The organism is Tsukamurella asaccharolytica (assembly GCF_007858435.1).
GTDB lineage: Bacteria > Actinomycetota > Actinomycetes > Mycobacteriales > Mycobacteriaceae > Tsukamurella > Tsukamurella asaccharolytica.
The window spans coordinates 1-101,900 of the sequence record NZ_VIGW01000011.1 but is presented as its reverse complement, the minus strand read 5'-3'; the positions used below and the strand labels follow the sequence as shown (position 1 = coordinate 101,900).

Annotated in this window: 97 protein-coding genes, 3 pseudogenes and 1 riboswitch; of the genes and pseudogenes, 50 read left to right on the top strand and 50 right to left on the bottom strand. The window is 70.5% G+C overall.

Annotation, left to right across the window (positions count from 1 at the left end; all coding sequences use genetic code 11):
- The 3 genes from FK529_RS20085 to FK529_RS16555 form a co-directional block, all read left to right on the top strand.
- Window positions 1-500 (top strand): sensor histidine kinase (locus tag FK529_RS20085; RefSeq protein ID WP_369122204.1); only part of this gene is annotated, 500 nt, incomplete at its 5' end.
- Entirely contained in the window at window positions 497-1,123 is a 627-nt protein-coding gene (locus FK529_RS16560) for a response regulator transcription factor (RefSeq protein WP_146563233.1), read from the top strand. The genes FK529_RS20085 and FK529_RS16560, both read left to right, overlap by 4 nt.
- Window positions 1,120-2,187, top strand: coding sequence for a lycopene cyclase family protein (locus tag FK529_RS16555; RefSeq protein ID WP_146563231.1), 1,068 nt, complete (start codon window positions 1,120-1,122; stop codon window positions 2,185-2,187). Before FK529_RS16560 ends, FK529_RS16555 begins: the two co-directional genes overlap by 4 nt.
- Here FK529_RS16555 and trxA read toward each other — a convergent pair.
- A complete protein-coding gene (gene trxA, locus FK529_RS16550; RefSeq protein ID WP_146563229.1) occupies window positions 2,156-2,524 on the bottom strand; it encodes a thioredoxin in 369 nt (122 codons plus the stop codon). The genes FK529_RS16555 and trxA overlap by 32 nt on opposite strands.
- Window positions 2,525-2,654: 130 nt before the next feature.
- Here trxA and FK529_RS16545 point away from each other — a divergent pair, with 130 nt between their 5' ends.
- Window positions 2,655-3,233 carry a LysM peptidoglycan-binding domain-containing protein gene (locus FK529_RS16545; protein ID WP_146563227.1) on the top strand — a complete coding sequence of 193 codons (579 nt, stop codon included), beginning with the start codon at window positions 2,655-2,657 and terminating at the stop codon, window positions 3,231-3,233.
- A gap of 69 nt (window positions 3,234-3,302) precedes the next feature.
- Here the strand turns inward: FK529_RS16545 and FK529_RS16540 are convergent, their stop codons facing one another.
- Complete coding sequence (locus tag FK529_RS16540) at window positions 3,303-4,535, bottom strand: acyl-CoA dehydrogenase family protein (RefSeq protein WP_146563225.1); 1,233 nt, start codon at window positions 4,533-4,535, stop codon at window positions 3,303-3,305.
- Window positions 4,536-4,662: 127 nt separating this feature from the next.
- Here FK529_RS16540 and FK529_RS16535 point away from each other — a divergent pair, with 127 nt between their 5' ends.
- On the top strand, window positions 4,663-5,112 hold the full coding sequence (locus tag FK529_RS16535) for a MarR family winged helix-turn-helix transcriptional regulator (protein ID WP_146563223.1): 450 nt from the start codon (window positions 4,663-4,665) through the stop codon (window positions 5,110-5,112).
- Here FK529_RS16535 and FK529_RS16530 read toward each other — a convergent pair.
- Window positions 5,113-6,632 (bottom strand): annotated as a pseudogene (locus FK529_RS16530) (AMP-binding protein).
- A 108-nt stretch (window positions 6,633-6,740) separates the two neighbouring features.
- On the opposite strand from FK529_RS16530, the gene FK529_RS16525 reads away from it, so the two are divergent.
- From FK529_RS16525 to FK529_RS16495, 7 genes are all read left to right on the top strand, one after another.
- Window positions 6,741-7,625, top strand: coding sequence for a bifunctional helix-turn-helix transcriptional regulator/GNAT family N-acetyltransferase (locus tag FK529_RS16525; RefSeq protein WP_146563221.1), 885 nt, complete (start codon window positions 6,741-6,743; stop codon window positions 7,623-7,625).
- 231 nt (window positions 7,626-7,856) lie between these two features.
- Window positions 7,857-8,582: a GntR family transcriptional regulator gene (locus FK529_RS16520; protein ID WP_146563219.1), complete on the top strand. Its 726-nt coding sequence runs from the start codon at window positions 7,857-7,859 to the stop codon at window positions 8,580-8,582.
- Window positions 8,583-8,609: 27 nt separating this feature from the next.
- Window positions 8,610-8,837, top strand: a complete 228-nt coding sequence (locus FK529_RS16515; RefSeq protein ID WP_068520690.1) for a 4Fe-4S dicluster domain-containing protein — start codon at window positions 8,610-8,612, stop codon at window positions 8,835-8,837.
- A 26-nt stretch (window positions 8,838-8,863) separates the two neighbouring features.
- Complete coding sequence (locus FK529_RS16510; protein WP_146563217.1) at window positions 8,864-10,207, top strand: ABC transporter substrate-binding protein; 1,344 nt, start codon at window positions 8,864-8,866, stop codon at window positions 10,205-10,207.
- The gene (locus tag FK529_RS16505) at window positions 10,204-11,043 is read left to right on the top strand and encodes an ABC transporter permease (RefSeq protein ID WP_146563215.1); all 840 of its coding nucleotides are present in this window, start codon (window positions 10,204-10,206) and stop codon (window positions 11,041-11,043) included. Before FK529_RS16510 ends, FK529_RS16505 begins: the two co-directional genes overlap by 4 nt.
- Window positions 11,044-11,069: 26 nt before the next feature.
- Complete coding sequence (locus FK529_RS16500; RefSeq protein ID WP_438947207.1) at window positions 11,070-11,792, top strand: ABC transporter ATP-binding protein; 723 nt, start codon at window positions 11,070-11,072, stop codon at window positions 11,790-11,792.
- 17 nt (window positions 11,793-11,809) lie between these two features.
- Window positions 11,810-14,572, top strand: coding sequence for a fumarate reductase/succinate dehydrogenase flavoprotein subunit (locus FK529_RS16495; protein ID WP_146563211.1), 2,763 nt, complete (start codon window positions 11,810-11,812; stop codon window positions 14,570-14,572).
- On the opposite strand, the gene FK529_RS16490 is transcribed toward FK529_RS16495, so the two are convergent.
- The 8 genes from FK529_RS16490 to FK529_RS16455 are packed head-to-tail and all read right to left on the bottom strand — an operon-like array spanning window position 14,502 to window position 21,343.
- Window positions 14,502-15,092 carry a hypothetical protein gene (locus tag FK529_RS16490; RefSeq protein ID WP_146563209.1) on the bottom strand — a complete coding sequence of 197 codons (591 nt, stop codon included), beginning with the start codon at window positions 15,090-15,092 and terminating at the stop codon, window positions 14,502-14,504. The two genes, FK529_RS16495 and FK529_RS16490, sit on opposite strands and share 71 nt — an antisense overlap.
- Window positions 15,093-15,100: 8 nt before the next feature.
- Entirely contained in the window at window positions 15,101-15,487 is a 387-nt protein-coding gene (locus FK529_RS16485) for a metal-sulfur cluster assembly factor (RefSeq protein WP_231703142.1), read from the bottom strand.
- The gene (gene sufU, locus FK529_RS16480; protein ID WP_146563207.1) at window positions 15,484-15,942 is read right to left on the bottom strand and encodes a Fe-S cluster assembly sulfur transfer protein SufU; all 459 of its coding nucleotides are present in this window, start codon (window positions 15,940-15,942) and stop codon (window positions 15,484-15,486) included. Before sufU ends, FK529_RS16485 begins: the two co-directional genes overlap by 4 nt.
- Window positions 15,942-17,213, bottom strand: coding sequence for a cysteine desulfurase (locus FK529_RS16475; RefSeq protein WP_146563205.1), 1,272 nt, complete (start codon window positions 17,211-17,213; stop codon window positions 15,942-15,944). Before FK529_RS16475 ends, sufU begins: the two co-directional genes overlap by 1 nt.
- A complete protein-coding gene (gene sufC, locus FK529_RS16470; protein WP_146563203.1) occupies window positions 17,210-18,007 on the bottom strand; it encodes a Fe-S cluster assembly ATPase SufC in 798 nt (265 codons plus the stop codon). Before sufC ends, FK529_RS16475 begins: the two co-directional genes overlap by 4 nt.
- 20 nt (window positions 18,008-18,027) lie before the next feature.
- Window positions 18,028-19,215: a Fe-S cluster assembly protein SufD gene (gene sufD, locus FK529_RS16465; RefSeq protein ID WP_146563201.1), complete on the bottom strand. Its 1,188-nt coding sequence runs from the start codon at window positions 19,213-19,215 to the stop codon at window positions 18,028-18,030.
- Window positions 19,215-20,645 carry a Fe-S cluster assembly protein SufB gene (gene sufB / locus FK529_RS16460; RefSeq protein WP_146563199.1) on the bottom strand — a complete coding sequence of 477 codons (1,431 nt, stop codon included), beginning with the start codon at window positions 20,643-20,645 and terminating at the stop codon, window positions 19,215-19,217. The genes sufD and sufB overlap by 1 nt, the downstream gene beginning before the upstream one ends.
- A complete protein-coding gene (locus tag FK529_RS16455) occupies window positions 20,642-21,343 on the bottom strand; it encodes a helix-turn-helix transcriptional regulator (protein ID WP_146563197.1) in 702 nt (233 codons plus the stop codon). The genes sufB and FK529_RS16455 overlap by 4 nt, the downstream gene beginning before the upstream one ends.
- Before the next feature lie 103 nt (window positions 21,344-21,446).
- Between FK529_RS16455 and mptB the strand changes: the two genes are divergently transcribed.
- The 7 genes from mptB (at window position 21,447) to FK529_RS16420 (ending at window position 27,961) form a co-directional block, all read left to right on the top strand.
- Complete coding sequence (gene mptB / locus FK529_RS16450; protein WP_146563195.1) at window positions 21,447-23,243, top strand: polyprenol phosphomannose-dependent alpha 1,6 mannosyltransferase MptB; 1,797 nt, start codon at window positions 21,447-21,449, stop codon at window positions 23,241-23,243.
- A gap of 6 nt (window positions 23,244-23,249) precedes the next feature.
- On the top strand, window positions 23,250-24,182 hold the full coding sequence (locus FK529_RS16445) for an ABC transporter ATP-binding protein (RefSeq protein WP_146563193.1): 933 nt from the start codon (window positions 23,250-23,252) through the stop codon (window positions 24,180-24,182).
- A gap of 1 nt (window position 24,183) precedes the next feature.
- Window positions 24,184-24,969: an ABC transporter permease gene (locus FK529_RS16440; protein WP_231703141.1), complete on the top strand. Its 786-nt coding sequence runs from the start codon at window positions 24,184-24,186 to the stop codon at window positions 24,967-24,969.
- Between the two features lie 39 nt (window positions 24,970-25,008).
- Window positions 25,009-25,989: a COX15/CtaA family protein gene (locus FK529_RS16435; RefSeq protein ID WP_193559717.1), complete on the top strand. Its 981-nt coding sequence runs from the start codon at window positions 25,009-25,011 to the stop codon at window positions 25,987-25,989.
- Window positions 25,986-26,279, top strand: coding sequence for a hypothetical protein (locus FK529_RS16430; RefSeq protein ID WP_146563191.1), 294 nt, complete (start codon window positions 25,986-25,988; stop codon window positions 26,277-26,279). Before FK529_RS16435 ends, FK529_RS16430 begins: the two co-directional genes overlap by 4 nt.
- A gap of 96 nt (window positions 26,280-26,375) precedes the next feature.
- Window positions 26,376-27,341, top strand: a complete 966-nt coding sequence (locus FK529_RS16425) for a quinone oxidoreductase family protein (RefSeq protein ID WP_146563189.1) — start codon at window positions 26,376-26,378, stop codon at window positions 27,339-27,341.
- Window positions 27,342-27,385: 44 nt separating this feature from the next.
- Window positions 27,386-27,961, top strand: coding sequence for a TetR/AcrR family transcriptional regulator (locus tag FK529_RS16420; protein ID WP_146563187.1), 576 nt, complete (start codon window positions 27,386-27,388; stop codon window positions 27,959-27,961).
- Here the strand turns inward: FK529_RS16420 and FK529_RS16415 are convergent.
- Complete coding sequence (locus FK529_RS16415; protein WP_146563185.1) at window positions 27,955-28,935, bottom strand: heme o synthase; 981 nt, start codon at window positions 28,933-28,935, stop codon at window positions 27,955-27,957. The two genes, FK529_RS16420 and FK529_RS16415, sit on opposite strands and share 7 nt — an antisense overlap.
- 305 nt (window positions 28,936-29,240) lie before the next feature.
- On the opposite strand from FK529_RS16415, the gene tkt reads away from it, so the two are divergent.
- From tkt to pgl, 5 genes are read left to right on the top strand one after another with little or no spacing between them, the layout of a single operon-like run.
- Complete coding sequence (gene tkt / locus FK529_RS16410) at window positions 29,241-31,340, top strand: transketolase (RefSeq protein ID WP_146563183.1); 2,100 nt, start codon at window positions 29,241-29,243, stop codon at window positions 31,338-31,340.
- Window positions 31,341-31,347: 7 nt separating this feature from the next.
- Complete coding sequence (gene tal, locus FK529_RS16405; protein WP_146563181.1) at window positions 31,348-32,454, top strand: transaldolase; 1,107 nt, start codon at window positions 31,348-31,350, stop codon at window positions 32,452-32,454.
- 7 nt (window positions 32,455-32,461) lie between these two features.
- Window positions 32,462-33,982 (top strand): glucose-6-phosphate dehydrogenase, encoded by a 1,521-nt coding sequence (zwf, locus tag FK529_RS16400; protein WP_146563179.1) that lies wholly within the window; start codon window positions 32,462-32,464, stop codon window positions 33,980-33,982.
- Entirely contained in the window at window positions 33,979-34,893 is a 915-nt protein-coding gene (locus FK529_RS16395) for a glucose-6-phosphate dehydrogenase assembly protein OpcA (protein ID WP_146563177.1), read from the top strand. The genes zwf and FK529_RS16395 overlap by 4 nt, the downstream gene beginning before the upstream one ends.
- Window positions 34,893-35,651: a 6-phosphogluconolactonase gene (gene pgl / locus FK529_RS16390; RefSeq protein WP_146563174.1), complete on the top strand. Its 759-nt coding sequence runs from the start codon at window positions 34,893-34,895 to the stop codon at window positions 35,649-35,651. Before FK529_RS16395 ends, pgl begins: the two co-directional genes overlap by 1 nt.
- Before the next feature lie 6 nt (window positions 35,652-35,657).
- On the opposite strand, the gene FK529_RS16385 is transcribed toward pgl, so the two are convergent.
- From FK529_RS16385 to FK529_RS16365, 5 genes are all read right to left on the bottom strand, one after another.
- Complete coding sequence (locus tag FK529_RS16385) at window positions 35,658-36,350, bottom strand: VOC family protein (RefSeq protein WP_231703140.1); 693 nt, start codon at window positions 36,348-36,350, stop codon at window positions 35,658-35,660.
- A gap of 21 nt (window positions 36,351-36,371) precedes the next feature.
- On the bottom strand, window positions 36,372-37,313 hold the full coding sequence (locus FK529_RS16380; RefSeq protein WP_146563172.1) for a WXG100-like domain-containing protein: 942 nt from the start codon (window positions 37,311-37,313) through the stop codon (window positions 36,372-36,374).
- Window positions 37,310-37,618, bottom strand: coding sequence for a hypothetical protein (locus FK529_RS16375; protein WP_146563170.1), 309 nt, complete (start codon window positions 37,616-37,618; stop codon window positions 37,310-37,312). Before FK529_RS16375 ends, FK529_RS16380 begins: the two co-directional genes overlap by 4 nt.
- Window positions 37,615-37,950: a YbaB/EbfC family nucleoid-associated protein gene (locus FK529_RS16370; protein WP_158635140.1), complete on the bottom strand. Its 336-nt coding sequence runs from the start codon at window positions 37,948-37,950 to the stop codon at window positions 37,615-37,617. The genes FK529_RS16375 and FK529_RS16370 overlap by 4 nt, the downstream gene beginning before the upstream one ends.
- Window positions 37,951-38,045: 95 nt before the next feature.
- A complete protein-coding gene (locus tag FK529_RS16365) occupies window positions 38,046-38,801 on the bottom strand; it encodes a hypothetical protein (RefSeq protein WP_146563166.1) in 756 nt (251 codons plus the stop codon).
- A gap of 159 nt (window positions 38,802-38,960) precedes the next feature.
- Between FK529_RS16365 and FK529_RS16360 the strand changes: the two genes are divergently transcribed.
- The 3 genes from FK529_RS16360 to FK529_RS16350 all read left to right on the top strand — a co-directional run bounded on the left by FK529_RS16360 (window position 38,961) and on the right by FK529_RS16350 (window position 44,209).
- On the top strand, window positions 38,961-40,109 hold the full coding sequence (locus FK529_RS16360) for an acyl-CoA dehydrogenase family protein (protein WP_146563164.1): 1,149 nt from the start codon (window positions 38,961-38,963) through the stop codon (window positions 40,107-40,109).
- A gap of 84 nt (window positions 40,110-40,193) precedes the next feature.
- On the top strand, window positions 40,194-42,512 hold the full coding sequence (locus tag FK529_RS16355) for an outer membrane protein assembly factor BamB family protein (protein ID WP_146563162.1): 2,319 nt from the start codon (window positions 40,194-40,196) through the stop codon (window positions 42,510-42,512).
- A 59-nt stretch (window positions 42,513-42,571) separates the two neighbouring features.
- Window positions 42,572-44,209 carry a serine/threonine-protein kinase gene (locus FK529_RS16350; RefSeq protein ID WP_146563160.1) on the top strand — a complete coding sequence of 546 codons (1,638 nt, stop codon included), beginning with the start codon at window positions 42,572-42,574 and terminating at the stop codon, window positions 44,207-44,209.
- A gap of 13 nt (window positions 44,210-44,222) precedes the next feature.
- On the opposite strand, the gene FK529_RS16345 is transcribed toward FK529_RS16350, so the two are convergent.
- The 8 genes from FK529_RS16345 to rapZ form a co-directional block, all read right to left on the bottom strand.
- Complete coding sequence (locus FK529_RS16345; protein ID WP_146563158.1) at window positions 44,223-44,666, bottom strand: limonene-1,2-epoxide hydrolase family protein; 444 nt, start codon at window positions 44,664-44,666, stop codon at window positions 44,223-44,225.
- 134 nt (window positions 44,667-44,800) lie between these two features.
- Window positions 44,801-45,037, bottom strand: coding sequence for a preprotein translocase subunit SecG (gene secG, locus FK529_RS16340; RefSeq protein ID WP_146563245.1), 237 nt, complete (start codon window positions 45,035-45,037; stop codon window positions 44,801-44,803).
- 66 nt (window positions 45,038-45,103) lie between these two features.
- Window positions 45,104-45,886, bottom strand: a complete 783-nt coding sequence (tpiA, locus tag FK529_RS16335; protein ID WP_146563156.1) for a triose-phosphate isomerase — start codon at window positions 45,884-45,886, stop codon at window positions 45,104-45,106.
- Entirely contained in the window at window positions 45,883-47,121 is a 1,239-nt protein-coding gene (locus tag FK529_RS16330) for a phosphoglycerate kinase (protein ID WP_146563154.1), read from the bottom strand. Before FK529_RS16330 ends, tpiA begins: the two co-directional genes overlap by 4 nt.
- Window positions 47,121-48,137, bottom strand: a complete 1,017-nt coding sequence (gene gap / locus FK529_RS16325; protein WP_146563151.1) for a type I glyceraldehyde-3-phosphate dehydrogenase — start codon at window positions 48,135-48,137, stop codon at window positions 47,121-47,123. The genes FK529_RS16330 and gap overlap by 1 nt, the downstream gene beginning before the upstream one ends.
- Before the next feature lie 116 nt (window positions 48,138-48,253).
- Window positions 48,254-49,231, bottom strand: a complete 978-nt coding sequence (gene whiA, locus FK529_RS16320; protein ID WP_193559720.1) for a DNA-binding protein WhiA — start codon at window positions 49,229-49,231, stop codon at window positions 48,254-48,256.
- A gap of 63 nt (window positions 49,232-49,294) precedes the next feature.
- Window positions 49,295-50,257 (bottom strand): gluconeogenesis factor YvcK family protein, encoded by a 963-nt coding sequence (locus FK529_RS16315; RefSeq protein WP_146563147.1) that lies wholly within the window; start codon window positions 50,255-50,257, stop codon window positions 49,295-49,297.
- The gene (rapZ, locus tag FK529_RS16310; RefSeq protein WP_146563243.1) at window positions 50,254-51,111 is read right to left on the bottom strand and encodes an RNase adapter RapZ; all 858 of its coding nucleotides are present in this window, start codon (window positions 51,109-51,111) and stop codon (window positions 50,254-50,256) included. The genes FK529_RS16315 and rapZ overlap by 4 nt, the downstream gene beginning before the upstream one ends.
- A 185-nt stretch (window positions 51,112-51,296) precedes the next feature.
- Here rapZ and FK529_RS16305 point away from each other — a divergent pair, with 185 nt between their 5' ends.
- The 3 genes from FK529_RS16305 to FK529_RS16295 all read left to right on the top strand — a co-directional run bounded on the left by FK529_RS16305 (window position 51,297) and on the right by FK529_RS16295 (window position 54,477).
- Complete coding sequence (locus FK529_RS16305; protein WP_146563145.1) at window positions 51,297-51,770, top strand: M15 family metallopeptidase; 474 nt, start codon at window positions 51,297-51,299, stop codon at window positions 51,768-51,770.
- Between the two features lie 75 nt (window positions 51,771-51,845).
- Window positions 51,846-53,819: a gamma-glutamyltransferase family protein gene (locus tag FK529_RS16300; protein WP_146563143.1), complete on the top strand. Its 1,974-nt coding sequence runs from the start codon at window positions 51,846-51,848 to the stop codon at window positions 53,817-53,819.
- A 67-nt stretch (window positions 53,820-53,886) separates the two neighbouring features.
- Window positions 53,887-54,477, top strand: a complete 591-nt coding sequence (locus tag FK529_RS16295; protein ID WP_146563141.1) for a DUF6928 family protein — start codon at window positions 53,887-53,889, stop codon at window positions 54,475-54,477.
- Here the strand turns inward: FK529_RS16295 and FK529_RS16290 are convergent.
- The 9 genes from FK529_RS16290 to FK529_RS16250 all read right to left on the bottom strand — a co-directional run bounded on the left by FK529_RS16290 (window position 54,468) and on the right by FK529_RS16250 (window position 65,378).
- Window positions 54,468-55,529, bottom strand: coding sequence for an ABC transporter ATP-binding protein (locus FK529_RS16290; protein WP_146563139.1), 1,062 nt, complete (start codon window positions 55,527-55,529; stop codon window positions 54,468-54,470). The two genes, FK529_RS16295 and FK529_RS16290, sit on opposite strands and share 10 nt — an antisense overlap.
- Window positions 55,526-57,055, bottom strand: coding sequence for an ABC transporter permease (locus tag FK529_RS16285; RefSeq protein ID WP_193559718.1), 1,530 nt, complete (start codon window positions 57,053-57,055; stop codon window positions 55,526-55,528). The genes FK529_RS16290 and FK529_RS16285 overlap by 4 nt, the downstream gene beginning before the upstream one ends.
- Complete coding sequence (locus FK529_RS16280; RefSeq protein WP_146563137.1) at window positions 57,052-58,098, bottom strand: iron ABC transporter substrate-binding protein; 1,047 nt, start codon at window positions 58,096-58,098, stop codon at window positions 57,052-57,054. Before FK529_RS16280 ends, FK529_RS16285 begins: the two co-directional genes overlap by 4 nt.
- Before the next feature lie 106 nt (window positions 58,099-58,204).
- Window positions 58,205-59,272, bottom strand: coding sequence for an SLC13 family permease (locus tag FK529_RS16275; RefSeq protein WP_146563135.1), 1,068 nt, complete (start codon window positions 59,270-59,272; stop codon window positions 58,205-58,207).
- Window positions 59,269-61,278 carry an excinuclease ABC subunit UvrC gene (gene uvrC / locus FK529_RS16270; RefSeq protein ID WP_146563133.1) on the bottom strand — a complete coding sequence of 670 codons (2,010 nt, stop codon included), beginning with the start codon at window positions 61,276-61,278 and terminating at the stop codon, window positions 59,269-59,271. Before uvrC ends, FK529_RS16275 begins: the two co-directional genes overlap by 4 nt.
- A 54-nt stretch (window positions 61,279-61,332) precedes the next feature.
- Complete coding sequence (locus FK529_RS16265; protein ID WP_231703138.1) at window positions 61,333-61,677, bottom strand: hypothetical protein; 345 nt, start codon at window positions 61,675-61,677, stop codon at window positions 61,333-61,335.
- A gap of 74 nt (window positions 61,678-61,751) precedes the next feature.
- Entirely contained in the window at window positions 61,752-62,939 is a 1,188-nt protein-coding gene (locus tag FK529_RS16260) for a MucR family transcriptional regulator (RefSeq protein ID WP_146563132.1), read from the bottom strand.
- A 57-nt stretch (window positions 62,940-62,996) separates the two neighbouring features.
- Complete coding sequence (locus FK529_RS16255; RefSeq protein ID WP_231703137.1) at window positions 62,997-64,655, bottom strand: long-chain fatty acid--CoA ligase; 1,659 nt, start codon at window positions 64,653-64,655, stop codon at window positions 62,997-62,999.
- A 63-nt stretch (window positions 64,656-64,718) separates the two neighbouring features.
- Window positions 64,719-65,378 carry a hypothetical protein gene (locus FK529_RS16250; RefSeq protein ID WP_146563130.1) on the bottom strand — a complete coding sequence of 220 codons (660 nt, stop codon included), beginning with the start codon at window positions 65,376-65,378 and terminating at the stop codon, window positions 64,719-64,721.
- 151 nt (window positions 65,379-65,529) lie between these two features.
- Between FK529_RS16250 and FK529_RS16245 the strand changes: the two genes are divergently transcribed.
- The 3 genes from FK529_RS16245 to FK529_RS16235 all read left to right on the top strand — a co-directional run bounded on the left by FK529_RS16245 (window position 65,530) and on the right by FK529_RS16235 (window position 68,471).
- A complete protein-coding gene (locus FK529_RS16245) occupies window positions 65,530-66,456 on the top strand; it encodes an intradiol ring-cleavage dioxygenase (protein ID WP_146563127.1) in 927 nt (308 codons plus the stop codon).
- 120 nt (window positions 66,457-66,576) lie between these two features.
- Window positions 66,577-67,929 (top strand): LLM class flavin-dependent oxidoreductase, encoded by a 1,353-nt coding sequence (locus FK529_RS16240; RefSeq protein WP_146563125.1) that lies wholly within the window; start codon window positions 66,577-66,579, stop codon window positions 67,927-67,929.
- Window positions 67,930-67,994: 65 nt separating this feature from the next.
- On the top strand, window positions 67,995-68,471 hold the full coding sequence (locus FK529_RS16235; protein ID WP_146563123.1) for an HD domain-containing protein: 477 nt from the start codon (window positions 67,995-67,997) through the stop codon (window positions 68,469-68,471).
- A 71-nt stretch (window positions 68,472-68,542) separates the two neighbouring features.
- Here FK529_RS16235 and FK529_RS16230 read toward each other — a convergent pair whose 3' ends face one another.
- The 4 genes from FK529_RS16230 to FK529_RS16215 are packed head-to-tail and all read right to left on the bottom strand — an operon-like array spanning window position 68,543 to window position 75,548.
- Window positions 68,543-71,965 carry a DEAD/DEAH box helicase family protein gene (locus tag FK529_RS16230; protein WP_146563122.1) on the bottom strand — a complete coding sequence of 1,141 codons (3,423 nt, stop codon included), beginning with the start codon at window positions 71,963-71,965 and terminating at the stop codon, window positions 68,543-68,545.
- Window positions 71,966-72,007: 42 nt separating this feature from the next.
- Window positions 72,008-72,901 (bottom strand): restriction endonuclease, encoded by an 894-nt coding sequence (locus FK529_RS16225; protein WP_231703136.1) that lies wholly within the window; start codon window positions 72,899-72,901, stop codon window positions 72,008-72,010.
- Window positions 72,902-72,927: 26 nt separating this feature from the next.
- Window positions 72,928-74,091: a restriction endonuclease subunit S gene (locus FK529_RS16220; protein WP_146563117.1), complete on the bottom strand. Its 1,164-nt coding sequence runs from the start codon at window positions 74,089-74,091 to the stop codon at window positions 72,928-72,930.
- Window positions 74,088-75,548 carry a type I restriction-modification system subunit M gene (locus FK529_RS16215; RefSeq protein ID WP_146563115.1) on the bottom strand — a complete coding sequence of 487 codons (1,461 nt, stop codon included), beginning with the start codon at window positions 75,546-75,548 and terminating at the stop codon, window positions 74,088-74,090. Before FK529_RS16215 ends, FK529_RS16220 begins: the two co-directional genes overlap by 4 nt.
- Before the next feature lie 252 nt (window positions 75,549-75,800).
- On the opposite strand from FK529_RS16215, the gene FK529_RS16210 reads away from it, so the two are divergent.
- From FK529_RS16210 to FK529_RS16165, 10 genes are all read left to right on the top strand, one after another.
- A complete protein-coding gene (locus FK529_RS16210) occupies window positions 75,801-76,670 on the top strand; it encodes a hypothetical protein (protein WP_146563113.1) in 870 nt (289 codons plus the stop codon).
- 2 nt (window positions 76,671-76,672) lie between these two features.
- A complete protein-coding gene (gene ybiA, locus FK529_RS16205) occupies window positions 76,673-77,119 on the top strand; it encodes a riboflavin biosynthesis intermediates N-glycosidase (RefSeq protein ID WP_146563111.1) in 447 nt (148 codons plus the stop codon).
- A gap of 299 nt (window positions 77,120-77,418) precedes the next feature.
- On the top strand, window positions 77,419-78,084 hold the full coding sequence (locus FK529_RS16200; protein WP_146563109.1) for a DUF4352 domain-containing protein: 666 nt from the start codon (window positions 77,419-77,421) through the stop codon (window positions 78,082-78,084).
- Between the two features lie 172 nt (window positions 78,085-78,256).
- On the top strand, window positions 78,257-78,640 hold the full coding sequence (locus FK529_RS16195) for a TA system antitoxin ParD family protein (protein ID WP_146563107.1): 384 nt from the start codon (window positions 78,257-78,259) through the stop codon (window positions 78,638-78,640).
- The gene (locus FK529_RS16190; protein ID WP_146563105.1) at window positions 78,637-79,221 is read left to right on the top strand and encodes an ATPase; all 585 of its coding nucleotides are present in this window, start codon (window positions 78,637-78,639) and stop codon (window positions 79,219-79,221) included. Before FK529_RS16195 ends, FK529_RS16190 begins: the two co-directional genes overlap by 4 nt.
- A 52-nt stretch (window positions 79,222-79,273) precedes the next feature.
- Window positions 79,274-80,278, top strand: a complete 1,005-nt coding sequence (locus FK529_RS16185; RefSeq protein ID WP_146563103.1) for a hypothetical protein — start codon at window positions 79,274-79,276, stop codon at window positions 80,276-80,278.
- 38 nt (window positions 80,279-80,316) lie between these two features.
- Window positions 80,317-81,327, top strand: a complete 1,011-nt coding sequence (locus FK529_RS16180) for an ankyrin repeat domain-containing protein (RefSeq protein WP_146563101.1) — start codon at window positions 80,317-80,319, stop codon at window positions 81,325-81,327.
- Window positions 81,328-81,367: 40 nt separating this feature from the next.
- Window positions 81,368-82,822 (top strand): peptide MFS transporter, encoded by a 1,455-nt coding sequence (locus FK529_RS16175; RefSeq protein WP_146563099.1) that lies wholly within the window; start codon window positions 81,368-81,370, stop codon window positions 82,820-82,822.
- A gap of 132 nt (window positions 82,823-82,954) precedes the next feature.
- The gene (locus tag FK529_RS16170) at window positions 82,955-84,532 is read left to right on the top strand and encodes a GMC family oxidoreductase (protein ID WP_146563097.1); all 1,578 of its coding nucleotides are present in this window, start codon (window positions 82,955-82,957) and stop codon (window positions 84,530-84,532) included.
- Window positions 84,529-86,019: an aldehyde dehydrogenase family protein gene (locus tag FK529_RS16165; protein WP_146563095.1), complete on the top strand. Its 1,491-nt coding sequence runs from the start codon at window positions 84,529-84,531 to the stop codon at window positions 86,017-86,019. The genes FK529_RS16170 and FK529_RS16165 overlap by 4 nt, the downstream gene beginning before the upstream one ends.
- 4 nt (window positions 86,020-86,023) lie before the next feature.
- On the opposite strand, the gene FK529_RS16160 is transcribed toward FK529_RS16165, so the two are convergent.
- From FK529_RS16160 to rpe, 7 genes are all read right to left on the bottom strand, one after another.
- On the bottom strand, window positions 86,024-86,476 hold the full coding sequence (locus tag FK529_RS16160; protein WP_231703143.1) for a PH domain-containing protein: 453 nt from the start codon (window positions 86,474-86,476) through the stop codon (window positions 86,024-86,026).
- Window positions 86,477-86,551: 75 nt separating this feature from the next.
- Entirely contained in the window at window positions 86,552-86,998 is a 447-nt protein-coding gene (locus tag FK529_RS16155) for a 6,7-dimethyl-8-ribityllumazine synthase (protein ID WP_146563091.1), read from the bottom strand.
- The gene (gene ribH / locus FK529_RS16150) at window positions 86,995-87,474 is read right to left on the bottom strand and encodes a 6,7-dimethyl-8-ribityllumazine synthase (RefSeq protein ID WP_146563089.1); all 480 of its coding nucleotides are present in this window, start codon (window positions 87,472-87,474) and stop codon (window positions 86,995-86,997) included. Before ribH ends, FK529_RS16155 begins: the two co-directional genes overlap by 4 nt.
- Window positions 87,471-88,718 carry a bifunctional 3,4-dihydroxy-2-butanone-4-phosphate synthase/GTP cyclohydrolase II gene (locus tag FK529_RS16145; RefSeq protein ID WP_146563087.1) on the bottom strand — a complete coding sequence of 416 codons (1,248 nt, stop codon included), beginning with the start codon at window positions 88,716-88,718 and terminating at the stop codon, window positions 87,471-87,473. Before FK529_RS16145 ends, ribH begins: the two co-directional genes overlap by 4 nt.
- 2 nt (window positions 88,719-88,720) lie before the next feature.
- Complete coding sequence (locus tag FK529_RS16140; RefSeq protein ID WP_146563085.1) at window positions 88,721-89,353, bottom strand: riboflavin synthase; 633 nt, start codon at window positions 89,351-89,353, stop codon at window positions 88,721-88,723.
- 57 nt (window positions 89,354-89,410) lie between these two features.
- Window positions 89,411-89,569, bottom strand: a riboswitch (FMN riboswitch).
- A gap of 45 nt (window positions 89,570-89,614) precedes the next feature.
- Window positions 89,615-90,607: a bifunctional diaminohydroxyphosphoribosylaminopyrimidine deaminase/5-amino-6-(5-phosphoribosylamino)uracil reductase RibD gene (ribD, locus tag FK529_RS16135; RefSeq protein WP_146563083.1), complete on the bottom strand. Its 993-nt coding sequence runs from the start codon at window positions 90,605-90,607 to the stop codon at window positions 89,615-89,617.
- Between the two features lie 2 nt (window positions 90,608-90,609).
- Entirely contained in the window at window positions 90,610-91,287 is a 678-nt protein-coding gene (gene rpe / locus FK529_RS16130) for a ribulose-phosphate 3-epimerase (RefSeq protein ID WP_146563081.1), read from the bottom strand.
- 190 nt (window positions 91,288-91,477) lie between these two features.
- Between rpe and FK529_RS16120 the strand changes: the two genes are divergently transcribed.
- From FK529_RS16120 to FK529_RS16115, 3 genes and pseudogenes are all read left to right on the top strand, one after another.
- A complete protein-coding gene (locus FK529_RS16120; protein WP_158635139.1) occupies window positions 91,478-92,389 on the top strand; it encodes an LGFP repeat-containing protein in 912 nt (303 codons plus the stop codon).
- 124 nt (window positions 92,390-92,513) lie between these two features.
- A pseudogene (locus tag FK529_RS21070) lies at window positions 92,514-92,864 on the top strand (type IV toxin-antitoxin system AbiEi family antitoxin); the annotation flags it as partial.
- A gap of 272 nt (window positions 92,865-93,136) precedes the next feature.
- Entirely contained in the window at window positions 93,137-93,457 is a 321-nt protein-coding gene (locus tag FK529_RS16115; RefSeq protein ID WP_146563075.1) for an endonuclease domain-containing protein, read from the top strand.
- Here FK529_RS16115 and FK529_RS16110 read toward each other — a convergent pair.
- Genes FK529_RS16110 through def form a run of 3 tightly spaced genes read right to left on the bottom strand, consistent with a single transcriptional unit; the run spans window position 93,454 to window position 96,280 of the window.
- Window positions 93,454-94,812 (bottom strand): RsmB/NOP family class I SAM-dependent RNA methyltransferase, encoded by a 1,359-nt coding sequence (locus FK529_RS16110; protein WP_193559716.1) that lies wholly within the window; start codon window positions 94,810-94,812, stop codon window positions 93,454-93,456. The two genes, FK529_RS16115 and FK529_RS16110, sit on opposite strands and share 4 nt — an antisense overlap.
- Entirely contained in the window at window positions 94,809-95,744 is a 936-nt protein-coding gene (locus FK529_RS16105; protein ID WP_146563073.1) for a methionyl-tRNA formyltransferase, read from the bottom strand. Before FK529_RS16105 ends, FK529_RS16110 begins: the two co-directional genes overlap by 4 nt.
- A complete protein-coding gene (gene def / locus FK529_RS16100) occupies window positions 95,744-96,280 on the bottom strand; it encodes a peptide deformylase (protein ID WP_146563071.1) in 537 nt (178 codons plus the stop codon). The genes FK529_RS16105 and def overlap by 1 nt, the downstream gene beginning before the upstream one ends.
- 144 nt (window positions 96,281-96,424) lie before the next feature.
- On the opposite strand from def, the gene FK529_RS16095 reads away from it, so the two are divergent.
- Window positions 96,425-97,477: an alpha/beta hydrolase family protein gene (locus tag FK529_RS16095; RefSeq protein ID WP_146563069.1), complete on the top strand. Its 1,053-nt coding sequence runs from the start codon at window positions 96,425-96,427 to the stop codon at window positions 97,475-97,477.
- Window positions 97,478-97,514: 37 nt separating this feature from the next.
- On the opposite strand, the gene FK529_RS16090 is transcribed toward FK529_RS16095, so the two are convergent.
- On the bottom strand, window positions 97,515-97,991 hold the full coding sequence (locus FK529_RS16090) for an Lrp/AsnC family transcriptional regulator (RefSeq protein WP_146563067.1): 477 nt from the start codon (window positions 97,989-97,991) through the stop codon (window positions 97,515-97,517).
- 152 nt (window positions 97,992-98,143) lie between these two features.
- Here FK529_RS16090 and pdhA point away from each other — a divergent pair, with 152 nt between their 5' ends.
- Genes pdhA through FK529_RS16075 form a run of 3 tightly spaced genes read left to right on the top strand, consistent with a single transcriptional unit; the run spans window position 98,144 to window position 101,562 of the window.
- Window positions 98,144-99,271, top strand: a complete 1,128-nt coding sequence (gene pdhA, locus FK529_RS16085; protein WP_146563064.1) for a pyruvate dehydrogenase (acetyl-transferring) E1 component subunit alpha — start codon at window positions 98,144-98,146, stop codon at window positions 99,269-99,271.
- A 3-nt stretch (window positions 99,272-99,274) separates the two neighbouring features.
- Complete coding sequence (locus FK529_RS16080; protein WP_146563062.1) at window positions 99,275-100,279, top strand: alpha-ketoacid dehydrogenase subunit beta; 1,005 nt, start codon at window positions 99,275-99,277, stop codon at window positions 100,277-100,279.
- Window positions 100,276-101,562 (top strand): dihydrolipoamide acetyltransferase family protein, encoded by a 1,287-nt coding sequence (locus tag FK529_RS16075; protein ID WP_146563060.1) that lies wholly within the window; start codon window positions 100,276-100,278, stop codon window positions 101,560-101,562. Before FK529_RS16080 ends, FK529_RS16075 begins: the two co-directional genes overlap by 4 nt.
- A 25-nt stretch (window positions 101,563-101,587) precedes the next feature.
- Here the strand turns inward: FK529_RS16075 and FK529_RS16070 are convergent.
- Window positions 101,588-101,900, bottom strand: a pseudogene (locus FK529_RS16070) (primosome assembly protein PriA); the annotation flags it as partial.

The window sequence follows — 101,900 nt, the reverse complement described above, 5'->3', positions numbered from 1 at the left end:
AGCAGCCCGGCATCGAGGACGACGCGCAGGCCGCGCTCGCGGACCTGCGGCGCGTGGTGCTCGGGCTGCGGACGGCGGAGGCGCCGCCGGTGCCGCTCGCCATCGGCGGGCTCGTGACCTCCGTGCAGATCGACGAGACGATCGCCGAGGCGGTGGGCCGTGCCCGCGACGCGGGCCAGCACGTCGAGCTGGCAGGCGGCGTCGCCGCGCCGCTCCCCCGCGCGACCGCCGACTGCCTGGCCCGCGTGCTCGAGGAGGGACTCGCGAACGCGCGCAAGCATGCCACGGGGGCGCCGGTCGAGGTGGAGGTCACCGACCGGGGCGTCCGCGTGCACAACTTCCCGGCGGCGCCCGATCCGGCGCTCGCCGCGACCGGCAGCGGCACGGGCCTGCGCGGCCTGGCCGCCCGCACCGCGCTGGTCGGGGGCACGCTCCGGCACGGCCCGGCGCCCGACGGCGGCTGGACCCTGCAGGCCGAGTTCCCGGCGGCCGCCCGATGACTGTGCGCGTGCTGGTGGCCGACGACGACCCCCTCGTGCGGGAGTACCTGCGGTCGGTGCTGTCGGCGGAGGCGGACCTTGACGTGGTGGCGACGGCCGCCGACGGGGCCGCGGCGGTCGAAGCCGGCATCGCGCACGCGCCGCAGGTCGCGCTGCTCGACGTGCGGATGCCCGGCGTCGACGGGATCGTCGCGACCCGGGCCCTGCGCGGCCTCGATCCCCCGGTGGCCGTCGTACTCATCACCACCCTCGACACCGACGCCGTGCTGGTCGACGGGCTGGCCGCGGGCGCGGTGGGTTTCGTGGTGAAGACCGCCGAACCGGCGTTGCTGGCGTCCGCGGTGCGCACCGCGGCGGCCGGCGGCTCGCTGCTCTCTCCCGACGCACTGGCCCGCCTCCTCCGGCTCGCCGGCGACCGGCCGCGTCGCGACCCGCGCGTCGACGCGCTGGGCGAGCGGGACCGCGACGTCCTGCGCGAGCTGGCGACGGGGGCGTCGAACGCGGAGATCGCGGCGCGCCTCTTCCTGGCCGAGTCCACGGTGAAGGGCTACGTCTCCGCGCTGATGTCGCGCCTGGACTGTGCGAACCGCACGCAGCTCGCGCTGCTCGGGGCGGCGCTGTGACGGCGCCCGACCTGGTGGTGCTGGGCCTCGGCCCGGCGGGACGCGCGGTCGCCCACCGCGCCGCGACCGCGGGACTGCGGGTGCGGGCCTTCGATCCGGCGCCGGATGCGCGCTGGCGGCGCACGTTCGGGGCGTGGTCGGACGAGCTGCCCGGGTGGCTCCCGCAGTCGACGGTCGCGGCGGTCTCAACGCCGAAGGTCGTCGCGCGGACCAGGCACGACCTGCGGCGCGAGTACGCGGTGCTCGATGTGAACGCACTGCAGGACGCGTTGTCGCTCGACGGTGTGCAGGTCCGCGCCGAGCGGGCCGGCCGCGACGGCCACGGGACGGCGTTCGTCATCGACGCGCGGGGGCCGGCACCGTCGGACTCGATCGCCGTGCCCCGGCAGACCGCGGCCGGAGTGCTGGTGCCCGCGGGCGCGCACGAGGAGCTATGGATGGACTGGCGGCCGGCGCCGGGCGTGGGCGAGGACGCCGCGGCGTCCTTCCTCTACGCGGTGCGGGTATCCCGGGACGCGGTGCTCCTGGAGGAGACCTGCCTCGCGGGCGCGCCCGCGCTCACCGTCGACGAGCTGGAGGCGCGGCTGCGGGCCCGGCTCGCGGCGCGCGGCGTCGCGGCGGGCGCGCTGTCCGAGCGGGTCGACTTCCCGCTGCTCGCGACCGGGCCGCGGCGCGGACGGGGCTGGTGCGGCGTCGGGGTGCGCGGCACCACGCTGCACCCGGCGACGGGCTACTCGGTGGCGGGCTCGCTGGGCTTCGCCGATGTCACGGTCGCGGCGCTCCGGGACGGTCGGAATCCGGTCAGCCGGAACGCGCTGGCCGCGCACCGTCTCCGGACGGCTGGGCTGCACGCACTGCTGGGAATGACCGCGGAGGAGCAGCGAGAGTTCTTCGAGGTCTTCTTCGGGCTTCCGGACCGGCACGTGCGGGCGTTCCTGGCATCCCGCTCCGCGGCAACGGCGAACGCCGCAGCGATGGCTGCGGCGTTCGCTGCGGCGCCGTGGGGGCTGCGCCGGCGCCTCGCGCGGGCAGTTACTCCGCGGGCTTCTCGCCGGCGGCGTTGAACTCCGCCTGCTCGATGTCGAGTGCGCGGGCCTGGCCGATCAGGTCCTCCAGGGCGGTGGGCGGGAGGGCGCCGGCCTCGTTGTAGACGAGGTTGCCCTTCTTGAAGACCATCAGCGTGGGGATCGAGCGGATGTTCGCCGCGGCCGCGAGGCTCTGCTCGGCCTCGGTGTCCACCTTGGCGAAAACCACGTCAGGATGGGTCTCGGATGCCTTCTCAAACGTGGGCGCGAACGCGCGGCAGGGGCCGCACCACGACGCCCAGAAGTCGACCAGCACGATATCGTTGCCGGTCACGGTCTGATCGAACTTGTCTGCGGTCAAATCAACTGTCGCCATACCTCGTCTAACGATTTTGCCGACTCCATGATTCCCATTCGCCAAAATGTCGCACAGGGTCGCTATTGTCGACTCGGGCGCGCACTCGCGTGCCGCATGTACATCGAGGACTTCGATAAAGGGGATACACATGACCGACGTGCTTCGCGCAGGTAACCAGCTCGGCCTCGGGGAGACCCTGGACTCCCTCAACGGCGGCTACACGCTGACCCTGCAGAGCGACGGCAACCTCGTGCTCACCGAGGGCACCGGCACCGTGGTGTGGGCCAGCGCGACCGACGGCAAGGGCGTCGAGCGGGCCACCTTCCAGACCGACGGCAACTTCGTGCTCTACAACGGCGCGGGCGAGGGCATCTGGTCCACCCAGACCGACGGCTCCGGCGCCGACCGGATCGTCCTGCAGGACGACCGCAACCTCGTCGTCTACGCCGGTGACGAGGACAAGTGGGCCTCCAACACGGCCACCGACCAGCCCGCCCCGGCTCGTGAGGCCGCCCCCGAGCCCGAGCCCGTCGCGGCTGAGGCGCCCGCCGCTCCCGCGCCGGCCGCTCCGGCGCCGCGCACCCACACCGTCGCCTCCGGCGACACCCTGTGGGCCATCGCCGAGCAGTACCTGGGTGACGGCAACCGCTACACCGAGATCGCGCAGATCAACGGCATCGCGAACCCGGATCTGATCAACGTCGGCCAGGTCATCACCATCCCCTGATCTGCCTCCGACAGGCATCACAGCACCGGCCGGCCCTCACCCCGAGGGCCGGCCGGTCGCTTTCCGGGGTTACTCGCCGCGCAGCAGACCCTTAGCCACGTGGGTCACCTGGATCTCGTTGCTCCCCGCGTAGATCATGAGCGACTTGGCGTCGCGCGCGAGCTGCTCGACGCGGTACTCGGCCATGTACCCGTTGCCGCCGAACAGCTGCACGGCCTCCATCGCCACCTCGGTGGCGGCCCGCGAGCTGTAGAGCTTCATGGCCGAGGCCTGCGCCAGCGTCGGCGGCTTGCCGGCCCGCGACGCCTCGATCGCGGTGAACAGCATGTTCTGCACGTTGATCCGCGCGATCTCCATCTCCGCCAGCTTGAGCTGGATGAGCTGGAACTTGCCGATCTCCTGACCCCAGAGCGTCCGCGAGCGCGCGTAGTCGATCGACAGCCGCTGCGCCTCGTTGATGATGCCCAGGCTCAGCGCCGCGATGCCGATCCGCTCGGCGGTGAAGCCGGCCTTCGCCGAGGCCCCGCCGCCGCCGGGCGTCTCCTCGGTCTCGCCGAGCAGCCGGTCGGGGCCGAGGCGAACGTCGTCGAAGAACAGCTCGCCGGTGGGCGAGCTCATCATGCCCATCTTCTTGAAGGCCTTGCCCTGCGTGAGACCCTCCATGCCCGTGTCCAGCACGAACGTGAGCACCTTCCGGTCGCGCAGCGGCGTCCCGTCGCCCTCGTCGAGCTTGGCGAAGACCACGATCGTGTCGGCGTGCGGGCCGTTGGTGATGAAGGTCTTCTGCCCCTTGAGGATGTAGCCGCCGGAGCCGTCGCGGCGGACCGTCGTCTTCATGCCGCCGAGCGCGTCGGAGCCACTGTCGGGCTCGGTGATCGCCCACGCGCCGACCTTCTCCATGGTGACCAGCTCGGGGAGCCAGCGCTTCTTCTGCGCGAGGGTGCCGCGCGACTTGATGGTGGACACCGTCAGCCCCATGCTGACGCCCATCGAGCCGATCAGGCCGAGGCTCACGCCCGCCATCTCCACGTTGAGGATGAGGAACATCGAGGAGCTGAGCGTTGAGGATCCTCCGCCTCCGGGCTTCTGAGCCTTCTCTCCCGCCTCCTCGGCGGCCAGCTCGGCCTCGAGGTTCTCGCGATTGTCCTGGTCGATGCCGAAGGTCCGCAGCATCTTCCGGATGATGTCGTATGGCGGCAGGGCGCCGGTCTCCAGTGCGTCGACGTGCGGCCGGACCTCCTTGTCGATGAACGCCCGCAAGGCGTCGCGCACCATCAGGTCTTCGTCGGACCACTCGAACACGGGCATCCTCCTATGTAGAACGTGTTCTATCTCTGGGCCCATCATTCCACCACGCCGGCCCGACGGTGCGCGAACTCCCGGATAGAGCCTTGACCTAAAGCTTTGTTGAGGAAATAGCGTCGTCGGCATGGAGACCTACTCGGACGACCGCATCCTCACCCAACCCATCGGCTACTGGGCCAGCATGACCGGCCGCTCGGCCGTGACGTTCATCCGCGCCACGCTCGAGCAGCACGGCCTGACCCAACCGCAGTGGTGGGCGCTCAACTACATCGCCGCCCGGCCCGACGGGGTCGAGCTCGACGAAGTCGTCGAGTTCCACCGCGGCTTCGTGGACACCGACGACGCGCTGCGCCCCGACATCGCCGCACTCGTCGCCACCGGCCTTCTGACGGAGGTCGACGGTGCGCTCACCGTCAGCCCGGCCGGTCAGCGGCGGCGCGACGAGACCTGGCCCGACATCCGCGCCGCGCTCGCGCGGATCCGCGCGGGCGTCACGGACGACGAATTCATCACCACGATCCGCACTCTGCAGCGGATGATCGACAACATCGGCGACGCCGCGTGGCACGCGTAGTCAGTTGACCTTGCGCTCCAACGCGTCCCAGAACGGAGCGCGGAGGACGAACTTCTGGATCTTTCCCGTCGCGGTCCGCGGCAGCGCGTCGACGAAGTCGATGCGTTTGGGACACTTGTAGCCCGCCAGGTGTTCCCGGGTGTGCGCGATGAGCTCCTCGGCCGTCACACCGTCCGCGACGACGATGGCGGTGACCAGCTCGCCCCACTTCTCGTCCGGAATGCCGATCACGGCGACCTCGCGCACCGCCGGGTGCAGCGCGAGCGCGTCCTCGACCTCGATCGACGTGACGTTCTCGCCACCGGAGATGATCACGTCCTTCTTCCGGTCCGCGATCGTCAGGTAGCCGCCCTCGAACGTGCCCCGGTCCCCCGTGTGGAACCAGTCGTCCTCGAGCGCCGCGGCGGTCTCGGCGGGCTTGTTCCAGTACGCGGTGAGCGCGTGATTGGTGCGGGTGAGGATCTCGCCGTCCTCTCGATCTTCAGGGTGACACCCAGTGCAGGGGCGCCGGCGCGACCGAGCCTGCGGGCCACCTCCATCGGATCGTCGCCCGCCCACTCCGCGCGCTCGCGGTTCACCGTGATGAGCGGTGAGGTCTCCGTGAGGCCGTAGATCTGGATGAACTCCCAGCCGAGCTCGAACCGGACCCGGTGGATCACGCGCGTGGGCGGCGGCGCGCCCGCGCAGATGACGCGCACGGTGCCAGCACCCGGGATCGGGCCGTCCCACTCGGCGGCGGCGTCGAGCGCCGCGGTCACCACGGCGGGCGCGGCGCACATGACCGTGACGCCCTGGTCGCGGACGCGGCGGAGGATCTCGGCACCGTCGACCTTGCGGAGGACCACGTGCTTGATCCCCACTCCGGTCGCGGCGAAGGGCATGCCCCAGCCGTTGGCGTGGAACATCGGCAGGGTGTGCAGGAGGACGTCGTTGTCGGTGAGCGCGACGTGCAGCCCGAATACCGTTGCGTTGAGCCACAGGTTGCGATGCGTGAGCTGCACGCCCTTGGGCCGGGCAGTGGTCCCGGAGGTGTAGTTGATGGTGGCGGTGGCGAGCTCGTCGCCCGGCCAGGGCGCGGGCTCGGTCGTGCCGCCGAAGATCGCCTCGTCGTCGCGCCCGAGCACGAAGACGTGCTTCGCCGTCACCGTCTCGGCGAGGTGCTCGACCTCCGGGTCCAACAGGAGCACCTCGGCGCCGGAGTCCTCGACGATGTACTCGACCTCGGCGGGCGCGAGCCGGAAGTTGACCGGCACCAGGATCCGGCCCCAGCCGGAGACGCCGAAGAACGACGTCAGCAGCCGCGCCGCGTTCTGCGAGACGATCGCGACGCGCCCGCCGACGGGCACACCCAGCTCGTCGAGCCGCGCGGCCTGCCCTCGCGCGAGGGCCGCCATCTCGGCGTAGGTCTTCTCGCCCCACGACGGTGCCGGCTGGTTCGGCTCGTCGACCATGCCGATGCGGTCGGGATAGACGATCTCCGCACGGTCGAGGAAGTCGCGTACGCCCAGATTCACGAACATGCGGCTCAGGCTATTGCCGTCCCGCGGGTCCGCGCGGCCAGTCGGGCAAACGCGCGTGGTTTGCAACCCCGTTGTCGACACTCTGCTTATCTGACTACAGTCAGATATATGGACGAACAAGTGGACGGCGTCCGGCGATTCAACCGCGCGGTCACGCAACGGCTCGGTGTGCTGCAGGACCGCTACCTCGCGCGGGACCGGCCGCTGGGGCAGGCGCGGCTGCTCTGGGAGATCGGCCGCACCGACGGCGGCGTCGACGTCCGCGACCTGCGCGCCCGCCTCGACCTCGACTCGGGATACCTCAGCCGGCTCCTGCGCGCGCTCGAGGCCGACGGGCTGGTCACCGTCGGGCAAGACGACGGTGACGGCCGGGTCCGGACCGCCCGCGTCACCTCCGCCGGCGCGGCGGAGTACGACGAGCTCGAATCCCGGTCCCATGACGCCGCGCAGGCACTCCTCGAACCGCTCTCAACGGAGCAACGCGCGCGGCTCGTCGCGGCGATGGAGGAGGTCGAACGGCTGCTCGTCGCCTCGCTGGTGCGCGTCGAAGAGGCCGACGCCGGCTCCCCCGCGGCACGATTCGCTGCCCGGGCGTACTACGGCGAGCTCGGCGCGCGCCTGCAGGACGGCTTCGATCCCGATGTCGGCGGCGCGATCCGTGACGCGGCGATCACGCCGCCCGCGGGGCTGCTCCTGATCGCGACGCTGCGCGAGAAGACCGTCGGCTGCGGGGCCCTCGCCTTCCAGGACGGCGGGTTCGCCGAGGTCAAGCGGGTGTGGGCGGCACCGTCGGTACGCGGCCTCGGACTCGGCCGGCGGATCATGGACGACCTGGAGGACCGGGCCCGCGCCGCGGGCGTGCGGACCGTGCGACTGGACACCAACGGCGACCTCACCGAGGCCATCGGGCTGTACCGAAAGCTCGGGTACCGCGAGGTCGAGCAATACAACGACAACCCCTACGCGCACCACTGGTTCGCCAAGGACCTGTGACCGCGGCGGGCGCCTGTGGAGGACCGTCCGGGAAACCAGTCGATCACCAAGATTCAAATCCGCGGCGCCCTCCGGCGGGTGGCGCAATAGCAGGTCGCGACCGGGAAGTCCCAGCTCGGAGGGGCCGCTGGCGCGCTCCGACCGGCGGAATCCAGCGCCGACGCGGTTCCTTCGCCGAGGCACCCTTCCGGGCGCGGCCGGACCCGGCCGACCTGTTCCTATCGTTGCCGCATGCCAGCGACCGAACGCCCGATCCGCGCCGATTCCGCGCGCATCGTCGCCGACGTCCTGCGCCAGGCGATCCACGACGGCACCTATCGCGGGTCCCTGCCCGGCGAGGACGACCTCGGCGTCCAGTTCTCCGTCTCCCGGGGCACCGTCCGCGAGGCCCTGTCGATCCTGCGCGACGAGGGTTGGATCCGCCGCGGCCCGCGCGTGGGCACCGAGGTGATCGCCCGCACCTTCGACCACGGGCTCGACAGCCTTCGCGGGCTCCGCGAGACCCTCTCGCTCCACGGCGAGGTCCGTAATCGTGTACGCACCGCCACCCGGCTCGTGCCGCCCCCGATCGTCGCCGAGAAGCTCGGCATCCCGCGCCGCGAGGAGGCCGTGTACCTGGAGCGGCTGCGCTACCTCGACGACGAGCCCATCAGCCTGGACCTCACGTACCTGGTCTCCGACGTCGGCGACCTGCTCCTGGAGCAGGACCTCGAAAACGAGGACGTCTTCCCACTGATCGAGGCCGTCACGGGTCATCGCCTCGGCACCAGCGACTACTGCCTGACCGCTGCGGCGGCCGATCCGCACACCGCCGCGAACCTGGAGATCGCCACCGGCTCGCCGCTCCTGCTGTACGAGCGCCTCACCCACCTCGAGTGCGGTCGCCCCGTCGACCTCGAGTACATCCGCATCCGATCCGACCGGATCACCCTGCGCGGCACCCTGCACCGCGACTGACCGCTCCCGACACGGAGGAACATACCCATGGCACAGGTCGAACAGCGCGTCGACGTCCCCGTCACCATCGACGCATCCCTCTGCATCGAGGGCTGCAACATCTGCATCGAGGCCTGCCCCCTCGACTCGCTCGCCCTCGACCCGAGCACCAACCGCGCCCACATGTACGTCGACGAGTGCTGGTACTGCGGGCCCTGCGCCGCGCGCTGCCCGACCGGCGCCGTCACCGTCAACATGCCCTACCTCCTGCGATAGCCCGTCCCAGCCCGGAGAACCCAGCCATGACATCCACCCTGCGCGCGATCGCCGTCGTCGCCGCCACCTCCGCCGCCCTCGCGTCCTGCTCCCTCGAGCCCGCGGCCGACGAGTCCACCCAGACCCTCGTGGTGGGCTATCAGTCCAAGACCATCAACACCGTGACCGCGGGAACCCTGCTGCGTGCCAAGGGCTTCCTCGAGAAGCGCCTCTCCGGGATCGGGAGGTTCCGCGTGGATTGGCAGGACTTCGACACCGGCGCCCCGATCACGAGCGGGATGCTCGCCGGCAAGATCCAGATCGGCTCCATGGGCGACTACCCGCTGCTGATCAACGGATCCCGCGCGCAGTCGAGCCCCGACACCGAGACCGCGATGCTCTCGGTGACCGGGTCGAGCGCGCGGGGCGCCCTCAACTCGGTGGTGGTCTCCCCCGGCTCGCCGCTGCGCTCGCTCGCGGACCTGCGGGGTAAGCAGGTCTCCGCGTCGGTCGGCTCCGCCGGGCACGGCACCCTCGTCGCCGCGCTGAGCCGCGCGGGCATCGCCGTCGGCGACGTTACCGTCGTGAACCAGCAGCCGCAGGTCGGGGCGAGCGCGCTCGAGTCCGGCCAGGTCCAGGCGCTGGCGCAGTTCGTCGCCTGGCCCGGGCTCCTCGTTCGCCAGGGCAAGGCCCGCCTCCTCTACGACGGCGGCGAGCTGAACACGCCCACGCTGCACGGCGTCGTCGCCAACCGGAAGTACGCGGCGTCCCACCCGGACGTGGTGCGCGCCTTCCTCCAGGCGCAGCTCGACGCCACCGACTTCCAGCGGGAGCACCCCCTGCAGGCCGCGCAGGACGTCGCGCAGGCCAGCGGCCTGCCCTCCGAGGTCGTCTACCAGTACAACGGCCCGGGCGGCACCGACCCCAACCCGACGCTCACCGCCCCACTCCTCGGAGCGCTCAAGGGCGACATCGGGTACTTGCAGTCGATCGGCCAGTTCGGCACGCCGCTCGACGTCGACCGGTTCGTCGACCCGAGGCCCCTCGCCGCAGCACAGGAGGCGCGCGGCGGATTCCGTTACGATGCAGGCACTCCCGCGCCGAAGCCCACCGCGGAGATCTGGTTCGACGGCGCCGACGCCACCGAGACCGTCCCCGACGCGACCGCGCTGATCCGCACGCTCGCAACGACCGACCGGAAGGTCCGCGCCGCCTACGTCTCGGACGCGCTCACCGGGACCCGCTGGTACGCCGACCAATCACTGTGGCTGCGCGACGACGCGACGCTCGTGCCCTTCGCCGGCCCCGACGCCCGTGACCGGTACCGCGCCGACCACCCGGGCGCCGTCCCCGTCGAGTACCGCGCCCTCCTCGAGGAGGCCCGACGGTGACCGCCCTCGACTCGCTCCCCGCCGCAGCGCTCCGGCGGCAGGCCGCGGCCCCCGCCCGCCGGGCCGTTCTCCCTGCCTGGCCGGTCCGGATCGCGGTGGTCGCCGCCGCGATCGGCGTCTGGCAGCTGCTCACCACGCAGCACGTCGCGCTCAGCTGGATCCGGTTCGACACGCTGCCCTCGGCGAGCGCCGTCGCCGAGCGGTTCGCGCAGTCGGTCCGCACCGGCGAGTACTGGCTGGACCTCGCGCAGTCGCTGATCCGGATCGGCACCGGCTTCGCTCTCGCCGCGGCGCTCGGGATCGCCGCGGGCGTCGCGCTGGGCCGCTCCCGCGCCGCGGAGCTGACCTTCGGCACCCTCATCGAGCTCGTCCGGCCCATCCCCGCGATCGCCCTGGTCCCGGTGATGATCCTGCTGCTCCCGTCGTCCGAGGCGGGCATGGTCGCGATCACCGCGACGGCCGCGTTCTTCCCCATCGCGGTGAGTGTGCGGCACGCCGTCCGCGCCCTCCCGACCGTGTGGGAGGACTCCGTGCGCACCCAGGGCGGCGGCGACTTCGCGGTGCTGTGGCGGGTCGTGCTCCCCGGCTCGCTGCCCGGCGTCTTCTCCGGGCTCTCCGTGGGCGTCGGCGTCGCGTGGATCTGCCTCGTCTCCGCGGAGATGATCTCGGGGCGCCTCGGCGTGGGTTACCGCACGTGGCAGTCGTACACGCTCGTCGACTACCCCGCGGTCTTCGTCGGCATGCTGACGATCGGCGTGCTCGGCTTCCTGACCTCGGCCGTCATCGAGCTGGCCGGCCGCCGTGTCACCCGCTGGCTGCCGCGGGGCGACCGATGAGCGCGCCGGCGGTCAGCCCGCCCGCAGTGCGCACCGGCCTCCGGCTGAAGTTGGACACGGTCGACCTCGGCTACCGCGGCACGACCGCCGTGCACGCCCTCGACCTCACCGTCGAGCCCGGCGAGCGCCTGGTCCTCACGGGCCCGTCGGGCTGCGGCAAGTCGACGGTGCTGCGCGCTCTCGCCGGACTGCTGCGCCCCGCCGCCGGCACCGTCCTCGCCGACGGTGCGCCCGTGACCGGCCCGGATCGCGACCGCGCCATGGTCTTCCAGGAGGACGCGCTGCTGCCGTGGCGTACCGTCGAGAAGAACGTGCTGCTCGCTCTCGCGCTGCGGGGCGTTCCCCGGCACCGTCGCGCCGACGAGGCCCGGCGGTGGCTCGCCGAGGTCGGGCTGAGCGCCTACGCGCATCACCTGCCCCGCGAGCTGTCCGGCGGCATGCGGCAGCGGGTCCAGCTCGCCCGCGGCCTGGCCGGCGCGCCCCGCGCGGTGCTCATGGACGAGCCCTTCGGCGCGCTCGACGCGCAGACCCGCGGCGACATGCATCGGCTGCTACTGCGCACGCTCGACGCCCACCCAGCGACCGTCGTCTTCGTGACCCACGACGTGGACGAGGCGATCCTCCTCGGCGATCGCATCGTCGTCCTCGGCCGCCGCGGCGAGCCCGTCCGCGCGGCCTTCGACGTGCGCCGCGCACCGTCGGCCTCCGCCCTGCGCGCGGGCGTCGTCGACGCCCTCACCGACCGCTGACCAGCATCAGGAGTTCCATGGACATCCCCGAGATCGCCGACCGCACCCGCCTGACCTGCGACGTGCTCGTGATCGGCGGCGGCACCGCCGGCACGATGGCGGCGCTCACCGCGGCCGAGGCGGGCGCCGACGTGCTCCTGCTCGACAAGTCGCACGTGCGCCACTCGGGCGCGCTGGCGATGGGCATGGACGGCGTGAACAACGCCGTCATCCCCGGCAAGGCCGAGCCCGAGGACTACGTCGCCGAGATCACCCGCGCCAACGACGGCATCGTGAACCAGCAGACCGTGTACCAGACGGCGACGCGGGGCTTCGCGATGATCCAGCGCCTCGAGCGGTACGGCGTGAAGTTCGAGAAGGACGAGTACGGCGAGTACGCCGTACGCCGCGTGCACCGCTCCGGCTCGTACGTGCTGCCGATGCCCGAGGGCAAGGACGTGAAGAAGGCGCTGTACCGGGTCCTGCGGCAGAAGAAGATGCGGGAGCGGATCCGCATCGAGAACCGGGTGATGCCGGTGCGCGTGCTCACGACCGGTCCCGGGGAGGACCGACGGGCCGTCGGCGCTGTCGCCTTCAACACGCGGACCGGGGAATTCGTCGAGATCTCGGCCGGCGCCGTCGTCCTGGCGACCGGGCCGTGCGGCCGCCTCGGGCTGCCCGCGTCCGGGTACCTCTACGGCACCTACGAGAACCCGGCGAACGCCGGCGACGGCTACGCGATGGCGTACCACGCGGGCGCCGAGCTCAGCGGCATCGAGTGCTTCCAGATCAACCCGCTGATCAAGGACTACAACGGCCCCGCCTGCGCCTACGTGGCGAATCCCTTCGGCGGCTACCAGGTGAACGCGCTCGGCGAGCGGTTCGTCGACTCCGACTACTGGTCGGGGCAGATGATCGCCGAGGTGCGCTCCGAGATCGATTCCGCCCGCGGGCCGATCTACCTCAAGGTCTCGCACCTGCCCGAGGAGACGCTCGGCGAGCTGGAGTCGATCCTGCACACCACGGAACGCCCGACGCGCGGCACCTTCCACGCGAACCGCAGCCACGACTACCGCACGCACGACATCGAGATGCACGTCTCCGAGATCGGCCTGTGCGGCGGGCATTCCGCGTCCGGGGTGTGGGTCGACGAGAACGCCCGCACCACGGTGCCCGGCCTGTACGCGGCCGGCGACCTGGCCTGCGTGCCGCACAACTACATGATCGGCGCGTTCGTCTTCGGCGAGCTGGCCGGCGCGGACGCGGTGCGGCACGCGCGGACGGTACCGGTCGCGTCCGACGGGCTGGAGTCGCAGATCGCGGCGGCGCACGAGCTGATCTACGGCCCGGCCCGCAGGCCCGACGGTCCGCCGCAACCCCAGGTCGAGTACAAGCTGCGCCGCTTCGTGAACGACTACATCGCGCCGCCGAAGACCGCGCCGAAGCTGACCATCGCCATCGAGACCTTCGAGCGGATGCGCGGGGAGGTCGACGGATTGGGCGCGCGGACGCCGCACGAGCTGATGCGCTGCGTGGAGGTCTCGTTCATCCGGGACTGCGCGGAGATGGCGGCGAAGGCCTCACTCGCGCGCACCGAATCCCGATGGGGCCTGTACCACGATCGCCCGGACCTGCCCGAGCGCGACGACGAGCGATGGGGCCGGCACCTGAACCTGCGCCTGAGTGCCGACGGCGAGCTGGAGTTCCTGACCCGGCCGGTGGCCCCGTACCTGGTGGCGGTGGACGAGTTCGACCACATTCCCAGCTCGTCGGATTCCGTCGAGGTGCTGGGGCCGCTGGCGGTGGCACCGATCGGCGCGATCCCCGCGGCGGCCTCACGTGCGACTGCGGTACCCGCGGTCTCGCCGCGGTTGCGGGAGCTCCTGGCCCTGGACGGGCCTGCCGTCGAGGAACTCGCCCGATTCCTGTCCGATCCGGACGCGACGGTCCGGCGCACCGCCGTCACGTTCCTCGTGGAGGGCGCGCCCGACGGGTTCCTCACTCCTCTGGTCGCCGCGCTCGGCGACGCGGACGCCCCGGTCCGGCGCGCGGCCGCCGCCGGGCTGATCGAGCTGGTCGAGGTGCTGCCGTCCGCCGACGGGCTCGCGGCCTTCCTGGGCTCCCCCGATCCCGTGGTGCGCGCAGCCGTCGGCAATCTGCTGCGTTCGCTCAAGGCCGGATCGCCGGAGCAGTTCGCGGCTCTGGTGGGCGATGCCGATCACCGGGTGCGGGTCGTGGGCGTGAGCGGGCTGGTCTCGCACGACGACTGGGCCGCGCTCGTTCCCGCGACCGCCGATGGCAACCGGGAGGTGCGGATCGCCGCGGCGGCCGGCCTGGCCACCGTCGGGCGCGGCGGCGTCGACGCCGTGCGTGCGCTCGCCGCCGACCACGACCCGCTCGTGCGGGCCGCGGCGCTCGAGGCCCTGGGCGCGCTCGGCGACGCCACCGACCTCGACCTACTCGGCGCCGGCCTCGCCGATCGCGCGTGGCAGGTTCGGCAGGGCGCGGCGCGAGGTGCGGTGGCCCTCGGGCCCGACGGCGCCGTCGCGGCCCTCGGATCCGCCCTCGGCGACCCGCATCTCGACGTGCGGAAGGCGGCGGTCGTGGCACTGCGGACGTGGCCGGAGGTTCCCGCGGTCGCCGATGCGCTCACCGCTGCGCTGGAGGACTCCGACGCCGATGTCCGCGCCCACGCGCGACTGGCGCTTGCCGCGGGGTCACGACCCGCGATCAGCCGGCCGACGGGTGCGCAGCGACCAGGAGGCCGATCTCCAGCATGCGAACGATTGACGGCGGGGTGAGCAACCGCAGCTCCCCCGCCGGTGCGGCCGGGGTGTAGCCCTCGAAGCTCCACCGCAGCCAGGCGTCGTTCCAGCGGAGATAGGCGTCCGTGCCGTCGGTGACCACGGCTCCTTCGGGCGGAGTCACAGTCACGGGTGGGTTTCCGGCCCGACGCTCCGCGCGCAGGGCGCGATCCATCGCCTTCGGCGTGTTCTCGACGTCCGGGTTCGCGACGGCCCACAGCCGCTTGAACTCGCGGTAGTCGGCACGCCGGCACTCGCCGCACGGCCGGTGGCCCGCGGCGAAGGCGGTGGCTTCATCAAACAGGAACAGCTGCGTGTAGCGTCGCGGGTCCGGCTGCCTGGGCGACCGGTAGCGGCCGTTGAAGTCGAGCCGGCACGCGATCCACATCGCGTTCGCGTGTTCGCGCACGACCGTCCCACTCTCGTCGTGGAGAATCCCGCGATTGCCCAGGAGAGCGCCGCGGGCCGGATCGGCGACGATCCGGCCCCACGGGTCCACTCGATTGCGCAGCGGCATTGCCAGTCTTAGACGGTGAAGCCGAGGGCGCGCAGCTGCTCGCGGCCGTCGTCGGTGATCTTGTCGGGACCCCACGGCGGGAGCCAGACCCAGTTGATCTTGGCGTCGGTCGCCAGGCCCGACGAGACCAGCGCGGCGCGGGTCTGATCCTCGATGACGTCCTGCAGGGGGCAGGCCGCCGAGGTGAGGGTCATGTCGATGAGGACCGCGGCATCGTCGTCGACCTTGAGGTCGTAGACGAGGCCCAGGTCGACCACGTTGATGCCCAGCTCGGGGTCGACCACGTCGCGCATGGCCTCCTCGACGTCGAACAGCGTGGGCAGGTTCAGCGGGTTGTCGCCGGCCTGCGCCGGGTCGGCCGCGGCGCCGGCGGCCTCAGCAGCGTTCTCGCTCATGCCGTCTTCTCCTCCGAGTCGATGATCTGGGACAGCGCGTCCTTGAACGCCATCCAGCCGAGCAGTGCGCACTTGACGCGCGCGGGGTACTTCGCGACGCCGGCGAAGGCGATGCCGTCGCCGATGAGGTCCTCGTCGCCCTCGACCTGGCCCCGGGACTGCAGCATCTCCGTGTAGGACTGCAGCATCTTCAGGGCCTCGCCGACGGGCACGCCGATCACCTGGTCGGTGAGGACCGAGGTGGACGCCTGCGAGATCGAGCAGCCCTGGCCGTCGTACGAGACGTCGACGACGGTCTCGTGATCGTCGGACAGGTGCACCCGGAGGGTCACCTCGTCGCCGCAGGTGGGGTTGACGTGGTGGACCTCGGCCTCGAAGGGCTCGCGCAGCCCGCGGCCGTGCGGGTGCTTGTAATGGTCCAGGATCACGTCCTGATACATCTGCTCCATGCGCATCAGACCACCCCGAAGAACTTCTGAGCCTTGACGATCGCGTCCGCGAGCACGTCCACCTCGGCGAGCGTGTTGTAGACCCCGAACGAGGCACGGGCGGTCGCGGCCACGCCGAACCGGCGGTGCAGCGGCCACGCGCAGTGATGGCCGACGCGGATCGCGACGCCCTCGTCGTCGAGGACCTGCCCGAGGTCGTGGGCATGGATGCCGTCGACCACGAAGGAGACGGCGCTCCCCCGGTCCCGGTTCTCGGTGGGCCCGATGATCCGCAGGCCGTCGATCGCGCCGAGCCGGTCGAGCGCGGCGCCCACGAGCGCGTGCTCGTGCGCGGCGACGTCGGCCATCCCGAGCCCGCCCAGGTACTTCACGGCAGCGCCGAGGCCCACCACCTGCGAGGTCATCGGGACGCCGGCCTCGAAGCGCTGCGGCGGGGCGGCGTAGGTCGAGCCCTCCATGGTGACGGTCTCGATCATCGAGCCGCCGGAGATGAACGGCGGCAGGTGCGCCAGCAGTTCGCGCTTGCCGTAGAGCACGCCGACGCCGGACGGGCCGTACATCTTGTGGCCCGAGAAGGCGGCGAAGTCCACGTCGAGGTCCGCGAGGTCGACGGGGCTGTGCGGCACCGACTGGCACGCGTCGAGCACGACGAGGGCGCCGACAGCGCGGGCCCGGGCCACCAGCTCCGGCACCGGCGCGATCGCGCCGGTCACGTTGGAGGCGTGCGTGAACGCGACGATCTTCACCGAATCGTCGAGCTGCAGCGAGTCGAGATCGATCCGGCCCTCGTCGGTGACGCCGTACCACTTGAGCGTGGCGCCGGTGCGGCGGCACAGCTCCTGCCAGGGCACGAGGTTCGCGTGGTGCTCCAGCTCGGTGACGACGACGGTGTCGCCCTCGCGCAACCGGTGACCACCCAGCACGGCCGCCGAGCGGTCGTCGCCCACCGTGTACGCCACCAGGTTCAGCGACTCGGTCGCGTTCTTGGTGAACACCAGCTCGTCGGGCGAGACCCGCACGAACTCGGCGATCGCGGCGCGTGCGTCCTCGTAGGCGTCGGTGGCCTCCTCCGCCAGCTGGTGCGCACCGCGGTGCACCGCGGCGTTGTGCGTGGTGAGGAACTCCCACTCGGCGTCGAGAACCGGGCGCGGGCGCTGCGAGGTGGCGCCGGAGTCCAGGTAGACCAGCGGCTTCTCGTCACGGACCGTGCGGGACAAGATCGGGAAGTCGGCGCGGATCGCGTCGATGTCCAGGGCGGACTTCACCGAGGTGGTCATGCTCCGACGGCCTCGGTGAACTTCACGTAGCCGTTCTCCTCCAGCTCGTCGGCCAGCTCCGGACCGCCCGACTCCACGATCCGGCCGTCCACGAAGACGTGGACGAACTCGGGGTGGATGTAGCGCAGGATCCGGGTGTAGTGCGTGATGAGCAGGACGCCGCCGCGCGTAGGCGTGCCGGAGCCGTCGTCATAGCCGCGCTCGGCGTAGCGGTTCACGCCCTCGGAGACGACGCGCAGCGCGTCGACGTCGAGACCGGAGTCGGTCTCGTCGAGGATGGCGAACTTCGGCTTGAGCAGGCCCAGCTGCAGGATCTCGTGGCGCTTCTTCTCGCCGCCCGAGAATCCCTCGTTGACCGAGCGCTCACCGAACTGCGGGTCGATGGACAGCTCGCCCATCGCCTCCTTGACCTCCTTGACCCAGTGCCGCAGCTTGGGCGCCTCGCCGCGGACCGCGGTGGCGGCCGAGCGGAGGAAGTTCGACATCGAGACGCCGGGCACCTCGACCGGGTACTGCATGGCCAGGAACAGGCCGGCGCGGGCGCGCTCGTCGACGGTCATCGCGAGGACGTCCTCGCCGTCGAGCGTGATCGAGCCCTGGGTCACCTCGTACTTGGGGTGGCCCGCGATGGCGTAGCTCAGCGTGGACTTGCCGGAGCCGTTGGGGCCCATGATCGCGTGCTTCTCACCGGAGTTGATCGTCAGATCGACGCCCTTCAGGATCTCGATCGGCTCGGCGTTCTCGTCCGACTGCACGACGTTGACGTGCAGGTCACGGATTTCCAGAGTAGACAACTTCAGTTCCTTCTTACGGGTCAGACGCCGGCGGTGGCGAGTTCGTGTTCGATGGCCGCGGCGAGCCGCTCGCGCAGCTCGGGGACGGAGATCCGGTCGATCAGCTCCTGGAAGAATCCGCGCACGACCAGGCGGCGGGCCTCGTCCTCGGGGATACCGCGCGAGCGCAGGTAGAACAGCTGCTCGTCGTCGAAGCGGCCGGTCGCGCTGGCGTGGCCCGCTCCCTCGATCTCGCCGGTCTCGATCTCCAGGTTCGGCACCGAATCGGCGCGGGCACCGTCGGTGAGAATCAGGTTGCGGTTGAGCTCGAAGGTGTCGGTGCCCTCGGCCTCGGCGCGAATGAGCACGTCGCCGACCCACACGGTGTGCGCGTCGGGCAGCTTCGAGGACGGATCGCCCTGCAACGCACCCTTGTAGACGACGTTCGACCTGCAGTGCGGCACCGCGTGGTCGACCAGCAACCGCTGCTCGAGGTGCTGCCCGTCGTCGGCGAAGTACAGGCCGAACAGCTCGGCGTTGCCGCCGGGCGCGTCGAACTGCACGCGCAGCGTCATGCGGACGAGCTCGCCGCCGAGCTGCACCGCGAAATGCCGGACGTGGGCGTCGCGGCCCACGCGCACATGGTGCTGGGTGACCCAGACGGCGTCGTCCGCGAAGTCCTGCGCGTCGATGATCTGCACCGAGGCACCGTCGCCCAGGATGACCTCGACGTTCTCGGCGACCGAGCCCGAGCCGGTGTGGTCGAGCACGACCACCGCACGGGCGTGGCGCTCGAGCCGCACCTGGACGTGAGTGAACGCGGTCTTCCCCTCGCCGGGGCCGGCGATACGGACGAAGACGGGCTCCGCGACCTCGACCTCCTTGCCGACGGTCAGCACGAAGGCCTCCGTCGTCGAGGTGAAGGCCTGCGCGGCGACGCGGTCGAACGGGACGCCGCCCTGGCCGAGACGTTCGTCGCCCTTGGCGACGGTCTCGAAGGAGACGCCCTCGGGCGTCGCGTCGACGGTGGCGGTCACGGCACCGTCGGCCTGGACGGACCCGTCGTGCAGGCCCTTGAGCCGGCGCAGCGGGGTGAACCGCCAGGCCTCGTCGCGGTGGCTGGGGATCTCGAAGGCGGCCACGTCGAAGGACGTGAACAGCTCGCCCTTGTTGGCGACGGGGTGGGCCTCCAGAGCTTCGGAGACTGAGTTGGCTGCTGCGTTCGTCACTAGCCCACGGACCCTTCCATCTGCAGTTCGATCAGGCGGTTCAGCTCGAGCGCGTACTCCATCGGCAGTTCCTTGGCGATGGGCTCGACGAAGCCGCGCACCACCATGGCCATGGCCTCGTCCTCGGTGAGGCCGCGGCTCATCAGGTAGAAGAGCTGATCGTCGGAGACCTTCGAGACGGTGGCCTCGTGGCCCATCGTCACGTCGTCCTCGCGGATGTCGACGTACGGGTAGGTGTCCGAGCGGGAGATCGTGTCGACCAGTAGCGCGTCGCACTTCACGGTGGACTTGCTGCCGTGCGCGCCCTTGTTGACCTGGATCAGGCCGCGGTAGCTCGCCCGGCCGCCGCCGCGGGCGACCGACTTGCTGACGATGTTGCTCGACGTGTTCGGCGCGAAGTGCACCATCTTCGATCCGGTGTCCTGGTGCTGGCCCTCGCCGGCGAAGGCCACGGAGAGCACCTCGCCCTTGGCGTACTCGCCCATCATCCACACGGCCGGGTACTTCATGGTGACCTTGGAGCCGATGTTGCCGTCGATCCACTCCATGGTCGCGCCGGCCTCGGCCTTGGCGCGCTTGGTGACCAGGTTGTAGACGTTGTTCGACCAGTTCTGGATGGTCGTGTAGCGGCAGCGCCCGCCCTTCTTGACGATGATCTCGACGACCGCGGAGTGCAGCGAGTCCGACTTGTAGATCGGCGCGGTGCAGCCCTCGACGTAGTGCACGTAGGCGTCCTCGTCGACGATGATCAGCGTGCGCTCGAACTGGCCCATGTTCTCGGTGTTGATCCGGAAGTAGGCCTGCAGCGGGATGTCCACGTGGACGCCCTTGGGCACGTAGATGAACGAGCCGCCCGACCACACGGCGGTGTTCAGCGCGGAGAACTTGTTGTCGCCCGCGGGGATCACCGAGCCGAAGTACTCCTCGAAGAGCTCCGGGTGCTCACGCAGACCGGTGTCGGTGTCCATGAAGATGACACCCTTCTCCTCCAGGTCCTCGCGGATCGAGTGGTAGACGACCTCGGACTCGTACTGCGCGGCGACGCCGGCGACGAGGCGCTGCTTCTCCGCCTCGGGGATGCCGAGCTTGTCGTAGGTGTTCTTGATGTCCTCGGGCAGGTCCTCCCAGGACTCGGCCTGCTTCTCGGAGGAGCGCACGAAGTACTTGATGTTGTCGAAGTCGATGCCGTCGAGGTCGCTGCCCCAGGTGGGCATCGGCTTCTTCTCGAAGATGCTGAGCGCCTTGAGTCGCTGCTGCAGCATCCACTCGGACTCGTTCTTCTTCGCAGAGATGTCCGCGACCACGGCCTCGGAGAGTCCGCGCTGCGCCGACGCGCCGGCGGCGTCGGAATCGTGCCAGCCGTAGCCGTAGGTGCCCAGGGAGGCGATGGTCTCCTCCTGGGACAGCGGGCCGTTGTCGACCGTTGTCATCGAAGCTCCTTAGCGGGTTGCTCGCGGACCACGCGCTCGAGGGGCACGTGGGTGGTGCAGGCGCGGTCACCATTGGCAATGGTGGCCAAACGCTGTACATGAGTCCCCAACGCCTGTTCGATCGCCGAAATTTCGGCCTCGCACAGTTCAGGGAACTCGGCTGCGACCTCCGACACCGGGCAGTGGTGTTGGCAGATCTGGACGCCGTTGCCCACTTCTCGGGCATCGGCGGAGAATCCAGCGTCCGAGAGCGACGCCGCGATCCTATGGGCACCGTCCACCGGGTCCGCGGACTCGGTGGGGCTGACGCTGCCGATGGCCTGCTCGGCCCGGCGCCGCGCGAAGGTGCGCACCGCCCCGTCGCCGCCGAATTCGCGCAGCGCGCGGAGGGCGTCGACCGCCAGGGCGTCGTAGCCCTGACCCAGGCGCCGCCGCCCGGAGGGCGTGAGCAGGAACTCCTTCGCGGGCCGTCCCCGCCCCCGGCCGCCCAGGCCCGACGGTGGCGCGACCGTCACGTCGCCCGCCTCGAGCAGATTGTCGAGGTGACGGCGCACAGCGGTCGTCGTGATCCCCAGGGCCTCGCCGATATCGGCCGCGGTGGCCTGGCCCCGGTTCATGAGCAGCCCGACCACCGCGTCACGGGTGTCCCCGTCACGCTGGGCCGTCGAGGCGTGCGCCTCGTGCTGCTCGTATTTCACAACACGATTGTTTCTTAATTCGCCCGGCACTTCCAGCAAGGTCAGGCTAAGCTCAGCGGCGGCCCGCCGCGGAACGCTCCGCGCACCGTCTACTCTTGCGGACGTGCGCGCTGCCCCCTCCCTCCCCGCCCCCGTGCGCACCCTGGCGAACTACCTCGGCCTGACCAAGCCCGGAGGGGCACCGTCGGGCAGCGCAGCGGACAGCCCCGGCGGCACGGTGAACCGCCTGCACTCCGACGAGCAGCAGTACCCGGACCTCAACGCCCAGGAGAAGCGCACGGTCCGCACGATCGCGACCTTCGGTGGCGTCGGCGCCGTGCTCATCGCCTTCGGTGCGCTGGGCGTGGGCTCGTTCCCGGTCGTGCAGAACCCCATCGCCGGGCGGCGGCTGATCGGGCTCATGTTCCGCATGCAGTCGACGGCGCTGACGGTGACCATGGTCGGCACGGCGATGCTCATGATCGCGTGGGTGCTGCTGCGCCGGTACACCATCGGCTACCTCAACCCGAGCGCGCACGCCGAGCCCGCGCCGCCGCGCCGGCTGACCCGCCGCGGCTTCGACCGGATCCTCGCCCTGTGGGTGCTGCCCTTCCTGTTCGCGCCGCCGATGTTCAGCAAGGACGTCTACTCCTACCTTGCGCAGTCGGAGATCACCGCGCGCGGCCTGGACCCGTACGAGATAGGGCCCGCCGCGGCGCTCGGCATCGACCACGTCTTCACGCGCTCGGTGCCCAACATCTGGCGCGACACCCCCGCCCCGTACGGCCCGCTCTTCCTCTACCTCGGCCGCGGCATCACGTGGCTGACCGGCGAGAACGTCGTCGCCGGGGTGGTGCTGCACCGCGTCCTGGCCCTGGCCGGCATGGCGATGATCGTGTGGGCGCTCCCCCGGATCGCCCGCCGCTGCGGCGTCAACGAGGTCGCCGCTCTGTGGCTGGGCGCCGCGAACCCGCTGGTCATCTTCCATCTCATCGCGGGCATCCACAACGAGGCGCTCATGCTCGGCATGATGCTCGTCGGGATCGAGTGGTCGCTGCGCGCGATCGACTCGGGGCGGCCCTTCCTCGACGGCCTCGCCCCCACCAGAGCGGGCGCACTGCTGACCGCGGGCGCCGCGATGATCGCCCTGTCCGGCCTGATCAAGATCACCTCGGTGCTCGCGCTCGGCTTCATCGGCATGGCTCTCGCGCGGCGCCTCGGCGGGAGCTTCCCCAACATCGGCGGGCGGCTGCGCGACTGGCGCACGGCCCTGGCCGAGTGGAGACCGAACGCGGTGCGCACCCTCGTCGCGCTCGCGGCGTCGGCGGGCTTCCTCGTGATCGTGCTGGTCGTGGTGGTCGTGGCGGTCTGCCAGACGACGGGCCTCGGCTACGGCTGGCTCGACGCCGGCACTCTCGGCACGGCGAACAAGGTCCGCTCCTGGCTCTCCATCCCGACCGTGCTGGGCCTCGGGACCGGGCAGGTCGGGGTGTTGTTGGGCCTCGGCGACCACACCACGGCGATCCTCGGCATCACCCGTCCGATCGCCGCCGCACTCGCGGCCGTGATCGTGCTGCGCATGCTCCTCGCCACGCTGTCGGGCCGCATCCACCCCGTCGGCGCGCTCGGCATCTCGATGGCGGCACTGGTCCTGCTGTTCCCGGTCGTGCAGCCCTGGTACCTGCTGTGGGCGATCGTGCCGCTGGCCGCGTGGGCCACCGCACCCGGCTTCCGCCTGGCCGCCGTCATCGTCTCCGGCGTGATCTCGGTGGTGCTCATGCCGAACGGCGGGGAGATCGAGCCGTACGTGATCGCCAAAGCGGGCATGTCGACCGTCGTCCTCGTCGCGCTCGCCATCTACCTGGCCTTCGAGCTGCCGCGCCACCGCGAACGGCGCCGCCGCCGCGGCCGAGTAGTCTGACTTCCCGTGCCCGCACTGTCCGCGACCTCCGTCACCAAGCGATTCGGCGACGTCGTCGCCGTCGACGGACTCGACCTGACCGTGGAGCGCGGCAGCGTGCTCGCCCTGCTCGGGCCCAACGGCGCCGGCAAGACCACCACCGTCGAGCTGTGCGAGGGCTTCGGCTCCCCCGACTCCGGCACCATCGAGGTCCTGGGCCTCGACCCGGTGGCCGACGCCGCCCGCCTCAAGCCCCGGGTCGGCGTGATGCTGCAGGGCGGTGGCGCCTACCCCGGCGCGAAGACGGGCGAGATGCTGCGACTGGTGGCCGCGTACGCCGCGAACCCGCTCGACCCCGACTGGCTACTCACCACGCTGGGCCTCACCGACGTGGTGGACGTCAGCTACCGCCGCCTCTCCGGCGGTCAGCAGCAGCGACTGTCGCTGGCCTGCGCGCTCGTCGGGCGTCCTGAGCTGGTCTTCCTCGACGAGCCGACCGCCGGCCTCGATGCGCAAGCACGCCTGCTGGTCTGGGATCTCGTCGCCGCGCTGCGCCGCGACGGCGTCACCGTGCTGCTCACCACCCACCTGCTCGACGAGGCGGAGGCCCTCGCCGACCGCGTGGTCATCATCGACCGCGGCCGTGCGGTGGCCGACGGGACTCCCGAGGAGCTCACGCGCCGCGGCGCGGAGGACGAGCTGCGGGTGACGGCACCGTCGGGCCTGGATCCGGCCGCCCTGGCCGCCCAGCTGGGCACCGGCTTCACCGCGACGGTCGACGCGACCGACGCGCCGGACGCCGTGTACGTCATCCGCGGCGGCGAGGTGACGCCCGCGGTGATCGCCAGCGCGGCCGCGCACTTCGCCGCGGAGGGCGCGCTACTGACGGACCTGCGGGTGGGCACGCGGACCCTGCAGGACGTCTTCCTCGACCTGACCGGCCGCGACCTGAGGGGATGACGTGACCCGAACCGAGCCCCGATTCGCCTCCGGCACCTTCCTGCCGAACCCCGAGGCGGCGCGCCCCGCGGCGATGCTCGCCGCGCAGACCCGGATGGAGCTCACGCTCCTGCTGCGCAACGGCGAACAGCTGCTGCTCACCATGTTCATCCCGATCGCGCTGCTGGTCGGCTTCGCGGTGCTGCCCATCGGCGGCGACGCCACCCGGATCGACTCCCTGGTCCCCGCCGTGATGGCGGTGGCGGTGATGTCGACGGCGTTCACCGGCCAGGCCATCGCCGTCGGCTTCGACCGGCGCTACGGCGCGCTCAAACGCCTGGGAGCCACGCCGCTGCCGCGCTGGGGGGTCATCGGCGGCAAGACCTTGGCCGTGGTGCTCGTCGTGATCCTGCAGGCGGTGGTCCTCGGCGGGATCGGGCTCGCGCTCGGCTGGCGACCGGAACCCGTCGGGCTGCTGCTGTGGGTGCCGATCCTCGCGCTGGGAGTCTTCGCCTTCGCCTCGCTGGGCCTACTGCTGGGCGGCACGCTCAAGGCCGAGATCGTGCTCGCGCTGGCGAACCTGCTGTGGTTCGTCATGGGCGCGGTCGCCTCGCTCGTCGTCGTGCGCGAGCACGTGCCGGGCGGCGTGCTGCTCCTCGCGCGGCTGTCCCCGTCGGGCGCGCTGACCGAGGCGCTGACCCGCGCCGCGAGCCTCGGCGCGGTCGACTGGGCGGGCCTCGCGGTGCTCGTCGCCTGGGGCGTCGCCGGCTCCGCGGCGGCCGTTCGGCTCTTCCGCTTCACGGATTAACCACTACAGGCGGTAGTAGCCGCGAGGCACCCACGTACGATGATCGGCGTGTATCAGCTGTTCCTGCGCCTCGTCGATCGCTTGCCGTTCCCCAGCGTGAAGGCGCAGCGAGGGTTCGCGCTCGCCGCGCTGCTCTCCCAGGCGCTCATCGCCGTCACCGGATCGGTGGTGCGGGTGACCGGGTCGGGGCTGGGTTGCCCCACCTGGCCGAAGTGCTTCGACGATTCCCTGCTGCCGATTCCGCAGGACGAGGTCCCGTGGTGGCATCAGGCCATCGAGTTCGGCAACCGGCAGATCGCGGTGTGGATCGTGGTCACCACAGCGATCGCGATCGTCCTGGTCGTGACCCGTGCGCGCCGCCGCCGGGAGATCCTGGTCTACGCCTGGATCCTGCCCTTCTCGACCTTCGCCCAGGGCATACTCGGCGGCGTCACGGTGCTCACCGGGCTGCGCTGGTGGGTCGTCGGCGCGCACATGTTGGTCTCCTGCGCGATGGTGTGGATCGCCGCGACGCTGTACGCCAAAGTCCGCGAGCCCGACGACGGCGTCGAGATCGAGGCCGCGCCCGCGGGCGCGCGGCGCATGGTCGCGCTCTCCGTGGTCGTCGTGGCCTTCGTCCTCGTCGCGGGCGTCGTGGTCACCGCCGCCGGGCCGCACGCGGGCGACCGCACCAACCCGAAGGCGATCGACCGGCTGGACGTGTCCATCCCCGCGCTGTCGCTGATCCACGGCCTGCTGGTGGCGGTGTACGTCGGGATCCTGATCTGGGTGGCCGTGCTCGTCGCGCGCGGACCGTCGAGCGAGGCCGTGCGCCGGCGACTGAAGATCGTCTTCGCGGTGGTCGCGGCGCAGTCGCTCATCGGCGTGGTCCAGTACTTCACCGGCGTCCCCGCGCTGCTCGTCGTGCTGCACGTGGCGGGCGCGATGTCCGTGATCGCCGAGACCGCGATCCTCTACCGTCTGATGCGCGAGCGGGTGCTGCGCGGCTCGGACGGCACGCCCGATAAGCTGGCGGCATGACTGATCAGGCACCCGGCAACGTCGTCTCCCGCCTGCAGCGCTTCGCCGCCCAGCACGACGGTGCGACCGCCGTGCTGCAGAACATGGGCAACGAGGGCGTGCGGATCACCCTCGTCGGCGGCGACGGGATCATGGGCGACCAGATCGTCGCCAACCCCACCCAGGCGAAGGACGCCGCCGAGAAGGCCGGCCTCGACACCTCCGAGTGGGACCGCGACCTGGTCAGCAAGGCCACCGCGGAGCCCGGTCACCACGAGCGGATGGCCGGCTACCGGGCCAAGTCGCGCTAGAACTCGCTGGCGCGAGGCCTGCGGCGAGCGAACGCCGGCGTCCCACCGTACGGACACGGCGGGAATAGCCCAGCGCCTCGTCGGTTGGAACGTCACATGCGCGCGATCACGGTGACAGAACACGGCGGCCCGGAAGTCCTGACCTACGGCGAGGCGCCTGATCCGGTGCCCGGACCGGGCCAGGTGCTGGTCCGCACCAGCGCCATCGGCGTCAACTTCATCGACACGTACTTCCGCGAGGGCATGTACCCCACCGCGCTGCCGTACATCCCGGGCAGCGAGGGCTCCGGCACCGTCGTCGCGCTCGGCGAGGGCGTCACGAGCCGCGCCGTGGGCGACGTGGTCGCCTGGTGCGACGGCCCGGGCTCGTACGCCGAGCTGGTGACCGTGCAGGCGGACCGCACCGTCCTGGTGCCCGACGGGGTGGCGCCCGAGGTCGCGGCATCCGTCCTCCTGCAGGGCATGACGGCCCACTACCTCACCCACGATTCGCACCCGGTCCGGCCGGGCGACACCGTGCTCGTGCACGCCGGCGCGGGCGGCACGGGCCTCCTGGTGACCCAGATGGCGACGGCGCTGGGCGCCCGCGTGATCACGACCGTCTCGACCGACGAGAAGGAGCGGCTTTCGCGCGAGGCGGGCGCCTGGCAGGTGCTGCGCTACGACGAGGACGTCGCGGCCCGCGTGCGGGAGCTGACCGACGGCGCGGGCGTGGCCGCGGTGTACGACGGCGTGGGCAAGGACACCTTCGAGGAATCGCTGCTCGCGACGCGGCACAAAGGCATCGTCGTGCTGTTCGGCGCGGCGTCGGGTCCAGTGCCGCCCTTCGACCTGCAGCGCCTCAACCCGCTGGGCTCACTGTTCGTGCAGCGGCCCACGCTGGCGCACCACGTCGCGACCGCCGAGGACTTCGCCCGGCGCAGCGGCGCGGTGCTCGACGGCCTGCGCGACGGCTCACTGCGGTTCACCGTCGGCGCGACGTACCCGCTCGCCGAAGCCGGCCGCGCGCACACCGACCTGCAGGCCCGCCGCACGACCGGTTCGGTGGCGCTACTGCCCTGACGCAGTATGTAAGCGGTGTCAACACGGTGTTGTAGAGTCAACCCGTGCCCACGACCTATCACCACGGCGACCTGCCCGGCGCCCTGGTCAGCGCCGCCGTCGAGATCCTCGACGAGGAGGGCGGAGCGACCGACCTCTCGCTGCGCGCCGTGGCCCGGCGGGCCGGGGTGTCCACGGCCGCGCCCTACCGGCACTTCCCCGACCGCGGCGCGCTGATCTCCGCCGTCGCGGCCGTCGGCTACCGCGAGCTGGCGGCCGCGCTCACCGCGGCGTGCCCAGCACCGTCGGGACCGGACGACCTGGCCGACATCGCGATCGCCTACGTCGACTTCGCGCTGCAGCGCACCGGGCTCTTCCGCGCGATGTTCGCCGAGCCCTGCGGCGCCGATCCCGACCGCGTCGAGGCCGTGGAGGCGATGAAGGGGTACCTGACGGGCCTCATTCAGCAGACGCTGCAGGGCGCCGCCGAGTCCGAGGACACCGCCACGGCGGTGTGGGCGCTGGTGCACGGGCTGGCGTTCCTGCACCTCGACGGCAAGTTCGACGCTTCGTCGCCGGAGGAGGTGCACCGTCGCGTCCGCGCGACGGTCACCGCCGCGCTGCACATCGACTCTCAGTGACCGAGTAACTGCCAGACGGTGCTGTAGTTGAGGATCGAGTCGACCGAGAGCGCGCAGAACAGCACGGCCAGGTAGTTGTTCGACTGCAGGAAGACCTTCAGCGGCTTGATCTCCTGGCCGGCCTTGGTCTGCGAGTACAGCTTGTGCACGGCGTAGAGGAACCAGCCGCCGCACAGCACCGCGGCGATCGCGTAGACCAGGCCGGCGGCGGGGATCAGCACGAGGGTGGTGATGACAGTGGCCCAGGTGTACCAGACCATCTGTCGCGCGACGGTGGTCTCCGGCGCCACGACGGGCAGCATCGGCACGCCGGCGGCCTTGTAGTCCTCCTTGTAGCGCATGGCGAGCGCCCAGGTGTGCGGCGGCGTCCAGAAGAAGATCACCAGGAACAGCACGATCGCCGGCCACGCGATGGTGCCGGTCGCGGCGGCCCAGCCGACGAGGGTCGGCATGCACCCGGCCGCGCCGCCCCAGACCACGTTCTGCGAGGTCCGGCGCTTGAGCAGCATCGTGTACACGAACAGGTAGAACGCGATGGTCACCAGCACCAGCACCGCGGCCAGCAGGTTCGTCATCACCGAGAGCCACGCGAAGGAGGCCGCCGCCAGCACCAGGCCGAAGATGAGCGCGTGCCGGACCGGCACCGCGTGCCGCGCGAGTGGGCGACGCTCGGTGCGCTTCATCTTCTGGTCGATGTCGGCGTCCGCGACCATGTTCAGCGTGTTCGCCGACGCGGCGCCCAGCCAGCCGCCGAACAGCGTCGACAGGATGAGCGGCAGGTTCACGTGGCCGCGGTCCGCGAGCAGCATCACCGGGATGGTGGCGACGAGCAGCAGCTCGATCACCTTCGGCTTGGTCAGCGCGATGTAGGCGAGCACCGTCTGCCCGGCGCGACCGGCGAAGGACGCGGGGACCGGCGCGGCCGCCGAGCGAGCGTCTGGGGCGTTCGTCCCGTGCCCGCCCTTGAAAACCATCTGTGCCGCACTCTCTTCTGTCGGGTCCGGACGCAGCCGGACTGACGTTCCTCCCCGGCCGGGGCTGACCGACCGCGGGCGGTGGGACCGCTGCCCCGCCGCGGGTCCGCGACCGGCGCCGACCCTATCTACTACACGCCATGGTAGTCCTCCGGTCCCGCGTCGCCGAATCGGGATCGCCGCCGCGAACCGGCGCAGCGGCGCCCCGTCGTCCTACGGGCTCGTTTCCGCAGACCGTGCGTCGCCGCCGAGTAGGGTTCACACTTGAGTACGTACGCCCCCACGACCAGGAGAGCCCGCCAGCCGTGACCAGCACCGCCGAGATCCAAGCCCTCACCACGCCGCATCATCCCGCCGACTGGACCGATCTCGACACCCGCGCGGTGGACACCGCCCGGGTGCTGGCGGCCGACGCGGTGCAGAAGGTCGGCAGCGGCCACCCCGGCACCGCGATGAGCCTCGCTCCCCTGGCCTACACGCTGTTCCAGAAGGTGATGGTCCACGATCCGTCGGACACACACTGGATCGGCCGGGACCGGTTCGTGCTGTCCTGCGGCCACGCCAGCCTGACGCTCTACACGCAGCTCTACCTGGGCGGCTTCGGCCTCGAACTCAGCGACCTCGAGGCGCTACGCACTGAGGGGTCGCTGACCCCCGGCCATCCCGAGTACCACCACACCAAGGGCGTCGAGATCACCACGGGCCCGCTGGGCCAGGGCCTCGCCTCGGCCGTGGGCATGGCGATGGCCTCGCGCTACGAGCGCGGGCTGTTCGATCCCGAGGCGCCGCAGGGCAGCAGCCCGTTCGACCACTTCATCTACGTGATCGCCTCCGACGGCGACATCCAGGAGGGCGTCACCTCCGAGGCGTCCTCGCTGGCGGGCACCCAGCAGCTGGGGAACCTCGTCGTCTTCTACGACGACAACAAGATCTCCATCGAGCACAACACCGACATCGCGCTGTCCGAGGACGTGGCCAAGCGCTACGAGGCCTACGGCTGGCACGTGCAGTACGTCGAGGGCGGCGAGAACGTCACCGCGATCGAGGAGGCCGTCGCGGCCGCCAAGTCCGTCACCGACAAGCCGTCGATCATCATCCTGCGCACGATCATCGGTTTCCCCGCCCCGAACAAGATGAACACGGGCGGCGTGCACGGCTCCGCGCTCGGCGACGACGAGGTGGCCGCGGTCAAGGAGATTCTCGGCTTCGATCCGGCGAAGAGCTTCGACGTGGCCCCCGAAGTGATCGCGCACTCGCGCGAGCTGGTCAAACGGGGGCAGGCCGAGCACGAGGCGTGGAACGCGCGGTTCGACGCGTGGGCCGCCGCGAACCCGGAGCGCAAGGCGCTGCTCGACCGGCTCGAGGCCGGAACCCTGCCCGCGGGCTGGGACGCCGAGCTGCCCACCTGGAGCGTCGACGACAAGGCCATCGCGACCCGCGCCGCGTCGGGCGCCTTCCTCGGGGCCGCCGGGCAGACCCTGCCCGAGCTGTGGGGCGGCTCCGCCGACCTCGCCGGCTCGAACAACACCACGATCAAGGGCGCCGACTCCTTCGGTCCGCCGTCGATCTCGACCGACGACTGGAATGCCCAGCTCTACGGCCGCACCCTGCACTTCGGCATCCGCGAGCACGCGATGGCCGCGATCCTCAACGGCATCGTGCTGCACGGGAAGACCCGGCCTTACGGGGGTACCTTCCTGCAGTTCGCGGACTACATGCGGCCCTCCGTCCGGCTCGCGGCCCTCATGGACATCGACCCGATCTACGTGTGGACGCACGACTCGATCGGCCTCGGCGAGGACGGCCCGACGCACCAGCCCGTCGAGCACCTCGCCGCGCTCCGCGCCATCCCGGGACTGAACATCGTCCGCCCGGCCGACGCCAACGAGACCGTCGCGGCGTGGAAGGCCACCCTCGAGCGCACCGGCGGCAACGGCCCCACCGGCCTCGTCCTGACCCGTCAGGGCGTGCCGATCCTGCCCGGTACGTCCGCGGAGGGCGTCGCGCGCGGCGGGTACGTCCTCAAGGACACTGACGGTGCCGCCCCCGACGTGATCCTCATCGGCACCGGCTCCGAGGTGCAGCTGGCGCTGCAGGCCGCGGACCTGCTCGCCGCGAAGGGCATCGCGGCGCGCGTCGTCTCCATGCCGTCGGTCGAGTGGTTCCACGCCCAGGACCAGGCGTACCAGGACAGCGTGCTGCCGCCCTCGGTCAAGGCACGCGTCGCCGTCGAGGCCGGCATCGCCCAGTCGTGGTGGCGCATCGTCGGCGGCTTCGGCGAGGTCGTCTCGCTCGAGCACTTCGGCGAGTCCGCCTCCGACAAGGTCCTGTTCGCTAAGTACGGATTCACCGGCGAGAAAGTGGCCCAGAAGGCCGAACAGTCCCTCGCCAACCTGAAGGGATAACCACACCATGGCTCAGAACCCGAATCTCGCCGCGCTCTACGAGGCCGGCGTCTCCGTCTGGCTCGACGATCTCTCGCGGAGCCTCATCCAGTCCGGGAAGCTCGCGGAGCTCCTGGACACGAACTCGGTCACCGGCGTCACCACGAATCCGGCGATCTTCCAGTCGGCGCTGTCCAAGGGCACCGAATACGACGGCCAGGTCGCCGAGCTCGCCGCCCGCGGCGCCGGTGTGGACCAGACGATCCGCACCGTGACCACCGACGACGTGCGCGCTGCGTGCGACGTGCTGGCCCCCGTCTTCGAGCGGACCGGCGGCGTCGACGGCCGCGTGTCGATCGAGGTGGACCCGCGCCTCGCGCACGACACCGAGGGCACCATCGCCCAGGCGATCGAGTTGCACAAGATCGTCGACCGGCCGAACGTGCTCATCAAGATCCCCGCCACCCTCGCCGGCCTGCCCGCCATCACCCGCGTCATCGCCGAGGGCATCTCGGTGAACGTGACGCTCATCTTCTCGGTGGAGCGGCACCGGCAGGTCATGGACGCCTACCTCGACGGCCTCGAAGCGGCGGCCGCGGCCGGGCGGAACGTGGCCGAGATCTACTCGGTCGCTTCGTTCTTCGTCTCCCGCGTGGACACCGAGATCGACAAGCGACTCGACGCGATCGGCACGGATGCGGCGCTCGACCTGCGCGGCAAGGCGGGCCTCGCCAACGCCCGCCTGGCCTACGCGGCCTACGAGGAGATCTTCGGCGCCGCCAGGTTCGCCGCGATCGAGGGCGCGAACGTGCAGCGCCCACTGTGGGCCTCGACGGGCGTGAAGAACCCGGCCTACCCCGACACCCTGTACGTTGCAGAGCTGATCGCGCCGAACACCGTCAACACCATGCCCGGCGCCACGATGGCGGCCTTCGCCGACCACGGCACCGTGACCGACGGCACGATCATCGGCCGCGCCGAGGATTCGGAGCAGGTCTTCGCCGACCTGCAGGGCGCGGGAGTCGATCTGTCCGCCGTCTTCGAGCTCCTCGAGACCGAGGGCGTGCAGAAGTTCGAGCAGGCCTGGCAGCAGTTGCTCGACGCGACCGCCGAGCAGCTCGAGGCCAAGGCCTGACACACCGGTGACCTGGACGAACCCGCTCAGGGACCCCCGCGATCGACGACTACCGAGGATCGCGGGGCCCTCGTCCCTGGTGATCTTCGGTGTCACCGGCGACCTGTCCCGGCGCAAACTGATGCCCGCGGTGTACGACCTGGCCAACCGCGGCCTGCTCCCGCCCGGCTTCTCACTGGTGGGCTTCGGCCGCCGCCCGTGGACCGACGAGGATTTCGCCGCGACGGTGCGGGAGGCCGCGAAGGCGCACTCACGCACCGAGTTCCGCGAGGACGTCTGGGAGCGACTGGCCGAGGGCATCCGGTTCGTCCAGGGCGAGTTCGACGACGACGACGCCTTCGACCGGCTCTCGGCGACGCTGGCCGACCTGGACGCCGAGCGGGGCACCGGCGGCAACACCGCGTTCTACCTCTCCATCCCGCCGGACGCCTTCCCCACGGTCTGTGAGCAGCTCAAGCGCTCGGGCCTGGCCGACCAGTCGGAGGGCTGGCGGCGCGTGGTGATCGAGAAGCCCTTCGGGCACGATCTCGAGTCCGCCCAGAAGCTCAACGCCGTGGTCAACGACGTCTTCGACGAGCATTCGGTCTTCCGGATCGACCACTACCTCGGCAAGGAGACGGTGCAGAACATCCTGGCGCTGCGCTTCGCGAACCAGTTGTTCGAGCCGACGTGGAACAGCCACTACGTAGACAGCGTCCAGATCACCATGGCCGAGGACATCGGCCTCGGCGGCCGCGCCGGCTACTACGACGGCATCGGCGCCGCCCGGGACGTCATCCAGAACCATCTGCTGCAGCTCATGGCGCTGGTCGCGATGGAGGAACCGACCAGCTTCCACCCGGCGGAGCTGCAGGCGGAGAAGATCAAGGTGCTCTCGGCGAGCTCGCCCGTCGTGCCGCTCGCCGAGACCTCCGCGCGCGGCCAGTACGGGCCCGGCTGGCAGGGGAGCGAGAAGGTCGTGGGCCTGCTCGAGGAGGAGGGCTTCAGCGAGACCTCGACCACGGAGACCTACGCCGCGATCACCGTCGAGATCGCCTCGCGCCGCTGGGCGGGCGTGCCCTTCTACCTCCGCACGGGCAAGCGGCTGGGGCGCCGCGTCACCGAGATCGCGCTGATGTTCAAGCGCGCCCCGCACCTGCCTTTCGACGACACCATGACCGAGGAGCTGGGCCAGAACGCGCTCGTCATCCGCGTGCAGCCCGACGAGGGCGTCACGCTCCGCTTCGGTTCGAAGGTGCCGGGCAGCTCGATGGAGGTCCGCGACGTCAACATGGACTTCAGCTACGGCGAAGCCTTCACCGAGAGCTCGCCCGAGGCCTACGAGCGGCTGATCCTGGACGTGCTGCTCGGCGAACCCTCGCTGTTCCCGGTGAACGCCGAGGTCGAGCTGTCGTGGAAGATCCTCGATCCCGTGCTCGCACTGTGGGCCGAGGGCGGCCGGCCCGAGGAGTACGAGTCCGGGTCGTGGGGCCCGGAGTCGGCCGACGCGATGCTGGCCCGGACCGGAAGGACGTGGCGGCGCCCATGATTCTCGACCTTCCGGACACCTCCACCCAGGACGTCTCCAAACAGCTCGTGCGCCTGCGCGAGTCCGGCGGCGCGGTCACCCTGGGCCGCGTGCTGACGCTCATCATCTCCGCCGAGGAGGGCGAGCCCACCGAGAGCGCCATCGAGGCGACGAACGCCGCGTCGCGCGAGCACCCGTGCCGCGTGATCGTGGTCGCCCGCGGCCCGCGTGCCGAGCGGACCCGTCTCGACGCGCAGATCCGCGTCGGCGGCGATGCCGGCGCCTCGGAGGTCGTGGTGCTGCGCCTGTTCGGTGAGCTCGCCGACCACGGCGCCTCCGTCGTGGTGCCATTCCTGCTCCCGGACACGCCCGTCGTCGCCTGGTGGCCCGGCGCGGCCCCCGCGGTGCCCTCCGCCGACAAGGTGGGCGCACTCGCCACGCGCCGCATCACTGACGCCACCGCCTCCGACGATTCCGTGGCCGTCCTGGCCGGACGCCGCGACGGATTCGCCCCCGGCGACTCGGACCTCGCGTGGTCGCGGATCACCCCGTGGCGCGCGCTCCTGGCGTCGGCGCTGGACCAGCCGCCGTTCGAGCCGATCACCTCCGCGGTGGTCACGGGACCGTCGAACAGCCCCGGCATCGACCTGCTCGCGGGCTGGCTGCGGGCGCAGCTCGACGTCCCCGTGCGCCGCCGGGCCGGCAGCTTCGAGGTGCAGCTCGACCGCGCGGGCGGACCGCTGCGCCTCGAGTTCGACCAGAACTCCACCGCGGTGCTGGTGCGGCCCGGCCAGCCCGACGGCCGGGTTGCGATCCGGCGGCGGGACGTGGCGGACTGCCTCGCGGAGGAGCTGCGCCGGCTCGACGACGACGACATCTACTACACGGCGTTGGGCGGCGTGTCCGACGTGGACCGATCGGAGATGCCCTGATGACCGAGCCCACCGTCCGCACGTTCGACGACGCCGACGCCCTCGTGGCGGCGGCCGCCGACGACCTGGTCGCGGTGATCGAACAGGCGCAGGCCGACCGCGGCTTCGCGTCGATCGTCCTGACCGGCGGCACCAACGGCAACGCCCTCTCGGCGGCGCTGCGCGACAGGGTGATCGACTGGTCGCGGATCGATATCTTCTTCGGCGACGAGCGCTTCGTCGCGGGCGACGACCCCGACCGCAACGTGCTGCAGGCCGAGGACGCCCTGCTCGCGCACGTGCCGATCCCAGACGCGAACGTCTACCGCATGCCCGCCGCCGACGAGTTCAGCGGTGATGGCGCGCTGGCCGCCCGCGTGTACGCGAAGCGCCTGGCGGACAACGCGGCCGCGCGCAACAACGCCGTCACCGCCGGCGAGGGCACGGTGCCGCGGTTCGACGTGCACCTGCTCGGCATGGGCGGCGAGGGCCACATCAACTCGCTCTTCCCCGACACCGATGCGGTGCGCGAGACCGAGGCGGTGGTGGTCTCGGTGCGCGAGTCCCCGAAGCCGCCGCCGCGGCGCCTCACGCTGACGCTGCCGGCCGTCGGTGCCGCGCGCCGCGTGTGGCTGCTCGTCTCCGGCGCCGAGAAGGCCGAGGCGGTGGCGGCGGGGGTCGGCGGGGCGTCGCCTGAGGACTGGCCCTGCGCCGGCGCGCACGGTTCCGAGGAGACGGTCTGGTACCTCGACGGTGCCGCCGCCTCCGATCTCGGCTGAGACCGGCTAGGACTGCTCCAGCACGATCGTCGGGATCCCCAGCCCGGGGTCCTTCACGGTCGCGACGCGCGTGCCGGGCTTGGCGCCGCGCCGCACGTCGCTCACGGTGATGCCCTGCCCGGTCAAGCGGGCGTGGGTCGCGTCCGCGTCCGCAGTGCGCCAGGCCACGCCCCACAGGCCGTCCGGGCCGGCCGGATCGACGTTCTCGCCCTCCTGCAGGACGACCTCGATCAGGAGGTCGCCGCGGCGGAGGAACAGCTGGTGCACGCCCCAGGACTGCACCCGGTCCAGGCGCAGGTCGAAATCGAGCCGACCGCACAGCGCGGCGATGATCCGGTCGCGGTTCGGTGACGTCAGCACGATGTGGTCGACGCCCGTGATCTCCGCGCCGGGCTCGGCTGCCGGCTCCGACGGGCCGACGAGGCCGAGCACGAGACCGTCTGCCGCACCGGCGAATCCGATCCCGACGTCCGTCAGTCGAAGCCCGCGTCGCTCGGCGAGCTGCACCGCTGGGGCGACGGCATCGGTAGCGACGAGCAGGCCCGACCCGCGCGCCCACGACGGTGCGCCGACCGCGACGTCGATCCCGCCCGCGGAGTAGCGCTCCGCTGGATCGGCGCCGAGCAGCCGCGCGTGCGCGGCCCGCGCCTCCTCCGGGACGTCCAGGATCACCAGGTCACGCGCAGCTGCGATGGTCACCCCGTCATCCTGCCGCAGGTACTAGGTGGGCGCTGTGCCGGACCACGCCGACCACCCGTCGCCCAGGACTTTGATCCCACTGGTCCCCGCTGACGCGCCGACCTCGCCGAGCGAGGACACAGGGCTTCCCCCGGCGAGCTCTAGGGCGGTTCGGGCGACCACGCCGTCGTTGACCGCGCGGGTCGTCGCCGCAGCGACGCCGTCGATGCCAGTACCGGCGCGCCGCAGGGCCCGCGCGGCCGTGCCGAGGGCAGAGAACTTGGCGGCGAGGGCCTCCAACTTGGTCGTGAGCGTGCGCAGCACCCCGGCGAACTTCTGCGCGAGCGTAGCGCCGCGCAGGAGGATCGAGTTCGTCGCCGCCACCACGGACGCACCGCCGGTCGGCACCGACGACGCAGCGGCGGCCGCATAATTCGCGGCGGCCCACACCGCGAGGGACGCGAGCTCGTCTCTGATGAAGTTGCGGACCTCGACGACGAGAGCCCCCGCGATGCTCACGCCCGTCGCGGTGGCTCTCGCCGCAGTGCCGAGGGCCGCGCTGTGCTCGGCGAGAGCGGTCGTGGCGGTGCGGTAGGCATCGGCATCGGCGCCCGTCCAGCCGGACGCCGTAGCGGACGAGGCGGCCCGCACCGCGTCGGCGACACCGGCGAGCGGAGTGGCGACCTCCTCGGTCCAGAGTTCGCGCAGGTCCTCGATCGTGTCCGGATTTCCGGAGACCGCGTCCAGAGACGACCTGAGCGCCGGGATCGCCTCGATGACCCAGCCCACGCCCGAGGAGAAGAAGGTGCCTATGGGATCCTGCACTGCGCTGCTCACTTCGGAGCCGATACTCACGACCGCCGCGAGCAGCCCCATCGCGCTCTGATCCTCGACCACCGCTTCCGCGGCATCGACCACGGCCTCGGCGAGCGGTACCCCGGCGACGGCGTCGCCGACGGTGCCGAGCACGCCGTCGCCGCTCACCGTCGCCCTGTTTCCGTCAACGCGGCCGCGCCGCCCCGGTCCGTCTCCTGGTTCACCGTGATGTTCCGTCGGAACTCGGTGCGATGTGTCTCCAGCTCGCCACTGTGCCTGGAGACCGCTTCCGTGAGGTCCTCGAGGGCTTGATTCACCCGGGTCGCCAGCCACCCGAACAGGGCGCCGTAGTCACCCTCACCGACGCGATGGGACGACGACGTCGTCCCGGCCGAGCTCACGGTCGCCGCGATCGTGGTCAGTGCGCGCTCATGCGAATCGGCGGTGTCGGGTGAGATCACACAGTCCGTCATCGCTCCGCCTCCCTCGGGTAGTGATCCCAGAAGTCGAGTCCCGGATAGAACTCGGTGGCGATCGAGTGGACCTCCCTGGCCGCCGCTTTCGCAGCCAGGGAGGCCGCCGTCATGATCTCCGCGCTCAGAGCCTCCCCCGAATACTCCGTCGCGCGTCCCGCGATCACCACGCCCGTGAGCCGTCCCCCCATTCCGACGGTGACCCGCACGTCCCCCCGTGCGGCCGTCCCGGTGCCCGAAACGCGGGCCAATCGCTCACGAACCTCGTGCGCCTGCTCGGACGTCCTCTCCGCATCAGCGGCGTCCGACCAGAACTGCGGTGTGGTGCCCAACTCGTTCCCCCGATCTCGTTGGTTTTTCCTCCGCATCAATTAGACGCACCGGCGCGGCGAACGGTTCCGAACTCGCATCGCCGCAGGTGGACGGCTCACGCCCGCGGCCGCCAGTTCCGGATCCGCACGATGCCGGCGCCGATCCCGATGCCCACACCCCACAGCAGCAGTCCCACGAGTACCGCGGTGACGGCCTGATGCACGTGATCCAGTGGCTGGGCACCGGTCGTTCTGCGATGCACCGCACCCATGCCGGGGAGCCGCCGCCGCCCATCGGCCGGCACGAGCACCCAGAGCAGCGCGTAGGGCGCGAGCGCGGCGAAGGCGCGCCAGGCCGTCACCCGTGGGTTCCGGCGATCGCGCCACCAGGCGAGCGGGCTCGCCGCGGTCACGGGGAACAGCGCGGCCAGGATCGAGCAGATCCCGAGCCACACGAACACCTGCATCAGCACGGACGAGACCGCGATGGGCGTGGCGCCGCCGTGCCCCGTGAGCGCGACCAGGGTCACCGTCGCCGCGACGAGCGGCACGCCGAGCGCCAGGAAGAGGGTCACGTTCCGGGCGACGACGACCCCGAGGCTCGCGCCGAACCCCGTCGACCTCCCGGACCTCACCGCGGCCTGGTCCGCGAGCATGTTGGTGGTCGCCGAGTCGGCGAGGACGAAGGTGACGAAGTACACGACGATGACCGGGATCTCCGTGTGCGCGGTGTACTCAAGGGGGTCGAAGAGGAGCCACCCGAAGGCGAGCGCGAGGTTGAAGAGCAGGCCCACGCCGATACGCCTGAGCGCTCTCTGCTCCCAGTGGAGCACCCCGCGCAGGGTGCCACCGGCACCCGCGACCGTCTGCACGTGACGATCCTAGGAGCGCAGCACGGCACCACGCCGGTGGCAGGCGCTGACCAGGAGATTAACCGCGAATCAGTCATCCGTGCTTGTTTTCGTCGATGCGGTTCTGATTAAGTGATGTTCAACAAGCCCGCAGACTCCCCTGCAGAAAGGTGGTCACTGATGGCCGCACGCCGCCGCTCGAGTTGGATGAACGAGGAGCTCGACGCCCTTCGCGACCTCGCGGACAAGTTCCTGGCGAAGGAACTCGTCCCCAACATCGAGAAGTTCGCCGAGCAGCACCATGTGGACCGCGACCTCTGGAACAAGGCCGGCCAGCTGGGCCTGCTGTGCCTGTCGATCCCCGAGGAGTACGGCGGCGGGGGCGGCGACTTCCGCCACGAGTCCGTGCTCATCGCCGCGCAGGCGCAGGCGTTCGACACCAGCTGGGGCGTCTCCCTGCACAACGGCATCGTCGCGCACTACATCCTCGCGTACGGCACGGAGGAGCAGAAGCAGACCTGGCTTCCGAAGATGGCCTCGGGCGAGGCCGTCGGCGCCATCGCGATGACGGAGCCCGGCACCGGCTCGGACCTGCAGAACGTGAAGACCCGCGCCATCAAGACCGGCGGCGAGTACGTCATCAACGGCAGCAAGACCTTCATCACGAACGGCCAGCAGGCCGACATCGTCGTCCTCGTCTGCAAGACCGACCCCGATCAGGGCGCCGCCGGCATCTCGCTGGTCCTCGTCGAGGCCGACCGCGAGGGCTTCCGCAAGGGCAACATCCTCAACAAGATCGGTCAGAAGGGTCAGGACACCTCCGAGTTGTTCTTCGACGACGTGCACGTGCCCGTCGAGAACCTCCTCGGCACCCAGGAGGGCCAGGGCTTCTACCAGCTCATGCAGCAGTTGCCGCAGGAGCGCCTGATCATCGGCCAGGCCTGCGTCGCCGGCATGGAGGTCATCTTCGAGGAGACCCTGCGCTACACCAAGGAGCGCGAGGCCTTCGGCCGCCCCATCTTCGGCTTCCAGAACACCAAGTTCAAGCTCGCCGAGGCGCTCACCGAGGCCACCATCGCGCGCGTCTTCGTGGACGACTGCATCGAGAAGCACGTCAAGGGCGAGCTCGACATCCCGACCGTCGCCATGGCGAAGTGGTGGACCTCGGACCGCGCCCAGGAGGTCGCGTCCGAGTGCCTGCAGTTGTTCGGCGGCTACGGCTACATGGCCGAGTACCCGGCGGCGCGCTTCTGGGTCGACAACCGCGTCCAGATGATCTACGCCGGCACCAATGAGATCATGAAGGAGATCATCGCGCGCACCCTGTAAACGCGACGCGGTTCCTCAGGCGGCGCCCGGCTGTCATCCGATCGGATGATTGTCCGGGCGCCGTTTTCTTGATCGGGTGGAGGCATGACTTTGCCCGGAGGCCAACGGTTCCCGTACGGCCCGCAGCAGAATCCGCAATACGGGTACGGCCGGACGCCACCCCCTCCGCCCGCCCGTGCCCGACGGTCCGCCCTCACTTGGATCCTCGCCGGGGTGTCGGTCGCGTGCGTGCTGGCCCTCGTGGCCGGCGGGATCTGGTGGTTCACCTCCCATGCGGCCGACGATGCCTCCGGCCCGGTCCCGGGACAGCTCACGTCGGAATTCCCGACCGCCCCGTCCGTTTCCTGGAAGGTGACCGCAGCGGCGACCGGGCACGACGCGCAGCAGATCGTCGGTGTCGCGGGGCAGGACAAGACCTACATGGTCGCGAATCGTGCCCTGAACGAGAACGGCTCGATCATGGCGGTCTTCGTCGGCGCCGGCGACTCGTCGCGGCTGGTCCTCGTCGATACGGTGACCGGACAGACGCGCACCGTGCCGGGGACCTTCGGTACCTGCTCGGAGCGCATCGTCGCAGGCGCGATCGCCTGCATCTCCTCGCCGCAGACGAGCCCGGAGGTGGTCATCGTCGACACGAACACCGGCGAACGTCGCTCGATCGCGTCGTTGGACTCCAGCAGCCAAATCATCGGCATCGGTCGACTGGCCGTCTTCGCCGGCTCGCGCGGCGGGTCGGGGCAGCAACGGGCTCTCATTCGGTACGACCTCTCCGGAAAGGTCCTCTTCCGGAACACGTTCGACCCCGCGGAGGGGTTCGGCAGCGGCGACGCGTGGGGACTCACCGTGACCGATTCGCTCGTCGCCCTGCAGAGCGGTGGAGCTATCACCCATTTTCGTGCCGACACTGGCGAGATGCTCTTCACCAGAGCCGGTTACGGGCGCGAACCACTGCCCGACGGTGGACTCGTCACCTCGACGACGACCGGCAAAGACCTGACATCGGTAACGTCGCGGGACGTCGTCCACACGGCGCCGTCCGGCACGCAACGCACGTTCCCCGCCAGCTCTGTGGAAGTCCCCGAGGTCGTCGGTCCCGATATCGCCGCGCCGTTCCTGGTCGACGGCAAGCTGTACATCGGCGATCAGGCACGGTGGAGCTCCGCGCTCAGCAACTCTCCCCAGGTACACATCGTCGCCGACGACGTCACCGTCGTGACCCACGACGGTCGACTACGCGGCATGGACACAGAGTCGGGGCGAGAGCTGCGGGCCGCCGACCCGGGCGGCTTCCGCGACCCCGTGACCGACGGACGTCACGTCATGTACATCACCAACGGGTCGATCGTCGCCGTCGATCTGCACACCGGCCGGGAGCAGTGGCGGGCACCGGTCCCGATGGACACGAAGGGCGGCACACTGGCGGCGGCGGGTGGCACTCTCGTCTTCCAAACGAACGACGGGATCATCGGCTACACGGCGACGGGCGGCGCCGCGAGTGCACCGGGCAGCCGCAACACCGGTACCGCCGCCAAGAACTCGAGTGACGACTCGTACTACACCCGCTGCGGCAGCAAACCGGTGTTCACACCGCAGAAGTTCCGCACGGAATCGGGAGGCCTGGTAGTCACCATGAAGGTGACCGCCACCTGCCCAGGCGGCGACGCCCTGACCTCGTCGGGCACGACGGTGACGATCTCCGACTCCACAGGCCCCATCGCGAGCGGCTCCTTCGACTTCGCCGCGAACCCCGTCGGCGTCCCCAAGCCCGGCACCGGCTCCGGCTCCGAGGAGGGCACGTCCGGCACTACCGTCGACCTGCTGTTCAAGCACGGCCAGTTCTTCCGCACCCCGGACACACTCCCCGGACCCTCGAGCGGCGGATCAGGTGCGAGCGGCAGCGGCGGGCACAGCTACCTCGTCGACTGCGTGCAGCCGGAGGGGGCGGGCAGAGCGAAGGTCCCGGCACCGTCTGACCCCCCGATCGCGGCATCCGGTCCCGGACCGCAGACCGGCCTGAACCCGATGTCGGGGCTCAGTGCGCTGCGCATCCAGGCCGATAGCGACAAGTCCTTCATACTGGGGAGCCTCAACAACCGCTGGGTCGCGCAGCTCTCGAGCAAGCGGGTCGGACTGGTGGCCGACGGACGCACGTGGGACGAGAAGTCCATCCTCGACGAGTTCCTCGCACTGCGCCTGCGGTTCGCGGACGTGCGCCTGCTGTACTCCGACGAGTGGCCGGTCTTCAACTACCAGGGCTGGTGGGTGAGCGTCGCGGCCGCGACCTTCCCCGGGCCCGACGAGGCGAACCAATGGTGCCGCAGTAACGGATTCGACCGCGACCATTGCTTCGCAAAACTGGTCTCGAGCACTGCGAGCCCCCAGGGATCGACGCGGTACTGGTGACAACCACCGTGTCAGTGCCTGCAACTACGATCAGCGAATCGACCGACCGGAGGGGGATCATGAGCGGCGAGGGAACACGGACCGGCACCAGGCTGGGCCCGTACGCGATCGGCACATTGCTCGGCCGCGGGGGGATGGGCGAGGTCTACCGCGCGCACGACGAGCGGCGCGATCGCGAGGTGGCACTCAAGCTCCTGCACGCCTCCGCAGCGGAGGATCCGCAGTTCCGCGAGCGATTCACCCGCGAATCGCAGACGGTGGCGCGGCTCGCCGACCCGCACGTCATCCCCATCCACGACTTCGGCGAGGTCGACGGGGTGCTGTTCATCGACATGCGCCTGGTCGAGGGCCGCAATCTCGCGGAGATCCTGCACGACGGTCCGCTGCCGCCGTCCCGGGCCGTCGCGCTCGTCGAGCAGGTTGCGGGCGCGCTCGACGCCGCGCACGCGAAGGGCCTCGTGCACCGGGACGTCAAGCCCGCCAATATCGAACTCACCGAGTCGGGGTTCCCGTACCTTCTCGACTTCGGCCTCGCGGTATCCGATACGCAGTCCCGGATGACGTCGGCGGGGCTGTTCGTCGGATCGCAGGCCTATGCGGCCCCCGAACGGTTCGAGGGCGACGCGGCCACCGTCGCGAGCGACGTGTACTCCCTGGCCTGCGTCCTGTTCGAGGCCCTGACCGGTCACGCGCCGTACCGGGGTGAGTCGCTGGGTGCGATGCTCAGGCAGCACCTCACCTCGCCGATCCCCCGCCCCGGCGCCGAGGTACAGGTGCCCGCCGCGATGGACGCCGTCGTCGCCCGGGGCATGGCGAAGGAGCCGGCCGAGCGCTTCGCCTCGTGCGGTGAGCTCGCCGCGGCCGCCCGGCAGGCGCTCGCCGGCCACAGCGTCGACGTGCCGCTACCCGGCCCGGACGACGACCGGACGGTGATCCGTCCCGTCGCGGCGCTGTCGGACCCCACGGTGATCTCGCGGCCGGTGCCGCCGACCTCGTACCCCGTCGCGCCGTCGTATCGACCGGCGCAGCAGCAGGTCTCGTACCCGCGGGCGTCGTATCCGCAGGCGCCGTCCTACCCGGTCGCCCCGGCCTACCAGCAGCAGCCGCCGCCCGCGAGGAGCCGCACGGTGCCGATCCTCGCCACGGTCGCGGCGATCCTCGTCGGCGCGACGGCGGTACTGGGCTACGTCGCCCTGACCGACCGCAAGACCGTACCCGCCTCCACTGTGCGGGTCACCGCCACCGCGACCGCCCCGTCGCACGTCCCGACCGGCGCACTGGCGACCACGGCGCCGCCCACGACCACCGCGCCCGCGGATCCGCTCGTCGCGCTCCAGACGCGGGCGGCCGCCGACAGGCCGTCCGTCCTGGCGACCATGAACAACCGCTGGGTCATCCAGCTGGCCTCGAAGTACGCAGGCGTGACGGACGACGGCAAGCAGTGGTTCGAAGCCGACATCCTGAGCGAAATCGGCTACTTCGAGGGCAAGTACGGCGCGGTCAAGGTGCTCTACAGCGGTGACTGGCCCGTGTTCGATGGCCGGACCTCCTGGGTGCCGATCCTCGCCGCCTACGCCTTCACCGATTCCGCTCCCGCAGTGGCGTGGTGCCGCCAGAACGGCCTGGACCGGAACCGCTGCGCGGCCAAGCTGCTGTCGAACACTTCGGGCCCCACCGGAACCACTGCCTATCCCTGATCCTCGAGACGGCTCAGCGCTGCAGCGGCGTCATCGTGCGCTGCGCGCCGGGGAACGCCAGCGCCAGCACACCTCGCACGACACCCTTGGCGATGTCCAGGTTATCGAAGTAGTCCCGCCACAGCGCGATCTTGCCGTCCCGGACGTCGAACCGGCCGCACACCCAGAACCGGACGGCCAAGGGACCCACCCGCAGCTCGTCGATGCGCTCGGTGAGCACGACGGCACCGTCGGACGCGATGGACGTGACCTCGACGCCGAAGCCGAGGGCGGGGTGCGCGAGCAGCCGGATCACGCGCGCCGCGCGCTCCCGCCCGCGCAGGGTGGCTAGGCCCACGTTCGTGTAGACCACGTCGTCCGCGAACGCGGCGACGGCGTCCTCCGCCCGTCCGTCCGCCATGTTCGCGAGGAACGCCAGCACCGTCGCCTTCTCGTCGAGCACAACCGCCTCCGTCATGGCCCCGACAGTACCGCCGCCGAATCGTCCGCGTCGTCCGTCCGAGGTCGGAGATCCGGCACCGGTCCCGGGAACGACGACGGCGCCCCGAACCCCTGGGGGTTCGAGGCGCCGTTCGTGCACGGTCGACCGCGTCAGGTCGTGAGCTTGATGCTCAGGGTGACGCCGACGATGCACACAGTCCAGATGATCCCGACGAAGATCGTCACCCGGTCGAGGTTCTTCTCCACCACCGACGAGCCCGACAACGACGACTGCACGCCGCCGCCGAACAGCGACGACAGGCCGCCGCCCTTACCGCGGTGGAGCAGGACGAGCACCACCAGCACGAGGCTCAGCACGAGGATGGCGATCTTCAGCACCAGCTGCAATGTTTCCACGAGGATCCAGTGTACCTTCCGGTCGGCGTCGGTCGTTCAGGGCGTGCGCGCGTCGGGCTACAGCGGCCCGCCGGCCGCGATCGCGCTGAGCGCGGCGAACTCGTCGGGCTTGAGCGATGCCCCGCCCACGAGACCGCCGTCCACGTCGGGCTGCGCGACGAGCTCGCCCACGTTCTTGCTGGACACCGAACCGCCGTAGAGCACGCGGATCCCCGCGGCCACGTCAGCGCCGCCGAGCTCGGCGATGGTCCCACGCACCGCGGCGCACACCTCCTGCGCGTCCTGCGGGGTCGCCACCTTGCCGGTGCCGATCGCCCAGACGGGCTCGTACGCGATGACCGTCGCGGAGAGCTCTTCGGCGGTGAGCCCGGCGAGCGAGCCGCGGAGCTGCTCCACGTTGTACTCGACGTGGGTGCCCTGCTCGCGGATATCGAGCCCCTCGCCGATGCACACGATCGGCGTCAGGCCGTGCCGCAGCGCCGCCTTGGTCTTGGCCAGCACGATCTCGTTCGTCTCGCCGTGGATCGTGCGGCGCTCGCTGTGCCCGACGATCACGTAGGTGCAGCCGAGCTTGGCGAGGAAGGCTCCGGAGATGTCGCCGGTGTACGCGCCGGAGTCGTGCGGCGAGAGGTCCTGGGCGCCGTACGTGATCTTCAGGTCGTCGCCGTCGACGGCCGTCTGCACCGAGCGCAGGTCTGTGAACGGCGGGATCACCGTCACGTCGACGTGCGCGAAGTACTTGTCCGGCAGCGCGAAGGCCAACTTCTGCACCACCGCGATCGCCTCGAGGTGGTTGAGGTTCATCTTCCAGTTGCCGGCGATGAGCGGCTTACGACTCATGCGTCACCCCTGTCCAGCACCTTCAGGCCCGGAAGCTCCTTGCCCTCGAGGTACTCCAGCGACGCGCCGCCGCCGGTGGAGATGTGGCTGAAGCCGTCCTCATCGAGACCGAGCGTGCGCACGGCCGCGGCCGAGTCGCCGCCGCCCACCACGGTGAACGCGCCGTTGCGCGTCGCCGTGATGACCGACTCGGCCACGGCCTTCGTGCCGGCCGCGAAGGCCGGGAACTCGAAGACGCCCATGGGGCCGTTCCAGAAGACCGTCTTGGCCTGCGCGAGCACGGAGCCGAAGCGCTGCGCGGACTCGGGGCCGATGTCGAGGCCCATCCAACCGTCCTCGATGGCGTCCGCGGCGACGGTCTTGTGTGCGGCGTCGGCGGCGAAGGCGTCCGCGACCACCACGTCGATCGGCAGGTGCAGCACGTCGCCGAACTCCTCGAGCAGCTGCTTGCAGGTCCCGATCTGGTCCTCCTGCAGCAGCGAGGCGCCCACGGAGTAGCCCTGCGCGGCGAGGAAGGTGAACGCCATGCCGCCGCCGATGACCAGGGTGTCGACCTTGGGGGCGAGCGCACGGATGACGCCGAGCTTGTCGGAGACCTTGGAGCCGCCGAGGACCACGGCGTAGGGCCGCGACGGGTTCTCCGTCAGCTGCGCGAGGACCCGCACCTCGGCGTCGACGAGGCCGCCGGCGTAGGCCGGGAGCAGCGTGGCGACATCGAAGACGGAGGCCTGCTTGCGGTGCACGACGCCGAAGCCGTCGGAGACGAAGGCTCCCTCACCGGCGTGGGATGAGACGTCGATGAGCTCCGCGAGGTCGCGGGCGAGCGCCTGGCGCTCGGCGTCGTCCTTGCTGGTCTCGCGCGGGTCGAAGCGCACGTTCTCGAGGAGGAGGACGTCACCGTCGGTGAGACCCTCGGCGCGCGCGAGCGCATCCTGACCCACGACGTCGCCGGCGAGCTGGACGTTGCGGCCCAGGCGCTCCCCCAGTTCCTTCGCGACCGGCGCGAGGGAGAACTTCGGGTCGGGCGCGCCCTTCGGGCGGCCCAGGTGCGCGGCGACGATCACCTTCGCCCCGGCCTCGGCGAGGGCCTTCAGCGTGGGGACCGAAGCGATGATGCGACCGGCGTCGGTGATGGTGCCGTCGTCGTCGAGCGGCACGTTCAGGTCGCTGCGGACCAGGACGGTGCGTCCCTCGACGCCCTCGGCCAGCAGGTCGGAAAGAGTGGAAACGGTCATCAGAGCGATTTACCTACCAGATCAGTCAAGTCCACGAGGCGGTTGCTGTAGCCCCATTCGTTGTCGTACCAGGACACGACCTTAGCCTGATCGCCGATGACCTTGGTCAGACCCGCGTCGAAGATCGAGCTCGCGGGATCCGTGACGATGTCGGAGGAGACGATCGGGGCGTCGTAGTACGTCAGGATGCCCTTCAGCGCGCCCTCGGAGGCGGCCTTCATGGCGGCGTTGATCTCCTCCACGCCGGCCTTCTTCTCGAGTTCGACGGTGAGGTCGGTGACCGAGCCGGTGGGGATCGGCACGCGCAGCGCGTAACCGTCGAGCTTGCCCTCGAGCTCGGGCAGGACGAGGCCGATCGCCTTCGCCGCACCGGTGGAGGTGGGCACCACGTTGATCGCCGCGGCCCTCGCGCGGCGCAGATCGCGGTGCGGTCCGTCCTGCAGGTTCTGGTCGGCCGTGTACGCGTGGACCGTGGTCATCAGGCCGCTGACGATGCCGAACTCGTCGTTGACGACCTTCGCCAGCGGACCGAGGCAGTTCGTCGTGCACGAGGCGTTGGAGATGACGTCCTGGCTGCCGTCGTACTTGTCGTCGTTGACGCCCATCACGATGGTGATGTCGGCGTCGGCGGCCGGCGCGGAGATGATGACCTTCTTGGCGCCGGACTCCAGATGCCCCTTCGCCTTGTCCCGGGCGGTGAAGATTCCGGTCGACTCGATCACCACGTCGACCCCGAGGTCGCCCCAGGGCAGCGCCGACGGTCCCTCGCGGACCTCGAGCGCGGTGATGCTCTGATCGCCGACGCGGAGGGTGTCGCCGTCGGCCACGATGTCGGCGTCGAACCGGCCGAGGATCGAATCGAACTTGAGCAGATGCGCCAGTGTGGCGTTATCCGTCAGGTCGTTGACCGCCACGATCTCGATGTCGGTGGTGCCGAGCGCCTTCTGCGCCGCCACCGCCCGGAAGAAGTTCCGGCCGATGCGGCCGAACCCGTTGACCCCTACACGAACCGTCACTGTGGTGCTCCTTCGAGTCAGGAATTCCTGCTCGTCAACGGTAGCCCCCGAGCGACCTCCCCGCTGGGTTGTCGCCGTGTCCGTTCGGCGCCGTTCGTGCCCGTTCCGGCGCGTTCTCAGCCCTCGTCGAGCATGTCCGCGGTGACCGCCGATTCGGTGTCCGGCACCCCGTCGGCGGCGGCGCGCTTGTCCGCCATCGACAGCAGCCGGCGGATCCGGCCCGCGACGGCGTCCTTGGTCATCGGCGGGTCGGCGAGTTGCCCGAGCTCCTCGAGGGATGCCTGACGGTGCTGCACGCGCAGCGAGCCCGCCTGCGCCAGATGGTCGGGCACGTCGGGGCCCAGGATCTCGAGCGCCCGCTCGACGCGCGCGGCGGCCGCGACGGCGGCCCGGGCCGACCGGCGGAGGTTCGCATCGTCGAAGTTCGCCAGACGGTTCGCGGTGGCCCGCACTTCGCGCCGCATGCGGCGCTCCTCCCAGATGAGGCGGGTGTCGTTGGCGCCCATGCGGGTGAGCAGCGCGCCGATGGCCTCGCCGTCACGGACGACGACCCGGTCGGCGCCGCGCACCTCGCGCGCCTTGGCGGTCACGCCCAGCCGGCGCGCGCAGCCGACGAGGGCCAGCGCCACCTCCGGCCCCGGGCAGGACACCTCGAGCGCGCTCGAGCGGCCGGGCTCGGTGAGCGAGCCGTGCGCGAGGAAGGCGCCGCGCCACGCGGCCTCCGCGTCGTGCACCGAGCCGCCCACGATCTGCGACGGGAGCCCGACCACCGGGCGTCCGCGCATGTCGAGCAGGCCGGTCTGCCGGGCGAGCGCCTCGCCGTCCTTGACCACGCGGACGATGTACCGGGCCGCCTTGCGCAGACCGCCCGCGCTCAGCACATGCACGTCCGAGTTGTAGCCGTACAGGTCGAGGATCTCCTTGCGGAGCCGCCGAGCGGTGATCCCCGTGTCGACCTCGGCCTCGACGATCACCCGGCCGCCCTGGATGTGCAGGCCGCCCGCGAAGCGCAGCAGCGAGGCGACCTCGGCGCGGCGCGCGCTCACCTGGGTGATGGAGAGCCTGCTCAGCTCGTCCTTGACCTGGGATGTCAGCGCCACAGCTGGACCCTCCTAGGGAAAATGTCGACTACATCGGGCGGGAAAGGAAAAGGTTGACTATTCGCGGTCCAAGAGTTCACTGTAGGTCACTTCGGCGATCGCGGCTGCCAGCGCCTCGGGGTCGTGCTGGTGCGTCCCGGGCACCCCGACGTCCACGAAGTGCGGCGTCGCACCCAGGAGCGCGGTGGCTCGGATGAGGTGCTCGCGCTCCGCGCCCGGGGGCACCGTCCGGGCGTCGACGAGGACGTCGTCGAAGCGCAGACCGTCGGCATGGGCGGCCAGCACGTGCAGGTGCCGCTCCGGGGAATAGCCGCCGGTCTCCTCGGGCTCGGGCGCCAGGTTCAGGATCAGCACCCGCCGGGCGCTCGTGCGCCGCAGCGCGTCCAATTGCTCGGGCACCAGCACGTGCGGGATGACGGAGCTGAACCAGGAGCCCGGGCCGAGCGTGACCACGTCGGCCGCCATGATCGCCTCCACCGCCTCGACGCACGCCTCGGGGTTCGCGGGCTGCAGCCGGACCCGGCGCACCTTCCCGGGGGTCACCGCCACGGCGACCTGCCCGCGGATCACGCGCGACAGGCGCGGGTCGTCCTCGAGCCCCGTCACGTCGGCCTCGATCCGCAGGGGCCCCGGCACCATCGGCAGGACGCGCCCCTGGACCCCGAACCGGTCGACGATCGCGTCGAGCGCGTCGACGGGGTCGCCCAGGACCTCGCACAGGCCGGCCAGAAGCAGGTTCCCGACGGGATGCCCGGCCATCGCGCCGCCGCCGCCGAAACGGTGCTGCAGGATGCCCGCCCAGAACTCGCCGCGGTCGTCGTCGGGCATGAGCGCCGCCAGCGCCATGCGCAGGTCGCCGGGCGGGATGATGCCGAGCTCGCTGCGCAGCCGGCCCGAGGACCCGCCGTCGTCGGCGACCGTCACGATGGCCGTGATCTCCGCGCTCAACGCGCGGCCCGCGCGCAGCGTCGCGAACAGTCCGTGGCCGCCGCCGAGGGAGGCCAGCTTCAGCGCCGTCATTCGAGCCCCAGATCCCGATGCGCGGCACGGACTTCGATGCCCGGCCGGCCGTCGAGCCGCCGCACCAGCTCCTCGGCCATCGCGACGCTGCGATGCTTGCCGCCGGTGCACCCGATGCCCACGGTGAGGTAGGTCTTGCCCTCGCGGCGGTAACCGGCGAGCAGCGGGTCCAGTAGCTGCGCGTAGGTGTCGAGGAAGTCGGACGCGCCGGGCTGCCCCAGGACGTACCCCGAGACCTCGTCGGTAAGGCCGTTGAGCGGGCGCAGCTCGGGCACCCAGAACGGGTTCGGGAGGAACCGCACGTCGAGCACCATGTCGGCGTCCAGCAGGATCCCGTTCTTGAAACCGAACGATTCGACGGTGACGGTGATCGTGCCGGTGCGCAGGGTGCGGAAGGAGTTCTCGATCGTCTCGCGCAGCCGCGCCACCGACAGGGTCGAGGTTTCGAGCACGAGGTCGGCGGTCGAGCGGATCGGCTGCAGAATGCGGCGCTCGGCGGCGATGCCCTCGGCGAGGGTGCCGCTGCCCTGCAGCGGGTGCTTGCGGCGCACCTGCTCGAACCGCCGGATCAGCGTCTCGTCGGAGGCGTCGAGGAAGAGCACGCGGGGTTCGATGTCCTTCTCCGCCAACTCCCGTCGGATGTTCGCGAAATCGCCGGTGAAGGTGCGGCTGCGCACGTCGGTCACGATGCACAAGCGGTGGATCCGGGACTCGTCGGCCAGCGAGATGTCGACCATGCTGCTGATCAAGGCGGGCGGCAGGTTGTCGGCGACGTACCAGCCGAGGTCCTCGAGCACCTTGGCCGCGGTGCCGCGGCCGGCACCGGACAGGCCGGTCACCAGGAGCACGTCCATGGGGCCATCGCTGCGGTGTTCGCCGACGGTCCGCTCCTCGGCGCGGTCGTCCGGATTCCCCGTCGGGCGCACGGGCCCTCCTCCTGGCTCGTCGGTACCGCTCCAGACTAGCCATCGTGCCCGTTTCGCGCGGTGGTCTCGGGAGGCCGTCCGTGGGGTATCGGCTACCGCATAGAGTGGCCGTCATGCCGATCCCCCGTACCGCCGCCGTTATCGCCGCCGCCCTCGCCGTGGCGGCGACGGCGCTGGTGGCCCCGGCGGCCTCGGCCGACACCGTGCCCGGCACCGCGGGACTCGATCCCGCCCTCGCGGAGGCCTACTCGGCGGCCCACCGTGCCGCCGCGGCGAACGGCGTGGTGCTCAGCATCACGTCGGGCACGCGCTCGTGGGGCCAGCAGCAGTGGCTGTGGGAGGACGGTCTCGCCCGGTACGGCTCCCCCGCGGCGGCCCGGCGCTGGGTGCTCCCACCCGCCGAGTCCACGCACGTCAGCGGCCAGGCGATCGATGTCGGGCCGTGGCAGAGCGCCGCCTGGTTGCAGGCCAACGGGAACCGCTGGGGCCTGTGCCGCACCTTCGACAACGAGTGGTGGCACTTCGAACTCGCCGCCCCCGCGGGCGGCGTGTGCCCGCCGACGGTGCCGGACGCCTCGTTCCGCTGACGTCCCGCGAATCCTTCGCGCGGCGTCACCGACCGGTGTTACGTTCCGGGTGATCCGATTCTCGTGGAGGCCGCTATGCACCGTCTCAGGTCGGCGGCCGTCGCCGCAGTCGTCATTCCTCTCGCGCTCACCGCGTGCGGCACCTCCGGCTCCGACGGCGGGGCGTCCGGCGGACCGTCGTCGGTGACGATCGCGGCGGGAGGCTGCGACGCGACCGGGCCCACCGGCACCATGTACCGGCCGTCCGAAACCGCGGTGCCCGGCGGCCCCAGGGACATCAGCACCAATCCGGAAGGGGCGTCCGGCTACCGGTCCGGTCTGCCCGTGACACACACCAAGGACTACGGCGTCGCCACCGCGAACCCGATCGCCACGAAAGCGGCGTGCGAGGTGCTCGAACAGGGCGGCAGCGCGGCCGACGCGCTCGTCGCGGCGCAGACGGTGCTCGGGCTCGTCGAACCGCAGTCCTCGGGCATCGCCGGCGGCGCCTTCCTGCTGTACTACGACGCGAAGTCGAAGAAGGTGCAGGCGTACGACGGCCGCGAGACGGCGCCCGCGAGCGCCGACGAGAACTACCTCCGCTGGATCTCCCCGACCGACCGGACGGTGCCCCAGCCCGACGCCCGCTCCTCCGGCCGCGCGATCGGCGTGCCCGGCGCGCTGCGCCTCCTGGAGGCGGTCCACGGCGAGCACGGCAGCAAGACCTGGCGCGAGCTGTTCGATCCCGCCGTGCGGATCGCCGACGACGGCTTCGAGATCAGCCCACGCCTGGCCGGCGCCATCGCCGACGAGGCGAAGAACTTCGCCAACGACGCGGAGCTGCGGGGCTACTTCCTCGAGCCCGACGGCGCGCCGAAGAAGGCGGGCGTCAAGCTCACCAACCCCGCGTACGCGAAGACCCTGGGCGCCATCGCTTCCGAGGGCGCCAAGGCCTTCTACACGGGTCCGATCGCCGAGGCGATCGTCGCCTCGGTGCGTGATACCACCGGCGGCCGCACGGCGGGCACGATGACCGTGGAGGACCTAGCCCGGTACGCGGTGAAGACGCGAGAGGCCGTGTGCACGCCGTACCGCGATCGTGAGCTGTGCGGCATGCCCGCTCCCTCCTCCGGCGGGATCACCGTGGCGCAGGCGCTCGGCATCCTCAACTCCTTCGACCTGTCGAAGCTCGGGCCGGATGCGGTGCACGGCGGCGACCCCGGCCCCGACGGCGGCATCCCCACCGCGGAGGCGATCCACCTGATCTCCGAGGCCGAGCGCCTCGCCTACGCCGACCGCGACAAGTACATCGCCGACCCCGACTTCATCCCGTTGCCCGGCGGCTCCCCCGCCGCCCTGGTGGATCCCGCCTACCTCGAGGGGCGCGCCAAGCTGATCGACCGGACCAAGACGATGGGCACCGCGAAGCCGGGCGAGTTCCCCACCGCCACACCGGGCGTGACGACCACGCCCGAGCACGGCACCAGCCACATCACGGTGCTCGACAAGGCGGGCAACGTCGCGTCGATGACCACCACCGTCGAGTCGGCCTTCGGCTCGTACCACATGGTCGACGGTTTCCTGCTCAACAATCAGCTCACCGACTTCTCCGCGGAGCCCATCGATTCGGCCGGGCAGCCGGTAGCGAACCGGGTGCAACCGAACAAGCGTCCGCGCAGCTCGATGTCGCCGACGATCCTCTTCGGCCGCGGCACGGACGGGGCCCGCGGCGACGCGATCGGCGCGCTGGGCTCCCCCGGCGGCGCCGTCATCATCCAGTACGTGATCAAGACGATCATCGGCCTGACCGACTGGAAGCTGAACCCGCAGCAGGCCGTCGGGCTGGCGAACTTCGGCGCGGCGAACAGCCCGAAGACGAACGTGGACAGCGCGCATCCGACGCTGAACACCGACGAGGGCCGCAAGGTCGTCGAGCAGCTGCGCACCCTCGGGCACACGCTCGACCTCGCGCCGCAGGTGTCGGGACTCTCGGCGATCGTCAAGCAGGGCGACGTCTACGCCGGCGGCGCGGATCCGCGCCGCGAGGGCGTCGTGCTCGGCGGCAGCTGACTCCGGAACACGGCGCCGCTGGCATCCGCCAAGCCGCTCGCAAGGTCGCGCCGATACCTTCGCCGCCATGGGAATGAAGTGCAATTTCATCGTGGCCTGCCCTCCGGCGACCGACCCGGCGGCGCTGCTGCGGGACCTGCCGCCGCTGGACGTGGCCGCATCCGACGCGCTGGCGACGGAGATCCTCGGCAAGCGCTCGTGGGGACGGCGACGGCGGTCGCATCGCACCGGCGACCTCGGGCACGACGTCTACTCGCGGGACGGCGAGATCGCGGTCGGCGTGTACGGAGACCTGATCATCGCAGCATTCGACGACGCGATCGGCTGGATCAGCGAGGCGATCGACGACTGGGGATGGAACCTCATCGGCACCCACGACGTCGACGCCTTCCTCCTCCACTCGGTCGTCGGTCTGGGCGGATTCGCCCGGTGGCGCGATGGCTCGCTCGTCCGGACCTTGAGCGGCTCCGCCGACGACGGTCTGATCGACGAGGACGGCGATCGACTCCCGTTCGAGCGCGACCACGACGGCGAGGACATTAACTTCGAGTCGATCACCGAGCTCGCGATCCGCGATCGCCTCGGATTCTGTTACGAGGGCATCTACTACCCGAACGACCTCGATCCGGCGACGGTGCAGCTCCTCGTCTACCACTGAGCGGCAGTCGGATCGAGGATCACGGCCTCCCCCGCGACCTGCAGCCGCACCTCGTCGCCGTGCGCGGGCAGTTCGGTGCTGGGATGCCGGATCTCGATGCTCGTCCCGTCGGCGAGTCGCAGGCCGACGGTGGCGTCCGGCCCGAAGAACTCGACCCGGGTGACGGTGGCGGGCACGCCGTCCCCCGCGATCCGGATCTGCTCGGGGCGCAGCAGCAGCGGCACCGGGCCGGGCGGGGTGGCACCGTCGGTCCCGGCGACGGGGATCCGCCCCAGCACCGTCTCGGCGGCGGCGCCGTCGAGCGCGCCGTCGACCATGACGACGTCACCGAGGAACCGGGCGACCGATTCGGACGCGGGCCGCGCGTAGACCCCGGCCGGCGGACCGACTTGCTCCAGCACACCGCCGCGCAGCACCGCGACCTGATCGGCGAAGGAGAGGGCCTCCGCCTGGTCGTGGGTGACGAGCACCGTCGTGATGCCCGCGTCGCCGAGGACCTCGGCGACAGCGGCGCGGGTCGCCACCCGCAGGCCCGCGTCGAGCGCGGAGAAGGACTCGTCCAGGAGCATGATCCGGGGGCTGCCCGCGAGGGCCCGCGCGAGCGCGACGCGTTGCTGCTGGCCGCCGGACAGCTCGTGCGGATAGCGCCGCGCCAGAGCGGGATCGAGCGAGACCATCGCCAGGAGCTCGCCGACCCGTGCGGACGCGGCTCGCCGGCGCACCGGCAGCGAGGCGCCCATGCCGAAGGCGATGTTGCGCGCGACCGAGAGGTGCGGGAACAGCGCGCCGTCCTGCGCGACGTACCCGACGCCGCGCCGATGCGCGGCGACCCAGGTTGCGCCGGAGGCGAGGTCGCGGTCGCCGAGCCGGACACTCCCGGCGTCGGGCCGCGCGAATCCGGCGACCAGCCGGAGCAGCGTGGTCTTGCCCGACCCGGACGGCCCGACGACGGCGGTGATCGAACCCGCCGGAACCGTCAGGTCGACGTCCCGCAGCACGGTGTCGGCTCCGTAACGCTTGGTGAGTCCGCGCAGGACGAGTTCGGTGCTCATGCGGATCCTCTCGTCAGGCTCGTGCGTCCCGCGGCCTGTCGCGACTGGCGGAACAGCAGGTACGTGGTGGGCAGGGAGAGCAGCACCATCGCCAGGGCGTAGGGCGCCGCGCCCGCGTAGTCGATCTCGCTGCTCTTGGCCCAGAACTCCGTCGCGAGGGTGCGCGTGCCGTTGGGCGCGAGGATCAGTGTCGCGGTCAGCTCGTTGGTGACCGCGAGGAAGACGAGGGCCGCGCCGGCCGCCGAGGCGGGGGCGGTGAGGCGGAGAGTGATGCGCGCGAAAGCGATCGGCGGCGGCGCCCCGAGGGCGCGAGCCGCCTCCTCCAGCGAGACCGGGGCCTGCGCGAGCCCCGCCCGCAGGCCCACGGCCGCGCGCGGGAGGAACAGCAGCACGTAGGCGAGGATCAGGACCGTCGCACTCTGGTACAGCTCCGGCAGCGCGCGGATCGAGACGGTGACCAGCGCGAGCCCGATCACGATGCCGGGCATCGCACTGCTCACGTAGGTCGATGCCTCCAGCGTCCGGGTGATCCGATTCGGCCGGCGCACGGCGAGGTAGGCCAGCGGGAAGGCGGCGGCGACGGTGAGCACGGAGGCGACCGCGCCGTACCCGAGCGACGTGCCGAGCGCCTCGATGAGATCGGCCGGCACCGTCTGCGCCGCGCCGCGCACGGTCCACCGGACGACGAACCACAGCGGGAGGCCGAGCGCGGCGCCCACGAGCGCGAGGAGCGCGAGCTGCGCACCGGCCTGATACCCGCCCAGCGGGATCCGCTCCGGCGTCGCGACGGCGCCCGAGCCGACGCGGGCGTACCGGGCGCGGCCCCGCGCGGCGACCTCGGCGACGAGCAGGAACAGGCAGAGCAGCGCCAGCACCCCGGCCAGCATCGACCCGGCGGTGCCGTTGAAGGTCGACTGGTACTGCACCATGATCGCGGTGGTGAAGGTGTCGAACCGGATCATGGCGAAGGCCCCGTACTCGGCGAGCAGGTGCAGCGCCACCAGCACGGCACCGCCGAGCGCGGCGAGCCGCAGTTGCGGGAGGACGACCCGGACGAAGACGGCCCACCGCCCGAGGCCGAGCGCCGCGGCGGACTCCTCGAGCGCGGGGTCGAGGCGGCTCAGCGCCGCCGCAACCGGGATGTAGACGAGCGGGTAGTAGAACAGCACCGCGATGAGCACGCCCGACCAGAGTCCGCCGAGCGACGGGATCGCCGAGACCCAGCCGTAGCTGCCCACGAACGCGGGGATCGCCAGCGGCGCGGCCAGCAGCAGCGACCACACGCGGCGACCCCACAGCGTGGTCCGCTCGACCAGCCAGGCGCCGCCGACGCCGATGATCACGGTGAGCGGCACCGCGATCACGGTGAGCAGCACCGTGTTGGTGAGGAGCTCGGCGACGCGCGGCCGGAAGACGAGCCGGGCGGACTCCGCCCAGCCCGTGTCGATCGTCGTGTAGACGACGAATCCCAGCGGCACCGCCGCGACCGCCGCGAGGGCGGCGGCCGCGAGAGTGAGCAGTCTCAGAGCAGGCCCGCCTCGGTCATCAGGGTCACGACCTGCGGACCGTTGAGCTTGGCCGGGTCGACGGTCGGTGCCTGCAGGTCGGCCATCGGGACGAGCTTGGCGTTGGCGGGAACGCCGGAGGCCACCGGGTACTCGAAGGACGTGCCCTTCTCGAGCACCTCCTGGCCGGCCTTGGAGGTGATGAACTTGAGGAGCTGCTGGGCCTGCGCCTGCTTCTTCGACGACTTCAGCACGCCGCCGCCGGAGATCGAGACGAAGGCGCCCGGGTCCTGGTTCTTGAAGTAGTGGGTGCCCACGTTGCCGGAGTTCTCGCCGGTCTTGGCCTGGTCGCCGTAGAAGTAATAGTGGTAGATGAGGGCGGTGTCGACCTCGCCGGCGTTGACGGCCTTCATCGCGGCGCCGTTGCCCTTGTACTCCTTGGCGTTCTCCTTCATCGCCTTCAGCCAGTCCTTCGTGGCCTGCTCGCCCTTGAGCTGCAGGTACGCGGACACGATCGCTTGGAAGTCCGCGCCCGACGGCGAGGCACTCCAGCGGCCCTTCCACTCCGGGGCGGCCAGGTCGGCCATCGACTTCGGCAGCTGCTCCGGCGTCACCTTGCGCTTGTCGTAGACCAGCACCGTCGAGCGGGCCGCGATGCCCGTCCACTTCGCGGTCGACGGCTTGAGTCCGTTGCCCACCTGCGCGAGCGTCGCCGGGTCGACGTCGGCGAACAGGCCCTTGTTCTCGACCTGGGTCATGGCGGGCGAGTTCTCCGTCAGGAAGACGTCGGCCGGCGAGCGGTCGCCCTCGGCGATGATCTGCTGCGCCAGTTCGGAATCCTTGCCCTGCCGGATGGTCACCTTGATGCCGGTCTCCGCGGTGAACTTCTCCACCCACTCCTTGGCGAGGGTGTCGTGCTGGGCGTTGTAGAGGGTCAGGTCTCCCCCAGCCGCGCCGGAGCTCGACGGTGCCGCGCCGTCGCCGCTCGACCCGCAGGCCGTGATCGTGAGGGAGGCCACCGCCACCAGAGCGGCGGCCACAGTGGAACGCGTGCGCAACGACATCGTCGAATCCTTCTCTAAAGCAACGAAATCACCCGCATCGGGTGAGAGTAAGGCGACGCTACACTAAGTGCTCCGCAGCGGGGAACAACCGGGTGCACCTGAGGCCTCAGAGGACCAGCACCGCGGCGACCGTCGCCGGGACGGCGAGGAGCAGGCCGTGCGCGGCGAACCGGCCGGCGGAGATCCGCACCCCGGCGCGGCCGCACCGCTCCCGCCAGAGCAGCGTCGCCAGCGAGGCCCACAGGGTGACGATCGGTGCCACGCCGACGCCGATGAGCAGCGCCATCAGTCGCAGGGGGTCGCCGACGGCGACGGGCTCGAGCGCCAGGTAGGCGGGCAGGTTGTTGACCCCGTTCGCGGCGAGGGCCCCGATGCCCGCCACCCGCAGCAGGTCCGACGGTGCCGTGCCCGCCCCCGCGACGCCCCGCAAGACGTCCTCCAGCCCGACCGCGAGGAGTACCTGCACCCCGGCGAAGACCGCCGCCAGGATCAGCACCATGCGCCACGGCACCACGATCTCGCGCAGGCGCCCGGGCGACCGCAGGGCGACCGCTCCCAGCAACACGATCGCGGCCACCGTCGACGCCGCGGCGGGCGGCACCCCGAGCGCGAAGGCCGGCCCCAGGGCGAGGCAGACGGCCGCCGCGATGCCGAACAGCGCTCGGTCGGCGGGCGGTTCGAACGCGGGGATCGCATACCGGCCGCGCAGGTCGCGGCGGTGCAGCAACCACAGCACGATGACCGTGACCGCGATCGCCGCCAGCGCGGGCCGCCAGGAGAGCGCGAGGTAGGCCCGCACGCCGCCCTCGAGGTGGTAGACCGCGAGCAGGTTGGTGAGATTCGAGACCGGCAGCAGCAGCGAGGCGGTGTTGGCGAGCCAGACCGTGGTCATCGCGAAGGGCAGCGGCGGCAGCCCGAGTCGCGCCGCCGCCGCCAACACGACGGGCGTCAGCAGCACCGCCGTCGTGTCGAGGCTCAGGACGATCGTCGCCGCGCAGGCCGCCGCCACGACGCAGAGCCACATGAGCGGCACCCGGCCCCGGCCGAGCCGGGCGGCGAGCACGCCGAGGGCGTCGAAGACGCCGGCGAGCTGGGCGATCTCGGCGACCACGGTGATGGCGAGGAGGAAGACGAGAACGGGCGCGACCTGCGCCACCACGTCGGCCGAGTTCACGCGCCGTCGGTACGCAGGCCGTCGAGCACGGTGCGGGCCGTGGTCATCCCGATCCCGGGCACCTCGACGATCTCCTCGAGGCTGGCCTCGCGGAGCTTGGTGACCGAGCCGAAGTGCTGCAGCAGCGCGGTCTTGCGGGTATCACCGAGCCCGGGGATCGCGTCGAGCGCGCTCGCGGTCATCCGCTTGGACCGTTTGCTGCGGTGGAAGGAGATGGCGAAACGGTGCGCCTCGTCGCGCACCCGCTGCAGCAGGAACAGCGCGTCCGAACTGCGCGGCAGGATCACCGGGTCCTCATCCTCGGGCACCCACACCTCCTCCAGGCGTTTCGCGAGGCCGACGACGGCCACGTCGGTCACGCCGAGCTCGTCGAGGACCTCCTGCGCGGCGGCCGCCTGCGGCGCCCCACCGTCGACCACGAAGAGGTTGGGCGGGTACGCGAATCGGCGCGGGCGCCCCGTCTGCGGGTCGAGCGCGGCCTCGGGCGCGAGGTCTCCCCCGTTGTCGTCGGATGCTTCCACACCCTCGGGCTGCCGGGCGTCCGCGCTCTCAGGCTGCCGGCCGTCGGCCCGGTGCCGGAGGAATCGGCGGCGGGTGATCTCGGCGATCGACGCCACGTCGTCGCTGCGACCGTCGCCGGCGGCCTCCTTGATCCCGTAGTGCCGGTAGTCGGACTTCTTCGCGAGACCGTCCTCGAAGACCACGAGCGAGGCCACCACGTCGGACCCCTGGATGTGGCTGATGTCGACGCACTCGATGCGCAGCGGTGCCTCGTCGAGGTCGAGCGCGTCCTGCAGCCCCTGCAGGGCCGCCGAACGCGCGGTGAGGTCGCCGGAGCGTTTGAGCTTGTGCTGGTGCAGCGCCTCGACGGCGTTGCGCTCCACCGTCTCCATGAGGGTGCGCTTGTCGCCGCGCTGCGGAATCCGCAAGGAGACGCGCGCGCCGCGCAGTCCGGTGAGCCAGTCCTGCAGCTCGTCGGCATCGTCGGGCAGCACGGGGACGAGGACCTCGCGCGGCACAGGGTTGGCGGCACCGTCGCCCGACTGCTTCGCGCGCTCGGCCTCCTCGCCGTAGAACTGCGTGACGAACTGCTCCAGGAGCTCGGCGTGTTCGTTCTGCTCCGCGTCGCCCGGCTTCTCGACCACCCAGCCGCGCTGCCCGCGCACGCGCCCGCCGCGCACGTGGAAGATCTGCACCGCCGCCTCGAGGTCGTCGGCGGAAAACGCGATCACGTCCGCATCGGTGCCGTCGCCGAGCACCACGGCCTGCTTCTCGACGGCCTTGCGCAGCGCCGCGACATCGTCCCGCAGGCGCGCCGCGCGCTCGAAGTCGAGGTCCTCGCTGGCGCCGAGCATGTCGTTCTCGAGTTGCTTGATGAGGTTGTCGGTCCTGCCGGCGAGGAAGTCGCAGAAGTCCTCGACGATCTGCCGGTGCTCCGCCGCGGTGACCCGACCGACGCACGGCGCGGAGCACTTGTCGATGTAGCCCAGCAGGCAGGGGCGGCCCATCTGGTTGTGCCGCTTGAAGACCCCGGCCGAGCAGGTGCGGGCCGGGAAGACCCGCAGCAGCAGATCCAGCGTCTCGCGGATGGCCCAGGCGTGGCTGTACGGGCCGAAGTAGCGCACGCCCTTGCGGCGCGGCCCGCGGTAGACGTACAGGCGCGGGAACTCCTCGTTCAGGGTGACCGCGAGCATCGGATAGGTCTTGTCGTCCCGGTAGCGGACGTTGAACTGCGGGTCGAACTCCTTGATCCAGTTGTACTCGAGCTGCAGCGCCTCCACCTCGGTGCCCACGACGGTCCACTCGACGGACGCGGCGGTCGTGACCATCTGATATGTGCGCGGGTGTAGGCCGTAGACATCGGCGAAGTAGGAGTTCAGACGGCTGCGCAGGGACTTCGCCTTGCCGACGTAGACGACGCGGCCGTGCTTGTCCCGGAACTTGTACACGCCGGGCTGCGTGGGGATGCTTCCCGATGCGGGACGGTAACTCTGCGGATCGGCCACCCGTCCAGATTAGGACGGGTGGCCGACATGTTCGGGTGCGGGCAGGATCGGGGGTCAGCCGACAGGGATCCAGATCGGCCCGAGCCAGAAGCCCCAATGGTTGCGCCCCTGGTCCCAGACCGGCGTGTGCCACGCGCCCTGCCGGTACACCGGCCCGGGCCGCCAGTTCGGGTTCTGCCCGTTCGACTGGGGAGCGACCTGCCGCGGCACCTGGTTCGGCGCGGGCCGGGCGGCGGGCCGCGGGGCGGGGTTCGTGGCGGCGCCCTGGCCGGCGCCCGGTGCGCCGGGCGGAGCCGGGTTCGGCGCCGCCGCGGCGGTGCCGGCGCCGACGGCGGCCAGGCCGCCGACCGCGGTCGCGCCGAGGAGTGCGGATCCGATCATTTTCTTCATCGTCGTCATGTCAGCAAGCCTGACGGCCCGACCTGCGGGCGGGCATGGTGCGCCCTGGGGGTTCGCTGGGGACGGTCACGCGGTCACTGCCGTCCCCTCGGGAGGCGGGCGGTTGCCTCGCCGCGGCGGGGCGCCCGGGGGCGTTGCGCGACCATGCTGCGCGCGACCAGGGCGTGGTCGTCGGCGAGGCCGAAGCGGCGGCGGTAGCGTTCCGCATCGATCCGGTGCACCGCCAGGTGCGGCCCGAGCGCCGCCATCCACAGCCCGCACAGGTGGCACTGCACCCGGTCGCCGTCGTCGTCCAGGACGCCCTGGCGCGAACGCAACAGATCCCCGAGCGCCGCGGCGTACTCCGCGTGCGCCGCTACGTGTCCCAGGACCTGGGCGACCCGTTCGTCCGTCGCGTCGATGCGCACGCGGAACTGCGGCGGGCTCAGGTGCTCGAGGGCGCATCGGCGCAGCTCGAGGTACTGGTCGAGCATCCCGTCTCGTTCCATCGCGTGCTCGAAGGCGGTGCGGGGGGCCGCATGGCCGTCGTGCTCGGGCCGCGCGCCCCACCGCGCAGGTGTGCGCGTCGCGCCGCGCCGCTGCCCGCTGATCCTGCCGTGCGCGGCGACGTGGTTGTCGACGCTGGCGAACCAGAGGCCGCACGCCGGGCACTGCTTGAGCGCCCCGCCGGGGGCGTCGACGGCGGCCGGCACGGTGAACGCGGTGGGGTCCCGGCTCCACGCGTCGATGATCGCCACTGTCACCGAGGCGGCGTCGGTGCCCACCCGATCGGCGAGGCGGCTCGGCCCCAGCCCGTTCGCCGCCGCCCAGTTGGCCGCCTCGGCCCAGCTGCTCCAGGGCCCGTCGGGCGGCAGTTCGGTCAGCGGGACACCCCGGCGCGGCGGCGGGGTGTCCAGAGTGTTGCCCAGGGAGGCGCGGCCGCCGTCGGCGCGCCGCGCCGGTTCGACGGTCCGCGGTCGGCTCACGCGCCGCGCACGTGCCGCGGTGGGTCGCTGGCGTCCGCGGCGGTGCACCACACGGTGCGCTTCGACGTCCGCGAACCAGATCCCGCACTCGGGGCACTGGTCCACGCCGACGGGCGGCACCGCGGCCGGCGGCGTGGTGAACAAGTGCGGGTACCGGGCCCACTCGTCGGCGACGGCCAGGAGCGCGTCGATCCGGGTGACGCCTTCGCGCTGGGCGATCGCGCCGACACCGAAGCCGCCAGCCGCCGCCCAGTTAGCAGCGGCGACCCAGCGCGGATCGTGAGACTGCTCGGGCACGCCTTTCAGAATGCATCATCGTGTCAACCTCAGGTGTTCAGACACGCCCGTCGCGTCCTATTCATGGACGACGGGGAGGCCGCCCGCGGCGTGCTGGGCACGGAGCACCTTCTTGTCGAATTTGCCCACGGAGGTCTTCGGCACCTCCGCGATGAACGCCCAATTGTCGGGGATCTGCCACTTCGCGAACTTCCCGGCGAGGTGTTCCTGCAGCTCAGCGATGGTCACCTCGACGCCCGGCTGCAGCACGACCGCCACCAGCGGCCGCTCGTCCCACTTCGGGTCGGGCACACCGATGGCGACCGCCTCGAGCACCGCCGGGTGCGCCATGACCTCGTTCTCGAGTTCGACGGAGCTGATCCACTCGCCGCCGGATTTGATCACGTCCTTCGAGCGGTCGACGAGGGTCACGTAGCCGTCGGCGGTGAGCTTGCCGATGTCACCGGTGCGCAGCCAGCCGCCCTCGAACTTGTCGGCGCCCACCGGCTCGGCGCCGGCGGGGCTGTAGTAACTGCCCGTGATCCACGGGCCGCGCACCTGCACCTCACCCTGCGAGGTGCCGTCCGCGGGCACCACCTGGCCCAGATCGTCGACGAGGCGCCCCTCCACGCCGGGCAGGAACCTGCCCTGAGTGTTCCGGTAGGCCCACGCTTCCTCGCCCGTCACGCCGCGCGGCGGCCACGCGATGCTGGCGAGCGGGGACGTCTCCGTCATGCCCCAGGCCTGCACGATCTGCACGCCGTGCCGGTCGAGCGCCTTGGCGAGGCTGAGCGGAACCGCCGACCCGCCGCACGCGATGTGCCGCAAGTGGGTGATGTCCTGCGGGTTCTTGTCGAGGTGGTTGACGATGCCAATCCACACCGCGGGCACCGCCGCGGAGATGGTCGGCTTCTCCTCGGCGAGGAGGCGGGTCATCGGCTCCGGCTGCAGGTAGCGGTCCGGCAGGATCAGCGAGGCGCCCGACATGAGCGCCCCGAACGGCGTGCCCCAGCTCATGGCGTGGAACATCGGCACGATCGGCAGCACGGTGTCGTTCGGGCCGATCCCGAGGCCGAAGCTCGCGCAGACCGCGGTGGAGTGGAGCCAGATGCTGCGGTGGCTGTACATGACGCCCTTCGGGTCGCCCGTCGTGCCGGAGGTGTAGCAGGCGGCGGCCGCCGCTCGCTCGTCGATCTCGGGCCAGGCGTACTCGTCGGCCTGGGCGTCGAGCAGGTCGCGATAGTCGTGCAGCTGCACGCCCGACGGCGCCTCCACCTCGTCGGTGTTCCCGTCCACGACGATGACGTGCTCGAGGGTGGTCATGCCGCCGATCGCGGCGTTGAGCTGCGGGATCAGACTGCCGTCGACGATGATCACGCGGTCGGCGGCGTGGTTGGCGATGTAGGTGATCTGGTCCGGGAACAGTCGGATGTTGATGGTGTGCAGCACGCTGCCCATCGCCGGGATCGCGACGTACGCCGTCATGTGCTCGTTGTTGTTCCACTGGAAGGTGCCGACGCGGTCGCCCGGAACCACGCCGAGCGCCGTCAGCGCGTTCGCGAGGCGGGCTGCCTCGCGTCCCAGCTCGCCGAAGCTCAGCCGGGTAGTCTTCTCGGGCGTCCACGTGGCGACCTCCGCGGCGTCCGCGTACCACGTGGTGGCGTGGCGGAGCAGCGTCGCCAGCGACAAGTGCTCGTCTTGCATGGTGGAGGTCAGTGGCAGGATCCGCTCGGTCATAGGCCATGCGTACCGCATCCCCGACGGTGCGCGGCCCCGTTTCGGCCAGCCCACCGGGATCACTCAGGCGACCGACCGGACGAGGTGCAGATCGACGGCGGCCCCCAGCCCATTCGCCGGGCGTCGCTCCCCCTGCCACCAGTCGTCGAGGATCACCCGGACCGCCCACCCGGTGAACTGTCCGGCGTCGGAGTCGAACCCCGCGGGCTGCGACACGTCCAGATGGGTCGCCTCACCGTCGGTGCGGTACAGCAGCACCCACGCGCCGGACAGCGCACCGTCGGCCTGCAGGACGGGGCCGAAGTCGGACAGCGGGAACAGCACCTCGTCGGGGCGGAAGGAATCGGCGGTGGCGCGCCCTTTGCGCCGGGCGGTGTGCGGGCCGAACGCCGACAGCGGACTACCCGTGGCCCAGTCACCGCTCATGACGGCGAGGGTGCGGCCGCTCTCAAGGTGTCGGCTGATCGGCTGGCCGCGACGATCGTCCGGGAACCAGCGCTCCGTGGCTGCGAGCCGGCGGCGCAGCGCGGCGACCACACCGATCCAGCGCACGAGACCCGGCGCCGTGGGCGGGGCGAAGTGATCGAGCTCCTCCGCGCAGCGCACGCCCTCGGCGACCGCGGCGTAGAGGTCCTCGACCTCGATGTCCATCGCGCGCAGGTAGTCCGCCGCCCGCTCGGGCGGGACGATCTGCGCGGTGAGCAGTGGCTGCAGGTCCGACATCGCTCCCCCTTCGACGATGCCCGCACGCTATCGCCGAGGTCTGACATCTTCCGGCTCCCAGCGGGTTCACAGCGACATCGGAGACGCCGGGACGAAACGGTCGTTAGCGTTCATTTCGACGCGGGGATCGGCCCCGCCCGAAAGGAACGTCATGCGCCGCACGTACCAGGGACGCGCTCTGCCCCGACCGGACGAGGAGGTCGTCGATCAGGGACTCGGCTTCGACCTCGGAACCCTGACCAACCGACGGCGGATGCTCTCGATGCTCGGGATCGGCACTCTCGGGCTCGGGTTGGCCGCGTGCGGGACGAACGCGAACACGACGCCCGGGACCTCGTCCTCGCCGGCGTCCGCGGCATCGTCGGCGGCGGGCACCGCGACGGCCCTGGCGGAGATCCCCGACGAGACGGCCGGCCCCTACCCCGGCGACGGGTCGAACGGACCCGACGTCCTCGAGCAGGCCGGCGTGATCCGCAGCGACATCCGGTCCAGCTTCGGCGAGATGCGCGGGACCGCCGAGGGCGTCCCGATCGACCTGGAGCTGACGGTGCGCGACCTCGCGAACGGCGGCGTGCCCTTCGCCGGCGTGGCCGTGTACGTCTGGCACTGCGACCGGGAGGGTCGGTACTCGCTGTACACCGAGGGCGCCACCGATCAGAACTACCTGCGCGGCGTCCAGATCGCCGACGGTGCCGGGACCGTCCGGTTCACGAGCATCTTCCCCGCCTGTTACGAGGGCCGTTGGCCGCACATCCATTTCGAGGTCTACCGCGATCGCGGGGACATCGCCGATTCCACGAAGGCGATCGCCACCTCGCAGCTGGCCTTCCCGAAGGACGTGTGCGACGCCGTCTACGCCACCGCCGGGTACGAATCCTCCGTCAGGACTCTGAGCCGGGTGTCGCTGACCTCCGACGGGATCTTCGGCGAGGACGGCGCCGCCCACCAGCTCGCCACCGTCACCGGCGACGTGACGTCCGGCTATCGCGTGTCCCTCCCCGTCGGCGTGGACACCCGAACGGAACCGACGGTCCCGAGCATGCCAGGGCCCCCGCCGGGCGGTGGGCGGCCGCGGTAGCGGCGGGGCGGATGCCACCGCGCCAGCGGCAGAGCAACTTCCATGCACGGGGATCCCAAGGGGTCCGCGCGCCATCGGCGGCCCGAAGACTGCAGGCAGTCGCCCGATGAAAGGAACGCCATGACCCGCCAGCTTCACCTCGGTGGTTTCCAGATCGCCTCGCACGTCACGCATTCGCACGCCGCGTGGCGCCATCCCGCATCCGATCCGGCGTTCCTCACACCGGAGTACTACCACCGGATCGGACGGATCCTGGAACGCGGCAGATTCGACTTCTTGTTCTTCGCGGACCTGCTCTCCGTGCCCACGCGGTTCGGGAACGACATCGACGAATCCTTGCGCCGGGGAACCCAGGCCTCCGCGACGCTCGATCCGTCCATCGTGGCGGCGTCCATCGGCGCCGTCACCTCACGGCTCGGGATCGCGATCACCAAGTCCACCACCTATTTCCATCCGTTCGAGCTGGCGCGGATCTTCTCCAGCCTCGACCACATCACCCGGGGTCGGATCGCGTGGAACATCGTGACGTCGCTCAGCCAGTCGGAGGCGCTGAACTTCGGGCACGACGAGCACCTCGAGCACGACCTGCGGTACGTGCGGGCGCAGGAGTTCGTCGAGACGGCGGTCGAGCTGTGGGCATCGTGGGAGGCGGATGCGCTGGTCCAGGACAAGGAGTCCGGCGTCTTCGCCGACCCCTCGCGGATCCACGCCGTCGACCGCCGATCAGAGCACTTCCGCACCCGCGGCCCGTTGCCGACACCACGGTCGCCGCAGGGCCGGCCGGTGCTGATCCAGGCCGGATCGTCGGGCCGGGGCAAGGACTTCGCAGCGAAGTGGGCCGAGGCGATCTTCGAGATCGATCCGACGCCCGAGGGCAGGCGCGCGTACTACGACGACGTGAAGTCGCGGGCGACGAACTTCGGCCGGAACCCCGAACACGTGAAGATCTTCCCCTCGTTCATCCCGTTCGTGGGTGAGACGGAGTCGATCGCACGCGAGAAGCAGGCCTTCCACAACGATCTGGCCGATCCGATCTCCGGGCTGATCACGCTGTCGGTCCACACCGATCACGACTTCTCGCAGTACGACCTGGACAAGCCCGTGGAGGACGTCACGGTCACCGGAACGCAGGGACTGTTCGACGTGGCCCGGCGCCTGTCCGAGCGCGACAATCTGACGCTGCGGGACATCGGCAAGCTGTACGCGCAGGGGGTGCTGCTCCCGCAGTTCGTCGGGACGGCCTCGGACATCGCGGACCAGATCGAGGAGGGGTTCACCGGCGGGGAGGCCGACGGCTACATCCTCTCCGCCGCCAGCTCGCCCGGCACGTTCAACGACTTCGTCGACTTCGTGGTCCCCGAGCTGCAGCGACGCGGCCTGTTCCGCCGGGAGTACTCCGGCACCACCCTGCGCGAGCACCTCGGCCTCCCCGCCGACCCCTTCGCGCCGCGGGAGACGGCGAAAGCGAGCTGACCGCGTTCCCTCGCGCGACCTACCTGTCAGCGACCGGTGCCACTACGGGCACCAGGAGGTAGGACATGACAATCGATGCCATCGCCGATTCCGTCGCGGAAGCCGCGCACGCGGGGCAGACGGACAAGGCCGGGAACGACTACATCACCCACCCGCGCAGGGTGGCGGACCTGGTCGCGCCGCAGACCCCGGAGAACCGTGCGGCGGCACTGCTGCACGACGTGCTGGAGGACACGCCGGTGACTGCGCGGGACCTCGTCGACGCCGGGATCCCGGCGTCCGTCGTGCACGCCGTCGCACTGCTCACCCGTCGGGACGAGGTGCCGAGCGACGAGTACTACGCCGCGATCCGCACGGATCCGATCGCGCTGGCGGTCAAGCGGGCCGACATCGCCGACAACACCGATCCGGCGCGGCTCGCGCTGCTCGATTCCGCGACCCCGGCTCGATTGCGGGCCAAGTACACCGCCGCACTTCACGGCGCGCAACTCCTCCAGCGAGCGGCGCTGCGGCCGGTCCGTGCGGTGATGGCATCCGGCTAGGACGCAAGCCGTGGAGCGCCGCCACCCGATTCTCCCGGGCGGGCGACGCTCCTCCTGCCAGATCGCTTGTTTCAGCTTGCGGAGTGCACGCCGGCGGAGGAGGGGTCGTCCGGCGCGGGGTTCGCCGTCTCCTTGATATGCCTGAGAATGCCGACGATCTCCACGACCTGTGCCCGCTCGGGAAAGACGAGGTCGGGTCCGCCCTGCGCCGCATCGGTGTACGGAGCCTGGAACAGGCGCTTCGGTTCGACGACGCCGTTCGCGGTGAGCTCGTCGACGATCATGTTGACGAAGCGCACCTGCTCGACGGAGAACTTGGAGTCGTCGAGGAAGTCACCGAAGGCCTCGACTGCGGCTGCTCGATCGAGTCCGACGAGCGACCTGACGAACAGGCCGAGCCCCCCGCTTCGCTCCCTCACCCACGCCAGATCACCGTCCGAACCGCCGGCGTCGATCAGCATCTGCGCCAGCGTTTTCAGGTCGGCTGGTGTGAGCTGCTTATTGCGACGCAGTCGTTGCAGAACGACGTTCTCGAACTGTGATCGCAGGTACGCCGATGTCTTGGCTTTGAACCGGTCGAAGTTCGTCCCCGGCATCGTTCCTGGGAGTTTCACCTCCGTGGGCGCGAGCAGCTCGTCGCTGAAATCGGTGTAGACGGGGTTGTGCTTGACCGTCTCCGTGAACCTCATCAGCGTTCTGAGTCGGGTCCGGGCGGACTCCAACATCGCGACGGTGACGTCGATCCACCACTCATCACCCGCGACCGCCTCGATCATCTCGGCCTGGGCTTGGACCATCGGAATGGTCAGTTTCCCCAAGAGGGAGTTCGCGATGTCCTGCGCGGCCTGTCGGACGCGGTCGGCGGTGGAGGCGTCCCCCTCAAGCTGGGCGAGTTGCCCCCTGAGCATGAGCAGATCGAAGCGCTTGGCCTTCTCGTCGGAGTCGACGGTCGCCGAGGGCAGTCCGGCCAGGTCCACGACCGTCGCCTCGACGGCCGCAGTCAGTTCCGACCACGCGCCTCTGTCAGAGAACTGCTCCACGGCCTTGCGATGCGGGCGCACGAGGAAGTTGTCGGTACTCATCCCGGCTACGTACTCATGCAGGGCGTCGAGGGTCGAAACCTTGAGCTCGCCGTCGGAGTCGGTGAGAGTCCGAGCGAGGGCCACACGCGCCTCGAAAAGTCGCTGCGAGAGTGATTTCTGGATCGATCCCTCGGATCCGGGGAGGTCCTGACTGAAGTACGCAAGATTGTCGCAGAAGTCGAAGACATAGAAGTCCTTCTTGTCTTCCCCCGGGCCGAAGAGATCCGAGCACAGTCGGGTGCCGCGGCCGATCATCTGCCAGAACTTGGACTTCGAGCGAACCGCCTTGAAGAAGACCAAGTTCACCACCTCGGGCACGTCGATGCCGGTGTCGAGCATGTCGACGGAGATCGCGATGTGGGGCGCCTTGTCCGCCGCGGAGAAGTCGTCGATCAAGCTCTGTGCGTACGGCGAGTTATGGGTGATCACGCGTGCGAATGAGCCCGCGTAGTGCGGCCACTGGAGGTCGAATCGGTGCTGAATGAACTCGGCATGCGCCTGGTTCTTCGCGAAGATGATCGTCTTACCGAGCCGGTCGCCGCCGGCGACCTTGTGGCCGTCGGCCATGAGGTTCGCGAGCACCTGATCCACCGTATTCTCGTTGAAGAGGAACCGATTAATCTCCTCCGCTCCGACTTCATCAGGGGAATCGCCGTTGCCCCAATCGAGCGCGTCCCACTGCTCGCGCTCCTCCTCAGTGAGGTCGTCGTACCGAATGCCGTGACGGAGGAACTTCGTACCCACCGCGATCCCCTTCGGCGGAACGAGGTAGTCGTCCTTGACTGCGTCCTCCAGCGAGTATGCATCCGTCGGCACGCCGTCCTCCAGATGGAAGAGCCGGTAAGTGTTGTGGTCCACCTCGTCCTTCGGGGTGGCGGTGAGTCCCACGAGCAGACCGTCGAACCAGTCGAAGATCGCGCCGTATTTTGCGTACACCGAGCGGTGCGCCTCGTCGATGACGATCAGGTCGAAGTAGCCCGGGCCGAACCTGCGGCCGGTCTCGCTGTCTACGTCGTTGATCAGGTTCATCATGGTGGGATACGTCGAGACGTACACCCGACCATCGATCGCCTTCTCGGACACCAGGTTCACGGTGGTCGCGTCCGGTAGGTGCACCTTGAAGGCGTTCGATGCCTGGGTGACGAGCGCGGTCCGGTCGGCGAGGAACAGCACGCGTTTGACCCAGTTCGCACGGGCGAGCTGGTCCACGAGGGCGATGACCGTGCGGGTCTTGCCGGACCCGGTGGCCATGACGAGAAGGGCGTCGCGGTTGTGCTGGGCGAAGGCATCGTCGACCGCACGGATGGCGCGTTCCTGGTAGTAGCGGCCCGCGATGTCGCCGTTGATCGAGACGGTGCCGAGGGGTTTCCTGGTTGTGCGGCGCAGAACCAGGTAGTCGAGCTCGTCTGGCGTGAAGAAACCCTGAACCTGTCGCGGCGGGTAGCCGCCCTCGTCGTCCCAGATCCAGTGGCTGTAGCCGTTCGAGTAGAAGATCACCGGTCGGCGGCCGTACTCGCGCTCGAGACAGTCGGCGTAGAGCTTCGCCTGCTGCTGGCCGACGTCCGGACTCTTGTTCGTGCGTTTGGCCTCGATCAAGGCCAGTGGCTTGCCGTCGCTCCCCCAGAGTACGTAGTCCACGTACCCCGCTCCCGAGGTGTTTGGCATCCCGCTCACTTCGTGCTCGGTAGTGACCTTGGCCGGTCCGACGACGCTCCCGATCGTCCAGCCGGCCTCGTCGAGCAGGAGGTCGATGAACGCATCGCGTGTGGCGGCCTCGTTGTAGTCATGGGTATCCGCGGCCTTCTTCGCGGTTGCCGCGGCGATCTGCTGTTGCAGTTCGGCGATCTTCGCATCGTGCGCGGCCTGCAGTTCGGCCTTCTCCGCGCGCTCCTGGGCGAGCGCTTCACGCTCCTTCGCGAGTGCGGCGTCCTGCGCAGCGAACTTCCCCGCGAGCTCAGCGATCTCGGCCTGGCTGAGCGGCGCGGACTGCGCGGCGAGCGCGGGGTTGAACTGCGCTCCCATGGGAGCGAGTTCAGGATGGCGCGAGTAGGAATGTGTAGCCCACACCATCAGGTGGAACAGCTCCCGCAGAACATCTGCGGACCGTTCCGCACGCACGGGTCGGGTGTCGTGCACCGCATCGTTGCCGTTGCGCCGGATCAGATTCAGCTTCTGCTGAATCATCGGGGAGACCTTGGCCTTGAACCTCGGATCGTTGATGTGCGCTGCGAGGTCGTTCCTGTACGGCGCCGGCAGTTCAAGGAGGTCGTACAGGTAGTGCACGAGTTCTTCGATCGCGCGGCGGCCGTAGAAGCACGCGGACCGGGGATCGGAGGTCAGGTAAGACTCCGCCCGAGCACAGTCGGCGTGTACAGACGGTAGTGACCTGTAGACGAAGTCGAAGTTTCCCATCTGCCTGTTCCTCCCCCTCGAAACCCGCGCGACTATCTGAACCTACTCGAAGAAGTCCTCGTCGACCTCGACGATCTGGAGTGTCTGCTTCACCTGAACGCCCACGCCGTACCGGATCATCAGATCCGCGAGCCGGACACCGTCGATGAGGATGATCCGTGTCGGCACGATCTCGGCGTATTCGACCGCACCCTTCGAGAATCGGGCAGTAGTGATGAAGACGCCGCCGTCGGCTTTGCCGCTGAGCGCGCCAACGAATGCCTGCAGTTCCGGGCGCCCGACGGAGTTGTCCGGCGCGTAGCGCTTGGCCTGCACGTAGACGCGCGACAGACCGAGGGCGTCCTGGTCGATGATCCCGTCGATCCCGCCATCGTTGGACGCACGGGTCACGGTCGCTCTGCCACCCGCGCCGCCGTACCCCATGGCGACAAGGAGATCGACCACGGTCTGCTCGAAGAACGTCGGGCTGTTGTCGTGCAATCGGGTCAGCAGGTCATCGGCGACGGTGGCGTTGATCCGACCGATGCCGTCAGCGATCTGTTCTTCGGGATCGAGAGCCGTCACTGGCTCGGGATCTGACGTGATGGCCGTTTCCCGAGCCTCCACCCCCTGAAGCGCCTTCCAGGTGTGAGATGCGTCAGGGTCGCCGACGAATGCACGCAGCGCCTTTTCGGAGACCCCGTCCGGATGCTCAGCCAGGAGCCTCCGCCCGGAACCGGTAATCGCGTAGTGCCCGCGGGCCGGGCGACTGAGCGCACCCGCCCTTCCGAGGTACGACGTGGCCCACCCGATCCGGTTCCGAAACCTGAGCTGCCCCGACGGCAGCGTCTCCGCGAGTTCTTCCTCCGACAGCCGCTCAGCGACCACGACGCGCTCCTCAAGGTCGCGACGCTTCACCGTGTGCCCGGACCGCAGCTCCCGCAGGACCGGCGCCATGAACTCGTCCCACGTCGGCATCACCATCAGAGCTCTCCCCGGAACGCCTGCGACCGAATCGCTCCCATCAGCTCTTCGAGCTGCGCAGAACGACGATCAACCTTCAGTTTCTCCTGCCGAATCACATCCACCATCCCAGCGAACTCATCCTGCTTCGCCTTACAAATATCAGGGAATGCCAGCTTCCGAACGTCGTTCTGGTTGATGCTTGCCTGGTTGATAGACTTTTTTGCGCGCCCCAGAACCTGCACCTTTGCGGAATTGGAATTCAGCCAGTACGCCACAAAACATGGATTCGCTCGCTCTTCATCCACGCGAATTCTCATCATATTCGATTCGAATACAGAACCATCGGCCGTTTCATCGATCATTACCGACTTTCCGAGGTGAGAGAGGGCATTGACACGATTGATTACAACATCACCCGCCCGCAGCTCGAATCGCTCTCGGTCCGTCTCTGAAATACCTACCAGTTTCCATGGCTTACTATTCAGGTTTCCCTGAGAATCAAAACCGTCGATGCGGAGAATCGGCGTTCCAGCCCCATAGCGAGCAGAGGGGACGTATATACCGTTTGAAGGCCCCTCGGAAATGATCGAGCCGAAGTCGACCTGCCCAACAGACCTATCAATCATTCCTCGAAGGAAGGAGGAAGCAAGCTCAGCAAACTTCGCGAGAATGTTCCTATTCAAGCCCGTGATAGCCTCGGCACGGTCAAGAATTGTGGCGACGCGGATCTGCTCATCGAGACTAGGCAGCGGTAGCAACAGGTTCGCCAGGTAGTCGACCGGGACGCGGCGCTGGCCACCGCTTCCGATCATTCTCAAAGTTCCCTTGGCCTCAACCTCACGCCTGCGCAAGAAGTGCAACAAGTACCGATCATGAACTTTCCCACCGGGGCGTAATACGTGGAATTCAGTCGATCCAACCCCGATCGAATGATCGAGGACTGCCTGCCCAATCTTGCCGTTCTCCCAGCACGGCGTGATCTTTGCCGCCAACAGATCTCCGTCACGGAAGACCGTGTACCCTTTCGAGACCTCTTCGAATCGACGAGTTTCAAGCGGAACTGCAATCGCAGCCGCAGAATCAAGCTGAGCCATTCCCACGAAAGACACATCCTCATCGGCGTCGACACTCTCGCCACGAGGGTTGATGTGGACGACCTCGTGTAGTGGAACTACATTCACGACAAGAGGCTCCTGATCTCTGCCAGACCGACTGCGATCTCCGCATCGAGGTTCTCGATCTGCACGATGATCTCGAGGGGCGGCCGGTGTTCAACCTCGTCGTACTCGATCTCCTTGTAACGATTGATCGAAAGGTCGTAGCCTTGGGCGACGATCTCCTCCTTGCGGACAGTGAACGACTTGTCAGTCCGGGCACGCTCGCGCTCGGCGCCATCGCGATCAGCCCACCGCGCACGCACGTCGGGGAGGTCATTATCGCCGCTCAGATTCCGCTTGTCGTCTAGGGAGAAGCCGTCGGCGGTGACATCGTAGAACCAGACCTCATCCGTGCCACCGGAGTCGGTCTTGGTGAACAGCAGAATCGCAGCAGACACACCGGTATAGGGCTTGAAGACACCCGAGGCAAGCTTGATGACACCGTCGAGCTTCTGGTCCTCCACGAGGATCCTGCGCAGTTCCTTATGAGCCTTGGAACTGCCGAAGAGGACGCCGTCGGGCACGATGACCGCCGCCCGACCGCCGGGCTTAAGTAGCTTGAGGAAGAGTGCTAGAAAAAGCAACTCGGTCTTCTTCGTCTTGACCGTGCGCTGCAGGTCCTTCGAGGTGGCCTCGTAGTCGAGCGAACCGGCGAACGGCGGGTTGGCGAGGATCAGGGTGTACTTCTCGGCATCGCCGCTCGCTCCCTCCGAAAGGGAGTCCCGGTAGCGGATGTCGGGCTCCTCCACGCCGTGAAGCAGCATGTTCATGGAGCCGATCCGCAGCATGGTGCTGTCGAAATCATAGCCGTGGAACATCGAGCGGTGGAAGTGGCTGAACTGCTCAGCGTTCGACATCGAGGTCGGATGCTTGTCCCGGACGTACTCGCTCGCCGCGACTAGAAAGCCGGCGGTGCCGCACGCCGGATCGCAGATCTCGTCGCCCGGCTTCGGTTCCATGAGGTCGACCATCAGCTGGATAATGTGCCTCGGCGTGCGGAACTGCCCGTTGGTGCCGGACGTCGACAGCTTGGAGAGCATGTATTCGTACAGGTCACCGTTGGTGTCGCGGTTTTCCATCGGAATGCCGTCGAGCATGTCGACGACCCGAGACAGCAACGCCGGCGTCGGGATAGTGAACCTGGCGTCCTTCATGTGCTCGGAGTAGGTCGAGCCGTCAGTGCCCATGTTCTGTAGGAACGGGAACACCTTTTGACCGACGGTCGCGAACATCTCGGCAGGACCCTCGTGCCGGAAGACGTTCCAGCGAAGTTCCTCCTGGCCGGGCTCGAAGATCGGGTCCGTGATGCCCTCGCCGAGGATCTCGTTCTCGCGCTCCTTGAGCCGCTGCAGCTCGTCGAGCCGACGAATGAACAGTAGGTAGGTGATCTGCTCGATCACTTCGAGCGGGTTGCTGATCCCGCCGGACCAGAAGGCGTCCCAGACGCGGTCGATCTTGTTCTTGAGCTCTCCGGTGATCACCCGGCCAACCATAGCGGTGGGTCCGTCGCCGTTCGCAGACATCTCGTTCTCCTTCGCCGGCCGGTACTTCCAGCGCAGCCGATCAGGATGCATCGGAGGACTGACATGTTCTGAGGCCACCAATATTCAGGCGACGAACGTGCCGATGACCTGCTGTGATTCAAAAGTGTCAGACGCGCACGGCATCCTGAGCGGCTGGCCCGAAGGTGGCCGGCCGCGGTGTACCCGCGCACGAACCACCAAGGAGCGATCATGACCGACGTCAGCACACTCGGACCACTCCGCGACACTGTCCAGAGTGTCTGCGCCGCGCGCGGCCTTACCTACGAGCCGTACAGCCACGACGCGTACCGCATCGATGACGCGATCTGCGGGCTCGCCAACCTCGCCTCCGGCGTCGCTCACGTCGACGAGGCGGACTGGCCCGAGGAGGTCCACCAGTGGCTCGCAGGTCTTGATCGGATTCGCAAGGTACGGGCCTCCGAGGTCACGGAGGCGAACATCTACCCGAGGCTGACGCGAAACGCGGTCCCGGACGCCTCGGACCCCGCCTACCCGGTGACTGGGCTCGTACCCGGGCTGTCGCTGATCTTTGCCGCTGACTATCCGACTCACGTCTCCGGGCTGCCGGCCTCGGCCCTCTTCACCCACGTCGGCGAACTCGAAGAGGTCGGCCGGATCTCCATCAACAACCTGCACCGACTCCCGGTGCCCGACCCCGACCTCGTCGACCTCGAGATCGACGGCTCCGACCGTCCTGTTGTCGCGTTCGAATTCGACGACTTCTTCGCGCCGTCCCGCCTGCTCTACGCCTCAACATTCGCCGCTGAGCACCTCACACCGTCCGACCACGGCTTCCTGGCGGCGGCACCGACCCGGGACGTCCTTCTCTTCCTTCCGGTCGATGCGGACAACATCTTGAACCAAGTCAACGTCTTCGCCAGCACGGTGGACAACCTGTACCGGAGCGGTCCCGGATCGGCCTGCGAGATCACGTACCACCTGTCGCCCGCCGGCGACCTCGACGCAGTTGCCTCCCTGACCGCGGAAAACAGCCTCTACTTCCGACCGAACGAGTACCTGGCGTCGAAGTTCTTCCATTCTGACAAGTCGGAGGCCTGACAATGCGCGTAATCGATAGCTTCCGCGGTGACAACCTCTTCCTTTCGAACTTCTACCCCACTCGAGTCGAGTTCCGCGGCACGATGTTTCCGAGCGCCGAGCACGCCTTCATGTCCGCGAAGACCAACGACGAGCAAAGCATCGAGCAGATACGAACGGCAGCGACACCGGCTGACGCGAAGCGCATCGGCCGCTCTGTGACGCTCGTCGCCGACTGGGACCGCATCCGCTTCGATGTCATGGCAGACGTTCTGGCCGCCAAATTCGACGATCCCGAGCTCGCCCAACGTCTCGTCGCCACTGGCGGCGCCGTGCTGATCGAGGGCAACACCTGGCACGACCAGACCTGGGGTTCCTGCACCTGCGACCGCCACCGACGGATCGACGGCGACAACGCCCTCGGCGTCCTACTGATGAACGAGCGGTTGCAGCAGAAGTTCGTCGTCTAGAAGTCGCGGCTCCGTCTCACGAGCTGCACGCCGTCACAAGGCCTGACGGCCCGAGACCTGCACCGGTTGGCCTCCAAAAACTTGTCAGTGCCCAGTGCGATGCTTCCTCCATCAGGTCCTGGGGAGGATGAAATGACGGCACGCACACGCATTCTGACGTGAACTAACAGTCACCACTTCTGACGGGCGCCGTCCGCGCACCGTCGACCTGATCCACCGGAGCCGCGGGCTCCACTCACGACGTGAGGCACTTCCCGCCTCTCGTCGACTTCACCGATCCCAAGAATCGAGGATTCGTCATGTCTCAGCAGCCCTTCCCGCTGCAGCCCGGCCAGCCCGAGCAGCCCTACGCCGGGCAGCCGTACCCCGGCCAGCCCGCGCCGTACGGCACCCCGCCGCCTCCCCCGGCGAAGAAGAAGCGCAAGTGGCCGTGGATCGTGCTCGCGGTGATCGCCTTCCTGGTGGTCGTCTCCGTCGCGACCGGCGGCGGCGACAAGGACGAGGCGACCGCCGCCGGCGGCACCACGGCCGGAGCCACCGCCGCCGCGAAGTCGGACCCGAAGGCCGCCGGGCTGAACACTCCTGTCCGCGACGGGAAGTTCGAGTTCGTGGTGACCGGCGTCCAGGCCGGCCTGACGGACATCGGCGACAATCCGTACCTGGCGAAGAAGGCGCAGGGGCAGTTCGTGATCGTCTCCATGACGGTGAAGAACATCGGCACCAAGCCCCAGAGCTTCTCCCCCAGCTCGCAGAAGCTCAAGGACGCGCAGGGCCGCACGTTCGAGTCCGACTCGATGGCGCAGATCGCGCTCGGCGACTCCGACGTGCCGGTGTGGGACAACATCAACCCCGGCAACACGGTGCAGGTGAAGGTCGTCTTCGACATGCCCAAGGACGCCGCACCCGCCACCCTCGAGCTGCACGACTCGATGTTCTCCGGCGGCGCGACCGTCGCCCTGAAGTAGTCGGACTCCTGGGTGGTTCTGCTCGCGCCCAGGCGCGTGCAGAACCACCCGCCGAAGGCGCCTGCCCACGGTCGCCGGATCAGCCCTGCGCCGATCTCAGAGCCTGCAATCAAGCCCGTCGAGGCGTAGCATGTTGCTACAACAGACCCGCGCTGCACCGAACGAGGCCAACATGCCGCACCCCACTCGCATTGCTGACGACGTCTTCGAGTCCGCTCGGACCGAAGCGGAACGCGAAGGGCGATCTGTCGCCGAACAGGTGAATCACTGGGCTCGAGTGGGCCGCGAAGTATCGATCCACGACACCGCGGCGCGTCGTCGAGTGGAGGCCGCGCTCGCGGGCACCGGTTCCATTGACGATCTCGACGCGGAGGAGAGCAGGGTGTTCAACGCGGAAGTTCGCGTCAGAATCCGAGAACGACTGCGGGACGTCGATTTCAGCGAGGCACTCGCGGCGCGGGGAATCGTCACGGTTTCCCTGGACGAGCAGGCGCGCATGATCGAGCGCCACCCGGACGGATCCACGCGGATGTTGTCGGAGGAGCCGGCGAAGTGAGCCAACTCGAACTGGTCGTCGGCCCCAATGGTGCGGGCAAGTCGACCTTCGTCGAGTTCGTTCTCCTTCCCATTCTCGGGGACATTCCGTTCGTCAATGCCGATGTGATCGCGAAGGAACGCTGGCCTGAGGCTCCCGAATCGCATTCGTACGAGGCCGCGCGTACCGCATCCGAACTGCGCAACAGACTGATCAGCATCGGACGTTCGTTCGTCGCGGAGACAGTGTTCTCGCATCCGTCCAAGCTGGATCTGGTGCGATCTGCGGTGTCCCACGGCTACGACGTCAACATGCACGTCGTGATGGTCCCGTCGGACCTGTCCGTACAGCGTGTCCGGCGTCGATCGGACGCCGGCGGACACGACGTACCCGAGGACAAGATCCGGGAGCGCCACGAGCGGCTCTGGCCACTGGTTGTTCAGGCCGTCGCTCGGAGTACTACTGCGGCGTTCTACGACAACACGGACGCCGCGGGCCCACTGATCGTCGCCAAGTTCGCCCACGGCGTCGTCGTGACTCCTCCACGATGGCCGAGCTGGGCTCCGACAGTACTCACCGAGGCATGGCCTGTGGATAACTGACGTCGAGCGCTGAATCGGTACATTCGAGGTAGGGCTCTGGAGGAGGTTCGAGATGGCGGAGACGGTGCCCCAGGAGATCGCGCACCGCGTGACCACGGCGGCGGACGCGGTCCCGGTCGGGCGGGAGCAGGCGCAGGCCGCGGCGCAGGACGCCGCCCGCTACCTGCAGGACCTGCGCGCGGCCGCCATCAACGACGCCTACCGTCGGTACACCGCGAGCAATGCCCCGGGCTATCTCGCGCACCTGCAGTACGGCTCACCACCCCGGATCCAGAAGGGCGCGGCCGTCGTCGTCCTGATCGGCGCGCTCGTGGTCAGCAGTGCGATCGCGACGGCGGGCGTCCCCGCGATCCTGATCCTCCTGCTCGCGGCCGCGGGGGTGGTCGGGTTCCACTTCTGGCGGCTCACGCGGTACAAGAATCGCATCGCCGAGCGCGAGCAGGCGCGTCTCGCCGCGAATCCGTGGCCGTTCGGTGCCGAGCGCACCCCCGCGTACAACCCGGGCGCGGAGCCGGGGCAGACCCGCGTGGAGACCCGACTCCTGGGCGTCGCGGTCCTGCTCACCGAGGAGATCCGCCGTTCGCCCGCGTGGAACAACCCGCTCCTGGACCAGCACCGCGTCCGGATCAACCTCGACGCCACGCTGCAGGACATCAGCCACCGCGCCTACCGCGTGTGGCGCATGCGCACCGACACCCCGCGTCCCTCGGATGCGTCGCCGATCACCCCCACGCTCGCCCAGCACCTCGACGAGTACACCCACGCGGCACGCCTGGCCGAGGACGCCCTCCGCGATCACGTCGCGGCACTCGCCGAGTACCTGGGCGAGCTGCGGCCAGTCGAACGGCTCCTCGGCGACCTGCAGATCCTCGACCGCACCAACAGCAGCGCGCACCGCGAGCTGCTCGACCAGCTCTACCGCGACGCCGTGGGCAACGAGGCCGACGCACTGCGCTTCCAGAGCCACGCGAACGAGCTGCGCGACCTGCAGGCGAGCCTCGACGCCCAGTTCCACTTCCTCCGCGAGCAGGTGGCGCGGACCAACCTGCGGCGCTGAGCCGACCCCCGGCGAGCGAGCACCGGACGGGAGCCGCCATGACCGACCGAGCACGCAGCGGCTCCGCCGCCGCGTCGAACGCCGACCTCACCGTGGACCCGGGCGCCGTGGACGAGTCCGCGCTCGCGCCGGAGGACCTGTTCTCCTCGCTGGCCTGCCTCAGGTACGGACCGTCGGACGAGCCGCCGAGGTGGCGCGCCGCCGAGGAGTTGCTCGCGCGCGACCCCGGCATCGTCGGCCGGAGTATCTGGGCGGCCGCCGCGGCAAGCGATACCGAGGCGGTCGCGGCGCACCTGCGCGCCGATCCCTCCCTCGCCGCCGCTCCGGGGGGCCCGTTCGGCTGGCATCCGCTCATGTACCTCTGCTACTCGCGGCTCCCGCTGGCCAGCGCACAGGAGAACGCGCTGGACACTGCAACCCTGCTCCTCGACGCCGGCGCCGACCCCGACACGGGCTTCCTGCATTCCGGCCTGCCGACCCCGTTCACGGCCCTCACCGGGGTCTTCGGCGAGGGCGAGCAGGGTGCGGGCCGGCAACCTCGCCACCCCCGCTGCGACGAGCTCGCGTCGCTGCTCCTGGATCGCGGGGCGCACCCCGTCGACCAACAGGCGCTGTACAACCGCATGTTCCGGCCGGACGACGCACACCTGACACTGCTCTTCGCGTACGGGCTGGCCGACGCGGGCCCCGGCCCGTGGGAGACGCGTCCCGGTGCCCAGACCGAGAACCGTGCTCAGATGTGGCGCCGCCAGATCGACTGGGCGGCGCAGCACGGCTTCTCGGCGCGCCTCACGCTCCTGGCCGAACACGGCATCGACACCGGTGGAGCGACCGCGGCGGTCCACCGGGTCCCCGAGGATCCGAACGCGAAAGACGAGGAGGGCGCGACGCCGCTGCACCACGCGGCCTGGGCGGGTGATCTCGACCTGATCCGGACGCTGCTCGACGCCGGCGCCGACCGCACCGTCGTCGACGAGCGCTACGGCGCCACGCCGCGCGGGTGGGCCGAGCACGCGTACCAACCGGAGGCGGAGAGACTCCTTCGCTGAGCTCACCCACGGCGCGGCCTCCGCATGGTTTCATCATCCAATGACCACCACCCCCGGTTACAAACCTGACACCCGCTTCTTCGGACACCCGTGGCCGCTGGTGAACCTGTTCGGCGTCGAGATGTGGGAGCGCTTCTCGTTCTACGGGATGCAGGCGATCCTCGCGTACTACCTGTACTACTCGGCTTCGGAAGGCGGCCTCGGCTTCGACAAGACCACCTCACTCGGGATAGTCGGCGCCTACGGCGGCTTCGTCTACCTTTCGACGATCGCCGGCGGCTGGGTCTCGGACCGCCTCCTCGGCGCGGAACGGACCCTCTACTACTCCGCCTGCCTGGTGATGGCGGGCCACATCGCCCTCGCCGTCGTCCCCGGGGCCGCGGGCGTCGCCATCGGCCTCGTGCTCGTCGCCATCGGCTCCGGCGGCGTGAAGGGCAACGCCACGAAGGTGGTCGGCGACCTGTACCCGAACGGCGACACCCGCCGTGACGCGGGCTTCTCGCTGTTCTACATGGGCGTCAACCTGGGCGCCTTCCTCGGCCCCCTGCTCACCGGCTACCTGCAGCAGAGCGCCGGCTTCCACTGGGGCTTCGGCCTCGCCGCGGTCGGCATGGCGCTGGGACTCCTGCAGTACGGACTGACCCGCAGGATGCTGCCCCGGATCAGCCGAGAGGTGCCGAACCCGGCCTCCCGCACCGACATCCAGCGGGTCGTCGGCGGCGTCGTGGCCGCGATCGCCCTCGTCGTCGGCCTCATCCTGCTCGGCGTGATCACCGCGAGCAACCTGGTCGACGCGGTGATCATCACGGTCGCCGTGATCTCCCTCGCCTACTTCGTCTTCCTCCTGCGCAGCAAGCGGGTCGACGGTGCCGAGCGCAACGGAGTGAAAGCCTTCATCCCGCTGTTCCTGTCCCAGGTGGCGTTCTGGGCCCTGTTCCAGCAGATGTTCACCTTCGTCGCGGTCTACGCCGACGAGCGCCTCGACCGGAATCTCGGCGGGTGGGAGTTCCCGGCCTCCTGGATCCAGTCCGTGGACCCGGTGTACATCCTGATCTTCGCGCCGGTGTTCGCGGCGCTGTGGACCAAGCTCGGCCCCCGCCAGCCCAGCACTCCGATCAAGTTCGCCATCGGCACCATCGGGATCGGCGTCGCCTTCCTGGCGTTCCTGCTCATGCCACCCGGCGTGAACACGGTCCCGCTGATCGGGCTGCTCGGGATCATGCTCATCTTCGCGCTCGCCGAGCTGTGCATCTCCCCCGTCGGACTCAGTGTGTCCACGAAGCTCGCGCCGCGCGCCTTCGCCGCGCAAATGGTGGCGCTGAACTTCCTGTCGATCAGCCTCGGCACCGCACTCGCCGGACGTCTGGCGACGTTCTACGACCAGAACGACGAGGCGCCGTACTTCCTGATCCTCGGCGGCACCGCCATCGCCGTCGGCCTCGCGGTGGTGGCCCTGACCCCGATGATCAAGCGGTTGGCCCCCGCCGTCGCCTGACGGGGCCGCGCCCGCGCCGCGATCCGCCGGACCCGGCGCGGGCGGCCCCGTCGAACCTGTTCATTCCCCGTCCGCCAGCGAGGCTTCCGAGTAACTTCGTGGGCAAGCACTGGGACGACGCGAGGAGCGGGTTTGCAGGCGGACGAGTACGACTACATCGTGGTGGGAGCCGGCAGCGCGGGCGCCGTCATGGCAGCGCGGCTCTCGGAGGATCCGGGCGTCTCCGTCCTGCTCCTCGAGGCGGGCGGCGAGGCGGACGCGGACGAGATCCACATCCCGCTCGCCTTCTCCGCGATGTTCAAGACCAAGTGGGATTGGAACTACACCACCACCCCGCAGAAGCACCTGGCCGACCGCCCAGCGTACTGGCCGCGGATGAAGGCCCTCGGCGGCTGCTCGTCGCTCAACGCGATGATCTACATCCGCGGCAACCGCGCCGACTACGACGGCTGGGCCGCGCAGGGCGCGACGGGCTGGTCGTTCGACGAGGTGCTGCCGTACTTCCGCAAGGCGGAGGGCAACACCCGACTGGGAGGACCGTTCCACGGCACGGACGGCCCACTCACGGTGGAGGACCGGCGCTTCAACCACCCGCTGACGCACGCCTTCGTCGACTCGGCGGTCGCGTGGGGGCTCACACCCACCGACGATTTCAACGGTGCATCGCAGGACGGCGCGGGCCTGTACCAGGTCACCTGCAAGGGCGGGCGGCGCTGGTCCACCGACAAGGCGTATCTCGAGCCGAACCGCGGCCGCCCCAACCTCACGGTCGCGACCCGCTCCACGGCCCAGCGCATCGAGTTCGAGGGTGACCGCGCCGCGGGAGTCACGATCCGCACCGGCGGCGCCGACCAGACGCTCCGCGCGCGCCGCGAAGTGATCGTCAGCGGCGGCGCGATCAATTCGCCTCAGCTGCTGATGCTTTCGGGTATCGGCCCGGCGGAGCATCTCGCCGAGCACGGTATCGACGTCCGGTCGGCACTTCCGGGCGTCGGCGCGAACCTGCACGACCATCCGATGGTCCCCGTCGACTTCGACGTGCACGGCAGCTACGACCTGCTGGAGAAGCAGGACCTCGGCAACCTGCTGCGCTGGAAGGTGACGGGCACGGGCCCGCTCGCGTCGAACGGCGCGGAGTCGGGCGCGTTCCTCCGGTCCCGGGAGGATCTCGAGCACCCCGACCTGCAGCTCCACGTCATGCCGGCGGGCGTCTACGACAACCTCCTGCACGAGACGCACCGTCGCGGCCTGATGCTCGGCCCCACGGTGGTCGACGTCGCCAGCCGCGGGACGCTGCGGCTGCGCTCTGCGGACCCGAACTTCAAGCCGGCTCTCGAACCGAACTACTACGACGCCGCCGCGGACGCCGAAGCGATGGTCGCCGGAGTACGCGCCGTGCTGGAGATCGCGCACCAGGGCCCGCTCGCCCGGTACCTGGGCAAGCCCTGGCACATCGCCGACGACCCGTCGGAGGACGAGATCCGCGCGCTCATCGCGAACTACACGCAGACGCTGTTCCACCCCGTCGGCACGTGCCGCATGGGCACCGACGACGATGCGGTCGTCGATCCCCACCTGCGCGTCCGCGGGGTCGAGGGCCTGCGTGTGGTCGACGCCTCCGTCATGCCCGCCGTGCCGCGCGGCAACACGAACGCCCCCACCATCATGATCGCCGAGAAGGCGGCCGACGAGATCAGGAAGTCAGCATGACCGCAGCGAACACGCAGACCTTCGACTCCCTCAACCCGCGCACGGGCGACGTGGTCGAGACCTACCCGATCCACTCGGCCGAGCACGTGCACGCCGTCGTCGCGCGGGCCCGCGAGCAGGCCGACTGGTGGCAGGAGATCGGCTTCGAGGGGCGCAAAAAGGCCCTCACCACGTGGAAGGGTGTGATCACCCGGCGGATCAACCAGCTGGCGCAGATCGTGCACGACGAGACGGGCAAGCCGCACGGCGACGCCCTGCTCGAGGCCGCCCTCGGCATCGACCACCTGGCGTACGCCGCCAACAACGCCAAGAAGGTCCTCGGGCCGCGGCGCGTCGGCTCGGGCCTGGTGATGGCGAACCAGTCGGCGACGGTGCGCTACCACCCGCTGGGCGTGGTCGGCGTCATCGGGCCGTGGAACTACCCGGTGTTCACTCCGATGGGCTCGATCGCCTACGCGCTCGCGGCCGGCAACGCCGTCGTCTTCAAGCCGTCCGAGTACACGCCCGGCGTGGGCGTGTGGCTGGCCCGCACCTTCGAGGAGGCCGTCGGCCGCCCCGTCCTCCAGGCGGTCACGGGCCTCGGCGAGACCGGCAACGCGCTGTGCACGTCCGGCGTGGACAAGGTGGCCTTCACCGGCTCGACCGGCACGGGCAAGAAGGTGATGGCCGCGTGCGCCGAGACGCTGACGCCCGTGGTGATCGAAGCCGGCGGCAAGGACGCCTTCCTCGTGGACCGGGACGCCGATCTCGACGCCGCCGCCGACGCCGCGGCCTGGGGCGCCTTCGCCAACGCGGGCCAGACCTGCGTCGGCGTGGAGCGCGTCTACGTGCACAAGGACGTCTACGACCCGTTCCTGGAGAAGCTCGTGGCCAAGGCCCGCGAGGTCACCGCGAACGACTCGGACGAGTCGAAGATCGGGCCGATCACGATGCCGAGCCAGCTGGGGATCATCGCCTCGCACATCGAGGACGCGCTGGCCCGTGGCGGCCGCGCCCTCGTCGGCGGCGCCGACGCGGTCGGCGAGCGGTTCGTCCAGCCGACGGTGCTCGTCGACGTGCCGGAGGATTCGATCGCGGTCACCGAGGAGACCTTCGGGCCGACGGTGACGGTCGCCAAGGTGGACACCATGGATGAGGCGGTCGAGCTCGCGAACGCCACCCGGTACGGCCTCGCCGCGACGGTCTTCTCGAAGGCCCGCGGCATGGAGCTGGCGGACCGGATCCGCTCCGGCATGGCCGCGGTGAACGGCATCATCACCTTCGCGGGCGTGCCGAACCTGCCCTTCGGCGGCGTCGGCGAGTCGGGCTTCGGCCGCATCCACGGCCCCGACGGGCTGCGCGAGTTCACGTACGCCAAGAGCATCGCCCGCAAGCGCTTCAACCCACTGCTCAACCTCACGAGCTTCGCGCGCACCGCGGCGCAGGAGGGTCAGCTCACGCAGCTGATGACCCTGCTGCACGGACGCGGCGGCACGATCGAGAAGTAGCGGCTCAGCGCTGGTACGCGGCGGCGACCTCGCGGACACGGTGCAACGACTGCACCGCGAGTTCGCCGTCCCGGGCCTGGATGGCCCAGATCGCGACGAACTCGTCGCGCGGCAGTTCGAGGTGCGCGAACTGCGCCCCCTCCGGGAACGTGAACCCCTCGACGACGTCCCACGGATAGGTGTTCTCGTTGAGGAGGTTCCGCACCGTCACCCCGTCGGGACCGAGGCGCAGCCGCGGGCGGGCGAAGAGCAGCGCACCGCAGGCCAGGATGACTCCGATGACCACCATGCCCGTCTGGTCGCCGGTCTTGAAGGTGATCCCCGAGTCGCCGCCGGCCTTGAGCAGCCAGGCGACGAAGGCGTGGCCGAGGACGAGCACCACGGCGAACGACCAGGCGTAGATCTTGATCTTGCGCGGGGTCACTTCGAGAACGGGCTGCGTGGTGGCGTCGGTCATCACGGGCTCATTCTACGGAAAGCGGACATCGCCCGGTCACCGGCGGCCCCGGCGTCCCGTGCGGCCCCGCGGCGGTCAAGCGGTCGGCAGCGTCGCGTGCAGGGTCAGGGTGGCGTCGACGGCGCGCGCCGCCTCGGCGCCCTTGCCGACGAAGTGCCGCTCGAAGTAGGCGGTGTGCTCGTCGTGCTCGTGGAAGTGGTGCGGTGTGAGTACCACGGAGAACACGGGGACGTCGGTGTCCAGCTGCACGCGCATGAGGCCGTCGAGGACGGCGGTCGCGACGAACTCGTGCCGGTAGATGCCGCCGTCCACGACCAGCGCGGCGGCGACGACGGCCGCGTAGCGCCCGGTGACGGCGAGCCGCTTCGCGGTGAGCGGGATCTCGTACGCTCCGGGCACCTCGAAGACGTCGACGTCGGCACCGTCGTGGCCGAGGCGTGCCCACTCGGCGACGAAGCCGTCCCGGGCCCGGTCGACGATGTTCCGGTGCCAGGTCGCCTGCACCAGGGCGATGCGGCTCATCCGTCACCCCGCAGCCTGCGCAGCGTGAGCGCGGTGTCGAGGGCCGCGGCCGCGGCCTGCTCACCCTTGTCCTCGGCGGAGCCGGGCAGTCCCGCGCGATCGAGGGCCTCCGCCTCCGTGTTGGTGGTCAGCACGCCGTTGCCGACGGGGACGCCGGCGTCGAGCGAGACCCGCAGCAGGCCCGCGGTGAGCGCGTCGCAGACGTACTCGAAGTGCGGGGTGCCGCCGCGGATCACGACGCCCAGCGCCACCACCGCGTCGTGGTTCCTCGTCAGCTCCTGCGCCACGACGGGCAGCTCGACGGCGCCCGCGACCCGCTCGACGGTGACGTGCCGCACGCCCGCGCCTTCCGCGGTACGGAGCGCGCCCGCGAGGAGCGCCTCGCACACGGTGTCGTGCCAGCGGGAGGCGACGACGGCGAGCCGGAGATCAGCCGCGTCCTCGAGCTGGATGTCGGGGATTCCAGCGCCGCTCACGCGGTACCTCCCTGGTCGAAGTGGTCGAGGCCGCGCAGGTCGTGCCCCATGCGGTCGCGCTTGGTGCGCAGGTAGTGGATGTTCTCGGCGTTGGCGCGCGGCGGCATGGCGACCCGCTCAGTGATCTGCAAGCCGTAGCCGTCGAGGCCGACGCGCTTCGCCGGGTTGTTGGTGAGCAGGCGCATCGACGTGATGCCGAGGTCCACCAGGATCTGCGCCCCGAGGCCGTAGTCGCGGGCATCGGCGGGCAGGCCGAGCTGCAGGTTCGCGTCCACGGTGTCGGCGCCGCCGTCCTGCAGCTGGTAGGCCTGCAGCTTGTGGATGAGGCCGATGCCGCGCCCCTCGTGCCCGCGCATGTACAGCACGACGCCGCGCCCCTCCTGGGCCACCAGCTCCATGGCGGCATCCAGCTGGGGGCCGCAGTCGCAGCGCAGCGAGCCGAAGACGTCGCCGGTGAGACACTCGCTGTGCACGCGGACGAGCACGTCGGCACCGTCGTCGGCGGTGATGTCGCCCTTGACCAGCGCGACGTGCTCGACATCGTCGTAGATCGAGGTGTAGCCGACGGCCTGGAAGTCGCCGTAGCGGGTGGGGATGCGCGCGGAGGCCACCTGCACGACGTGCTTCTCGTGCTTGCGGCGCCAGGCGATCATGTCGGCGATGGAGATCATGGCGAGGCCGTGGTCGTCGGCGAAGACGCGCAGCTCGTCGGACTTGGCCATGCCGCCGGGGTCCTTCTCGGAGACGATTTCGCAGATCACGCCGGCGGGCGCGAGGCCCGCCAGGGTCGCGAGGTCGACGGCGGCCTCGGTGTGGCCGGGGCGGCGCAGCACACCGCCGTCCTTGGCCCGCAGCGGCACGACGTGCCCGGGGCGGGTGAAGTCGGCCACCGTCGAGCTCGGATCGGCCAACGCTCGCATCGTGGTGGCGCGGTCGGCTGCGGAGATGCCGGTGCCCACGCCCGCCTTAGCATCGACGGTGACGGTGTAGGCCGTGCCGTGCTTGTCCTGGTTGGTGGAGTACATGGGCGGAAGCCCCAGCTTGTCGCAGGTGGCGCCGTCGAGCGGCACGCACAGGTAGCCGGAGGTGTAGCGCACCATGAAGGCCACCAACTCGGGCGTCGCCTTCTCCGCGGCGAAGATGAGGTCGCCCTCGTTCTCCCGGTCCTCGTCGTCGACCACGACGACGGCCTTACCTGCAGCGATGTCCTCGATGGCGCGCTCGATGGAATCGAACCTGGTCATGGCTACTTCTCCTCCCCACGCCCGGCGAATCCGGTCAGGCGCTCGACGTACTTGGCGACGATATCCACTTCGAGGTTGACGACGGTGCCTGGCTCGGCCCCGCCGAGGTTGGTGAGCGCGAGGGTGGTGGGGATGAGCGAGACCTCGAACCAGTGCTGCGCATCGTCGCCGGTCACCCCCTGTCCCAGTGCGGAGACGGTGAGCGAGACCCCGTCGATCGTCACGGACCCCTTCTCGACGACGTAGCGGGCGAGATCCTCCGGCAGGGCGAGTCGCACGACGGTCCAGTGCTCGGAGGGGCTCAGGCTCAGGACGGACCCGGTGCCGTCGACGTGGCCCTGCACGATGTGGCCACCGAGGCGGGAGTTCACGGCGGCGGCGCGCTCGAGGTTCACCCGGTCGCCGGGGCCGAGCTTGCGCAGCGAGCTGCGACGGAGCGATTCCTCCATGACATCGGCGGTGAAGGTGCCGCCCTCGACGGTGACGACCGTGAGGCAGACGCCGTTGACGGCGATCGAATCGCCATGTTTCGCATCGGAGGTGACGAGCTCGCCCTGGACCGTGAAACGCGCCGCATCCGGGAGGTCCTCGCGGGCGGTGATCACGCCCAACTCTTCGACGATGCCCGTGAACATCTTCCCGCTCCTGGCGCTCTCGGCCTCAGGGCGGCACGACGACGCGGGATACATCCGCGTAGTTCTCTTTCATCCGGACTATGACCGTCGGCTCCGGGATCGCACCGGAATCTGCTGACCCCCGCCTCGCGGCGGGGCGCTCGCGGGCTCGGACACCGGGATCGCCCGGAGTCCATCACCGCCGGTGGGGAATCGCACCCCGCCCTGAGAACTTCCGCCTCCGAACCTAGCACTCACCGTCCGCGACCCCAAGTATTGGGCTCATTCGGAACGCAACAGGGTGACCAGCAGGTCGTCGCCGAGCCGCTCGACGGTGTCCAGGCGGAACCGGGTCCCGTCGGCGAGAGTTCCCACGCCCGGCACCGTCAGGGCCGGCAGCCCGGCGCCGAGCAGGACCGGGGCGATGTAGGCCTGGACGCGGTCCACGAGGCCGGCGGCGACGAAGGCGCCGATCACCGTGGCGCCGCCCTCGACCTGGACGTGCAGGGCACCGCCGGCGGCCTCGAGCGCGGCGCGCGGGTCTCGTCCGCGGACCAGACGCGCCTCTCCCGGCCCGGTGAGCACCTTCGCATCGGCGGGGATCTCCCGCTCCCCCAGAACGATCCGGGTCGGTTGGTGTGCGAGCGGCGCACCGTCGGCAGCGCGGGCGGTGAGGGCGGGGTCGTCGGCGAGGACGGTGCCGGTGCCCACGATGATCGCGTCGAGCTGGGCCCGTTCGGCGTGCGCGCGGCGGCGCGCGGCGGGCCCCGTGATCCATTGACTGGTGCCGTCGGGAGCCGCGATCCGGCCGTCGACGGTGGCCGCCAGCTTGGCGGTGACCATCGGGCGGCCGTGACGCTGCCGGAACAGCCACTCGGTCAGGGGCCACGGCTCGACGGCGAGGTGCTCGACCTCGACCCCGGTGGCGCGGAGGGTGCGCGCTCCCCCGGCGGCGACGGGGTCCGGGTCGGCGGCGGCGTACACGACGCGAGCGATCCCGGCGGCGATCAGCGCCTGCGTGCAGGGCCCGGTGCGGCCGGTGTGGTCGCACGGTTCGAGGGTGACGACGGCGGTGCCGCCGCGTGCGGCCTCTCCCGCGTCGGCCAGGGCCACGACCTCGGCGTGCGGGCCGCCCGCGGGAGCCGTGCGGCCCCGTCCGGCGAGGGTGCCGTCGGCCGCGAGGATGACGGCGCCGACGGGCGGGTTGGGCGTACTGATCCCGCGGGCGGGCGCCGACTCCTCGACAGCCAGGGCGAGCGCGGCCTGCAGGTCCACGGTCAGGGGCGCGGGACGGCGGCGGCCTGGGCGCGGAGTTTGAGCAGCGCCTCGGCGGGGTCGGCGGCGTTGTACACGGCGGAGCCGGCCACGAAGCAGTCGACGCCCGCCGCGGCGGCCTGCTCGATGGTGTCGGCGTTGATGCCGCCGTCGATCTCGACGAGCAGGCGCAGCTCACCGGAGTCGACGAGGCGGCGCGCGGCCCGGACCTTCTCCAGCACGTCGGCGATGAACGACTGCCCGCCGAAGCCGGGCTCGACGCTCATGACCAGCAGTGTGTCGAAGCTGGCGAGGATCTCGATGTAGGGCTCGAAGGCGGTGCCGGGTTTGATCGCGAGGCCGGCCTTGCCGCCGGCGGCGCGGATGTCCTTGGCGACGGCGACGGGATCGTCGGTGGCCTCGGCGTGGAAGGTCACGTTGTACGCGCCCGCCTCGGCGTACGGCGGCGCCCAGCGGCCGGGATCGTCGATCATGAGGTGGCAGTCCAGCGGGATCGTCGTGGCCTTGAGCAGGCTCTCGACCACCGGGAGGCCCAGCGTGAGGTTCGGCACGAAGTGGTTGTCCATCACGTCGACGTGCACCCAGTCGGCACCCTCGGGCCCACCGACGGCCTCCACTTCGGCCCCGAGTCGGGCGAAGTCGGCGGAGAGAATGGACGGCGCGATCATCGGCGAAGACATGCGTCGGATTCTACGTCTGTGGGTGCGCGGTCCGGCGAGCACACGAGGCCGGGGCGGCGGCGCGACTGCGTCGGCCGAGGATTCACACACGCGCATCGCGTCGTCGTTGTGTTCCATTTGTCACTCTAGTAACATCAGCCTCATCAACCACACGGGTAACTCTCGTGTCACCGATTGTTGAGAGGTCGTCATGCGGATCGCACGCACCACCGTGACCACGTTCGTCGCTGTCGCCGCGGCTGCCCTCGTCGCCGCGGCACCCGCCATGGCCGATCCCGTCGCGCCGGCCGTACCCGCGGTCCCCGTCGCGCCCGCGGCGGCCCCCGCCGCACCTGCGGCACCGCCCGCCGCCGCACCTGCCGCGCCCGCACCGGCCGCAGCGGGCACCCCGCTGGTCTCCACCGCCAACGCGGTTCCCGCTTCCGCGCAGCCCGCGCTGGCCGAGCTGGCGAAGACGCCCGGTGTCCAGCAGATCCTCGCGACCGGCCAGCTCCCGACCACCGACGTGGCGACGCTGATGAAGATGTTCGGCAGCGACCCGAACGCGCAGAAGCTCCTCGGCCAACTGCTCGCCGGTCAAGCCGCGGCGACCACCCCCGCAGCCGACACCAAGCCCGACGAGCCGCTCAAGTTCGCGGTCACCGGCGCGATCAACGACACCTTCACCAAGGACGGCGGCCAGAAGAAGTACGGCCAGCCCCTCGGCGTCGAGAAGGACGTCGCGGGCGGCGCGAAGGCGCAGGAGTTCACCAAGGGCACCATCTACTGGAACCCGAAGGTCAACGGCGGCAGGGCGGCAGGCGTCACCGGTGCGATCCGCGATGTCTACCTCAAGGAGGGCGGCCCCACCGGCAAGCTGGGCTTCCCGCTGATGAGCGAGCTCTCCGTCGGCGGTCCGACCGCCGGCTCCGTCGCGGGCGCCTACAACGACTTCCAGAACGGCTCGATCGTCTGGTCGCCCGAGAACGGCGCGCACGTCGTCTCTGGCAAGATCAAGGACCAGTGGGTCAAGGGCGGCGGCGCCTTCGGCATGGGCTACCCGAAGGGCGACGCCAAGAACGGCGCCCAGGAATTCACCAAGGGCGGCGTCCTCAAGGCCTGAGCCACCCCCTCCTCGCAATTGAACGACGTTCTGGAGAGTAAAACCGCAGGTCGGAAACTCCAGAACGTCGTTCAATTGATTGGGCGGGGATCCGATCGCAGGGCTGGTGCGTCCAATTGATGTGATGGGACGCAGGCGGGAACTCCTCGGGGGCCGGACCGAGCATGCTCTCCGGCGGGAGTCGACCCCCGTCATCCACGGCATCCGCCACGACGGCGCTGCAAACCCGTCGGACGACGACATTCTCGCTGCGCTCGAGTTCGCCTACCCCGATCTCGTGTTCGTCGGCTGGAGCGCCGCGGCTCTGCACGGCGTCGAGTACGCCGCCGGCCACAGACCGGAGATCTGGCTCCCCGCACAGGGGAAGCGACGCGGCGTGATGATGCGCTGCGGTCACCTTCCGGCCGAGGACGTCGTCACCGTGTCCGGACACGTCGCCACATCGATCGTTCGCACCGCCGTCGACCTGGCGCGATTCGCCGAGGGTGACGAGAAGATCGTGGGGGTCGATCAGTTCATCGGCGTCGACCGGCTAGGCAGGTCCCTGACCACGAAGGCCGCCCTTCTCGCCTACCTCGACGCACATCCCGGCCTGTACGGAGCGAACCGGGTCCGCGCCGTCGTGGCCGAGGCCAGCAATGGCGCGCACTCCCCTGGGAGACGTACTCCCGCCTCGTCGTCCATCGATCGGGCCTCGACTTCTTCCGCCCTCAACAGCCGGTCCCGGGGACGCCGTTCCACGTCGATCTGGGCTCGGCGCGGTATCGCGTCGCCATCGAGTACGACGGTGGCTACCACCGGTCGGGTGAGCAGCAGCGCATCGACATCGCGCGATGGAACGCGATCACCGGACAGCAGTGGACGATCATCCGCGTGACGTCGCCGATGCTGCTGAGCGGCCGGGCGGCGTTCCTCGACCGCATCGCCCGCGAGCTACGCACCCGAGGCTGGCAGGGACCGTCGCCGACCGTCCCGCCCCTCAAACTCCCGAAGATCCACCGATTGAACGACGTTCTGGAGAGTAAAACCGCAGGTCGGAAACTCCAGAACGTCGTTCAATCGGGTTAGCGTTTGCGGAGGGCCTGGAAGAACATGGCGTCGGTGCCGTGGAGGTGCGGCCAGAGCTGGACGTGCGGGCCCTCACCCAGCGGCAGGCCTGTCTCCGGGACCAGGGGGCGGGTGTCGATGCGCTCCAGTCCGGCGGACGCGAGGAGCTCGTCGTCGCCGACGATGCCGAGCGTCTCAGCCACGTGCGGCGAGCAGGTCGCGTAGAGCACGACGCCGCCCGGCCGGGTCAGGGCCGCGGCCGCGGCGAGCAGCTCGCGCTGCAGTACCGTCAGACCCGCGACATCGCTCGGCTGCTTGCGCCACCGCGCCTCGGGCCGCCGGCGCAGCGCGCCGATGCCCGAACACGGCGCGTCGACCAGCACGCGGTCGTAGCCGGGCTCCAACCCCGACGCGCGGCCGTCGGCGACGTGCACGTCGACGGGGAGCCCGCGCACCGCCTTGCGCACCAGCTCCGCGCGGTGCTCCGCGGGCTCGACCGCGTCGACGCGGGCCCCGTCGATCGAGGCGAGCGAGCCGAGCAGCGCGGCCTTCCCACCCGGCCCGGCGCACAGGTCGAGCCAGCGGCCGCCGTCGGGACCCTCGAGCGGCGCGACGGCCGCGGCGCGGGCCACCAGCTGCGACCCCTCGTCCTGCACCCCCGCGAGGCCGTCGCGGACGGGCTCGAGCGCGCCGGGGTCGCCGCCGGGCAAGTACACCGCGTAGGGCGAGAGCCCGCCCGTCTCCCCCTCGACGATGAGCGCGAGCTCCTCCGCCGAGATCTCCCCCGGGCGCGCGACGAGATGCACGGGCGGCCGGGAATCGTCGGAGGCAAGCAGCGCCTGCAGCTGCCCCATCGACCTTATCCCGTTGGCGCGGAGCGCATCCCAGAAGGCCTGGGCGATCCAGCGCGGGTGGGCGTACTGCACGGCCAGGTGCCCGAGCAGGTCGTCCGCGGCCGAGGGGGCCACGCGGGCGACCCAGGTGTCCTCGTCATCCTTGGAGACCTTCCGCAGGACCGCGTTGGTGAAACCGGAGGCGCCACGGCCGGACGTGGCCTTGACCGCGTCCACCGTCTCGGAGACGGCGGCGTGCGCCCCCACCCGGGTGCGCAGCAGCTGGTAGACGCCCAGTCGAAGCGCGTCCAGCACCGGACCGTCGATCTCGGCGACCGGACGTCCCGAGGCGTCTTCGATCACCGCGTCGAGCAGCCCCTGGGCGCGGCAGGTGCCGTAGGTGAGCTCGGTCGCGAAGGCGGCGTCGCGGCCCGTGAGCCGCTTGTCCCGGAGCAGGCCCGGCAGCACGAGGTTGGCGTAGGCGCCGCGCTCGCGGACGGCGGCGAGGGTCTCGAGCGCGGCGCTCCGCGCGGGATCGGTCACCGGTCGGCGCCGAGGATCGTGCCGGACTCGGCCCTGGCGCCCCGCGCCCAGTCGGCGGCGGGCATGGGCTTCTTGCCGGGCGGTTGCACGGTGCCGAGCCGCAGCGGCGCCGTGGCGGTGCCCACGTGGACCTCGCGCTTGCCGACGCGCAGCTCGCCGGGCGCGAGGCGCTCCGCCTCGGGGGCGACGACCGCGGGACCGAGCTTGAGCCGCGCGTCCCCGAGCGGCACCCATGCGCCGGGCGCATCGGTCATGGCACGGATGTGCCGGTCCACGGCACCGGCGGGCAGGTCGAAGCGCACGCGCGCGGCGTCGACGGTGACCTTCGGCGCGTGCGAGACGCCGTCCGCGGACTGCGGCTGGGCCTGCAGGGCGCCGGCCGCCACCCCGTCGACGGTGCGGGTGAGCAGCTCCGCGCCGTGCTCGGCGAGGCGCGCGAGCAGCACCGTCGCGGTGTCGTCGGAGCGGATCCGCTCCGTGAGCACGCCGAAGACCGGACCGGTGTCGAGGCCCGCTTCGATGCGGAACGTGGAGGCGCCGGTCACCTCGTCGCCGGCCTCGAGCGCCGCCTGCACCGGAGCGGCGCCGCGCCACGCGGGGAGCAACGAGAAGTGCAGGTTGATCCACCCGTGGTCGGGCACGTCCAGCAGGTCGGGCGGGATCATCCCGCCGTAGGCGACCACCGGGCAGCACTCCGGCGCCAGATCGACGATCGCCGCCCGCGCCTCCGGGTCGCGCAGGGTCGCGGGTGTGAGCACCGGGATCCCCGCCTCGTCGGCGACCTGCCCGACGGGCGAGCGCCGCACGCCACGGCCTCGCCCGGAGCGGGCGTCGGGACGGGTGAGCACGCCGACGACCTCGTGGTCGGAGGCGAGGAGAGCGCGCAGCGCCGGCACGGCGGGCTCGGGGGTGCCCGCGAAGAGGAGCCGCATCAGGCGCGGCCCCCCGCGCCGGCGGCGAGCGTGGCGGCCGGGTCCGTGAACCACGGGGAGCTGCGGATGACGCACATCACGGCCTTGCGCTCCTCGGGGGCGAGCCTACTGAGGTACAAGACGCCGTCGAGATGGTCGCTCTCGTGCTGGATGCAGCGCGCCAGGAGCTCGGTGGCCTCGAGGGTCACCGGCGCCCCGGTGAGGTCGACACCCTCGGCCACGACGTGCAGGTGGCGCGTGCATTCGCCGCGCACCTCCGGGATCGACAGGCACCCCTCGGCCGCGGTCTGCAGCTCGTCGCCGACGGCGCGCCAGACCGGGTTGATCAGGTGCCCCTCGCGCCCGCCGCAGGCGTACACGAACACCCGCTTGCTCACGCCCACCTGCGGCGCGGCCAGGCCGACGCCGTTGTGGTGGTGCATCGTGTCGATCATGTCGTCCACCAGGCGTGCGAGGTCGGCGTCGAAGACCGTCACCTCGTCCGCGGGGGTACGCAGGACGGGGTCGGGATAGATGCGAACGGGGAGCACACTCATTCCCCCATTATCCAGCCCGGACCGGCCACAGGGCACGCGCACCGGTCACAGCGGCGCGCCCGCGGTGGCAGTGCGAGCGAGGGTTGCCTTAGGATTCCCGACAGAAACGCCACGAACCGCCCCGCCGGGCGAGAGAGGGTCGACGTGCTGTTCGCGCGCGCCCGGCGGCCGCTGGTCGGTGCCGCCGTATGCCTTTCCGTGCTCTTCGGCACGGCATGCACCACCACCGTGCAGAGTGGAACGGGTGCTCTGTCGTCGACGGCACCGGCGGCTCCCTCCACGTCGTACCCCCCGACGAACCCGGCCGCGGTGGTCGGCACGTTCCCGGTCACGGCGCCGCAGCGCATCGTCTACCCCACTCCGGACGGCGCCCCGGATCCCGCACAGAACTACGGCGAGCTGTACCTGCCGGCCAATCCTGCGCTGCAGCAGAACCCGTCGGGCGGTCCACTCAGCGCGCGCACGACGATCGAGCTCCCCGCCCAGATCCCCGTCGTGGTGCTCCTGCACGGCGGCGGCTGGCGCACGCCGTCGACGGCGGAGTCGATGTCCGAGATGGCGCGCTCGCTCGTCAGCCACGGCGTCGCCGTCTGGAACGTCGAGTACCGCCGGATCGGGGCGGGCGGCGGCTACCCCGTGACCCTCACCGACACGGCAGCGGCGATCGACTTCCTGCAGACGGTGAAGGCGCAGCACGCGCCGAACCTGGACCTGAAGGACGTGGTCGTCGCCGGGCACTCCGCGGGCGGCCAACTCGCCGTGTGGGCCTCCGCCCGTTCGATGCTCACGCCGGGCGCGATGGGCAGCGTGCCCGCGGTCACCCCCGCCGCGGTGGTCTCGATGGGCGGCGTGCTCGACATGCGTCGTGCGGTGGCCGACGGCAACGTCAACACGCGCCTGTTCCTCGGCCTGCCCGACGAGTTCCCGCAGCAGTTCGCCGTGGCCGATCCGATCCAGAACATCAACCCCGCGGTCCCGGTGACGTGCTTCAACGGCACCGCGGACCGCGTCGTCCGTCCCGCCGGATGCGAGGCCTTCGTCGCCGCACTGAAGGCCAAGGGCGGCCGCGGCGAGACGGTGCTGCTACCCGATGCCGGGCACAACGTCTACCTCCCCTCGCAGTCCCAGAACCGGTACTGGCCCGCCGTCCAGAAGGCGATCCTGGGCTACGTCGACGAGTTCCGGCCGCGCGAGTGACGGGACTCGCCGACGCGATGCTCGCGCTCGGCGTCGACTAGGCCCGCTCGGAGAGCGCGCCGGGGCCGTCGGCCTCCTCGAAGACCAGCCACGTGCGGGTCGAACGCACGCCCTCGAGCGCCTGCAGCCGGACCAGCACCACATCGCGCAGGGCGGCGTTGTCCGGCGTCCGCACCAGGAGCACCACGTCGAAATCCGCGCCGACCAGGGCGAAGTGCTCCACGTAGGGCAGCTCGCGCAAGTGCTCGGCGACGCCCTCCCACGCGTCCTGGCGGATCGACAGGGCGATGTACGCGGAGGTGCCGTACCCGGCGCGCGCGTGGTCGACCCGGACCGTGTAGCCGCGCAGGACCCCGGTCCGCTCCAGTCGTTCCACGCGCACGTAGGCGTTGGCGCGCGAGACGTGCACGCGCTCGGCGAGCGCGCGCATGGAGATCCGTCCGTCCTCGGCGAGCACCTCCAGGATCCGCCGGTCGAAGTCGTCGAGATCCGGGTGCTCGGCACCGTACGCCATCCGTCCACCTCAGTCCGATTGGGCGCCCGAATCACGGACGATCGGCGCCGAATTCTGCTCACAGTACGTCCTTCGTCTCGCACATACCGGCGTCACCGCGAACTCCGTCCGCCGGTGCCACTCTCATGAGCACCCGGACCAGGGAGGACGACATGACCACTATCAGCGACCTCGCGGGCGAGCCGACGTACCGGAAGTTCCTTCCGGCCGACACGCCCGTGCAGTACCTCGACGAGGCGGGCGAGCTCACCGATTCGCACGCGCGTTACCCGCACCCCGACGACGACCGATTGGTCGAGATGTACCGCCGCATGGTGTTGGGACGGCGGTTCGACGCGCAGGCCACGGCGCTGACGAAGCAGGGCCGGCTCGCCGTCTACCCGTCCTCCCGCGGCCAGGACGCCTGCCAGATCGCCGCCGCGATGTGCCTGCGCCCGACGGACTGGATGTTCCCGACGTACCGCGACTCGGTGGCGCTCGCCGCCCGCGGCGTGGACCCGGTGCAGGTGCTGACCCTGCTGGCCGGCGACTGGCACTGCGGCTACGACCCGGCCGCCCTGCGGACCGCACCGCAGTGCACCCCCCTCGCCACGCAGCTCCTGCACGCCGCGGGCGTGGCGCACGGCGAGCACCTGCGCGGCACCGACACCATCGCACTCGCGCTGTGCGGCGACGGCGGCACCAGCGAGGGCGATTTCCACGAGGCGCTCAACTTCGCCGCCGTCTTCCACGCCCCGGTGGTCTTCCTGGTGCAGAACAACGGTTTCGCGATCAGCGTGCCGCTCTCCCGGCAGACCGCCGCCCCGAGCCTGGCACACAAGGGCGTGGGCTACGGCATCGGCTCCGAGCAGGTCGACGGCAACGACCCGATCGCCATGCTCGGCGTGATGCAGGAGGCGGCCCACTACGTGCGTTCCGGCAACGGTCCGGTGATCGTCGAGGCGCACACCTACCGGATCGACGCGCACACCAACGCCGACGACGCGACCCGCTACCGCTCGTCCGCAGAGGTCGAGGAGTGGGTCCGGCGCGACCCGATCACCCGGCTCGAGACGCACCTGCGGACGCGCGGCCGGATCGACGACGCCGTCGTCGCCGCGGTCGCCGACGAGGCCGAGGCCGCCGCCGCGGACCTGCGCGCCCGGATGAACGCCGACCGCCCCGTCGACCCCGCGGACCTGTTCCGCCACGTCTACGCCGAACCCACCCCGCAGCTGCGCGAGCAGCAGGCGCAGGTGGAGGCCGAGCTCGCCGCTGCGGCGGACAACCGGGAGGACTGAGACATGCCCCGACACACCATGGCCCAGGCCCTGAACACGGCCCTGCGCGATGCCCTCGCCGCGAACCCCGACGTGGTCGTCTTCGGCGAGGACGTCGGCACGCTCGGCGGCGTCTTCCGCGTCACCGACGGCCTGACCAGCGAGTTCGGCGCCTACCGTTGCTTCGACACGCCGCTCGCGGAGTCGGGCATCGTCGGCTTCGCCATCGGCATGACCATGGCGGGCTACAAGCCCGTGGTCGAGATGCAGTTCGACGCCTTCGCCTACCCCGCGTTCGAGCAGATCGTCTCGCACGTCGCCAAGCTGCGCAATCGCACCCGCGGAGCCCTCTCGGTGCCGATGGTGATCCGCGTGCCCTACGCCGGCGGCATCGGCGGCGTGGAGCACCACTGCGATTCCAGCGAGGCCTACTACGTGCACACGCCCGGCCTGAAGGTCGCGGCGCCCGCCACCGTCGACGACGCGTACACCCTGCTGCGGCGTGCGATCGACGATCCCGACCCCGTCGTCCTCCTCGAACCCAAGCGCCTCTACTTCGCCTCGGCGGAGACCGATCTCACGATCGGCGCGCCGCTGGGCCGGGCGGTCGTGCGGCGCGCGGGCACGGACGCGACGCTCGTCGCGTACGGCCCCTCGGTGGACGTGGCGCTCGACGCCGCGGAGGCCGCTGCGGCGGAGGGTCTCTCGCTCGAGGTGGTCGATCTGCGCACCCTCGTCCCGTTTGACGACGAGACCGTGACGGCATCGGTGCGGCGCACGGGGCGGTGCGTGGTGGTGCAGGAGGCGCAGGGCTTCGCGGGTCTCGGGGCCGAGATCGCGGCTCGCGTGCAGGAACGCTGTTTCCATCACCTGCACGCCCCGGTGCTGCGGGTGAGCGGACTCGACATCCCCTATCCCCCACCGAAGCTCGAACGGCTGCACCTACCAGGCGTCGACCGGGTCCTGGACGCCGTCGACCGGCTGCAGTGGGACGACCGGGTCGACGCCCGCTGGGCGGTGGCACCGTGAGCGATCAGATCTTCCTCCTCCCCGACCTCGGCGAGGGACTGACCGAGGCCGACGTCCTGTCCTGGCGTGTCCGCGTCGGCGACACCGTGACCGTCGACCAGGTGGTCGTCGAGGTCGAGACCGCCAAGGCCGCGGTCGAGGTGCCGGTCCCGTTCGCGGGCACCGTCACCGCCCTGCACGGCGCGCCGGGCGAGACGCTGCGCGTCGGTGCGCCGCTCATCTCCGTGGGCGTCGCGGGCCCGACGACGACGGCCGCCCCGCCCCTCGACGAGCCCTCGGGGAACGTGCTCATCGGCTACGGGACGAGCGCGGACAAGCCCGCCCGCCGGCGGCGCGCGGCGGCCCCGGAGCGCGCCGCCGACCCCGCGGCGACCCGGGATACCGCCCCCGCCCCGCCCCGCGAACAGGCGGCGCCGACCGTCACCCGCGTCATCTCGCCCGTCGTGCGCGACCTCGCCCGCGAGCACGGGGTGGACCTCGCCACAGTGCGGCCGTCGGGCGTGGGCGGCGTCATCCGCCGGGCCGACGTCGACGCCGCGCTCGCCGCGACGACCGCGCCGTCGGGTCCCGCGCCCGCGGCTTCCCGGAGCGACGTGCGGATCCCGCTCAACGGCCTCCGCAAGACCGTCGCGGACAAGCTCGCCACGAGCCGGCGCGAGATCCCGGAGGCCACCACCTGGGTCGACGTGGACGCCACCGCGCTGCTGGCGGCGCGGGCCGCGATGAACGCGACGCTCCCGGACACCGAGCGGGTGAGCCTGCTCGCGCTCCTCGCCCGCCTGGCGGTCGCGGCGTTGCGGCGGTACCCGCAGCTCAATTCCTCCGTCGACGCCGATCGCCGGCAGATCGTGCAGCACGGACGGGTGCAGCTCGGAATCGCGGCGCAGACGCCGCGGGGCCTGGTCGTGCCCGTGATCGCCGACGCCGACGCCCTGCCGACGGTGGAGCTCGCGCGGCGGCTGACGGAGATCACCGCCCTCGCCCGGGACGGCAAGCTGCCGCCGGCGCGGCTCACCGGGGGCACCTTCACCCTCAACAACTACGGCGTCTTCGGCGTCGACGGCTCCGCGCCGATCATCAACCACCCCGAGGCGGCGATACTGGGCATCGGCCGGATCATCGATCGGCCCTGGGTGGTCGACGGCGCGATCGTCGTCCGCAAAGTCGCCCAGATCTCCCTCGCCTTCGATCACCGCGTGTGCGACGGCGGCGAGGCGGGCGGCTTCCTGCGACTGTTCGCCGACTACGTGGAGGACCCCGTCCGGGCGCTCGCGCACCTCTGATCCCCGGCGGACGCCGGCCGGTCCGTCAGCCGATCCGCAGTGGGTCGATCTGGATGCGAACGGGGGCGCCCTCGCGACGCAGGCTCCGTCCGACCTGCGCCAGGAACAGGGCTCGCGCGAGCGCGCGTCCCTCCCGCCGCGCGACGCGCACCAGCAGCCGCTGCGGCGGCGGGCCCTCGTCGGGGGCGCCGGGGATCCGCACCCCGGGCGGGAGGTCGACGGGGCCGAGCACCTCGGCACCGTCGGGCAGGGCGGCGGCGTCCGCGACGGCCCGGACGTCGGCCTCGGCACCGTCGCGAGCGGCGAGATGCGTGGCCGGCGGGAAGCCGACCTCCGCC

Excerpts from the sequence above, each read along its gene's own strand:
- FK529_RS16560 (WP_146563233.1), top strand. The coding sequence starts at position 497 with ATGACTGTGCGCGTGCTGGTGGCCGACGACGACCCCCTCGTGCGGGAG.
- trxA (WP_146563229.1), bottom strand. The coding sequence starts at position 2,524 with ATGGCGACAGTTGATTTGACCGCAGACAAGTTCGATCAGACCGTGACC.
- FK529_RS16545 (WP_146563227.1), top strand. The coding sequence starts at position 2,655 with ATGACCGACGTGCTTCGCGCAGGTAACCAGCTCGGCCTCGGGGAGACC.
- FK529_RS16535 (WP_146563223.1), top strand. The coding sequence starts at position 4,663 with ATGGAGACCTACTCGGACGACCGCATCCTCACCCAACCCATCGGCTAC.
- FK529_RS16525 (WP_146563221.1), top strand. The coding sequence starts at position 6,741 with ATGGACGAACAAGTGGACGGCGTCCGGCGATTCAACCGCGCGGTCACG.
- FK529_RS16520 (WP_146563219.1), top strand. The coding sequence starts at position 7,857 with ATGCCAGCGACCGAACGCCCGATCCGCGCCGATTCCGCGCGCATCGTC.
- FK529_RS16515 (WP_068520690.1), top strand. The coding sequence starts at position 8,610 with ATGGCACAGGTCGAACAGCGCGTCGACGTCCCCGTCACCATCGACGCA.
- FK529_RS16510 (WP_146563217.1), top strand. The coding sequence starts at position 8,864 with ATGACATCCACCCTGCGCGCGATCGCCGTCGTCGCCGCCACCTCCGCC.
- FK529_RS16495 (WP_146563211.1), top strand. The coding sequence starts at position 11,810 with ATGGACATCCCCGAGATCGCCGACCGCACCCGCCTGACCTGCGACGTG.
- FK529_RS16490 (WP_146563209.1), bottom strand. The coding sequence starts at position 15,092 with ATGCCGCTGCGCAATCGAGTGGACCCGTGGGGCCGGATCGTCGCCGAT.
- FK529_RS16485 (WP_231703142.1), bottom strand. The coding sequence starts at position 15,487 with ATGAGCGAGAACGCTGCTGAGGCCGCCGGCGCCGCGGCCGACCCGGCG.
- sufU (WP_146563207.1), bottom strand. The coding sequence starts at position 15,942 with ATGCGCATGGAGCAGATGTATCAGGACGTGATCCTGGACCATTACAAG.
- FK529_RS16475 (WP_146563205.1), bottom strand. The coding sequence starts at position 17,213 with ATGACCACCTCGGTGAAGTCCGCCCTGGACATCGACGCGATCCGCGCC.
- sufB (WP_146563199.1), bottom strand. The coding sequence starts at position 20,645 with ATGACAACGGTCGACAACGGCCCGCTGTCCCAGGAGGAGACCATCGCC.
- FK529_RS16435 (WP_193559717.1), top strand. The coding sequence starts at position 25,009 with ATGATCGGCGTGTATCAGCTGTTCCTGCGCCTCGTCGATCGCTTGCCG.
- FK529_RS16430 (WP_146563191.1), top strand. The coding sequence starts at position 25,986 with ATGACTGATCAGGCACCCGGCAACGTCGTCTCCCGCCTGCAGCGCTTC.
- FK529_RS16425 (WP_146563189.1), top strand. The coding sequence starts at position 26,376 with ATGCGCGCGATCACGGTGACAGAACACGGCGGCCCGGAAGTCCTGACC.
- FK529_RS16415 (WP_146563185.1), bottom strand. The coding sequence starts at position 28,935 with ATGGTTTTCAAGGGCGGGCACGGGACGAACGCCCCAGACGCTCGCTCG.
- tal (WP_146563181.1), top strand. The coding sequence starts at position 31,348 with ATGGCTCAGAACCCGAATCTCGCCGCGCTCTACGAGGCCGGCGTCTCC.
- FK529_RS16395 (WP_146563177.1), top strand. The coding sequence starts at position 33,979 with ATGATTCTCGACCTTCCGGACACCTCCACCCAGGACGTCTCCAAACAG.
- pgl (WP_146563174.1), top strand. The coding sequence starts at position 34,893 with ATGACCGAGCCCACCGTCCGCACGTTCGACGACGCCGACGCCCTCGTG.
- FK529_RS16375 (WP_146563170.1), bottom strand. The coding sequence starts at position 37,618 with ATGACGGACTGTGTGATCTCACCCGACACCGCCGATTCGCATGAGCGC.
- FK529_RS16360 (WP_146563164.1), top strand. The coding sequence starts at position 38,961 with ATGGCCGCACGCCGCCGCTCGAGTTGGATGAACGAGGAGCTCGACGCC.
- FK529_RS16355 (WP_146563162.1), top strand. The coding sequence starts at position 40,194 with ATGACTTTGCCCGGAGGCCAACGGTTCCCGTACGGCCCGCAGCAGAAT.
- FK529_RS16350 (WP_146563160.1), top strand. The coding sequence starts at position 42,572 with ATGAGCGGCGAGGGAACACGGACCGGCACCAGGCTGGGCCCGTACGCG.
- FK529_RS16345 (WP_146563158.1), bottom strand. The coding sequence starts at position 44,666 with ATGACGGAGGCGGTTGTGCTCGACGAGAAGGCGACGGTGCTGGCGTTC.
- tpiA (WP_146563156.1), bottom strand. The coding sequence starts at position 45,886 with ATGAGTCGTAAGCCGCTCATCGCCGGCAACTGGAAGATGAACCTCAAC.
- FK529_RS16330 (WP_146563154.1), bottom strand. The coding sequence starts at position 47,121 with ATGACCGTTTCCACTCTTTCCGACCTGCTGGCCGAGGGCGTCGAGGGA.
- FK529_RS16315 (WP_146563147.1), bottom strand. The coding sequence starts at position 50,257 with ATGACGGCGCTGAAGCTGGCCTCCCTCGGCGGCGGCCACGGACTGTTC.
- rapZ (WP_146563243.1), bottom strand. The coding sequence starts at position 51,111 with ATGGACGTGCTCCTGGTGACCGGCCTGTCCGGTGCCGGCCGCGGCACC.
- FK529_RS16305 (WP_146563145.1), top strand. The coding sequence starts at position 51,297 with ATGCCGATCCCCCGTACCGCCGCCGTTATCGCCGCCGCCCTCGCCGTG.
- FK529_RS16300 (WP_146563143.1), top strand. The coding sequence starts at position 51,846 with ATGCACCGTCTCAGGTCGGCGGCCGTCGCCGCAGTCGTCATTCCTCTC.
- FK529_RS16295 (WP_146563141.1), top strand. The coding sequence starts at position 53,887 with ATGGGAATGAAGTGCAATTTCATCGTGGCCTGCCCTCCGGCGACCGAC.
- FK529_RS16290 (WP_146563139.1), bottom strand. The coding sequence starts at position 55,529 with ATGAGCACCGAACTCGTCCTGCGCGGACTCACCAAGCGTTACGGAGCC.
- FK529_RS16280 (WP_146563137.1), bottom strand. The coding sequence starts at position 58,098 with ATGTCGTTGCGCACGCGTTCCACTGTGGCCGCCGCTCTGGTGGCGGTG.
- FK529_RS16265 (WP_231703138.1), bottom strand. The coding sequence starts at position 61,677 with ATGACGACGATGAAGAAAATGATCGGATCCGCACTCCTCGGCGCGACC.
- FK529_RS16255 (WP_231703137.1), bottom strand. The coding sequence starts at position 64,655 with ATGACCGAGCGGATCCTGCCACTGACCTCCACCATGCAAGACGAGCAC.
- FK529_RS16250 (WP_146563130.1), bottom strand. The coding sequence starts at position 65,378 with ATGTCGGACCTGCAGCCACTGCTCACCGCGCAGATCGTCCCGCCCGAG.
- FK529_RS16245 (WP_146563127.1), top strand. The coding sequence starts at position 65,530 with ATGCGCCGCACGTACCAGGGACGCGCTCTGCCCCGACCGGACGAGGAG.
- FK529_RS16240 (WP_146563125.1), top strand. The coding sequence starts at position 66,577 with ATGACCCGCCAGCTTCACCTCGGTGGTTTCCAGATCGCCTCGCACGTC.
- FK529_RS16235 (WP_146563123.1), top strand. The coding sequence starts at position 67,995 with ATGACAATCGATGCCATCGCCGATTCCGTCGCGGAAGCCGCGCACGCG.
- FK529_RS16230 (WP_146563122.1), bottom strand. The coding sequence starts at position 71,965 with ATGGGAAACTTCGACTTCGTCTACAGGTCACTACCGTCTGTACACGCC.
- FK529_RS16225 (WP_231703136.1), bottom strand. The coding sequence starts at position 72,901 with ATGGCGCCGGTCCTGCGGGAGCTGCGGTCCGGGCACACGGTGAAGCGT.
- FK529_RS16210 (WP_146563113.1), top strand. The coding sequence starts at position 75,801 with ATGACCGACGTCAGCACACTCGGACCACTCCGCGACACTGTCCAGAGT.
- ybiA (WP_146563111.1), top strand. The coding sequence starts at position 76,673 with ATGCGCGTAATCGATAGCTTCCGCGGTGACAACCTCTTCCTTTCGAAC.
- FK529_RS16200 (WP_146563109.1), top strand. The coding sequence starts at position 77,419 with ATGTCTCAGCAGCCCTTCCCGCTGCAGCCCGGCCAGCCCGAGCAGCCC.
- FK529_RS16195 (WP_146563107.1), top strand. The coding sequence starts at position 78,257 with ATGCCGCACCCCACTCGCATTGCTGACGACGTCTTCGAGTCCGCTCGG.
- FK529_RS16185 (WP_146563103.1), top strand. The coding sequence starts at position 79,274 with ATGGCGGAGACGGTGCCCCAGGAGATCGCGCACCGCGTGACCACGGCG.
- FK529_RS16180 (WP_146563101.1), top strand. The coding sequence starts at position 80,317 with ATGACCGACCGAGCACGCAGCGGCTCCGCCGCCGCGTCGAACGCCGAC.
- FK529_RS16175 (WP_146563099.1), top strand. The coding sequence starts at position 81,368 with ATGACCACCACCCCCGGTTACAAACCTGACACCCGCTTCTTCGGACAC.
- FK529_RS16165 (WP_146563095.1), top strand. The coding sequence starts at position 84,529 with ATGACCGCAGCGAACACGCAGACCTTCGACTCCCTCAACCCGCGCACG.
- FK529_RS16160 (WP_231703143.1), bottom strand. The coding sequence starts at position 86,476 with ATGACCGACGCCACCACGCAGCCCGTTCTCGAAGTGACCCCGCGCAAG.
- FK529_RS16155 (WP_146563091.1), bottom strand. The coding sequence starts at position 86,998 with ATGAGCCGCATCGCCCTGGTGCAGGCGACCTGGCACCGGAACATCGTC.
- FK529_RS16145 (WP_146563087.1), bottom strand. The coding sequence starts at position 88,718 with ATGACCAGGTTCGATTCCATCGAGCGCGCCATCGAGGACATCGCTGCA.
- FK529_RS16140 (WP_146563085.1), bottom strand. The coding sequence starts at position 89,353 with ATGTTCACGGGCATCGTCGAAGAGTTGGGCGTGATCACCGCCCGCGAG.
- rpe (WP_146563081.1), bottom strand. The coding sequence starts at position 91,287 with ATGTCTTCGCCGATGATCGCGCCGTCCATTCTCTCCGCCGACTTCGCC.
- FK529_RS16120 (WP_158635139.1), top strand. The coding sequence starts at position 91,478 with ATGCGGATCGCACGCACCACCGTGACCACGTTCGTCGCTGTCGCCGCG.
- FK529_RS16105 (WP_146563073.1), bottom strand. The coding sequence starts at position 95,744 with ATGCGGCTCCTCTTCGCGGGCACCCCCGAGCCCGCCGTGCCGGCGCTG.
- def (WP_146563071.1), bottom strand. The coding sequence starts at position 96,280 with ATGAGTGTGCTCCCCGTTCGCATCTATCCCGACCCCGTCCTGCGTACC.
- FK529_RS16090 (WP_146563067.1), bottom strand. The coding sequence starts at position 97,991 with ATGGCGTACGGTGCCGAGCACCCGGATCTCGACGACTTCGACCGGCGG.
- pdhA (WP_146563064.1), top strand. The coding sequence starts at position 98,144 with ATGACCACTATCAGCGACCTCGCGGGCGAGCCGACGTACCGGAAGTTC.
- FK529_RS16080 (WP_146563062.1), top strand. The coding sequence starts at position 99,275 with ATGCCCCGACACACCATGGCCCAGGCCCTGAACACGGCCCTGCGCGAT.